The sequence below is a fragment of the Chryseobacterium sp. MIQD13 genome (genome assembly GCF_050496705.1).
GTDB lineage: Bacteria > Bacteroidota > Bacteroidia > Flavobacteriales > Weeksellaceae > Chryseobacterium.
This window is the reverse complement of record NZ_JBNWAF010000002.1, coordinates 748,025-863,367: the sequence shown is the minus strand read 5'-3', so window position 1 is coordinate 863,367 and position 115,343 is coordinate 748,025. Positions and strand designations below refer to the sequence as shown.

111 protein-coding genes and 4 tRNA genes (2 of these 115 running past the window's edge) are annotated in these 115,343 nt (G+C 36.4%); 42 read left to right on the top strand and 73 right to left on the bottom strand.

Going from position 1 to position 115,343, the window contains the following annotated elements:
• From ACQWU4_RS10960 to msrA, 4 genes are all read left to right on the top strand, one after another.
• Positions 1-1,224, top strand: partial view of a TonB-dependent receptor gene (locus tag ACQWU4_RS10960; protein ID WP_429935802.1) — the 3' portion only. Its footprint begins 894 nt before the window's first position; only the last 1,224 of its 2,118 coding nucleotides appear in the window; the start codon falls outside the window, past its left edge; the stop codon is at positions 1,222-1,224.
• A 51-nt stretch (positions 1,225-1,275) separates the two neighbouring features.
• Entirely contained in the window at positions 1,276-2,487 is a 1,212-nt protein-coding gene (locus ACQWU4_RS10955) for a PepSY-associated TM helix domain-containing protein (RefSeq protein WP_429935801.1), read from the top strand.
• An 85-nt stretch (positions 2,488-2,572) separates the two neighbouring features.
• Positions 2,573-3,541, top strand: a complete 969-nt coding sequence (locus ACQWU4_RS10950) for an ROK family protein (protein WP_429935800.1) — start codon at positions 2,573-2,575, stop codon at positions 3,539-3,541.
• Positions 3,542-3,915: 374 nt separating this feature from the next.
• Positions 3,916-4,470 (top strand): peptide-methionine (S)-S-oxide reductase MsrA, encoded by a 555-nt coding sequence (gene msrA, locus ACQWU4_RS10945; protein WP_429935799.1) that lies wholly within the window; start codon positions 3,916-3,918, stop codon positions 4,468-4,470.
• Between the two features lie 45 nt (positions 4,471-4,515).
• On the opposite strand, the gene ACQWU4_RS10940 is transcribed toward msrA, so the two are convergent.
• Positions 4,516-5,370, bottom strand: coding sequence for a hypothetical protein (locus ACQWU4_RS10940; RefSeq protein WP_429935798.1), 855 nt, complete (start codon positions 5,368-5,370; stop codon positions 4,516-4,518).
• A 403-nt stretch (positions 5,371-5,773) separates the two neighbouring features.
• Here ACQWU4_RS10940 and ACQWU4_RS10935 point away from each other — a divergent pair, with 403 nt between their 5' ends.
• From ACQWU4_RS10935 to ACQWU4_RS10920, 4 genes are all read left to right on the top strand, one after another.
• On the top strand, positions 5,774-5,935 hold the full coding sequence (locus tag ACQWU4_RS10935; protein WP_429935797.1) for a hypothetical protein: 162 nt from the start codon (positions 5,774-5,776) through the stop codon (positions 5,933-5,935).
• Positions 5,936-6,203: 268 nt separating this feature from the next.
• On the top strand, positions 6,204-7,637 hold the full coding sequence (locus ACQWU4_RS10930; protein ID WP_429935796.1) for an ATP-binding protein: 1,434 nt from the start codon (positions 6,204-6,206) through the stop codon (positions 7,635-7,637).
• A 13-nt stretch (positions 7,638-7,650) separates the two neighbouring features.
• A complete protein-coding gene (locus tag ACQWU4_RS10925) occupies positions 7,651-8,316 on the top strand; it encodes a response regulator (protein ID WP_429935795.1) in 666 nt (221 codons plus the stop codon).
• A 126-nt stretch (positions 8,317-8,442) separates the two neighbouring features.
• Complete coding sequence (locus ACQWU4_RS10920; RefSeq protein WP_429935794.1) at positions 8,443-9,510, top strand: type I restriction endonuclease; 1,068 nt, start codon at positions 8,443-8,445, stop codon at positions 9,508-9,510.
• A gap of 43 nt (positions 9,511-9,553) precedes the next feature.
• Here ACQWU4_RS10920 and ACQWU4_RS10915 read toward each other — a convergent pair whose 3' ends face one another.
• The 3 genes from ACQWU4_RS10915 to ACQWU4_RS10905 form a co-directional block, all read right to left on the bottom strand.
• Positions 9,554-10,003: a GNAT family N-acetyltransferase gene (locus tag ACQWU4_RS10915; protein ID WP_429935793.1), complete on the bottom strand. Its 450-nt coding sequence runs from the start codon at positions 10,001-10,003 to the stop codon at positions 9,554-9,556.
• Positions 9,996-10,619 carry a ribosome biogenesis GTP-binding protein YihA/YsxC gene (yihA, locus tag ACQWU4_RS10910; RefSeq protein WP_429935792.1) on the bottom strand — a complete coding sequence of 208 codons (624 nt, stop codon included), beginning with the start codon at positions 10,617-10,619 and terminating at the stop codon, positions 9,996-9,998. The genes ACQWU4_RS10915 and yihA overlap by 8 nt, the downstream gene beginning before the upstream one ends.
• A gap of 66 nt (positions 10,620-10,685) precedes the next feature.
• Positions 10,686-11,447 (bottom strand): alpha/beta fold hydrolase, encoded by a 762-nt coding sequence (locus tag ACQWU4_RS10905; protein WP_429935791.1) that lies wholly within the window; start codon positions 11,445-11,447, stop codon positions 10,686-10,688.
• A 272-nt stretch (positions 11,448-11,719) separates the two neighbouring features.
• On the opposite strand from ACQWU4_RS10905, the gene mraZ reads away from it, so the two are divergent.
• From mraZ to ACQWU4_RS10820, 17 genes are all read left to right on the top strand, one after another.
• Positions 11,720-12,178: a division/cell wall cluster transcriptional repressor MraZ gene (gene mraZ, locus ACQWU4_RS10900; RefSeq protein ID WP_048501622.1), complete on the top strand. Its 459-nt coding sequence runs from the start codon at positions 11,720-11,722 to the stop codon at positions 12,176-12,178.
• Positions 12,179-12,221: 43 nt separating this feature from the next.
• Entirely contained in the window at positions 12,222-13,115 is an 894-nt protein-coding gene (gene rsmH, locus ACQWU4_RS10895; protein ID WP_429935790.1) for a 16S rRNA (cytosine(1402)-N(4))-methyltransferase RsmH, read from the top strand.
• Positions 13,116-13,179: 64 nt separating this feature from the next.
• On the top strand, positions 13,180-13,545 hold the full coding sequence (locus ACQWU4_RS10890) for an FtsL-like putative cell division protein (protein ID WP_184163148.1): 366 nt from the start codon (positions 13,180-13,182) through the stop codon (positions 13,543-13,545).
• Positions 13,529-15,520, top strand: coding sequence for a penicillin-binding transpeptidase domain-containing protein (locus ACQWU4_RS10885; RefSeq protein WP_429935789.1), 1,992 nt, complete (start codon positions 13,529-13,531; stop codon positions 15,518-15,520). Before ACQWU4_RS10890 ends, ACQWU4_RS10885 begins: the two co-directional genes overlap by 17 nt.
• A gap of 33 nt (positions 15,521-15,553) precedes the next feature.
• Complete coding sequence (locus tag ACQWU4_RS10880) at positions 15,554-17,014, top strand: UDP-N-acetylmuramoyl-L-alanyl-D-glutamate--2,6-diaminopimelate ligase (RefSeq protein ID WP_429935788.1); 1,461 nt, start codon at positions 15,554-15,556, stop codon at positions 17,012-17,014.
• A gap of 76 nt (positions 17,015-17,090) precedes the next feature.
• On the top strand, positions 17,091-18,332 hold the full coding sequence (gene mraY / locus ACQWU4_RS10875) for a phospho-N-acetylmuramoyl-pentapeptide-transferase (RefSeq protein WP_429935787.1): 1,242 nt from the start codon (positions 17,091-17,093) through the stop codon (positions 18,330-18,332).
• Positions 18,333-18,417: 85 nt separating this feature from the next.
• On the top strand, positions 18,418-19,746 hold the full coding sequence (gene murD / locus ACQWU4_RS10870) for a UDP-N-acetylmuramoyl-L-alanine--D-glutamate ligase (protein ID WP_429935786.1): 1,329 nt from the start codon (positions 18,418-18,420) through the stop codon (positions 19,744-19,746).
• A 79-nt stretch (positions 19,747-19,825) separates the two neighbouring features.
• Positions 19,826-21,064 (top strand): FtsW/RodA/SpoVE family cell cycle protein, encoded by a 1,239-nt coding sequence (locus ACQWU4_RS10865; protein WP_429935785.1) that lies wholly within the window; start codon positions 19,826-19,828, stop codon positions 21,062-21,064.
• A 28-nt stretch (positions 21,065-21,092) separates the two neighbouring features.
• Positions 21,093-22,193, top strand: coding sequence for an undecaprenyldiphospho-muramoylpentapeptide beta-N-acetylglucosaminyltransferase (murG, locus tag ACQWU4_RS10860; protein ID WP_429935784.1), 1,101 nt, complete (start codon positions 21,093-21,095; stop codon positions 22,191-22,193).
• A complete protein-coding gene (locus ACQWU4_RS10855) occupies positions 22,190-22,669 on the top strand; it encodes a hypothetical protein (protein WP_429935783.1) in 480 nt (159 codons plus the stop codon). Before murG ends, ACQWU4_RS10855 begins: the two co-directional genes overlap by 4 nt.
• Before the next feature lie 13 nt (positions 22,670-22,682).
• On the top strand, positions 22,683-24,041 hold the full coding sequence (gene murC / locus ACQWU4_RS10850) for a UDP-N-acetylmuramate--L-alanine ligase (RefSeq protein WP_429935782.1): 1,359 nt from the start codon (positions 22,683-22,685) through the stop codon (positions 24,039-24,041).
• A gap of 87 nt (positions 24,042-24,128) precedes the next feature.
• The gene (locus ACQWU4_RS10845; protein WP_429935781.1) at positions 24,129-25,094 is read left to right on the top strand and encodes a cell division protein FtsQ/DivIB; all 966 of its coding nucleotides are present in this window, start codon (positions 24,129-24,131) and stop codon (positions 25,092-25,094) included.
• 96 nt (positions 25,095-25,190) lie between these two features.
• The gene (gene ftsA / locus ACQWU4_RS10840; protein WP_429935780.1) at positions 25,191-26,573 is read left to right on the top strand and encodes a cell division protein FtsA; all 1,383 of its coding nucleotides are present in this window, start codon (positions 25,191-25,193) and stop codon (positions 26,571-26,573) included.
• 77 nt (positions 26,574-26,650) lie between these two features.
• Entirely contained in the window at positions 26,651-28,561 is a 1,911-nt protein-coding gene (ftsZ, locus tag ACQWU4_RS10835) for a cell division protein FtsZ (RefSeq protein ID WP_429935779.1), read from the top strand.
• Positions 28,562-28,651: 90 nt separating this feature from the next.
• Entirely contained in the window at positions 28,652-29,098 is a 447-nt protein-coding gene (locus tag ACQWU4_RS10830) for a GatB/YqeY domain-containing protein (RefSeq protein ID WP_429935778.1), read from the top strand.
• A gap of 455 nt (positions 29,099-29,553) precedes the next feature.
• Positions 29,554-29,964: a BrxA/BrxB family bacilliredoxin gene (locus tag ACQWU4_RS10825; protein ID WP_429935777.1), complete on the top strand. Its 411-nt coding sequence runs from the start codon at positions 29,554-29,556 to the stop codon at positions 29,962-29,964.
• Positions 29,965-30,069: 105 nt separating this feature from the next.
• Positions 30,070-31,584, top strand: coding sequence for a GH3 auxin-responsive promoter family protein (locus ACQWU4_RS10820; protein WP_429935776.1), 1,515 nt, complete (start codon positions 30,070-30,072; stop codon positions 31,582-31,584).
• Positions 31,585-31,651: 67 nt separating this feature from the next.
• Here ACQWU4_RS10820 and ACQWU4_RS10815 read toward each other — a convergent pair whose 3' ends face one another.
• The 20 genes from ACQWU4_RS10815 to ACQWU4_RS10720 form a co-directional block, all read right to left on the bottom strand.
• On the bottom strand, positions 31,652-32,065 hold the full coding sequence (locus ACQWU4_RS10815) for a hypothetical protein (RefSeq protein ID WP_429935775.1): 414 nt from the start codon (positions 32,063-32,065) through the stop codon (positions 31,652-31,654).
• A 22-nt stretch (positions 32,066-32,087) separates the two neighbouring features.
• Positions 32,088-32,450 carry a hypothetical protein gene (locus ACQWU4_RS10810; RefSeq protein WP_429935774.1) on the bottom strand — a complete coding sequence of 121 codons (363 nt, stop codon included), beginning with the start codon at positions 32,448-32,450 and terminating at the stop codon, positions 32,088-32,090.
• A gap of 4 nt (positions 32,451-32,454) precedes the next feature.
• Positions 32,455-33,429, bottom strand: coding sequence for an endonuclease/exonuclease/phosphatase family protein (locus tag ACQWU4_RS10805; protein WP_429935773.1), 975 nt, complete (start codon positions 33,427-33,429; stop codon positions 32,455-32,457).
• A gap of 79 nt (positions 33,430-33,508) precedes the next feature.
• Positions 33,509-34,498 carry an endonuclease/exonuclease/phosphatase family protein gene (locus tag ACQWU4_RS10800; protein WP_429935772.1) on the bottom strand — a complete coding sequence of 330 codons (990 nt, stop codon included), beginning with the start codon at positions 34,496-34,498 and terminating at the stop codon, positions 33,509-33,511.
• Positions 34,499-34,506: 8 nt separating this feature from the next.
• The gene (locus ACQWU4_RS10795) at positions 34,507-35,235 is read right to left on the bottom strand and encodes a rhomboid family intramembrane serine protease (RefSeq protein WP_429935771.1); all 729 of its coding nucleotides are present in this window, start codon (positions 35,233-35,235) and stop codon (positions 34,507-34,509) included.
• A gap of 3 nt (positions 35,236-35,238) precedes the next feature.
• A complete protein-coding gene (gene mutL, locus ACQWU4_RS10790; protein ID WP_429935770.1) occupies positions 35,239-37,029 on the bottom strand; it encodes a DNA mismatch repair endonuclease MutL in 1,791 nt (596 codons plus the stop codon).
• A gap of 518 nt (positions 37,030-37,547) precedes the next feature.
• On the bottom strand, positions 37,548-38,375 hold the full coding sequence (locus ACQWU4_RS10785) for a YoaK family protein (protein WP_429935769.1): 828 nt from the start codon (positions 38,373-38,375) through the stop codon (positions 37,548-37,550).
• Between the two features lie 33 nt (positions 38,376-38,408).
• On the bottom strand, positions 38,409-38,903 hold the full coding sequence (locus tag ACQWU4_RS10780) for a hypothetical protein (RefSeq protein WP_429935768.1): 495 nt from the start codon (positions 38,901-38,903) through the stop codon (positions 38,409-38,411).
• A 237-nt stretch (positions 38,904-39,140) separates the two neighbouring features.
• Positions 39,141-40,544: a sensor histidine kinase gene (locus tag ACQWU4_RS10775; protein ID WP_429935767.1), complete on the bottom strand. Its 1,404-nt coding sequence runs from the start codon at positions 40,542-40,544 to the stop codon at positions 39,141-39,143.
• Positions 40,545-40,547: 3 nt separating this feature from the next.
• On the bottom strand, positions 40,548-41,255 hold the full coding sequence (locus ACQWU4_RS10770; RefSeq protein ID WP_429935766.1) for a response regulator transcription factor: 708 nt from the start codon (positions 41,253-41,255) through the stop codon (positions 40,548-40,550).
• Positions 41,256-41,376: 121 nt separating this feature from the next.
• Positions 41,377-41,856: a GNAT family N-acetyltransferase gene (locus tag ACQWU4_RS10765; RefSeq protein ID WP_429935765.1), complete on the bottom strand. Its 480-nt coding sequence runs from the start codon at positions 41,854-41,856 to the stop codon at positions 41,377-41,379.
• A 15-nt stretch (positions 41,857-41,871) separates the two neighbouring features.
• Positions 41,872-43,287, bottom strand: a complete 1,416-nt coding sequence (locus tag ACQWU4_RS10760) for a PLP-dependent aminotransferase family protein (RefSeq protein ID WP_429935764.1) — start codon at positions 43,285-43,287, stop codon at positions 41,872-41,874.
• 40 nt (positions 43,288-43,327) lie between these two features.
• On the bottom strand, positions 43,328-43,696 hold the full coding sequence (locus ACQWU4_RS10755; RefSeq protein ID WP_429935763.1) for a hypothetical protein: 369 nt from the start codon (positions 43,694-43,696) through the stop codon (positions 43,328-43,330).
• A 214-nt stretch (positions 43,697-43,910) separates the two neighbouring features.
• Positions 43,911-43,992, bottom strand: a tRNA-Leu gene (locus ACQWU4_RS10750).
• Positions 43,993-44,243: 251 nt separating this feature from the next.
• The gene (locus ACQWU4_RS10745) at positions 44,244-44,540 is read right to left on the bottom strand and encodes a hypothetical protein (RefSeq protein ID WP_429935762.1); all 297 of its coding nucleotides are present in this window, start codon (positions 44,538-44,540) and stop codon (positions 44,244-44,246) included.
• Positions 44,541-44,579: 39 nt separating this feature from the next.
• Positions 44,580-44,918 carry a YrhB domain-containing protein gene (locus ACQWU4_RS10740; RefSeq protein ID WP_429935761.1) on the bottom strand — a complete coding sequence of 113 codons (339 nt, stop codon included), beginning with the start codon at positions 44,916-44,918 and terminating at the stop codon, positions 44,580-44,582.
• 20 nt (positions 44,919-44,938) lie between these two features.
• The gene (locus ACQWU4_RS10735; RefSeq protein ID WP_429935760.1) at positions 44,939-47,299 is read right to left on the bottom strand and encodes a hypothetical protein; all 2,361 of its coding nucleotides are present in this window, start codon (positions 47,297-47,299) and stop codon (positions 44,939-44,941) included.
• A 761-nt stretch (positions 47,300-48,060) separates the two neighbouring features.
• Positions 48,061-48,144, bottom strand: a tRNA-Leu gene (locus ACQWU4_RS10730).
• A 5-nt stretch (positions 48,145-48,149) separates the two neighbouring features.
• Positions 48,150-48,225, bottom strand: a tRNA-Gly gene (locus ACQWU4_RS10725).
• Positions 48,226-48,229: 4 nt separating this feature from the next.
• Positions 48,230-48,311: transfer RNA gene (locus ACQWU4_RS10720), tRNA-Leu, on the bottom strand.
• A 174-nt stretch (positions 48,312-48,485) separates the two neighbouring features.
• Here ACQWU4_RS10720 and ACQWU4_RS10715 point away from each other — a divergent pair.
• From ACQWU4_RS10715 to ACQWU4_RS10700, 4 genes are all read left to right on the top strand, one after another.
• A complete protein-coding gene (locus tag ACQWU4_RS10715; protein ID WP_429935759.1) occupies positions 48,486-48,863 on the top strand; it encodes a DUF3127 domain-containing protein in 378 nt (125 codons plus the stop codon).
• A 61-nt stretch (positions 48,864-48,924) separates the two neighbouring features.
• Complete coding sequence (gene aat / locus ACQWU4_RS10710; RefSeq protein WP_429935758.1) at positions 48,925-49,578, top strand: leucyl/phenylalanyl-tRNA--protein transferase; 654 nt, start codon at positions 48,925-48,927, stop codon at positions 49,576-49,578.
• On the top strand, positions 49,565-50,446 hold the full coding sequence (locus ACQWU4_RS10705; protein WP_429935757.1) for a DMT family transporter: 882 nt from the start codon (positions 49,565-49,567) through the stop codon (positions 50,444-50,446). Before aat ends, ACQWU4_RS10705 begins: the two co-directional genes overlap by 14 nt.
• A gap of 53 nt (positions 50,447-50,499) precedes the next feature.
• On the top strand, positions 50,500-51,357 hold the full coding sequence (locus ACQWU4_RS10700; RefSeq protein ID WP_429935756.1) for a hypothetical protein: 858 nt from the start codon (positions 50,500-50,502) through the stop codon (positions 51,355-51,357).
• Between the two features lie 59 nt (positions 51,358-51,416).
• On the opposite strand, the gene ACQWU4_RS10695 is transcribed toward ACQWU4_RS10700, so the two are convergent.
• The 6 genes from ACQWU4_RS10695 to ACQWU4_RS10670 form a co-directional block, all read right to left on the bottom strand.
• Positions 51,417-52,799, bottom strand: coding sequence for a tetratricopeptide repeat protein (locus ACQWU4_RS10695; protein WP_429935755.1), 1,383 nt, complete (start codon positions 52,797-52,799; stop codon positions 51,417-51,419).
• A gap of 287 nt (positions 52,800-53,086) precedes the next feature.
• On the bottom strand, positions 53,087-54,469 hold the full coding sequence (gene glmM / locus ACQWU4_RS10690) for a phosphoglucosamine mutase (RefSeq protein ID WP_429935754.1): 1,383 nt from the start codon (positions 54,467-54,469) through the stop codon (positions 53,087-53,089).
• A gap of 62 nt (positions 54,470-54,531) precedes the next feature.
• Positions 54,532-55,560 carry a DUF4421 family protein gene (locus ACQWU4_RS10685; protein WP_429935753.1) on the bottom strand — a complete coding sequence of 343 codons (1,029 nt, stop codon included), beginning with the start codon at positions 55,558-55,560 and terminating at the stop codon, positions 54,532-54,534.
• Between the two features lie 221 nt (positions 55,561-55,781).
• Positions 55,782-57,815 (bottom strand): ferrous iron transport protein B, encoded by a 2,034-nt coding sequence (gene feoB / locus ACQWU4_RS10680; RefSeq protein ID WP_429935752.1) that lies wholly within the window; start codon positions 57,813-57,815, stop codon positions 55,782-55,784.
• A complete protein-coding gene (locus ACQWU4_RS10675; protein WP_429935751.1) occupies positions 57,815-58,060 on the bottom strand; it encodes a FeoA family protein in 246 nt (81 codons plus the stop codon). Before ACQWU4_RS10675 ends, feoB begins: the two co-directional genes overlap by 1 nt.
• Positions 58,061-58,204: 144 nt before the next feature.
• Positions 58,205-59,116 carry a GLPGLI family protein gene (locus ACQWU4_RS10670; protein ID WP_429935750.1) on the bottom strand — a complete coding sequence of 304 codons (912 nt, stop codon included), beginning with the start codon at positions 59,114-59,116 and terminating at the stop codon, positions 58,205-58,207.
• A 251-nt stretch (positions 59,117-59,367) separates the two neighbouring features.
• On the opposite strand from ACQWU4_RS10670, the gene ACQWU4_RS10665 reads away from it, so the two are divergent.
• The gene (locus ACQWU4_RS10665; protein ID WP_429935749.1) at positions 59,368-59,865 is read left to right on the top strand and encodes a DinB family protein; all 498 of its coding nucleotides are present in this window, start codon (positions 59,368-59,370) and stop codon (positions 59,863-59,865) included.
• A gap of 60 nt (positions 59,866-59,925) precedes the next feature.
• Here the strand turns inward: ACQWU4_RS10665 and ACQWU4_RS10660 are convergent, their stop codons facing one another.
• A complete protein-coding gene (locus ACQWU4_RS10660; protein WP_429935748.1) occupies positions 59,926-62,676 on the bottom strand; it encodes a hypothetical protein in 2,751 nt (916 codons plus the stop codon).
• A gap of 450 nt (positions 62,677-63,126) precedes the next feature.
• On the opposite strand from ACQWU4_RS10660, the gene ACQWU4_RS10655 reads away from it, so the two are divergent.
• On the top strand, positions 63,127-64,008 hold the full coding sequence (locus tag ACQWU4_RS10655; protein ID WP_429935747.1) for a cupin-like domain-containing protein: 882 nt from the start codon (positions 63,127-63,129) through the stop codon (positions 64,006-64,008).
• Between the two features lie 33 nt (positions 64,009-64,041).
• Here the strand turns inward: ACQWU4_RS10655 and ACQWU4_RS10650 are convergent, their stop codons facing one another.
• From ACQWU4_RS10650 to ACQWU4_RS10580, 15 genes are all read right to left on the bottom strand, one after another.
• The gene (locus tag ACQWU4_RS10650) at positions 64,042-64,452 is read right to left on the bottom strand and encodes a hypothetical protein (protein WP_429935746.1); all 411 of its coding nucleotides are present in this window, start codon (positions 64,450-64,452) and stop codon (positions 64,042-64,044) included.
• Entirely contained in the window at positions 64,442-64,723 is a 282-nt protein-coding gene (locus tag ACQWU4_RS10645; RefSeq protein ID WP_429935745.1) for a hypothetical protein, read from the bottom strand. The genes ACQWU4_RS10650 and ACQWU4_RS10645 overlap by 11 nt, the downstream gene beginning before the upstream one ends.
• 142 nt (positions 64,724-64,865) lie before the next feature.
• The gene (locus tag ACQWU4_RS10640) at positions 64,866-66,590 is read right to left on the bottom strand and encodes a hypothetical protein (protein WP_429935744.1); all 1,725 of its coding nucleotides are present in this window, start codon (positions 66,588-66,590) and stop codon (positions 64,866-64,868) included.
• A 283-nt stretch (positions 66,591-66,873) separates the two neighbouring features.
• Entirely contained in the window at positions 66,874-67,605 is a 732-nt protein-coding gene (locus ACQWU4_RS10635) for a metallophosphoesterase family protein (RefSeq protein ID WP_429935743.1), read from the bottom strand.
• 3 nt (positions 67,606-67,608) lie between these two features.
• A complete protein-coding gene (locus ACQWU4_RS10630; protein WP_429935742.1) occupies positions 67,609-68,151 on the bottom strand; it encodes an RNA 2'-phosphotransferase in 543 nt (180 codons plus the stop codon).
• Between the two features lie 10 nt (positions 68,152-68,161).
• A complete protein-coding gene (locus ACQWU4_RS10625; protein ID WP_429935741.1) occupies positions 68,162-69,103 on the bottom strand; it encodes an ADP-ribosylglycohydrolase family protein in 942 nt (313 codons plus the stop codon).
• Complete coding sequence (locus ACQWU4_RS10620; protein WP_429935740.1) at positions 69,103-69,789, bottom strand: SIR2 family NAD-dependent protein deacylase; 687 nt, start codon at positions 69,787-69,789, stop codon at positions 69,103-69,105. Before ACQWU4_RS10620 ends, ACQWU4_RS10625 begins: the two co-directional genes overlap by 1 nt.
• Positions 69,786-70,823: a DUF2971 domain-containing protein gene (locus ACQWU4_RS10615; RefSeq protein ID WP_429935739.1), complete on the bottom strand. Its 1,038-nt coding sequence runs from the start codon at positions 70,821-70,823 to the stop codon at positions 69,786-69,788. The genes ACQWU4_RS10620 and ACQWU4_RS10615 overlap by 4 nt, the downstream gene beginning before the upstream one ends.
• A gap of 113 nt (positions 70,824-70,936) precedes the next feature.
• Positions 70,937-71,353, bottom strand: a complete 417-nt coding sequence (locus ACQWU4_RS10610; RefSeq protein ID WP_429935738.1) for an ADP-ribosylation/crystallin J1 — start codon at positions 71,351-71,353, stop codon at positions 70,937-70,939.
• Between the two features lie 52 nt (positions 71,354-71,405).
• Positions 71,406-72,476 carry an adenylosuccinate synthetase gene (locus ACQWU4_RS10605; RefSeq protein WP_429935737.1) on the bottom strand — a complete coding sequence of 357 codons (1,071 nt, stop codon included), beginning with the start codon at positions 72,474-72,476 and terminating at the stop codon, positions 71,406-71,408.
• A 3-nt stretch (positions 72,477-72,479) separates the two neighbouring features.
• Positions 72,480-73,334: a hypothetical protein gene (locus ACQWU4_RS10600; protein ID WP_429935736.1), complete on the bottom strand. Its 855-nt coding sequence runs from the start codon at positions 73,332-73,334 to the stop codon at positions 72,480-72,482.
• Between the two features lie 2 nt (positions 73,335-73,336).
• Positions 73,337-73,672: a hypothetical protein gene (locus tag ACQWU4_RS10595; protein ID WP_429935735.1), complete on the bottom strand. Its 336-nt coding sequence runs from the start codon at positions 73,670-73,672 to the stop codon at positions 73,337-73,339.
• Between the two features lie 76 nt (positions 73,673-73,748).
• Positions 73,749-74,297: a prolyl hydroxylase family protein gene (locus ACQWU4_RS10590; RefSeq protein WP_429935734.1), complete on the bottom strand. Its 549-nt coding sequence runs from the start codon at positions 74,295-74,297 to the stop codon at positions 73,749-73,751.
• 24 nt (positions 74,298-74,321) lie between these two features.
• Positions 74,322-74,864, bottom strand: a complete 543-nt coding sequence (locus tag ACQWU4_RS10585; RefSeq protein ID WP_429935733.1) for an NADAR family protein — start codon at positions 74,862-74,864, stop codon at positions 74,322-74,324.
• Positions 74,865-75,114: 250 nt separating this feature from the next.
• Positions 75,115-75,810, bottom strand: coding sequence for an NrtR DNA-binding winged helix domain-containing protein (locus ACQWU4_RS10580; protein WP_429935732.1), 696 nt, complete (start codon positions 75,808-75,810; stop codon positions 75,115-75,117).
• Positions 75,811-75,932: 122 nt separating this feature from the next.
• Here ACQWU4_RS10580 and ACQWU4_RS10575 point away from each other — a divergent pair, with 122 nt between their 5' ends.
• Positions 75,933-76,565 (top strand): DUF1579 domain-containing protein, encoded by a 633-nt coding sequence (locus ACQWU4_RS10575; RefSeq protein ID WP_429935731.1) that lies wholly within the window; start codon positions 75,933-75,935, stop codon positions 76,563-76,565.
• Positions 76,566-76,664: 99 nt separating this feature from the next.
• A complete protein-coding gene (locus ACQWU4_RS10570; RefSeq protein WP_073062461.1) occupies positions 76,665-76,874 on the top strand; it encodes a hypothetical protein in 210 nt (69 codons plus the stop codon).
• Between the two features lie 37 nt (positions 76,875-76,911).
• On the opposite strand, the gene lepA is transcribed toward ACQWU4_RS10570, so the two are convergent.
• The 4 genes from lepA to ACQWU4_RS10550 all read right to left on the bottom strand — a co-directional run bounded on the left by lepA (position 76,912) and on the right by ACQWU4_RS10550 (position 80,558).
• Positions 76,912-78,708, bottom strand: a complete 1,797-nt coding sequence (gene lepA / locus ACQWU4_RS10565) for a translation elongation factor 4 (protein ID WP_429935730.1) — start codon at positions 78,706-78,708, stop codon at positions 76,912-76,914.
• Positions 78,709-78,913: 205 nt separating this feature from the next.
• The gene (locus ACQWU4_RS10560) at positions 78,914-79,447 is read right to left on the bottom strand and encodes a hypothetical protein (RefSeq protein WP_429935729.1); all 534 of its coding nucleotides are present in this window, start codon (positions 79,445-79,447) and stop codon (positions 78,914-78,916) included.
• A 7-nt stretch (positions 79,448-79,454) separates the two neighbouring features.
• Positions 79,455-79,988 carry a hypothetical protein gene (locus ACQWU4_RS10555; protein WP_429935728.1) on the bottom strand — a complete coding sequence of 178 codons (534 nt, stop codon included), beginning with the start codon at positions 79,986-79,988 and terminating at the stop codon, positions 79,455-79,457.
• An 18-nt stretch (positions 79,989-80,006) separates the two neighbouring features.
• Entirely contained in the window at positions 80,007-80,558 is a 552-nt protein-coding gene (locus tag ACQWU4_RS10550) for an RNA polymerase sigma factor (protein ID WP_429935727.1), read from the bottom strand.
• Between the two features lie 189 nt (positions 80,559-80,747).
• Here ACQWU4_RS10550 and ACQWU4_RS10545 point away from each other — a divergent pair, with 189 nt between their 5' ends.
• The 4 genes from ACQWU4_RS10545 to ACQWU4_RS10530 all read left to right on the top strand — a co-directional run bounded on the left by ACQWU4_RS10545 (position 80,748) and on the right by ACQWU4_RS10530 (position 85,218).
• Positions 80,748-81,497, top strand: coding sequence for a Rossmann-like and DUF2520 domain-containing protein (locus ACQWU4_RS10545; RefSeq protein ID WP_429935726.1), 750 nt, complete (start codon positions 80,748-80,750; stop codon positions 81,495-81,497).
• On the top strand, positions 81,487-82,005 hold the full coding sequence (locus ACQWU4_RS10540) for a KdsC family phosphatase (protein WP_429935725.1): 519 nt from the start codon (positions 81,487-81,489) through the stop codon (positions 82,003-82,005). The genes ACQWU4_RS10545 and ACQWU4_RS10540 overlap by 11 nt, the downstream gene beginning before the upstream one ends.
• Before the next feature lie 5 nt (positions 82,006-82,010).
• Complete coding sequence (locus ACQWU4_RS10535) at positions 82,011-82,565, top strand: Maf family protein (protein ID WP_429935724.1); 555 nt, start codon at positions 82,011-82,013, stop codon at positions 82,563-82,565.
• A gap of 85 nt (positions 82,566-82,650) precedes the next feature.
• Positions 82,651-85,218, top strand: a complete 2,568-nt coding sequence (locus tag ACQWU4_RS10530) for a tetratricopeptide repeat protein (protein ID WP_429935723.1) — start codon at positions 82,651-82,653, stop codon at positions 85,216-85,218.
• 15 nt (positions 85,219-85,233) lie between these two features.
• Here the strand turns inward: ACQWU4_RS10530 and tsaB are convergent, their stop codons facing one another.
• The 12 genes from tsaB to rpiB form a co-directional block, all read right to left on the bottom strand.
• On the bottom strand, positions 85,234-85,914 hold the full coding sequence (gene tsaB, locus ACQWU4_RS10525; RefSeq protein ID WP_429935722.1) for a tRNA (adenosine(37)-N6)-threonylcarbamoyltransferase complex dimerization subunit type 1 TsaB: 681 nt from the start codon (positions 85,912-85,914) through the stop codon (positions 85,234-85,236).
• Between the two features lie 60 nt (positions 85,915-85,974).
• A complete protein-coding gene (locus tag ACQWU4_RS10520) occupies positions 85,975-86,355 on the bottom strand; it encodes a nuclear transport factor 2 family protein (protein ID WP_429935721.1) in 381 nt (126 codons plus the stop codon).
• Positions 86,356-86,416: 61 nt separating this feature from the next.
• On the bottom strand, positions 86,417-87,166 hold the full coding sequence (locus ACQWU4_RS10515; protein ID WP_429935720.1) for an SDR family NAD(P)-dependent oxidoreductase: 750 nt from the start codon (positions 87,164-87,166) through the stop codon (positions 86,417-86,419).
• A 78-nt stretch (positions 87,167-87,244) separates the two neighbouring features.
• Complete coding sequence (locus ACQWU4_RS10510; RefSeq protein WP_429935719.1) at positions 87,245-87,655, bottom strand: tautomerase family protein; 411 nt, start codon at positions 87,653-87,655, stop codon at positions 87,245-87,247.
• Positions 87,656-87,689: 34 nt separating this feature from the next.
• Positions 87,690-88,061 (bottom strand): YraN family protein, encoded by a 372-nt coding sequence (locus ACQWU4_RS10505; protein WP_429935718.1) that lies wholly within the window; start codon positions 88,059-88,061, stop codon positions 87,690-87,692.
• Positions 88,061-88,486: a hypothetical protein gene (locus ACQWU4_RS10500; RefSeq protein WP_429935717.1), complete on the bottom strand. Its 426-nt coding sequence runs from the start codon at positions 88,484-88,486 to the stop codon at positions 88,061-88,063. The genes ACQWU4_RS10505 and ACQWU4_RS10500 overlap by 1 nt, the downstream gene beginning before the upstream one ends.
• Positions 88,487-88,503: 17 nt before the next feature.
• Entirely contained in the window at positions 88,504-89,433 is a 930-nt protein-coding gene (locus tag ACQWU4_RS10495; RefSeq protein WP_429935716.1) for a S66 peptidase family protein, read from the bottom strand.
• A complete protein-coding gene (locus tag ACQWU4_RS10490) occupies positions 89,430-90,116 on the bottom strand; it encodes a LysE family translocator (RefSeq protein WP_429935715.1) in 687 nt (228 codons plus the stop codon). Before ACQWU4_RS10490 ends, ACQWU4_RS10495 begins: the two co-directional genes overlap by 4 nt.
• A gap of 24 nt (positions 90,117-90,140) precedes the next feature.
• Positions 90,141-91,544: a pyridoxal phosphate-dependent decarboxylase family protein gene (locus tag ACQWU4_RS10485; protein ID WP_429935714.1), complete on the bottom strand. Its 1,404-nt coding sequence runs from the start codon at positions 91,542-91,544 to the stop codon at positions 90,141-90,143.
• Positions 91,545-91,559: 15 nt separating this feature from the next.
• The gene (gene rnr, locus ACQWU4_RS10480; RefSeq protein WP_429935713.1) at positions 91,560-93,713 is read right to left on the bottom strand and encodes a ribonuclease R; all 2,154 of its coding nucleotides are present in this window, start codon (positions 93,711-93,713) and stop codon (positions 91,560-91,562) included.
• A gap of 3 nt (positions 93,714-93,716) precedes the next feature.
• Positions 93,717-94,454 (bottom strand): hypothetical protein, encoded by a 738-nt coding sequence (locus ACQWU4_RS10475; RefSeq protein WP_429935712.1) that lies wholly within the window; start codon positions 94,452-94,454, stop codon positions 93,717-93,719.
• Between the two features lie 249 nt (positions 94,455-94,703).
• Positions 94,704-95,138 carry a ribose 5-phosphate isomerase B gene (rpiB, locus tag ACQWU4_RS10470; protein WP_429935711.1) on the bottom strand — a complete coding sequence of 145 codons (435 nt, stop codon included), beginning with the start codon at positions 95,136-95,138 and terminating at the stop codon, positions 94,704-94,706.
• 554 nt (positions 95,139-95,692) lie between these two features.
• On the opposite strand from rpiB, the gene ACQWU4_RS10465 reads away from it, so the two are divergent.
• A complete protein-coding gene (locus ACQWU4_RS10465) occupies positions 95,693-96,883 on the top strand; it encodes a phosphoglycerate kinase (RefSeq protein ID WP_429935710.1) in 1,191 nt (396 codons plus the stop codon).
• A 549-nt stretch (positions 96,884-97,432) separates the two neighbouring features.
• On the opposite strand, the gene ACQWU4_RS10460 is transcribed toward ACQWU4_RS10465, so the two are convergent.
• The 6 genes from ACQWU4_RS10460 to ACQWU4_RS10435 all read right to left on the bottom strand — a co-directional run bounded on the left by ACQWU4_RS10460 (position 97,433) and on the right by ACQWU4_RS10435 (position 106,092).
• Positions 97,433-98,254: a class I SAM-dependent methyltransferase gene (locus ACQWU4_RS10460; RefSeq protein WP_429935709.1), complete on the bottom strand. Its 822-nt coding sequence runs from the start codon at positions 98,252-98,254 to the stop codon at positions 97,433-97,435.
• 115 nt (positions 98,255-98,369) lie between these two features.
• A complete protein-coding gene (gene mnmG, locus ACQWU4_RS10455) occupies positions 98,370-100,232 on the bottom strand; it encodes a tRNA uridine-5-carboxymethylaminomethyl(34) synthesis enzyme MnmG (protein ID WP_429935708.1) in 1,863 nt (620 codons plus the stop codon).
• A 149-nt stretch (positions 100,233-100,381) separates the two neighbouring features.
• Entirely contained in the window at positions 100,382-100,801 is a 420-nt protein-coding gene (gene ybeY, locus ACQWU4_RS10450) for an rRNA maturation RNase YbeY (RefSeq protein ID WP_429935707.1), read from the bottom strand.
• Positions 100,802-100,805: 4 nt separating this feature from the next.
• Positions 100,806-102,962 (bottom strand): patatin-like phospholipase family protein, encoded by a 2,157-nt coding sequence (locus ACQWU4_RS10445; RefSeq protein ID WP_429935706.1) that lies wholly within the window; start codon positions 102,960-102,962, stop codon positions 100,806-100,808.
• A gap of 2 nt (positions 102,963-102,964) precedes the next feature.
• Complete coding sequence (locus ACQWU4_RS10440; protein ID WP_429935705.1) at positions 102,965-105,412, bottom strand: bifunctional UDP-N-acetylmuramoyl-tripeptide:D-alanyl-D-alanine ligase/alanine racemase; 2,448 nt, start codon at positions 105,410-105,412, stop codon at positions 102,965-102,967.
• A gap of 89 nt (positions 105,413-105,501) precedes the next feature.
• Positions 105,502-106,092, bottom strand: coding sequence for a thymidine kinase (locus tag ACQWU4_RS10435; protein WP_429935704.1), 591 nt, complete (start codon positions 106,090-106,092; stop codon positions 105,502-105,504).
• Between the two features lie 61 nt (positions 106,093-106,153).
• Between ACQWU4_RS10435 and ACQWU4_RS10430 the strand changes: the two genes are divergently transcribed.
• From ACQWU4_RS10430 to fabG, 4 genes are all read left to right on the top strand, one after another.
• Positions 106,154-107,644 (top strand): hypothetical protein, encoded by a 1,491-nt coding sequence (locus tag ACQWU4_RS10430; protein WP_429935703.1) that lies wholly within the window; start codon positions 106,154-106,156, stop codon positions 107,642-107,644.
• 2 nt (positions 107,645-107,646) lie between these two features.
• Positions 107,647-108,321: a 16S rRNA (cytidine(1402)-2'-O)-methyltransferase gene (gene rsmI / locus ACQWU4_RS10425; protein ID WP_429935702.1), complete on the top strand. Its 675-nt coding sequence runs from the start codon at positions 107,647-107,649 to the stop codon at positions 108,319-108,321.
• 44 nt (positions 108,322-108,365) lie between these two features.
• Positions 108,366-109,835, top strand: a complete 1,470-nt coding sequence (locus ACQWU4_RS10420; protein WP_429935701.1) for a WG repeat-containing protein — start codon at positions 108,366-108,368, stop codon at positions 109,833-109,835.
• A 172-nt stretch (positions 109,836-110,007) separates the two neighbouring features.
• On the top strand, positions 110,008-110,751 hold the full coding sequence (gene fabG, locus ACQWU4_RS10415; protein WP_429936046.1) for a 3-oxoacyl-[acyl-carrier-protein] reductase: 744 nt from the start codon (positions 110,008-110,010) through the stop codon (positions 110,749-110,751).
• Positions 110,752-110,856: 105 nt separating this feature from the next.
• On the opposite strand, the gene ACQWU4_RS10410 is transcribed toward fabG, so the two are convergent.
• The 5 genes from ACQWU4_RS10410 to ACQWU4_RS10390 all read right to left on the bottom strand — a co-directional run.
• The gene (locus tag ACQWU4_RS10410; protein ID WP_429935700.1) at positions 110,857-111,897 is read right to left on the bottom strand and encodes a GMP reductase; all 1,041 of its coding nucleotides are present in this window, start codon (positions 111,895-111,897) and stop codon (positions 110,857-110,859) included.
• A gap of 224 nt (positions 111,898-112,121) precedes the next feature.
• Positions 112,122-112,787 (bottom strand): GNAT family N-acetyltransferase, encoded by a 666-nt coding sequence (locus ACQWU4_RS10405; protein WP_429935699.1) that lies wholly within the window; start codon positions 112,785-112,787, stop codon positions 112,122-112,124.
• Complete coding sequence (surE, locus tag ACQWU4_RS10400) at positions 112,787-113,557, bottom strand: 5'/3'-nucleotidase SurE (protein ID WP_429935698.1); 771 nt, start codon at positions 113,555-113,557, stop codon at positions 112,787-112,789. The genes ACQWU4_RS10405 and surE overlap by 1 nt, the downstream gene beginning before the upstream one ends.
• A gap of 147 nt (positions 113,558-113,704) precedes the next feature.
• Complete coding sequence (locus ACQWU4_RS10395; protein ID WP_429935697.1) at positions 113,705-115,282, bottom strand: helix-turn-helix domain-containing protein; 1,578 nt, start codon at positions 115,280-115,282, stop codon at positions 113,705-113,707.
• Between the two features lie 55 nt (positions 115,283-115,337).
• Positions 115,338-115,343, bottom strand: the 3' end of a protein-coding gene (locus tag ACQWU4_RS10390; RefSeq protein WP_429935696.1) for a penicillin-binding transpeptidase domain-containing protein. It continues 852 nt past the right edge of the window; only the last 6 of its 858 coding nucleotides appear in the window; its start codon lies beyond the right edge, outside the window; its stop codon occupies positions 115,338-115,340.

Below are 115,343 nucleotides of genomic sequence, written 5' to 3'. Positions count from 1 at the left end.
CAGAATCTTTTCTGGGGATCCACATCGTTGAATTTCAATGCATATATGCAGGATTTCAGAACGGTTTACGGATATAGTGATACATTTTTGGGAGGTGGACAATCCAATGTAATTTCCAAAAAATACGGAGCCAGATTCAATTTTGATACAAGGCTTTGGAATGCTGCAAACTCCCAGGGTGAAATCATGTACGGAATGGATATTCTTAATGACCAGACGGTTCAGAAGCTTGAAGACGGACGTTACTGGACTCCTGATATGAATATGACCAACTTAGCACCTTTCGTATTGGTAAAAATTGATCTGCTTAAAAAACTGACCATTAAAGGAGGACTCCGTTACGAAAACATGAGTGTTAAGGTTGGAGATTTCAATACCCTTTCTTCCATTAAAAGTGACGGAACTTTCACAACAAGCATTTTCGTTACCGGTGGAATGCTGAAATATAATGCTTTAGTAGCCAATTTAGGAGTACGTTACAATATTGAGCCGTTCGTTAACCTGTTCGGAAGCTTTTCACAATCCTATTCTATTAACGAACTAGGAAGGATTCTGAGAACATCAACTCAGGGAACGATTCAAAATCTTGAGACCAAACCTATCATCGTCAACAACTATGAATTTGGTGCAACAGGACAGATTTCAAAATGGATTAATTACGAGGTTACCTCTTATGTAAGTACTTCAAAACTGGGAGCTTCTTTTGTACAAAGTGCAGACAGGGCTTTAACTATCCAGAGATCTCCGGAAATTGTTTACGGTGTTGAAGGATTCCTACATTTTACTCCTGCAAGATGGATCAATTTCGGAGGAAGTTACAGTTGGATGGAAGGAATTACTTCCATTAAAGACGATGGAGATTATTCTGCAAAAATCAATAACAGCCGTATTTCAGCACCTAAAGTCCTTGCCTATCTTCAGGTGAAGCCAATACATTCTTTGTCTCTGGGACTGGATATGCTGCATGCTTTTCAGCAGGACAGATTTGAACCTAATGCTAAAACCGGATTGTTTGTATACGGAGAAGGTTATGTTCCTGCATATACTGTTTTCAATTTTAAATCCAGCTACGAGGTTAATAAAAACTGGAAGGTATCTTTAGGAGTTGAGAACGTCTTCAACAGAATGTATCAGCCTGCCATTGCATGGTGGTCCGCACGTGACAGTGAATTCGTGAATTCACCGGGGACAAGAGGGACTTTAATGCTTGAATATAAATTTTAATTAATCTAAATAAAAAGTTAAACCTATCTTTGCAAGACTTTGAACTGCGATATGAAGAAAAAACATCATCATAAGAAAAAGCCGGGCTTCTTTAAAAAATGGACTGCGAAACTGCATTTATGGTTTGGTCTGGGAATTGGTTTTCTGATCTTTATCATTTCTATTACAGGGGCTTTGTATGTTTTTAAAGATGAAATAGAAAATATTACCAGAAAAGATGTCATCTATCATAACGAGCAGAATATAGAGCAAAAACAGGTTCTTCCTATCCGGATAATGGAAAAATCTGTTGCAGAGCAAGTTAAAGAAAAATATCCTGTCCATTGGGTAAATATTCCAATAGATAAAAAGATGTCATACATATTCTATTGGTATGAACATAAGCCGGATGCCTGGAATTATTTTGATGAGTTTCCTATCTATAAAGCCGCTTACGTAAACCCTTACACCGGAAAAGTTCTCAGAACATACGATGAAAAGAACGGTTTTTTCAATATTGTAAAAATGATCCACTGGAGCTTTTTACTGAAACAGGACTGGGGAACTTATGTTGTAGGAATTCCTGTGATTATCTTCGTCATCATGCTTATTACCGGAATTGTTCTGTGGTGGCCAAAAAATAAAGCCGCAAGGAAGCAGCGTTTTGCCTTTAAATGGAAAAACATCAAAAGCTGGAAAAGAAAGAATTATGACCTTCACAATGTGCTGGGCTTTTATTCATCCATATTTGCTTTGATCTTTGCAGTTACAGGACTGTTTTATGCCTTCTTTGTTGTACAGGCAATGATCTATGTGATATTTTCCGGTGGAGAAACAAAATATCCGGATTTCTCCCACATCAAAACAAAAGCTCCCATAGAATTAAGAACAGAAGGAACGCTGGATAAAATCATCAATACCGTTAATCAGAAATATCCTGATGCTTTTGGTTTTGCCATTGACCTTGGCCATGAGCATATGGATGATCACGAACATCCTAACTTTGAAGTCTACGTAAAACACCTTTCCTATTCTTATCACAAAAGCAGCAGCCTGATCTTTGATGAAAACTCAGGAGAGCTTCTTCATACCCATGATCCTAAGGATAAAAACTTCGGCGAAAAAACAGTAAGTGCCAATTATGATATTCATGTCGGAGCCATTTTAGGACTTCCTACAAAGATCATCGCATTTATTGTCAGTCTTATATGTGCATCCTTGCCGGTAACCGGATTTATGATCTGGTGGGGAAGAAGAAAGAAGAAACCGGTAAAAACAGTTTAAAAGTTTTTTAAATAAAAGTTTTGTTAATAATCCATTAATTCAATCTTTTTTATAATTTTAACCCCTTAGAATTTATAAATAGGAAATGTCATTAATAGATTTATCAAAACAAGTTGCTCTAGGAATTGATATCGGCGGCACGAATACAAAGTTCGGAGTAGTAAACCATCGTGGTGAAGTCCTTGAAAAAGGAAGCCTGAGAACCGATGAGTACGAGAAAGTGGAAGATTTTATCGATGCTTTATATAAACAGGTTCAACCCCTGATTGAAAAACACGGTACAGAAAAAAACTTTGACGGAATTGGTGTAGGTGCTCCCAACGCCAACTATTATAAAGGGACCATTGAGCAGGCTCCCAATTTACCGTGGAAAGGTTTAGTTCCTTTCAGCGAAATGATGAAAGCCAAATTCAACCTGCCGTGTACCATTACCAATGACGCCAATGCAGCAGCACTTGGAGAAATGCTTTTCGGAGCAGCGCGTGGAATGAAGGATTTCATTATGATTACCCTGGGAACAGGTGTCGGCAGCGGAATTATTTCCAATGGAAGCCTGATTTACGGTCATGACGGATTTGCCGGAGAATTAGGCCACACTATTGTAAAACCAGGCGGAAGAAAGCACTGGAGCACTGGATCTGAAGGAAGCCTGGAAGCTTATGCATCTGCTACGGGAATTTCCATCACAGCTAAAAAAATGAGAGCCGAATTTCCTGAATCCATGTTAAATCAATATCCGGAAGAATCCATTAACTCAAAAACGGTGCATGAATGTGCATTGCAGGGAGATCCAACATCTATTGAGGTTTTCAGATATACGGGACAGAAACTGGGCGAGGCTCTTGCGAATTTCGTGATGTTTTCTTCACCTGAAGCCATTCTTTTATTTGGCGGAGTGATCAAAGCCGGTGATTTCATTCTGAAACCTGCAAAACTTCATATGGAAAGAAACCTTCTCCCAATCTTTAGGAATAAAGTAAAACTGGTTTTTAGTGAGCTTGACGAAGCAGATGCTGCCATTCTTGGAGCAAGTGCTTTAGTTTGGGAAAAATAACTGAAATCAATATTCAAAATAAATAAAAGCATTCTTTTTAGGATGTTTTTTTTTATTAGATCAATTTTCCCACAGATTTCACAGATTTACACGGCTGATTACGCTAAATAATTTTTATAGATAAAGAATGTAAACAAGAAAACACAAAGCTCTGTGTAAATCTGTGAAATCCGTGGGAATAAAAAATTCTCTTCTCTTTCAATCCAATTCCATCCACAGCACTTCATCAATCACCCCTCATCTGTAATTGAAAAACCAGAATTAATTCTGCTTTAAATCATTGGATTTCTCTGATAAAATGAGAAAGTTTTTCTTACTTTTGATAGGTTTTTCAATGCTTTAACTGAAAAGCAACAAATAAATAAACAACTACAATGGACAATAATAATTTAGAGCAGATCACATTCGGAGGCGGATGCTTCTGGTGTGTGGAAAGCTGCTTCAATATGCTGAAAGGAGTACAATCTGCTGTCTCAGGATATTCCGGTGGTCACAAAGATAATCCGACTTATGAAGAGGTATGTACAGGAGAAACCGGGCACGCAGAAGTGGTACAGATCACTTTTGATCCAAAAATCATTTCTTATGCCCAGCTGATGGATGTATTTTTCTTCCTTCACGATCCTACCCAGCTGAACAGACAGGGCAATGACATCGGAACACAGTACCGTTCCGTTATTTATTATAAAGATGATGCAGAAAAAGCAAAAGCTGAAGAAGCACTTAAAAAGTCTGAAGCATCAGGAAAATGGCCCGGAAAATATGTGACAGAGGTAACACAGTTTGAGAAATTCTGGCCTGCAGAACAATATCACCAGGGGTATTATAACGAAAATCCTACACAGCCATACTGCAGCGCAGTTGTGGGGCCTAAGATCCAGAAATTTAAAAAATATTTTGGAGAACTGGGAATGCTGAATGAAGAGTAAAAAATAAAAGCGAATATCAGATAGATATTCGCTTTTTCGTATAAACTATTCTTCAACTTCTATTGAATCTTTTTGCTTGCCTGCATACTTATAAATGATAAGAGATGTTGATTTTCTTAATTCTCTTCCATTATCTGGATCTATCCCATCATCTGTAAAGAACTCAACTTCATTATTATACTTGGAATACCATGTCCTTCCAAGAGCATTTAAATCGGTCAGAGTATCTTTTCTCATAATCTTTTTGAAATATTGAAATTGATGCTCATTCATTGCTTTTATTTCAAGCCCCGGCCTAATATAGCTACTATCTGTTGCAACATATCTTTCCCCATTCCAATACATATATTTCTTTTGGCTAACAGGTTCTGCATTTGACATTAAACCTAAGGTAAATGAAGATCTGTTATTCATTTTCTTATTATTAGAAAATACAACATTTCCGGTGACAAGACATATGAGTAATGTAATTTCCATAATACCCAACCCATTCTGTTTAAAAAAATCCGGCATCTTGAAATGCTGCTCATTGGTAATATTAATAATCAGCTTCGAGAATTTCTCAGATATAGACTGCTCATCTTCATCTACTTTGATTTTTATAGTTGTTTTATTAACATTTTCATCCTCCTTCACAAAAGTACCGGAAAAATCTGCAAAATCCCTATAGCCTAAATACTGACTCAGCTTATTAAGAATATCAGTATCTATATTAATCTCTTTATCATCGCGTATATATGCATCAAAGTATCTGATAAGAGTCTTATCTGAAATTCTATAAGAAAGATGATCCTCAAAATAAGACCATAAATAAGCGGCTATTGCACTTTTAGCCTCCCTCCCAGATTCTCTTCTACCTTTTTCAAACACCTCATGAATTAGTAATTTTTTCTTGGACATAATTAGTTTTTAAAGACAATTACAAAATAGGTGATTTTCAATCATGTCGCATTACGGATTCCCATAATGAAATTCCTGTCCATTTTCCTGTCTATCGATGTCCATGTTTTGTCTAACACATGCGTCATCATTTGCCGCACCTTTGTTTCAGAAATCAGTGAAAAACAAAACATTACAAAAACAAAAATACAAAACTGATTTCAAAATCGCCAGATAAAACGGAGGAAAGCTCCGGGTTGGGAAGCAGATGTTTCTCCTCCGTTTTTGAAGGTTCTACTTCCCAAAAATTTAAGAAGCGCTTCGAAATTTTTTATCCGTGTATCACTGCTTACGATCTGTTTCGTGGGGAAGAACACCAGTGCCAAATTTTTAAATTTTTAAACCAATGTTAGAATTAATATTGATGCTACTGGGATTAGCATTTTCAAATAATAACGCAAACACGACATCAGATACTAATACACAAGGTCAAACAACAGTTCAGCTTGCAGATCCGGGAGAAGGATTGGACCCGGGTGATACTGGAGGAGAAACAGGACAACTTCCCCCTCCTCCAAAAAAATAACTCACAGAGCGAAAGAGAAATTCTTTCGCTTTTTTTATTATTTTTGATAAAAAACTAATTGAAAAAACTCATCTTCTTATTGCCTGTAATCCTATTTTCCTGCAATAAAAACAGCAGAGCCATAAAAAGTGACCGAACAGACTATGACAAGGCTTATAGCTATTTACAAAAATCAGAAAAAGATAGTGCATTCAAATATTTTAATAAAGCGAAAGATTTTTTTATTCGGGAGAATAATTCCTCATATGCAGGTAGCTGCTTAGTAAATATGGCCATTATACAGTGTGATAATGGAGATTATTATGGCAGCCAAGAAACTGCATTATCAGCAATTAAATATTTAAATGTAGAAAAGGATACATTGGAAATTGTAGGAAACTATAATAATCTTGGTGTGGCCTGTCAAAATTTAAAGGAATATAATAAGGCTGCACAGTTTTACAATAAAGCGGCCAGCTTTTCCAAAGACCCAATTTATCAGCTAACCTTATTAAATAACAAAGCTATTTCATATACATATTTAAAAAAATATGATTCAGCTTTTCAGATATTTAATAAGATATTAGCTTTTCCAAATATTAAAAATCACCCTAAACTCTTTTCAAAAGTTTATGACAATTTAGCTTACGCAAAGTTTAGCCAATCTCCTGCACATGATGTGGAAGCAGAGCTAAATGAAGCTCTTCAAATTAGAAAAAGAATAAAAGATGATGATGGACTGAATGCGAGTTTCTATCATTTAACAGAATACTTTGAAAATAAAAATCCTAAAAAAGCATTGTATTATGCCAACGAAAACTGGCAAATAGCCAAAAAGAATAATAGTCCTGACGATCAGTTAAAAGCACTTCAGAACATCGTCGCACTAGAGAATTCCGACAATACAAAATATTATTTTTTGAAGTATCAGAATCTTAATGACAGCCTTCAAACGGCCAGGAATAAAGCTAAAAACCAATTTGCTTTAATTAGCTTCGATGCAGAAAAAATGAAAAATGAAATAGCAGAAAATGAAAATCAGATACTAAAACAATATTTTATAGTAGCTGCATTAGCTGCCGGTTTAATAGGAGGCTTTTTCTGGAACAAAAGAAGGAAAAAAAGACTTCAACAGGAAAAAGAACTTGAAGTAAAAAATGCACAGCTAAAGCTCTCCAAAAAAGTTCACGATGTTGTAGCTAATGGTATTTATCAGGTCATGACCAAAATAGAAAACCAGGAACATTTTGATAAGGAAAGCACTTTGGATGAGCTTGAATTTGTTTATGAAAAATCCAGAGATATTTCCTATGAAAAGCCGGGCCCTGAAAATGATAAAAAAGATTACAAAGAGAAAATATCCGGTCTCATTGCCTCCTTTAAGAATGAAAATACAGAAACTTACACTGTAGGAAACGAAACTGAAATCTGGGGCGGGATTTCCCAATCTGTCTTTGAAAATGTTTACCAGGTCCTAAGAGAACTTTTGGTAAATATGAAAAAGCACAGTAAGGCTTCCAGGGTTGTTTATAAGTTTGAAAGAATCGGCGATGTCATTAAAATTCAGTACTCAGATAATGGAATCGGCATTCCAGGAGATATTATTCATAAAAACGGACTGACAAATACGGAAACCCGTATTGCTGCTATCAATGGAGCAATTATTTTTGACAATGAATCTGAAAAAGGACTGAAGATCAACATTTCATTTCCTGTTTCTTAAAAGCCTAAAAAGAATGTTCAAAAAAATTTTAATAGCCGAAGACCACGAAAGTATCAGTATTTCCATACAGAAAACATTGGAAGAGCTCAGCATTCCAAATGTTGATTATGTATACTATTGCGATGATGCGTTAGCTAAAATTCAAAAAGCCATCCGTGGGGAAGCTCCTTATGACCTTCTGATCACAGATCTTTACTATGAAGAGGATCACCGGGACCAGAAGCTTAAAGATGGAAGAGACTTAATACAGAAGGTAAAGGAATTGCAGCCTTCTTTAAAAGTGATTGTTTTTTCCGCGGAACATAAATCAGGAATTATTGATTCTCTGTTTAATGAGTTCAAAATCAACGGCTATGTTCGTAAGGCAAGAAATGACTCCAAAGAATTAAAAAAATCAATTGCTTCTGCTTTTATTAACGAGAACTATCTGTCTTTCGATCTAAAACAGGACGTCAAAAAGCTGAACAGTTATGAATTTACCAATTATGATATTACCATAGTTTCCCTTCTTTCAAAAGGGATTTTACAAAAAAACATTCCTTTACATCTTCAGGAAAAAGATATTAAGCCCAATAGCCTCAGCAGTGTAGAAAAAAAATTAAACAGCCTGAAGGAAGACCTTGGCGTCACAAGTAATGAGCAATTGGTTGCTTTTTGTAAAGATCTGGGAATTATTTAATTATATTCTAAATTTTATATAGAACCTTTCAAAAAATTTGAGAGGTTTTTTGTTTTACGGATTTCCGTAAGGACAACTCTTTTTACCTGATTACTTTTGAATCAGAATTTAAACATAACCTGACCTATGGATCTCAAATTAAAATTAGAGCAGCTTCATCAAAAAGTCGTTGGATTAAAAGATCAGATCAATACTGAAGAAGCCACGAAAAATGCTTTTGTTATGCCTTTTATACAAATTTTAGGCTATGATATTTTCAATCCCACAGAAGTTATCCCTGAACATATCTGTGACATTGGAACTAAAAAAGGCGAAAAAGTAGATTATCTGATCCGGAAAAATGATGATCCTATCTTAATCATTGAATGTAAACATTGGAAAGAAAGTGCAGATGCTCATAATTCCCAACTGCACCGATATTATCATGTTTCGAAAGCTAGATTTGGAGTTTTGACCAACGGAATTGTTTACAACTTTTATACAGATCTGGAAAAGCCCAATATTATGGATGAGAAGCCATTCTTCACCATTAATATTGACGATCTGAAGGACAGCTCCATCAAAATATTGGAGAGCTTTACTAAAAACAGTTACAATCTGGAAAGTATTCTGGATTCTGCAGAAGCATTGAAATATATAAAAGCCATCAGGAAAGAATTTGAGAAGGAAATTGAAGCTCCTTCTGATGAGCTTGTAAAACTATTGGTTGGTAGATTTTTTGAAAAATCATTAACAGCAAGCAGAATGGCCCCTTTTAAAGAATACACAAAGAAAGCTTTAACTATTTCAATCAATGAATCCATCAGCTTCAGGTTAAAATCTGCACTAAGTATCAATGAACAAATTGAAAAACAGGAGGAATCTATAAAAACCTCTCCGATTGATGAAAATAATGAGTCTAATATTGTTACTACTGAAGAAGAATTAGAAGCTTTTCAAATTGCAAAAGCTATTCTAAGGGAAAAAGTACCTTCCAACAGAATTGCCCATAGAGATACCTTATCCTACTTTGGGGTTCTGCTTGATGATAACAACAGAAAACCGATTTGCCGATTTCATTTTAATACAGCCAATAAATACATAGAAACTTTTCAGAATGGAAAAGATGCCGGAGAGAAAGTACTGCTGAACAACTTAGACGAAATCTATAACTTCAGAGAGCAGCTCCTCAAAACATTGGAAAACTATAACTAAAACCATCATCATATAAAAAAAGCGAAGAATAATCTTCGCTTTTTTATTTTTTAATCATTTCCGTATGCGGAATATCATCCTCCAGATATTTCTTACCTGTATCTATAAATCCAAATTCAGAATAAAACCTTAATAAATAATCCTGCGCTGAAATCTTAATTTCAGAAGTATGAAAACGGTTTTCTATAGTTTCCACAGCATATTTGATCAGCTGCCTTCCCAGATTTTTACCCCTTGCTTTTTCCGTCGTAAGAACCCTTCCGAAAGAAGTCTCCTCATACTTAATTCCTTTGTCAAAAACACGGCAGTATGCAAGAATTTCCTCATTTTCTTCAGCCCATATGTGGATAGCCTTCTGATCATAATTATCCAGGTCCGGATAAGGACAGTTCTGCTCAATCACAAAAACATCAATACGTGCTTTTAAGATTGCATACAGCTCAGGAACAGTAAACTCATCAAAGGTTTTTATTTTCCAGATTATATTACTCATCAAAACTTACATTATTATTTTTCAAAAAGTCATTGGTCTTCTGAATGAAATTCAGGATTTCATCACCGCCGGTTTTCTTTTCCGCAGATGTTACATACAGTTCAGGCAGATCTTCCCACGTTTTATGAAGCTCATTCTTATAGTTTTCTACATTTTGAATCGCAACATTAGGCTTCAACTTATCAACTTTTGTAAAAACAACCGAAAAAGGGATTCCGCTTTCTCCGCACCACTGGATAAATTCCAGATCAATCTTTTGCGGAGTATGTCTGGAATCCACCAAAACGAAAAGATTCACCAGATTTCTTCTGTTCAAAATATAGTTTGTGATCAGCTTCTCAAAATCCTTTCTTATCGATTTCGAAACCTTTGCATATCCATAACCCGGTAAATCTGTGAGATACCAGTCTTCATTCACCAAAAAATGATTGATCAGCTGTGTTTTTCCTGGAGTTCCGGAAGTTTTTGCCAAATCTTTGTGATTCATCATTGCATTGATCAATGATGATTTTCCAACATTAGACCTTCCGATAAAAGCATATTCAGGTATAGTAGGTTCAGGGCATTCCTGCCATTTTCCACTACTCTTTACAAAATTTGCTGTTTTAATAACCATTTCTTCGAATATTTTTAGAAAAACAAACCATTAAGAAAAGCTCTTAATGGTTTATTATTATTTGTTTTAAACTTTGTCTTTTAACCAGCTGTAGAGAATTTCATTGAATTCATCCGGCTTTTCCATCATCGCTGCATGTCCGCATTTTTCAATCCAGAACAGATCTGAATTTGGAATAAACTTATGCATATCTTCAGCCACTTCAGGAGGCGTTACATTATCCTGTTTCCCCCAGATCAGACATGTTGGAGTCAGAATTTTAGGAAGATCGTTCAGCATATTGTGTTTGATCGCACTTCTGGCCAGCATTACCGTTTTTATCCCTTTCATTCTGTCATTCACTACAGCAAAAACCTCATCTACAAGATCTTCTGTAGCAACAGCCGGGTCATAGAACACTTCTTCCGTTTTCTTTCTTATATAGGAACGGTCATTCTTTCTTGGAAAGCTGTCTCCGAACGTTCTTTCATACAATCCTGAGCTTCCTGTTAAAACGAGATTCTTTACCAAATCAGGTCTTGCCAGAGTCAGGATAAGTCCCACATGTCCCCCCATAGAGTTTCCTACGATGGTTACAGGACCTGAAATATGACTTTCTATAAACTTAATAATATATTTTGCAAGAGTGGTAAGATTAGTATTGAGTACCGGCAGATCGTAGATAGGTAACTGGGGAACATACACCTTGTACCCTTTTTCCGAAAAAAAATCTACCATCTTATCGAAATTACTCAAACCACCCATTAAACCGTGCAACAGCACCAATGGATGTCCTTCTCCCGCCTCTACAAAAGTATATTTCTTTTCTTTTTTTGTACTAAATATCATAAAATGCCTTAATAAAGCTCTGCAAAAATACAAATTAAACCTCAAAAAAATTTTGATTACCCTAATTTAAAGTAAAAATAATATAATATCATCCTTTTTCTTTATTTTTTTCAAAACCGCATTGTTATGGACTAAATAACAGTTTTTACAACAGCCAACATATCAAACACTTACCAAGCCCAAATTGAATCTTTTATAAAACTTATTAACATTAAGTCAAAAAGTGGGAAAAAGTGGGAAATTTTGGAAATTATTATATAAATTTGTCCCAAATGAAAAGTTTCATTGGAACATATGAGTGTAAAATTGACGACAAAGGCCGTTTAAAAGTTCCCTCCTCCCTGATCAAACAGATGGAAAACTTCGACGATAAGGCGTTTGTAGTCAAGAGATCTGTGTTCCAACCTTGCCTGGAAGTCTACCCTATGAATGCATGGGATAAGCTGATGGGCAAGATAAATAAACTGAACAGATTCATTAAAAAGAATGCTGATTTCATTCGAATGTTTACGGCAGGGGTAAAAACAGTAGAACTGGACAATGCAGGAAGACTTCAGATCTCGAAAGATCTGGTCCATTTTGCAAACCTCCAGAAAGATACTGTAATTACCAGCGCAGGAGAGCTTTTTGAAATTTGGGATAAAGAAGCCTATGAAAAGGTGATTTCTACCAACGAAGCTGATTTTGCGAGCCTTGCTGAAGATGTAATGGGCTCTTTCGATGAAGAATAAACAATACTTGTTATAAAAAACAAGGTAAAAAACACAATTAAGTATGTACCACAACCCCGTTTTATTGAAGCAGAGCGTTGATGATTTGGTGACGAATCCTGACGGAATTTACGTGGACTGCACTTTTGGAGGCGGAGGCCACTCAAGAGAGATTTTGAGCAGGCTTTCAGAGAAAGGAAAACTTTTCAGTTTTGACCAGGATTTAGACGCACTTAAAAATACAATTGATGATTCAAGATTTACACTGGTTAATCAGAACTTCAGGTTTCTGGAAAATTCCATGCTGATGTATGGCTTTTCTCAGATTGACGGAGTACTGGCAGATCTTGGAGTTTCTTCCCACCAGTTTGATGAAGCAGAAAGAGGTTTTTCTACAAGAAACAATGCCCCTCTTGACATGAGAATGAATGTTATGCAAAGCCTCGATGCAAAAAGAGTGATCAATGAATATGAAGAAACGGAGCTTGCAGACATTTTTTATCACTATGGCGAACTGAGAGAAGCAAGAAAACTGGCGAGAGATATTGTTCATCACAGAAAAACAAAGACCATTACAACAACCGAGGATCTGAAAAAGCTTTTCAGCTACCTTCCGCCTCATAAGGTGAATAAATTCTATGCACAGCTTTTCCAGGCAATCAGGATAGAAGTTAACCAGGAGCTTGAAGCTTTGAAAGAAATGCTTGTTCAGGCTCTGAATATTTTAAAACCAGGAGGAAGACTCGTGGTGATCTCTTATCATTCATTGGAAGACCGTCTGGTAAAAAGATTCCTGAAAAACGGAATGTTTGAAGGAGAGCAGGAAAGAGATATCTACGGAAATTATAAAAAGGTATTTGAATTGCTTAAGAGTAAAGCGATCATCCCGGATGATAAGGAGATTGAAGAAAACTCAAGAGCAAGAAGTGCAAAAATGAGAACAGGAATTAAAGTATAAATGATATATGAATGATGAGCGATTCAGATCAATTATCATTTATCAATCATCAATTATAAACAGCGTGGCAAAAAGAACAACAAACCGCCCTCAGAAGAAACTCACTTTTATAGACATTATAAAAGGAAACTTTCTGAACCGTGATGAGATCAAAACTCATTACAAGTATTTTTTACTGTTGTTTGTATTGATGATGGCGATGATTTACAGTAATCATCTCGTCAATAAGAAAATTAAAATTGTCAACGCTTTAAAAGAAGAAACAGAAGAATATAAATCGAGAAACGCTTACGCACAAAGTAAGCTGATCAAAGTAAAAATGGAATCGGAACTGGGGAAGGAAGTAGCAAAGGACTCACTAATGACCCTGGAAAACCATCCTCATAAACTGCTAATAAAACTGGACAGTACAGATGCAAAAACAAAATGAGTACGACAACAAACGTAAGAAAACGTTAAGGTGGGGCTATCTCTTCGCAGTGGGAGTCCTGTGCGTATTTGTGATGTTCCTTGCAAGGATAGTAATCCTGCAAAACACCAATGTTCAGGAAATTAAAGACGATTACATTAATAAAAACTATCGTGAAGCCACTTTAAAGGCTGCCCGCGGAAACCTTTTTGCCTCGGACGGATCTATTCTGGCAACAACAGTGATGCGCTATGATATCTATCTTGACTTCAAAACGATGAAAGATACGATCTACAACAACAATATCGGCGCTTTGACAGATTCTTTAAGCAAAATGTTCGGAAAATCCAGAGGAGAATTCAGACAGAAATTTGACGAGCAGAAGAAAAAGAAAAACCAGTACTACACTTTAGTGAAAGGTCTTGATTTTGACCAATATGACAGAATCAGAAACTTTCCTATTTTCAAAAAAGGTAAAAACAAAGGCGGATTCATTGTAGACAGGAATTATAAAAGAGAATTGGCCACTTCAGAAATCGGAGCCGGAACCATCGGTATGGATAATGGTGAAGTAAAGGCTGGTCTGGAAGGTGCTTTTTCAAAATATCTTACAGGAACCGACGGAAAAAGACTGGAACAAAGAATTAATTCATCACAATGGAAGCCTATCGATTACTGGAAAGTAAAAGAACCTGTTGACGGCGAAGATGTTTACACCACCTTAGACCTTAGAATTCAGGATATTGCACACTCCGCTTTAGAGAAACAGCTGATTACTTTTGAAGCCAAGCATGGAACGGTAATCGTAATGGAAACAGAAACCGGAAAAGTAAAAGCTTTAGTTAATCTAAGAAGAACAGATTCAGGAGAATATGAAGATTCTTACAACTATGCTTTAAAAGATAATATCGAACCCGGATCTACCTTTAAAACGATTTCACTTTTAGCAGCAATGGACGATGGCTTTATTGATGAAAATACAACCGTAAATGTAGGAGGCGGTGTCTGGACCTATGCGAAACAGAGGATTTCAGACGGACACGGTGGAGGAACTTACGACATCAGTGATGTTTTGGCAAAATCAAGTAACGTGGGAACTGCAAAACTGATCACAAAGTATTATGCAGACAAACCACAGATTTTCCTTGACCACCTGAAAAGATGGAAATTATTCGATAAAATGGATATCGAGCTTCCGGGAATCACAAAACCAAAGATTGTGACACCGGAAAACAAGAGATGGAACGCTGCAACACTGGCCTCTATCTCCTATGGGTATTCATCAAATATCAACCTGTTACAGTTAGCAACTTTCTATAATGGAGTTGCTAATGGAGGAAAAATGCTTAAACCTCTGTTCATCGAAAAGATCGTGAAAGAAGGAAAAGTAGTTTACAACGCAAAACCTGAAGTAATGGTCAATAAAATGGCATCGGAAAAAGCAATTAAAATGATGACCAGCGCTCTGACTAAAGCTGTAGAAAAGGGAACCGGACGAAGCATCTTTACTCCCAACCTGAAAATGGCAGGAAAAACAGGAACCGCAAGATTTGAATACTGGTTACCGGGTCCTATGAAATACCGCGCATCATTTGCCGGCTTCTATCCTGCAGATCATCCGAAATATACGTGTTATGTAATGATCAGTGAGCCTAATACGGCAAAAGGGTTTTATGGCGCAGCCGTTTCAGCTCCGGTATTTAAGGAAATTGCAGGAAAAACATTCCTGAAAACGCCTCAGAATATTGAAAAAGAAATGCTTGTAGACAGAAAGGTAAACCTAAGTAAAATGGTAGAGCCTAATGTTAAAATAGCAGTAAATAATAAACAAATGCCGAGTGTGGTTGGACTGATTGGTAAAAACATCATTCCACAGTTGGAAAATTTAGGATATAGAGTTGATTATAAAGGCGTTGGACGAATCAAAGAGCAATTCCCGCTGGAAGGCACAGTAATCAGCAAAAATCAGAGAATATATTTGTCTCTGCAGAATTAGAATTAAAAAGCAGGAATTCCTGCCAGATATAAAATGATAATAACAGAATTATTAAAAAGAATCCCAGTTTTAGAAATTCACGGTGATGATTCCCGTGAGATTGCAGAATTGGTTTTCGACAGCAGAAAGATTACGGAAAACTCACTCTATGTTGCAGTGAGAGGAACCGTTGCGGACGGACATTCATACATTGCATCATCTGTTGAAAAAGGTGCAAAAGCAGTAGTGTGCGAAGAATTTCCGGAAACACTGAATGAAAATGTAACCTATGTGAAGGTGAAAGATTCATCTAAAGCTTTGGGACATTTAGCTTCCAACTTCTATGGAAATCCATCCCAGAAGCTTAAATTAATCGGAGTTACCGGAACCAATGGAAAAACATCTGTTTCTACCCTTCTTTTTGATGTATTCAAAAATCTGGGCTATGATTCGGCATTGCTTTCTACTGTGGAAATCAGAATTGGCGACAAAGTAATTCCGGCTACTCATACCACGCCGGACGTTATTACCATCAATAAAATTCTAGCTCAGGCTGTTGAGGAAGGTTGCGAATTTGCCTTTATGGAGGTAAGCTCCCACGGAATTGCTCAAAACAGAATCGAAGGCTTGCATTTTAAAGTGGCAGGGTTCACCAACCTTACCCACGATCATTTAGATTATCATAAAACATTCGACGAGTATCTGAAAACCAAAAAGAGATTTTTTGATGAACTCGAAGATACCGCTGTAGCCATCACCAATGTTGATGATAAAAACGGAATGATAATGCTTCAGAATACAAAGGCAAAGAAAAAGTCTTACGCTCTGAAAACCATGGCAGATTATCACGGAAAATCTCTAGAAATTGATTTCAACGGAATGCTGCTGAACTTCAACGGAAAAGAATTCTGGACAACACTGACAGGAAAATTCAATATCTATAATGTATTGCTGGTTTTCGGGATTGCTACGGAATTAGGTTTCGGGCAGGATGAAATTCTGCAGGCCATCAGCAAACTGAAAAGAGTTTCCGGAAGATTTGAAACATTCAAATCAGATGGAGGAATCTTTTTCATCGTGGATTATGCACATACACCTGATGCTCTGGAAAATATCCTGGACAGCATCAATGATATCAGAACAAAAAACGAAAGACTGATCACCGTTTTTGGCTGCGGGGGCGACAGAGATCACTCAAAAAGACCTGAAATGGGAAATATTGCCACTAAAAAATCAACACTGGCAATCATCACTTCAGATAATCCGAGAACGGAAGATCCCTCGCAGATCATCAAAGAAATTGAAGCAGGCGTTGAACCTCAGAATTTCAGCAAGTACACTTCAATTCCGGACAGAAAAGAAGCAATAAAAATGGCGATAAAATTCGCAGAACCAAAAGATATAGTGCTGGTAGCCGGAAAAGGCCACGAAAACTATCAGGACATTAATGGTGTAAAACATCATTTTGACGACAAAGAAACGATAAACGAGCTTTGGAAGTTAATGAGCAAATAAATTTATAATCGATTATTGGGAAACTCTAATTTATCATTCATCAGTAATCACTTATCATTTATTAATAATTGAAACTATGTTATACTATCTATACGAATATCTAACCAGTCAGGGAATCCACATACCAGGATTAGGAATGCTGAAATACATTTCTTTCCGTGCCGGAATAGCTGTGCTGTTTTCACTGATCATTGCTCTTGTATACGGAAAGAGGATCATCAATTACCTTAGAGGGAAACAGATGGGCGAGCTGGTGCGTGATCTTGGATTAGACGGACAAAAGCAAAAAGAAGGGACTCCTACCATGGGAGGACTTATCATTATTATTGCAACGATTATTCCGGTTCTTCTCTTCACGAGAATTACCAATGTCTATATTGTTCTGCTTCTGGTTTCAATGTTATGGATGGGTGCCATTGGTTTCCTGGATGATTATCTGAAGAAAATCAAGAAAAATAAAGACGGTCTGAGCGGAAAATTTAAAATTGTCGGTCAGGTCGGATTAGGGCTAATTGTCGGAATTACAATGTATTTCCACCCCGACATCACCGTTAAAAGAAAATATGCGGATGCAAAAGTAGTAAACAGAAACAATGTAGAGCAGAATTTTATGCCAACAGAAAAAATCACAGTTTCTACAGTCCCTTTTGCTAAAAATAATGAGTTCGACTATAGTGGAATTCTGTTTTGGATGAGTGATAAAGATGCCCACGAATGGGCATGGATCGTCTTTATCCCAATCGTTATTTTCATTGTAACCGCCGTATCAAACGGAGCAAATATTACAGACGGGATTGATGGTCTCGCAGCAGGAACCAGTGTAGTCATACTGCTTACTCTTGCCCTGTTTGCCTACCTTTCCGGGAACATCATCTTTGCGGATTACCTCAATATCATGTTCCTCCCAAATATGGGTGAAACCACCATTTTTGCAGTAGCCATGGTAGGTGCCGTAATCGGTTTCTTCTGGTACAATACTTATCCCGCACAGGTTTTTATGGGTGATACCGGAAGTTTAATGCTGGGAGGTGTAATTGCCGTTTTAGCAATCATCTTAAGAAAAGAATTATTGATTCCTGTTTTATGCGGGATCTTCCTGATTGAAAACATATCTGTAATGCTGCAGGTCGTTGTTTTCAAATACAGAAAAAGAAAATACGGGCTGGAATATGCCCAGAATAACAGATTTTTTAGAATGTCACCATTACACCACCACTATCAGAAAGGCGGTTTCCATGAAAGTAAGATCGTAAACAGAATGATCATCATCGGGGTAATGCTGGCTATTGTATGCCTGATCACATTAAAAATGAGATAAAAATTTTGTGTAAAGTATGAAGTGTTAATACAAAACCAAATTACATTAATACATTTTACATTATACATTTTACAAAAGAATAAATATGAAAATAGTTGTTTTAGGAGGTGGAGAGAGCGGATGCGGAGCTGCTTATTTAGCGAAAAAACGAGGCCTGGAAGTTTTTCTTTCGGACAAGGGAGCTATTAAGAATAACTATAAGCAGTTTTTAACCGAAAATGAAATTGAATTTGAAGAAGGAAACCACAACGAAGAAAGGATTTTAGATGCAGACTGGATTGTAAAAAGCCCGGGAATTCCGAAAAAGGCAGAAATGATTCATAAAATTCATGACAAAGGAATCAGACTTTCCTCTGAAATTGAATTTGCTTCAGAATTTACAGATGCCAAGATCATTGCCATTACAGGAAGCAACGGAAAAACAACAACAACTTCCCTGATCTACTATATCCTGAAAAATGACGGACTGAATGTAGGATTGGGAGGAAATATAGGATACAGCTTTGCCAAGCAGGTTGCCGATGAGAATCATGAATATTATGTTCTGGAAGTAAGTTCTTTCCAGCTAGATGATATCCAGAATTTCAGACCTTATATTTCTCTGTTATTGAATCTGTCTCAGGATCACCTGGATCAGTACAACTATAACTACGAGGAATATGCTTTGGCTAAATTCAGAATTGCTGAAAATCAGGAAAATGATAATTTCTTCATTTACAACAAAGATGACGAAATGAGTAAAAACATCCTGGAAAAGCTGGAAATAAAAGCAAAAATGATCCCTTTCTCTACAAAAGAACAGTTATCTGAAGGGGGATTTATTAATAACGATGAGATCGTGGTAAAAATGAAGGATGAATTCTCAATGAAAATTGATAAGCTTTCTCTTCTTGGAAACCACAATGTTGCCAACAGCTTAGCCGCATCTATTGCAGGTAAAATATTGGAAATCAATAACGAAAGCATCAGAAATTCCCTGATGACTTTCCAGGCGGTAGAACACAGACTTGAATTCGTGACAGAAACCAATGGTGTGAAATTCATCAATGACAGTAAGGCAACGAATGTAAATGCCACCTATTATGCCTTAGAAAGCATGAAAAATCCAACGGTTTGGATTGTAGGAGGATTAGATAAAGGAAACGACTACTCAGAGATTGAGGACCTAGTTAAAAGAAAAGTAAAAGCCATTGTCTGTTTAGGTATAGACAATACGAAGATTATAGACTTCTTTAAAGGTAAAAAAGAATTCATCTATGACACTTCAAGCATGGAAGAAGCCGTGAAAATATCAAAATCACTGGCAAAAAGCGGAGATACCGTTTTACTTTCCCCATGCTGTGCAAGCTTCGACCTTTTCAAAAGCTATGAAGACAGAGGAAGGCAGTTTAAGGAGCAGGTTTTAAAGAATTAAGAATTAAGAATTAACAATGAACATTTAGTAATCTTGAAAAAATTCTTCATTATTAATTTTTCATTATTCATTAAATAAAATGGACGAACAAAACACAGAAAACAGAATTGAATTTCTAAAGGGCGATAAAGTACTTTGGATGGTCATCCTTGTGATCTCCATTTTCTCTATCTTCCCGGTGTACTCTGCAAGTTCAAATCTGGAATATATCGTTAATAACGGGACCACTACAGGTCACGTTATCAAGCATATGTTCTTTGTGGTGTTAGGTTTGGTCATCATGAGAGTTGTGGGAGTGATAAAATACGAATACATCGGAAAACTCAGCAGTATCCTGCTCGGTTTAATGATTGTACTTCTTGTTGTCACAATGTTTACAGGACAGACCATTGACGGGGCCAGTGCTTCCAGATGGCTTAAAATTCCCGGAACACCCATCTCATTCCAGCCTTCGTCATTTGCATTTTTAATGCTCGTGATTTATCTATGTAGGTATCTGACCAAGAAAATAACACGGGAAAGACTTCCTATAGAGAATATTATGTACATCTTCGGGCCTATCCTTCTCGTATTTGTACTGGTAGCAAAGGATAATGGTTCTACAGCATTGATGATCCTTATGGTTTCCGTAATTGTACTGGTGATAGGACAGCTTCACTGGAAATACATTGCAGGATTTATTTCAGCATCATTCATTGCTATTGTTCTTTTCCTGATTATTGCATTAAACACCAACCTCATCGGTGGAAACCGTGTACATACATGGATGAGCCGTATTGAAACATTTACATCCAGCAAAGCAAAAACAGCTGATGTAGATGACGAAAGCGTGAAAGCTAAAAACTACCAGGTAATGCAGGCCAAAGCAGCCATTGTTCACGGCGGAATTACCGGAATGGGACCTGGAAAAAGTGCATTAAAACAAATGCTTCCACAGTCTGCCTCCGACTTTATTTTTGCCGTAATTGTAGAAGAATATGGTTTGATTGGTGCCGCTTTCCTTATCAGTTTATATCTTATTATGATGATCAGAATTGTAATGATTGCCAGCAAAATGCCCGCCTTTTTCGGGTCCCTGCTCGTGCTCAGTCTCGGGGTGATGATCTTCATACAGCTTTCCGTAAATATTGCAGTAGCCGTTAATCTGATCCCGGTTACAGGACAGCCATTACCGCTGATAAGTTACGGAGGAACATCCATGCTGGTAACCTACCTTCAGCTTGGAATTATTTTAAACATAAGCTCAAGAATCCAGATATATGATGAAGAAGGAATGGGCAAAAAACAAAGTGTAGCAGAAATTAATGATATTGCTTAAACAGCTGATATCAATAACAACATAAACAATGAACAAAAAACTAAAAGTAGTATTATCCGGCGGCGGAACAGGAGGACATATCTTCCCGGCCATTGCCATTGCAGATGAAATCAGAAAAAGATTTCCTGATACCGAGTTTTTGTTCATTGGAGCCAACGGAAAAATGGAAATGGAAAAAGTTCCGCAGGCTGGCTATAAAATTGAAGGAATTGATATTGCAGGAATCGACAGGGGAAATATCCTGTCCAATTTAGGTTTGCCTTTCAAAATTCTGAAGAGTTTATCTAAATCCAAAAAGATCCTTAAAAGTTTCGCTCCGGATTTTGCCGTAGGAACGGGAGGCTTTGCAAGCGGTCCTGCTTTATATGAAGCAAGTAAATTGGGAATTCCCATCTTCATTCAGGAGCAGAACGCCCATGCAGGTGTTACCAATAAAATTTTAAGCAAAAAAGCGAAGGCAGTTTTCACAGCTTATCCAAAAGTAGAAGGCTTCCCTTCCGAAAAAATAAAATTCCTGGGTAATCCTATTCGTGAGAATATCGTTTCAGGAATGCAGGAAACCGTTCAGGCAAAAGAAAAAATGGGACTGGATAAGGAAAAACTGACGATTCTCTCCGTTGGCGGTTCTTTAGGCTCAAGAACATTAAATAACGGATGGAAAGATAATCTTAAAAAACTAAAAGAAAAAGGTTATCAATTAATCTGGCAAACCGGAAAGCTTGATTATAAAGAATTGAGCAATGAATCCCGGATCTCAGATCTCGGATCTCAAATCCAGTTGAAAGAATTTATCAAAGATATGGAATTGGCCTACTCTGCAGCTGACATTATTGTTTCCAGAGCAGGAGCCATCGCCATTTCAGAACTGGCAGTAGCCAAAAAGCCGGTTCTTCTGGTACCTTTCCCGTTTGCAGCAGAAGATCATCAGACCAAAAATGCTATGAACCTGGTTGAAAAAAATGCGGCAAGAATGGTAAAAGACTCTGAAATGCAGGAAAAATTCTGGACAACATTGCAGGAAATCTGTGAAAACGGAAATCTAAGAAATGAAATGTCTGAAAACCTGGAATATTTTGCAAAACCCAATGCAGCAAAAGAAATTGTAGATGAAATTTTAAGCAAAATATGAAAACTAAATTATTAACAACCCTGCTGATTTGCTTTTTTGCAAATCTTTTCACGGCACAAACACTTGTGAAAACCGCAGATATTAAGATATCATCAATAGCTGCCCATTTGAAAAGCAAAGGCTATGAAATTTTAGAACAGGAAGAAGATTATATTAAAATAAGCAATAAAGAAAAGTCAATATTATTCCTAGATATTGATACGGGAAAGAAATACTTTAATTTAAATGCAAATATTCTTATAAACAAAGATGTAAGCAAAGATAAGATCGATAAAATCTTACTTGAAATTAACAACCTGGCAATGATAAAAGCAGATTATCTGCCGGAAGAAACTGCAATAGGATTTCAGTACTATTTCTGGATTGCCAATGGGTTTACTTATGAAACATTAGAAGATGCAATAGAAGAGTTTTTCTTATATCAGGGCGATTCCTATGCATTAGATAAAGAGAAAATTATTTTCAATTATCAATAATTATAGCTTAAAAATGAAATTATTAGAAACATATCAGACTTTTTATTTCGTTGGCATCGGAGGTATCGGAATGAGTGCTTTGGCACGCTATTTCAATGCTTCCGGTAAGAAAGTGCTGGGTTACGACAAAACCAACACCAAGCTTACGGAACAGCTGATGAAAGAAGGAATTGATATTGTTTTTGAAGATCATATTAACGGGAAAATAACCAACCTTCAAAAAGAAGACACGTTGGTAATCTACACCCCCGCTATCAAAACCCTTGGAATTCTGGACTATTTTAACCAGAATCAGTTTGAAGTTTTAAAACGTGCAAAAGTTTTAGGTCTGATTACAGAAAATACAGAATGTATCGCCGTAGCCGGAACCCACGGAAAAACAACCACTTCTACACTGGTTTCACACCTGTGTAAAGAAGCAGACCTTCCGTTTTCATGTTTTCTGGGGGGGATCTCTGAGAATTTCAGATCAAATTTTCTGTATAACGGTGCAAAATATTCAGTCGTAGAAGCTGATGAATACGACAGAAGCTTTCTGAACCTTTCCCCGGACTGGGCTGTAGTAACATCTACGGATGCAGACCATCTGGATATTTATGGTGATAAAAACCATATTGAAGAAGGTTTCAAGCAGTTTGCAGCACTTGTTCCGGATGACAAACAATTGTTTGTAAGAAAAGGACTTGATATTGGCAGAGCACATAAGACATATGCTGTAAATGAAGCAGCAGATTACTATTCGGATAACCTTCGTATGGATCATGATAAGATCTATTTTGATTTCCATACTCCAGATGAAACCGTAAAAGATTTTGTCTGGGAAATCCCGGGAATCCACAACGTGGAAAATGCTACTGCTGCGCTGGCCATTCTTCACAATTTAGGAGTAGATTTTGAGACTCTGAAAAAGGCAATTGCCAATTTTAAAGGAATTAAAAGAAGATATACCAAACATATTTATCCGAATGGTAAAATTTATATTGATGATTATGCACACCACCCTACAGAGATCAATGCGGTAGTAAGCTCCATCAAAACATTTTATCCCGATAAAAAGTTGTTAGTGGTCTTCCAGCCTCACCTTTTCAGCAGAACAAGGGATTTTGCAGATGGATTTGCAGAAAGCTTAAGCAAAGCAGATGAGCTGATTCTTTTAGATATTTACCCTGCAAGGGAACTTCAGGAAAATTTTGAAGGAATAACCTCCGGCTGGCTATTGGAAAAAGTGAATTTAGATAAAAAAGCAAAATCGGATTTATCCGGTGCTTTTGAAAAAATAAAAGAAAAAGATTTTGATATCCTTCTCACAGTAGGCGCAGGAAATATAGATACCCTGTACGACCCTATCTGTGAATGGATCGAGAAAATATAAAAAGTAGTAATGTATTTACGTATTGATGAATTTACAAACACAAAATCATGAATACATTTTACACTAATACATGTATACATTTAAAGTATGAAAAACAAATACAGAATATTAAAAATTGTTGTCACAGTGATCATCCTCGGGTTACTGCTGAGTTTCTCATTGAAGAGATTCAGCGGCCAGAAGATCACGGACAATAAGATTTCTGTAAAAATGAATGAAAAAACACCCGTATACTTTATTGATGAAAAAGATATCCGGGAAATTGTAAAAAAAGAAAACCCTTCCGGAAAGGTTGGAGATCTGAACATTCCTGTACTTGAAAAGAAGATCAACGCGCTCCCGGCTGTAGACAGTGCCAATGTCTACTTAAACCTGAACGGAAAGCTGTATCTGGATATCAGACAGAGAGTGCCTGTTTTCAGATTAAATAAGGATGGAAAAGATTTTTATGTAGACAATAAAGGAACTGAATTTCCTATTTCCAAAACCTACTCGCATCCGTGTATGCTGGTAACCGGAAATGTAAAGCCGGATGAATATGCAAAACTGGCAGAACTTGTAGAAAAAATTGATAAGGACGATTTCAGTAAAAAATTCTTTATCGGAATTTCAAAAAGCAAAGACGATTATAATCTCCTGACGAGTGACGGAAATTATAAAGTGGAAATAGGTGATCTTGACAATATTGAATTTAAAGTAAAGGGTCTGAAAACCTTTGTGGAGAAATATCTTGTATTTCAGGATCCCCAAAAATACAGCATGGTTTCTGTAAAATACCAGAACCAGATTGTAACCACTTTAAACCCCTATTTCAAAGAAAACGACAGTATTCTGAAAGCAGGAAATAAAGAACTGGCAAAAACCCCGGTTCAGGCAGCAGTTAAGAAACCCGATGTTTTACCCAAAACTTCGGATATAAAAAAGGCAAAGACACCTTCAGCAAAGCCTAAGGAAAAAGTAAAGCCCAAAACGGTTACCAAACCAAAGGAAACCAAAAAGACAGAGAAAAAGCCAACGGCTACAAAGCCTAAAGCCAAAGTAAAAGTAGAATAAAAGAGTCCTAATGGACAATTTAGCATAAGACTGGATAAAGTCCAGCGTAGAAAAAACAAGGAAAAAAAGTAGAAAAAAAATCAAATCGACATACAAATGGAAAATCAAGAGTATTCAGTAGGTCTGGACATCGGGACAACAAAGATTGTTGCGATTGTCGGAAGGAGGAATGCACACGGGAAGATAGAAGTTCTCGGCGTTGGAAAGGCCAAAAGTCTTGGAGTTCATAAAGGAATTGTGAATAATATTTCACAAACCATTAATTCAATCAAGGCAGCCGTTTCTGAAGCACAATCCAGCGCAGGAGTTCCTATCCGTAAAGTAACAGTAGGTATTGCAGGAAAACATATCCGTTCTCTTCAGCATTCCGATTATATTATGCGTGAGCATCCTGATAAATTCATTACAGACGACGACATTGAAGCATTGAAAGACCAGGTAAAGAAACTGGTTATGCTTCCGGGTGAAGAAATCATCCACGTTCTTCCTCAGGAATATAAAGTAGATTCTGAAGGGGAAATTCAGGAACCGGTAGGAATGCACGGAAAACGTTTAGAAGCTAATTTTCATGTGGTGGTAGGACAAATGGGCAGCATAAGAAACATCGCAAGATGCGTAAGAGAAGCCGGCCTTGAAATGGAAGCACTTACCCTTGAACCTTTGGCATCTTCAGAAGCTGTACTTACCAAAGAAGAAAAAGAAGCCGGTGTTGCTATTGTAGACATCGGAGGCGGTACTACAGATATTGCGATCTTCAAAGACAATATCATCCGTCATACCTGTGTAATTCCTTACGGAGGCGGTATCATTACGGAAGATATCAAAGAAGGCTGTTCCATTATAGAAAAACATGCGGAACAACTGAAAGTAAAATTCGGTTCTGCAGTTCCTGAACTGGAAAAAGACAGCACATTTGTTACCATTCCCGGACTTCATGGAAGGCCGGATAAGGAAATTTCCCTTAAAACTCTGGCTCAGATCATCAACGCCAGAGTAGAAGAAATCCTGGAAATGGTGAATACAGAATTAAAAGCTTACGGAGCATTCGAGCAAAAGAAAAAGCTGATTGCAGGGATTGTCCTTACAGGTGGTGGATCCAACCTGAAACATCTTCGTCAGCTTGCCAATTATACAACAGGTTTTGACAGCAGAATCGGTTTTGCCAACGAATATATTGCCAATGACAAAAACCAGTACCTGAAAGGCCCGGAATTTGCTACTTCAATCGGCTTACTGATGGAGAGTTTAAAGATCCGTGACAAAAAACAGGGAGCTGAAGCAGAAGAGGCCGTTGAAGAACAACCTGTGAAAACAGAAGCTGCTGTAATACAGACAGAAACAGTTCAGCAGGCTCAGCCGGCAGCTGTAGTTCAGGAACAGGCGGTTGTTAATGAGCAGCAGGAAAACAGAAGAGCGAAACTCACTTTTGGGCAGTCGCTTATGGAAAAAGTTAAAAAATTCTTTGAAGAAGTAGAATAAAGTATAAATGATGAATGATAAGTGATAAATAATTTTTCCTTATCAATTATTAATTATCAACTATAAAAAGCATAGTTATGGAAAACATAGGTACACAAGGATTTTCATTTGATTTGCCAAAAGGAAATTCATCCATCATAAAAGTAATCGGTGTAGGAGGCGGTGGAAACAACGCACTGAAACACATGTACGAGAAAGGTATTTACGGAGTAGATTTCGTAATCTGTAATACCGATGCCCAAACCTTAGACAATAACCCGGTTGCCAACAAAGTACAGCTTGGTACTACCATTACAGAAGGTCTTGGTGCAGGAGCAGACCCTGAAGTTGGGGAAAAATCTGCTATCGAAAGCATCGAAGAGATCAAAGCTGCTATGGGCCAGAATACCAAAATGGTGTTCATCACTGCCGGAATGGGTGGTGGTACGGGTACCGGAGCCGCTCCGGTTATTGCCAAAGTAGCTAAAGACATGGGAATTCTTACAGTAGGTATCGTTACCGTTCCTTTCAGTTTTGAAGGAAAAAGAAGACTTGAGCAGGCAGAAAACGGTCTCGAAAAATTAAGAAATAATGTTGATTCACTTATTGTAATCAATAATGATAAACTGAGACAGCAGTTCGGAAACCTTGGATTCAAACAGGGATTCTCAAAAGCCGATGAAGTTTTAACCAATGCCGCGAAAGGAATGGCAGAAGTTATTACCGGTTACTTTGATGTAAACATTGACTTTAGAGATGCTAAATCTGTACTTCAGAACTCCGGTACAGCCCTTATGTCTACAGGAATTGCTTCAGGAGAAAACAAAGCCGAAGAAGCCGTTAAAAAAGCACTGGACTCCCCGTTGTTGAATGACAACAAGATCACTGGTGCCAAAAACGTTCTTCTATTGATCAGAAGTGGTGCTGAAGAAGTTACCATGGATGAGATCGGAGTAATTATGGACCACATCCAGAAAGAAGCAGGAAATACAGCTGATATTATTTTCGGGGTGGGTGCTGATGAGGAACTGGGAGATTCTGTAAGCGTTCTTGTGATTGCTACAGGTTTTTCTAATGACAGCAAAAAGTTTGCTGGTCCTACAGAAAAGATCAGAATCAGTCTTAATGACAGCCTTGACACTCCAAAAACGTCTCCTTTTAAAACAAGAGAAGAAAGAGAAACAGCTCCTGAAACAACACATGATTTCGGTGGAAAACATACTTTCAGACTGGATGATGAAGACAGTGATTCTCCGCAATTCGGTATCACTACTTCTGAAAAAAAAATGATTATTGAGGAAGAAGAAATCAAAACAGAAATCAAATTCTTTGATAAAGAGGAAGACACCCAGAATAACTGGAGAAATGAAAAGGAATCTGAAGAAGAGTCTTACAGCTTATTCTCTTACGATGAAGAAGGAGAAGATCCTAACGATCTTGAAATTGAATCTTTTAAATTTGACTTTGATGCCAAAAAAGATGAAACTCCATCTACACCCGTAACTCGTGCTTTCTCAGATGATAAACCTGTTGAGTTCAGCTTCTTCGTAAACAATCAGCCTTCATCCAGTGAGCCTAAGACAGATTTCGGACAGCCAAAAGCAGAGTTTACAGCTCCTGCAAGCGCGGTAACTGAAATTCCTGTTCAGGCAGCTGAAACCATCTTCCAGACAAGACAGGAAGAGCCAAAAGCTGAAACAAAGCCTGCTTTTGAAGAAAAAGTTGAAATTGAAACTCCAAAACCTGCAGAATCAGAATTCACTTTCGTGAATAAAACGGTTGATCAGGAAAGAATAGTGGAGAGAAGAAACAAATTAAAAGAATTCAACTCACGCTATCAGAGTTTTGACAGTACAAGTGAATTCGAATCTGTTCCTGCCTTCAAAAGAAAGAATATCTCTATTGACGGAACCAATGCATCAGACCAGAATATCAACACATATCTGTCTGACAACAACGGATCTATGCAGGTGAGAGAAAACAGATTTTTAAATAAAGATGTTGACTAAATAATGTAACAATGTATCAATTTAACAGTGTAGCAATTGCTTGTTCAAATTGGTACATTGATGCACTTTTACATTGATAAATTATATACCATGAGTTTAGAAAATACTATAAGCGAAGCAATTAAAACAGCTATGAGAGAGAAAGACAGGGTTGCCCTGGATTCTCTGAGAGCTGTAAAAGCTCAAATTTTACTTCTACAAACTGAAGCCAGAGGAGCTGAAGTTTCTGCAGAGCAGGAAATTGCCATTCTTCAAAGAATGATCAAGCAGCGTAAAGATTCCTTCGAGCAGTTTTCTGCACAGGGAAGAAATGACCTTGCAGAAGTGGAAGATGCCCAAATGAAAGTGATTGAGAAGTTTTTACCTAAACAGCTTAGTCCGGAAGAACTGGAAGCAGAAATTAAGAATATTATTGCCCAGACCGGAGCTGAGTCTGCCAAAGACCTGGGAAAGGTAATGGGAGCAGCTTCAAAAGCTTTAGCCGGAAAGTCTGACGGAAAGAGTATTTCCGAAATGGCGAAAAAGCTACTTTCTTAAAAAACTACGTGTTTCTGTTCGGGATACAATTATAACCCGGAACATGAAGCACAACCCTTAAAACAGGATATTCAACCTTTGCATATCGATTTGATTAAAGAATCCCGGAACGCTCGCGTTCCGGGATTCATTTTGGATATTCATAATTATTAATTCAGTTCATCATGATTCAAAACTGAATAGGCTCTCTACTTAACTGCTGAAAATCAGGTTGTGTTAAATAATTTGAGTGCTCGAGGGAAAGCGGTAAATGTTTTTTTCATGGTCGGTTGTTTTCAGAATCATTTCAAATTTAATAAATATTTATCATTATTCATAGTTTTATTTCATGTTTTTTATAATATTATTGAAATATTAATATTGCATTAATTTTATCTGACTAAACCTCTGATAGTTTTTATATATTGACGAAACGCAAAGAATTGTTTAACTTTGTACCGATAAAAACAAAATATATGTATCCAACAGATTTAGTAATGCCTATGAAGGCAGAACTTACAGATAAAGGTTTCGAAGATTTAACATCTCCAGCACAGGTAGAAGAGGCTCTGAAGCAGCCGGGAACTACCCTATTGGTAATTAATTCGGTTTGCGGATGTGCAGCCGGTGCAGCAAGACCGGGAGTTGTATATTCTTTGACAGGAGATAAAAAACCTGATCATTTAACAACTGTTTTTGCAGGATATGATACAGAAGCCGTAGCAGAAGCAAGAAAGCATCTTGCTCCATTCCCTCCAAGCTCACCGTGTGTAGCACTTTTCAAAGATGGTGAACTGGTTCATATGCTGGAAAGACACCACATTGAAGGAAATCCTGCAGGTGCTATTGCAGCAAATCTTCAGGCTGCTTTTGATGAGTATTGTTAAGAAACAATAAGTTAAAATACTAAACCGTTACATAATTTGTAGCGGTTTTTTTATTTAATACGATAAAAATTCTCTGAAAATCCAAATATTATTATATTTGTTGGAATGGCAACAAAGGCACTTTTCAATACTGTCGTCAACTGGTTTATCCGCCAAAGGATAGATCAGATTCAGAATTTCATGGATCATCCCATTGAAACTCAGAAAGGTATACTCTTTTCACAGCTGTTTCATGCTGAAGACACAGAATACGGCAAAGCATACGGCTTCAATTCGATTTCGAGCTATCAGGACTTTAAAAACAAGGTTCCGATTGTTACTTATGAGGATTTTGAGCCTTTTATTGAAAGAGCAAGGCAGGGACATAAGGATGTAACCTGGCCGGGTTATATCAAACATTTTGCAAAATCTTCTGGAACAACAAATGCGAAGAGCAAATTCATCCCGATTTCTTCGGAAAGTCTTGAATATTGCCATATGAAGGCAGGAAAAGATATGGTTTCCATCTATGCCAACAATCACCCGGAAAATCAGCTGTTTACGAATAAAAACCTTCGGTTGGGCGGAAGTTCAGAGCTTCATGCAGATTTTAACACGAAATTCGGGGATCTTTCTGCCATTCTGATTGACAATCTCCCTTTTTGGGTAGAAATTACCACAACACCAAGCAAAAAGGTTTCCCTGATGTCTGAATGGGAAAGTAAGCTTAAAGCCATTACATCAGAGGTAAAAAACGAAGATGTGGGAAGTATCCTTGGTGTACCCAGCTGGATGATGGTTCTTCTTCAAAGAGTTTTAAAAGAAACCGGAAGCGGAAGCATTTCTGAGCTGTGGCCTAATTTAGAGGTGTTTTTTCACGGCGGAATCAGTTTTAAGCCATATAAGGACCAATACAGGCAGATCATCGGAAAAAAGATCAATTACTACGAAATTTACAATGCTTCTGAAGGCTTCTTCGGAATTCAGGACAGACCGGATAGTGATGAGATGCTGCTGATGCTGGATTATGGTATTTTTTATGAATTCATTCCGATGGACCAGTTCCATTTTTCCAATCCGAAAGTAGTCAGCCTGGAAGATGTGGAAGTGGGGAAAAATTATGCAATGGTCATTACAACTAATGGCGGACTGTGGAGATACCTGATCGGTGATACCGTTGTATTCACCTCAACAAACCCTTTCAGGATAAAAATTACAGGAAGAACCAAGCATTATATCAATGCATTTGGTGAAGAGCTTATGATCACGAATGTGGAATCCGCCCTTTCAAAAGCCTGCGAAGCCACCGGAGCAAGTATCACTGATTTTACAGGCGCTCCTGTTTTCATGAAAGAGAATGAAAGCGGTGCCCATGAGTGGATCTTTGAATTCAGCCATCAGCCGGATGATCTTGAACGTTTTACTGATGCTTTTGACCATCATTTAAAAACAATCAATTCGGATTATGAAGCTAAAAGATATAATAATCTGACGCTGAAAAGACCGATCGTTCATATTGCGAAACCCGATCTTTTCTATCATTGGCTTGAATCCAAAGGAAAACTCGGCGGCCAGAATAAAGTCCCGAGACTTAGCAATGACAGGGAATATATAGATCCTTTGCTGGAGCTTAACAGGTAGTAAATAAAATATCACATAAAAAAACGCAGCCGGAATCCGGCTGCGTTTTCTATATTTTATAAGATCATTATTTCTTTAAATCTTCCTTCAGCTTTTTGGCACCCTCTTCTACTTTTGAAGCTCCTGTTGCAGCAGCATCTTTCACGTCTTTGCTAACCTCCTGCGCTCCTTTTTTAATGTCACTGCCAACTTTACTGGCCCCTTCTTTAATATCATTTCCGGCTTTATTAATCCCTTCCTTCGTTTTCTGGGCAGCTGCATCTATTTTGTTTCCGGCTGCATCTACTTTAGCTTTAACATCTTCTTTAGCCTTATCTATCTTAGCGGTATCCACGGCTACAGACGGAGTCTCCGAAACTGTAGTTGTAGTCGTTGTTACTGATCCGTCAGCATTTTCAACCTGTTCTGTTTTAGTTGTTGATTTTGTACATGATACAGCAAATAGTGCCACTGCAGCTGCTGCTAAAATTTGTTTTTTCATATTGTATATTTTTAAAATGTTTTTATTCTGATTTTGTTACGGATGCTGGTGGAATATCAGTTGTTTTCTGTTTCTTTTCTGCCTCTGTTTTTTTCTTTTCCTCTTCCAGCTTCTTTTTATTTTCCTTTTCCAGTTCTTCTTTAAGCTTTTGTTCTTCTTTTTGAAGTCTTTCAGCTTCTTTTACAGAATCCTGATATTTCTGTGATGACATTCTGATCTGGCGGACAATATCTACCGATGTAGCTCCCGCTGAAAACGAATCAACCGCTGCAGTATCATAATGAATTTTTACTTCCTGTTCAGCAGTAAAGCCGGGCGTTTCCTTTTTGGAACACGCCGATAACAACAGTAATAAAACAAAAACTGCAGATAATAAATTTTTCATGGAACTAATTTAGCAGAAATTCTGCAATTACAGGATAATGATCCGATAATTTTACAGACTGATCTACCTTATAGCTTAAAGGAATGATGGATTTTGAAGTGAATATATAATCAATTCTTAAAGGTACTTTATAATCATGGAAGCTGGTTGAAGCTCCGTTTCCTACCGTAAGGAAGGCATCCTGAAGATCTTTTCCCAGATTGTAATATTCATAGGAATTAGGCACAGAATTGAAATCACCCGCCAGGATTACCGGATAAGGTGAAAAATCAATCACTTTTCTGATTTTTTTGATCTGATCTTCATGCGCTTTAAAAGTAGGAGTCATATGAGAAAGAAGAGTCGCAATTTTTCCGCCCTCTTTTGCCAAACCTTCAAACTGAAGCATTGACTTATGCAGCCTGAAAGGTTCCAGGTAGACATTCACTACTCTTATAATCTTTCCGTTGATATCTACATCCGCATAGAAAGAATTGCCTCTTGCTTTATCTTCAATAAGCTGCTCCTGTCTTAATATCTTGTGTTTTGTCTTTAGAATGACTGAAGGATATTTTACCATATCCCGTCTTAGCGCCCTGTTTGTATCTTTTTCCTGAACAAGAATAATATCTGCGTTCTGGTCTGTAATGTATTTTTTTACCTTATCCCAGCCGAAGTCTCCATATTTCACATTGAATGTCAGAACTTTAATATCTCTGATCGATTTCAAATTTTCTGTTTTGGGAGAAAAGTTTACCCACCGTCTTACCGGATTGTAAAAAAGAAGGGCTCCAAATGCGAAAGCAACAGCTATTTTCTTTCTTTTAAAAACCCAGATAAGAGTCAGAAGAATATATACCGCAATGAGATATGGGAAGCCTAAGGAAAGAAGGTTCAGGCTACCTAAAAAGTTAGGCGGAATCCATGCATTCCCCAATGTGCATAGCAGCAGCACAGCAACAACGATATGTATAAATAACAGTAATTGACTCAGCTTCATGAAATAACGGTCTAGGTACGATTTTATTTTTCATCAAAAATCCTACCAAGTAGTAAATTTTTAACTAATTTTATGATAATTAGTTGTTTAGTGAAAATGTTCCGATTACAGGGTAATGGTCTGAGCGCTTTAGAGTTCTGTCTACTTTATAGGTAACAGGCTGTATTGTTTTAGAGGTAAAAATGTAATCAATCCTGATTGGAAACTTATAATCGTGGAAGCTTGTTCCGCTTCCTTTTCCAGCTTTTACAAAGGCATCCTGCAACCCATCAGATAAATGATAATATTCATAAGAATTGGGAACAGAATTGAGGTCTCCCATAAGAATTACAGGATAAGGCGAGTTTTCAATTCCTTCTTTAATGCCTTTTATCTGATCCTGATGTTTTTTGAAAACAGGGATAAGTCTTTTAACAATGTTTTTCAGTTTTCTTTCGTCGTCTTCTTTAACCCCATCCATTTTGATCATACCTTTCTCAAATTTAAAGGGTTCCAGATAAACATTGATAAAACGGTATATTTTTCCTTTAATTTCGATGTCTACCTGTGAAGCATAGGCATTGTTACTATCATAATCGCTCTTGATCAGCTCTTTAGAGTCTATAATTTTATGCTTTGTAAAAGTTTTGAGAATGCCATTCTTATCAATGACTTCCATGTCTTTGACAGCAACTTTTTGCCCGGACTCCTGTAACATAACTACATCAGCATTGGCATCATTAAGGTATTTCTCGATATCAGAAGCTCCCAATAAACCTGCTTTGACGTTGAAAGAAATTACTTTCAGGTCTGCAGTTTCTTTTTTATCGGAAGAAAAATTCACCCATCTCTGGACCGGGTTCATAAAGATAAGTCCGGCCAGCATAAATACAAAGGTTCTCTTTTTCCAGCTGAAAAGCCAGAAAAGGGTAAATACTGCATATATGACAATAAGGACAGGAAAACCTAAGGAAAGCAGATTGAACCACGGAAATATTTTAGGTGGAACATATGCATTCAATAAGGTACAAAGCAGCAGGAATAAAACTCCCACATGCAAAACCAATATAATAAGACGGAAAACTTTCACGGAATTTTCTAATTGAATCTATAAAGATGTTTTTTCCATATCCTTGCAAGAATCCAGCCAACCAATGCTCCTCCAACGTGAGCCAGGTGGGCAATTCCTCCTCCGTTTCCTGAAACTCCCAGATATATGGAAACAGCAATAACGATAGGCATCAGGTATTTTACCTTCATAGGAACCGGGATAAACATCATCATGATTTTGGCATCCGGATAAAGTGTTGCAAAAGCGGCCACAACACCAAAAATAGCCCCGGAAGCTCCAACCATAGGGGTTGTTACAATATTCTTTATATTCTCCAGCAGTCCTCTTTGTGTTATAATAGATTCTGATGTTCCGGTAAATTCAACACGGGCACCTGAAAAGTAAGCATTAACATTAAACCCAAGCTGCTGCAATTCGTTGGTAAATTGCTGAACTTCTATAAAGTTCCATAAATTAAAAAGAAAAAAAGCTCCCAATCCACTTAAAAAATAGAGTATCAGGTACTTTTTATCCCCTAATGTCTGTTCCAGAATAGGTCCAAAACTGTATAACGTAAGCATATTAAACAAAATATGCATAATACTCCCATGCATAAACATGTGTGTAATGATCTGCCACGAATGGAAAAACGGTGAAAAGGGATAAAAACCAGCAAGATATTCGATTGCTTTATCTCCAAGAAAATAAGAGGCAACAAACATTATAACATTGATAATGATAAGATTCCTGGTAATGGGCGGTATATTGTTAAACATTTTTTAAAATTTGTTTTTAAAGTCATTAAACGGAACTTCGTAAAAGCATCTTTTGCCATCCGGTAAAAATTCCGGGAAACCTAATGCGGTAAAATCTTTAATCATCTGTTCCGCATCTTTTTTATAGATGAAATCAAACCTTGATTTGGACTGCATTTTGTTCCACTGATTGAGGTAGAACTGCATAAATTCTTCTTCAGTTTTATATTCCAGGATCTCAAAAAGGTTTTCCAGGAACTTCATTGCCTGGGTTTCTTTCAGCCCTTCCGGAAGCGCATCTATTCTCAGCACGCTTTCATGTGCAATTTTCATGTCAAACCCAAGTTCAGGAAGAAATTTTTTGAAAGAATTGTATTTATTCTTTTCTATTTCGTTCATGTGATACTCTAAAGAAAACAGCAATGTATGACTGTTTGGATTAACACTGGGCTTCTTCGAGGTTTTATTATTTTCAGAAACTACCAGTCTGTGCATTCTCCCAAGGTCCAGCATCAGGGTTACATCGCCTTTATTGAATAACCAATAGCCGTTCGGCAACCTCATCAGGTCCTCATCAAAGTCTTCGTCTTCAAATAAATTGATTTTTGAAGGTTCTGCTGTAATACTCTGATGATACATTTCCGTAAGATTCTGAATTTCTTCCGGGCGCACATTTCTTTCTTCAATAAACGGATTGTAGTCTTTGTCTACTATAATTTCCGGCATCTTGATCACTCCTCCGCCACTGTTTCCTTTGCTTGGAAAAGGTTTATTCATCATTGCATCCATCTCAGGATCCTTATCAAAATCAAGGCTCGGAGAAACGTTATAAATTCCCAGAGATCTTTTAATAGTGGAACGCAGCAAGGCAAAAATGAGATGCTCATCTTCAAATTTCACCTCTGTTTTCTGAGGATGGATATTTACGTCTATTTTTTCAGGATCCAGTTCAAGATAAAGGAAAAAAGAAGGAACGTAACCCGGCAGAAGCAATCCTTCAAACGCTTCCTGAACTGCTTTATTGAAATACGGACTCTTAAAATACCTTCCGTTCACGAAAAGAAACTGTTCTCCTCTTGATTTTTTAGCTCCTTCGGGTTTCGCAACGAATCCGTGAAGTTTACACCAGATAATATCTTCTTTGATAGGAATGAGCTGTGGCTGCAACTTGCGTCCGAAAACATCTACAATACGCTGCATCTGGCTTCCTTTTCTCAGTCTGAAAACAGCTTCATCATCATGAAACAGGGAAAACTCCAGATGCTCATGAGCTAATGCAACCCTCTGGAATTCATCAATAACATGTCTGAATTCAACATTATTGTTTTTAAGAAATTTTCTTCTGGCAGGAACATTGTAAAACAGGTTCTTTACCAGAAAATTAGATCCATCGGCAGTCTGTATCGGGTCCTGAAACTGAAATACACCGCCTTCAATGTAGATATTCGTACCAATTTTAGCATCATTCTGCTTCGTTCTCAGTTCAACCTGGGAAACTGCAGCGATAGAAGCCAATGCTTCTCCCCGGAATCCCTTTGTGGCGATTTTGAAGATATCTTCTGTTGCTCTGATCTTTGATGTAGCATGCCTTTCAAACGCCATTCTGGCATCAGTTTCAGACATTCCTTTGCCATCATCCACCACTTGGATCAGGTTTTTTCCGGCATCCCTGATAATCAATTCTATCTTGGAAGCACTGGCATCAATAGCATTTTCCAAAAGTTCCTTCACAATGGATGCAGGTCTCTGCACCACTTCTCCTGCCGCAATTTGGTTGGCTACATGATCCGGTAAAAGCTGAATAATATCTGACATAAAACGTATAATCAACTTACAAAAATAGTCAATGGAAACCGGAATTAAAACATTAAAACAGTGAATTAAAATTTAATTATCAACATTTTTGCCACATTTCTTATTCTGTTCCGCTTTAGTCCTTATATTAAAAGAATGTAAATCCTATACAAAATTGAATAAAAGATTTTTTAAATAAGGCTGCGATTTTTTTTCAACGCAAAGTTTTATTTTGAGAGCTTGTGACTTTAAGAAGAGCAAAGGTGGCGGCAATGCCGCTGATTAAGCTGTAGGATAATGCGTCCGCTTAATCGAATCAATCTTTGATTGATTCGATTCTTTGCAAACTTAAAAATGAGCAATCTCAAAATAAAACTTTGCGTTGAAAAAAATTTATCCCCTTTTTCTCTTGTACTTAAGACAGACTATTCAAAGCTTCTAATCTGAGCTAATAAAAACACCCCTTTTCTACCATCGAAAAGAGGTGCTTCACAGCTAGTTTACACAAAAATAATATTGATATTTATTTATTTTTTCAATCATTCATCAAAGACAAGTGTTCTTTTTTCTTTTCTCTTTGGAATACCATGAACCTTATCGTATAAATAAGCCAGCACATTAGGCTTTTTATAAATCCTGCTGTAGCGGTATTTGGTATTGAAGTGTCTGATATGAATCTTATACGCATCGTAACCGATCACAACCAGAAGACAAATACTGATCACATAAAATACCCTGAATTCAAGATAATAATAGGTGAGTCCCGAAAACACAGCTCCTAAAACATAAGCAATCATAATACTTATCAGCAGTTTTGCCCTTGCAATCAACTCACCACTCTTTCTGTATTTCTTTTGAGTAAACATGGAAAGCAGAATCCCGAGATCGGTAGTGGTACCTGTAAGGTGGGTAGTTTTCACCGAGAAATTGGAGATACTTGCAGTAAGCCCGTTCTGAAGTCCGGTGGCAAAAAGCATCAGTGCAACCAGATATTCTGTTTCCTCCAAAGTTTTCTGATAATAAAACTGGCCATATATTCCTACAAACAGCAAACATATGATTTCCAAAACAAGAGGCATGGAATGGGCAAAATATTTACTTCTTTTATTGAAATTGATTACAATGAAGTTGGATAGAAAGCTTCCGAAGAAGAACAAAAAGATCCATGCTCCTACCACAGCTACCTGCGTCCAGTTTCCTTTACTGATCTCTGCAGCTAAAATGGCGTAATGTCCTGTGACATTTGACGTAAAAGAGAGAAAAATTAGCAGAGAGGCAATATTTATAGTACCTGCAGTAAATGCAGTCAGCGTTCCCAATCTGATATTGTCTCCCAACGTCCGGCTGTTACTATAATTTCTTAACATTGTTTTATTTTTTTATTGTGTTTATCTATAATTTCAGACCTCAACAAAGATCTCGGCCAGCCTTCCTCTTTCCGGAAGCCTTTCAGGGATTTCCACTTTAATTTCCTGAACCTTAAGCTCTTTACACTTTCTGATGTATGGAGCAATGTCAAACTTTCCTTTGCCTTTACTTTTGATGGAAGGGGAATAGTAAGCTTCTTCTATATTTTCTGCTTTCACATAATTATTGAATGTTCTCTGAAAGCTTCCCGTGAAAATATCGCAGATGATTTTATTGACTAAGTGGGGATATTTATTTCTGATGATTCCGTAAGCATCACAGAACTCCTGCGGTCTGATTTTATTAAAAATGGTACTTTTTGTATTGAAAAGCAGATCTCTGATGGAATCTCCCGCCTCATATCCTGAAACCAGAAGAATATTATACTGATTCTGGTCTTCCGACGCTTCTTTTTCTTTCAGTACTTTTTTTAATATATTCAGTGACTCAAGGGAGTAATCTGTGGCGATTAAGATTGTTTTGGTCATATCTTTTAGATTTAGGTTTGTGTTATCGTATTTTGATGATACAAAACTAAAGCGGCAAGATTAGAAGCCCCTTGGAATGGAATTAAAATGTGATTAAAGAGATTAAAATGAGATTAGAATATTGTTAACAACAGTTAATATCAATAAACCATGTAATTTAAAAAAGCCGTAAAGCCAATTCGAATAGAAGAACCGAATAATTTTACTTCCGCTGATTAAGCAGATTTCGCAGATCTTTTAAACTTCTTCCGGCTGCATACTGTAAAAATTAGGAAAACGCATCTGCACCGTAGTTCCCTGATTTTCGTGAGAACTTACTATGAGTTCCCCGTGATGCATTCTTACAATATTTCTTGCCAATGGGAGACCGATTCCGTAGCCTTCATAGTTTTTAGTATTGGAAGCCCTGAAGAACGGGTCGTAGATCTTGTTCATCTCAACTTCCGGAATTCCGATCCCGAAATCTTTTACAATGATATAAACATCCGTATCTGTAGCTCCTAGTGAAACTTTTACCTGCTGGAAATTGGAATATTTACAGCCGTTATTGATGATATTGGCCACTGCAAGATGCAATAGCTGTTCATTCCCCTGTACTTTTAATTTTTTAGGATTATCAGGGAGCATGCTGATATCTAGATAGATATTATTTCTGGAATCAATTTTCCGGAGTGTTTCAATGACGTCCCAAAGCAGCTGGTCAATCCTTACTTTATCTATTTTCTGAATCTTTCCGTCGAAACCGGTCTGAGCGATCATCAGTAATGCTTTGATCTTTCTATCCAGTTTTTCTGCTTCATCAAGGATAATTTCCAGAGTTTCTTTATATTCATCAGCCGTTCTGCTGATAGAAAGGGCTACATCCGCTTCACCCATGATTGAGGTGAGGGGTGTTCTCAGCTCATGGGATACATTGCCGATCAGGTGATTCTGGGTTTCGAATGAGGTTTCTATTCTGTTCAACATTCCATTGAAAGTATCCACCAACTCATTCAGTTCCTTATTATCCGGTTGTGGTTCCAGCCTGAGGTGAAGATTTTCAGAGCTGATCTCTTTTACTTTTCCGGTAATTTTTAAGATCGGTTTAAATAAAGTTTTGGACAGATAAAAAGAGAAAATCATACTGAAAAACAGAGAAAGCACGATACAGGTAATCAGTGTTCTTTTTAAAAATCCGAGATAATAGATTACATAATGATTTTTTGCAGAGGCAATTGCAATATAGTCTTTATCATCATATTTAAAGGTCTGCCCGATATAATAGAACTCTTTATCATTGTAATTGGCCTCTCCTTTTCTGACAATGCTTTTAAAAAAATAATCCGGAATATGAACCTCCTGTGAAATTTTCCTGAAATTGGAATCCGTTGGAACTGCAAACACATAGTCTCTTTCCATTGGAAGCTCCTCGTCATTCAGACTGTTGAGGATATAATTTTCAGGAAGATCCAGATGATCCTTGCTTTTCTCGATCTGGACAATCGTTGTTGTACGGATTTTCAGCAACTCATAAAATCTCTGATGCGAAAAGTTAACAATCGAAAAATAAACCAATCCGCTGAACAGCAAAATGATGGCCGTAAATACCAGCATCAGGAGTACCATTGTTTTGGTTTGATTTGTGATAACTTTACCAGGCATTCATTAAGGTTTTTTCAGTACATATCCCATTCCTATCACGGTATGAATCAATTTATTATCATCCTGACTATCCAGCTTTTTTCTTAAATAATTCACGTAAACATCTACCACATTGGTTCCCAGCTCATAATTCACTCCCCAGACAGCATCCAGAATTTCAGCTCTGGAAATTACTTTTTCGGGATTATTCAGAAAGTAAAGAAGAAGCTTGTACTCTGTAGAGGTTAAAGAAATTTCATCTCCCGCGCGGGTTACTTTCTTTGTGTAATCGTTAACGATAAGATCCGAAAACTGGAAAACATGCTCATTATCCGGTTCAGGTTCAGCAATTTCCTGCGGACTGATCCCATGGCTTCTTCTTAGCAGTGATTTCACTCTGGCTACCAATTCAATAAATTTGAAAGGCTTTACCAGATAATCATCGCCTCCGCTTTCCAGGCCCAGTACAATATTTTCAGACGTTCCCAAAGCCGTTAAAAAAAGGATCGGAACATGCTGATTGGTTTTCCTTATTTCTTTGCAGACATCCAGACCATTCATCTCAGGAAGCATAATGTCAAGAATCACCATATCGAAATCGTTTGCCTGTACCAGCTGCACACCGGTACGTCCGTCAAAAGCCACGGAAACTTCGTACCCGTTTTCCTGAAGTCCTTTTTTTATAAAAGATACAACGCTGGTTTCGTCTTCGATGAGGATAATCTTTTTCATTGAAATAAGGAATTTCACAAAAATAGGGAAAAAGAGTGAATAGGTACGAAGGCTGAAGATAAAAGGTTTAAATCATCCGGAATACAGGAATATTCTTATTCCGGCTCAATATTTTTAAACATTAAAATTTCAATAACATCTGCGTATCACATCGGTCATAGGCAGAATCTGATATTGGCATATGTTTAAAACCAAGCTTTTCGTATAGTTTTATGGCAGGAACAAGAATGGAATTGGTTTCCAGAAAAATACTTTCTGCATTTAATTCTCTGGCCTTATCTACCAAAGCCTGTCCCACAAGATATCCTATTTTCTTTCCCTGAGCCTTAGGACTTACAGCCATCTTTGAGAGTTCAAATCTTAATGGCTCGTCTGCTGTTTTCACCAAAGCACATGTTCCTACAGGTTCATTATTTAACATGGCAAAAACGATATGACCTCCTTTATTTATGATATATTCTTCAGGGTTATCCAGTAGTTTATAATCCCCTGCTTCCATCGTGAAAAAGGTTTTAATCCATTCTTCGTTTAATGTTTTGAAAGCTTCTTTATATTGAGGATCATAAGCTATAATTTTTACTTCATTATTCATATTGTTCATTACTATAGTGTTTAATTATATTCTTTTTTTTACCATTTTTGCCAGCTTTTCAAGATCACTTTCTACCCTGTCAGTCCATTCCAGGCCATAATTAAGTCGCATACAGTTCTGGTACTGGTTATATTGAGAAAACATCCTTCCGGGAGCAAAACTTATTTTCTGGCTCATGGCTTCATCATACAGATCTTCAGTGCAGATTTTTTTATCCAGTTCCAGCCAAAGCATAAACCCTCCTTTCGGTTCGGAAATTTTGGTATTATCCGGGAAGTATTCCGTCACCGATTTCTGAATCTGGAGATAATTTGCATACAGCTTTTTTCTGAATGTCCTCAAATAGTGGTCATAACGGCCATGCTCAAGGAAGTCTGCTATCACTTCCGGGTACAGAGACGGACTGCATACGGTCTGCACCAGTTTCTGCCGGATCACCGTTTCCTTAAACCTCCCGGGAGCAACCCATCCTACACGATAACCTGGGGCCAATGTTTTTGAAACAGATCCTATCCACATCACAAGCCCTGCTTCATCATAAAATTTACACGGTTTTGGTCTTTCTGCCCCAAAATACAGGTTTCCATAAATATCATCTTCGATGAGCGGAACATTATATTCCGTAATCAGCCTTACAAGCTCTTTTTTGTTTTCATCAGGCATCTGGAAGCCAAGCGGATTATTAAAATTTGTTACAAAACAGCATGCTGAAAGTGTGGGCAGTACTTTTTTTAAGGCATCCAAATCTACTCCATAAATAGGGTGGGTTGGAATTTCCACCACTTTCAAACCTAATTGACGAATTGCCTGAAGCACACCAAAATAAACCGGGCTTTCCACAGCAACTGAGTCTCCGGGCTTCGTCACCGCCATCAGGCAGGTATATACCGCATTCATTGCACCTGAAGTAATGACCAGATCGTCTTCTGATATTTTTCCTTCCAGCACGAGAGCCCATTTGGCTGCTTCCCGACGCAGGTATTCATTCCCCTGTACCGGTTCATAATCTGTACCGCTGTCACTTTTCCTCTTGATCACATTGATCATACATTTCTTCAGTTTAGCTAAGGGAAGAAGGTTTCTTCCGGGAATCCCCAAAGCAAACTGGGTAACATCTGCCCCGTCTATCGTACCAAATACTTTATCAATAAGGTCTTCAGCACAATTCCGCCGTTCTGTATCTTTCATGGGGCCCACGGATGGCAATGCCAGTTTTCGCTGAGAGGTCTGACTTACAAAATAGCCGTATTTCGGCCGTGATTCCACTAAGGAACGGCTTTCCAACTCCATATAGGCCTGCTTTACAGTATTCAGACTGACATTGTAGAGCTTCTGGGCGCTTCTGAGTGAGGGCAACCTGTCTCCAAACTGCAGGGTATCACTTTTGATCTGTTCAGTGACTGATTTTGCTATTTTAAGGTAGAGAATGTCTTTTGACATAATGATCCGGTTTTAAGTAAATGTACAAATTCCTTTAGGTTTATCCGACATTCAGCCAATTTACCATTCTGTCAATACTGCTTTTAAGCTGCTCCGGATTTCTAAAATTAGCAGTCGTATTCTTTTTAAAATAGCTTTCTGCATGAAGGTTAAAATTCTTTTTCTCAGAATCTGTAATACCATTTTTTGCATATATCTTAAATGAGATCTCTGCTTTTCCATTCATAATAAGACTTGCAAATCCTAAAACCTCATTCTTTTTTTTAACCAAAAGAAAGGGAACACCAAAATCCTGATTGAGCCTGGAAGGGTTTTGTGACTGTAGAAAAATATTTTTTAAAGACGGCATATCTGAAATATAGACTTCAGCATATTGAAGCTGTTGCTGGTTTAGAATGATATTTTCCATAATATTCTGTTTTAGTATAGCAAAATTATGGAGTATTCAAATAAGGATACAGATACAGAAGTTGATATTATTTTGGGTACAGATTAAAACATAACAGACATTCTAAACAACTGTTTAATACTTTTCAATAGACAAGGGCTATTTACTCAGGATTGTATAAAGTCATAAAAAACAAAACTCTCCATTGAAATTCAATAGAGAGTTTTTCGCATAGTGCGGATGAAGGGACTCGAACCCCCACGCCTCACAGCACCAGATCCTAAGTCTGGCGTGGCTACCAATTACACCACATCCGCTTTTCTTTTGTAGCTACAAATATATAACTTTTACCTTAAAAATAAGAACTAAAAATTGAATCTTTATAAAACGTCACTAATAAATAGCCCTTTAAATACTGAAAAAAAGCACTTTCCTGAACCTCCGTTTATATAATATGTTTATAGTCAATAGTTTTTATTAAAAATAAAAGAATATTAAATATTTCCGAGACCTTTATTTTAACTTTTCTAATCTTAAGTCATTAAAGATAGCAAATACAGTAGTAAAATTAATACTGTATTTTATTACATATTGAATTTGATATCTTATTTATAATCAAATCTGTCTTCATCTGGATACCAAAGGTATCTAAAGCTGAAACCAATGTTCCATTTTCATAAGCTTTTATCTCATTTTCTAATATACCTGCAGTACCGAAAGAAATTACCCTCCCTGTTTTTTTCTCTACCAAAAAAGGTCCCCCTCCCATTAATGATTTATTAAAATCTCCTGTCAAAATATATTCTTTAGAATCAAAAGAATAAATATTCCCATATGGTTTTTTAATAATATCATCATATAGCATTGGTTCAATACTTTTATTTACTATTCTTCTAATAAGATCTTACTTATAGTCAAATCTATCTTCGTCAGGGTACCAATAGAGGTCTAAGCTAGGAGTCATGGTTCCATTTTCATAAGATTGTATATCACTATCCAGCGTGCCTGAAGTACTAAAAGTAACTACACGACCTGCTTCTTTTTCTACTAAAAAGGGTGCGTTGCCGCCCACTGCATATCTAAAGTCGCCAGTTAAAATAAATTTTTTAGAATTATAAAAGTAAATATTACCATACGGTTTTTTAATTGTGTCGTTTGAAGATATCATTGCCTCAACACCCTCTTCTTCTAGTTTTTTTAAATAACGTTCTGCTATTTGTAGCATTTCTTTATCTGTTAACATATTATAAATTTTAATTGTTATTACCTTACTTTTAAATACTTAAATTCCAAATATTTTCTTTGGATAAAATTACCGTATGCACTTGTTTGAGCAAATACAACATATTCTCCTGTTTGTCCATCAAATAAATGAAGCTCCCCTCCTTTTTTCATTCCTACAAAATAATGGCCTATAGTACTTCCTGTTATGTTATTTTTTTCTTTAATACCATATACAACAACGATTTCTCCTTCTTCCATTAATTGCTTCATTCTAGGTATTGTTGCAGGTTGAAAATGACCTCCTCCAAATTTTGCAGCTACATATTCTGTCCCTTGCATTCCCGATGGTTCGGCTAATCTTAATTTCCCTGTTTTCAAAAAGTCAACCAAAACTTTTGCTGTATTACCACAGTTTGTTCTATGCACCTGAACTACTACGTCACCTACCACTTTATGATTAAAATAAGGCATTGCTTCTCCTATATGCTCAAAAGGGTTTGTAATTATTTTTGAAAATTGTGTTGCACCTTCTATAAAAGCTTCCACCTCTTTTTCAACTTTTGTTGCCACAATAGAATGACCCGGTGGTACATGTCCGCCCAGATGTTCTAATTCCTCTATTAATTCTTCCCCTTGTAATTTACTCCATTTTTTGTAGAACTTATGCATTTCTGCTTTCGTAAATTCTTCTATCACTTCGCCTTTATAAACAGCAGCATAAGTTTCTGCAAATTTTCCTTCCTTTTGTCCGGATAAGAAAATTACTCCGTTTTCTGCCAGTGTCCCCCCAAGAGCTTTGTATTCTGGTCCAAGAAAAACTTGCTGTGGCTCTAAGACTTTTATGGTATTTTTCTGGAAATTAGAAATATTGGTTTCCAAAACAGCTTTTAATACCAAAGTCTTAAGATAATTCTTCACACTTCCGTCTGCAATTTTTGTAAGCAATTTTGCCGCTCCCATATAAAATCCGCCAACAATGTTTAAACCGGCTAATGCAAAACCTCCTGCAATATAAATCTCATCCCAAACTTCCAAAAATTTTTCTCCTTCAGATTTTGAATTGGGGTTTTTAGGATCTTTACCTAGCTTTGCAATTTCTTCTTTAAACGCCTGTACTGTAAGGTCGGCTCCCGCCAAAGAAATATCGGCGGCTGCCAATAAGATAAAATATGGATTTCCGGTAGTTGCCAATGTAGCAACACCAATTACAACAGCAACAAGATTGGCTGCAATACGGATATTCTGGTGGACAACCTCCCATTCTTGTGCATCTGCCAATGCCTTCAGATAAATAGCAGGAACCAAATAGGTTTCTTCTTTTCCTGTGCTAATATCTGTAAGATATACCATATCCATAGGATGAAATTGTGCACCCTCATCCAGATTTTCCGTAATGGTTTCTGTTGCATTGGGATCGCCTTCTTTCGGGACAACCTTTAGTCTTTGTTGTTCTTCTTTCTGTTGCTGTAAGAAAAAAGTATCCCTGTATTGATCATTACTCCCCTGGAAAATTCCTGCTTCCAGAATATTGGTGTTGATTTTGTAACCTTTTCCAATAGTAAAGGTTTGGGCTTCTCTTTTACGCTTGTCATTATTGGCAAACAGAGAGAATATTACCAGAATATTTGCCAGTATCATTCTGTTGCTCTGCATCTTCCCTTCATACTCAGAGCTTCCATCGAGGTTGTAATAGATCCTGTTCAGCATATCCGGGTTTTCCCGAAAGTACTTGAGAATAGGAACAGGATCTCCAATTGCCTTGAAAATCTGGATCACTACAGAGCTACTATCCCTTAAAAAATTCGAGTCATCTGCTTTCGAAAGTATCTCAAGATGATTGAAAAGCGTTATATTGTCAATATGCACAAAAAGGCTTGGTAAAATAGTATCAGGAATATTTTCATAAATGAATTTAAGAGATTCGGGATTTTCATGTTTTTTGAGGGCATCTGCAAAATTTTTCAAGAAGTATTCGTAATCATTCTTATATTTATCAATATCACCATAGCCTAATAATATATTCAGGTCTCTAAATTCCTGATAAGAATAGGTTTCCAAAATAATGCTTTTTTCAGGTATTTTCTCGTAAAAAAAACTAACTCTGTAATAGATTTTTTCTTCATTTACAGCTATTTCCTGTGTTATTTGTGTCCTATCCCATTTCACTGATACATTTTCAGTTTTTGAATTCAGATAGGCTTTCAATCTGATATAGTTTCCTTCTGGAAGGGAGAGGCTTTTATTTTGGATATTGGCTTTGTAATCTTTCGGATTGTATTCCAAAATATAATCTCTCATCCCACTGTTTGCATATTTAATTTTTGAAACCAGAAGTTCCTGATTAATATATTCATCCGTTTGCCAACCAGTGATGTCTGAAACCAAGAACGAGTTAAGCATTATTGTGTCGTCTTTTTGCAAAGGTTTATCTGTCTGCAATGTTTTGCTCAGAAATTGTTTTTTTAAAACTAAATGACTGGAGGATGATTCTAGTATTTTTTTGCTTTCTTCATCAAAATCGTTATAATAATTTTTGTAGTTCATTGCTTAAAAATCTTAAGGTTAATAAAAGAGTCAACTCGAAAACCTAAGCAAAGTTTGGGTTGCAGGATTTGATATTAGTTTTTGATTAAGACTAATGAGAATAATGTTTTCCCTGATCTATCTTTTTTGTGCACAACAAAAAATATTCACTTAAACTTTGATATCGAGTTTCATTTTCCGTGTTTTCTTATTGCAAATATCAACACGATAAGCGACAGAACTTGACGTATTAAAATTTATTTAAGAAAGTGAGTATTTTTAAATTTTGAAATCCTGATTGGCCTTATGCTATTGCGCATAAACCACCCGAATAGATCTTAAAATATGCCAATTTTCAAAAAAAGAATGTGATATATTAAGCAAAATGATTGAAACAATCCTATTTCTACTTAAAACCTTCAGGATGTTATGTTGGATTATTAGATTAGAAAGAAAATATATGATAATTAATAAACAAAAACCATACTTTCTGAGGGTGGTTAAATCATTACATTTTCTCCAAATTTGGATACATAATTTGGAGAAAATGTAATATTCAATAGATATTCTGGTGATTTTTTGAGCATAAAAAAAGCTCTCTTAAAAAAGAGAGCTAAAAACGCTGATTTATCAGCTAGTACCCCGGGCGGGACTTGAACCCGCACGCCAAAAGAGGCACAGGATTTTAAGTCCTGCGTGTCTACCAGTTCCACCACCAGGGCAGGTGTGGAGCGAAAAACGGGATTCGAACCCGCGACCCCAACCTTGGCAAGGTTGTGCTCTACCAGCTGAGCTATTTTCGCATAGTGCGGATGAAGGGACTCGAACCCCCACGCCTCACGGCACCAGATCCTAAGTCTGGCGTGGCTACCAATTACACCACATCCGCTGGTTTGTTTGTTTATTTTAAAGAGCTTGCTTCGTTTTTGTGAGTGCAAATATAGGGCTTTTTACCTTCCCTCCAAACTTTTCAGAAAAAAAAATTAAAATTCACACATTTTTTTTCCGCTCCCCCTGATATTACATTTCATTTTCTTACTTTTACAACGTTAATAATTACAATATGGAATTACAAGGAACGGTAAAGAAACTTTTTGATGCTCAGACATTTGCAAGCGGCTTTCAAAAGAGAGAAATGGTTATTTTGACTCAGGAACAGTATCCACAGCCGATAAACATAGAATTTTTGTCTGATAAGATTAGTTTATTAGATAACCTTAGAGAAGGCGAGAATGTAAAAGTGGGAATCAACATCAGAGGTAGAGAATGGGTTTCTCCTCAGGGTGAAACTAAATATTTCAATTCTATTACAGGATGGAGAATAGAAAAAGTTATGGATAACGCATCTGAGCCTACACAAGCTTCTCCTTCTCAATCTGCATCCCCGGTTTCCAATGAAAATCCTTTCGCTGGTGACGATGATGATGATTTACCTTTTTAATTAAAAGAATAAGATCAAATATAAATCCTGCTTTCTCAAGTGGGATTTTTTTTCCAAAATAATGGTCCGACTAGACGAAAACGAGATTTCATTCCCTGATCCTGAACTTTATGAAGGTCATGAAGGGTTGATTGCTTTTGGAGGCGATCTGTCTATAGAACGCATCTGGTTTGCCTATCAGCTGGGAATTTTTCCGTGGTACAATCCCGGAGAGGAAATACTGTGGTGGTGTCCGGATCCAAGATTCGTTTTGTTTCCTGATGAACTGAAAGTTTCCAAATCGATGTGGAAAATACTGAACAGAGGTGTTTTTTCATTTACTGAGAACAAAAACTTCAGGGAAGTTATCTTAAACTGCCAGCAAACAAGCAGAAAAGGACAGACCGGAACCTGGCTTTCCTATGAGTTGATGGAGTCTTTCATTCAGCTTCATGAATATGGCCTTGCCAAAAGTATTGAGGTATGGCAGGACGGAGAACTGGTTGGCGGTTTTTACGGACTTCAGATTGGAAGTGTATTCTGTGGGGAAAGTATGTTTGCTAAAGTAAGCAATGCATCTAAAGCAGGCTTTATTCATTTTGTTGAAAACAATAAAGAAACACTGGATCTCATTGACTGCCAATCTCATACCGAGCATCTGGAAAGCCTGGGAGCAAAAATGATTCCTAAAAAAGAATTTTTAAAAATCTTACACAAAAACAATGAACGCAGATAAAGAAAAATGGATCCTTCTGATTGTATTAACCATTATCTGGGGATCATCTTTTATTTTAATCAAAAAATCTCTTGAACATTTCAGCCCATACCAGGTTGGTGCACTGAGAGTACTGATCGCCGGAATTATTTTAATGCCGATTGCGATTTCAAAATATAAGCTATTCCCGAAAAAACATCTGAAGTGGCTTATTCTGGCAGCATTTACAGGAAACTTCATTCCTATGTTCCTGTTCCCTATTGCAGAAACGGAAGTGAGCAGCAGTATTGCGGGAATTATCAATTCTATGATGCCCATTTTTGTAATTATTGTGGGAGCTTTGGTCTGGAAGTTTGAAACCACCAACAAGCAGATAATAGGCACACTAATTAGTTTTACCGGAGTCTGTTTACTTGCATTTGGAGGGGATGGAGAAGGCGGAAAGTTTAAGCTGATTCCTATATTATTGTTGTTACTGGCCACACTGTGCTATGCGATGAGCACAACAACGGTGAAGTCTAAGCTTATGGAGGTTTCTTCTACGATTCTATCGGCATTTGTTTTTTCATTTGTCTTATTTTTTCCTTCTCTTATTGCTTTGGCTTTCACGGGATTCTTTTCAACATTCAGCTTTAACGAAAATAATATGATGGGGCTGATGTTCGTAAGCCTTTTATCCATCTTCGGGACCGGATTGGCCATGACGCTGAATTACCGCCTGCTGAAGGTATCCACTCCATTATTTGCTTCAACGGTAACCCTGCTGATGCCTATTGTTGCTATTATCTGGGGCTTTTTGGATGGTGAAAAACTAAGCATCTTACAGTTTGTGGGAGCTGGGGTGATTATTGGCGGCCTGATTTTTTTAAGAAGTAAACCTAAAAAATAAATTTTGGTATGTAAAAAAATAATATATCTTTGGGCTCTTTAAATTTATAAACCATGAAAAAAATTATTTTATTGGGCTCAATGGCCTTACTTACCCTATCATGCGGATCTGATGATGACGATAACACTGTAGACAACAGTAACCCATCCACACAAAATGTTATCCTTCCTGTAAAAATGAGTGTTGATGGTGAAAGCATGAAAATCAATTATGACGGTACTAAAATTTTAAATGTTACAAGTAACGCGAACACTGGTAATAAGGTTATTTTCACTTATGATGGTGATTACATTTCCAGTATTAAATTTTATGAGGCAAATGTACTTCAGTCTAGTACTGATTATGCATATACCAATAATCTGATGACCTCAGCTATTAATAAGGAATACTCAGCTTCAGGGGTAGTAGAATATAACGTGATCCATACTTATACCCATGTAAATGCCAACCAGATCAATGCAAAAAGACAGGTTATAAGTGCCAACACTAATTATACGATGAATAGTGTGTATACATACAGTGGCGGGAATTTGATAACTGCTCCGGGAACCGGTTCTGGTACCAGCAATGGTGTTACGACCACGTATAATCAAACTGCTTCTTATAATTATACTGATAAAAACTATCCTTTCAGAAATGTAAAAGGATTTGATAAAATCATATATAATGGTGACATGAGTGATGGAGTATCGTATTTGTTTTCTAACTTAAAAAATAATATAAGCTCTTATAAAGAAAATACAACATATACCTATTCTGGCGGAAGTGGAAGCGGTTATTCGGCTTATAAATTTACGACAACTTTCAGCTCAAGCGGTTATCCTATCTATGAAAGCAGACAGCCTACAGATCTGAATGGAGTCCCGAGTCCATCTCAACCTGAAATTTATACCTACGAGTATAATAATTAAAAATAAAAAAATCCTGCATTACTGCAGGATTTTTTATTTATGATTGTTACTTTAAACCATTAAGAATTTTTCTTTTTCACTTTGGCTTTGACTTTCTTTACTTCATCTTTAATGAAGGGATATTTTTTCTGCATATCCGTAGCAAGTGATGAATCAATGCTTAAAGCTTTCTGAAGGGATTCTGCTCCTTTTTCCGCGTTTCTCAGGTTGAAATAACAGTTGCTGAGCTGATAATAAAGTTCTGCTCTGTCATGCACCTTTATGGCTTTATCCAGAATAGTCACCGCTTCTTCATATTCTCCGAGGAGCATCAATACTTCTGAATAGGCATACCAGTTGTAAAATCTTGAAGGTTCTGCATCTACCAGCTTTTTAAGACAGGCAAGGCTTTCTTCAAATTTTCCGGAATCAATGAACAGAAACGCCAGCCTTTTCTGATAGTCAAGATTACTGTCATTAAGCATGGTTGCTTCTTTTGCAAAATGCAGCGCTTCTTTCATACCTCCCATTTCTTCATAGAGATAAGACTGCTCCATCATGGCCAGGTAAAACTGAGGATCTTCTCTCAATGATTTCTGGAATGCGTTAAGGGCCATTATAGATTGTTTCTGCGCCTTATAGCACAATCCTATCTTATAAAATGTAAATGCTTTGGTATACTCAAGCTCAAGCATTTCCTCATATACTTCCACTGCCTTCTGGTATTGTCCTAAGGCCTCATAGCAGGCTGCTTTATTAGCATACACTCCTACAGAACTTGAATTAATGGCCAACAGATAATCATATCCTTTTATTGCTTCTTCATAATTCTTCCTGTTGAAGTAAAACTGTCCGTACTCGAACCATGCGGTCTCGGAATAGGCAAATTCATCTAAATATTCATTAAGAAAGGCAATAGCCTCCTCGCTCTTGTTCAGGTCACTGAAACAGATCATACAGTTCTCAAGTGAGTACTCATCCGTAGGATCTTCTTTCAATGCTTTTCTGTAGTGTTTAAGAGCGTTAAAGGGATCTCCCAGGTTTACATATTCGTCCGCAATAAAGTTGTGAAGGAAGTTTTCTTCTTCTTTCAGTTCTAGGGCTTTTTTGCAGATGTCAATGGCTTTTCTGGGGTTTCCCAGGTTCGAATAATACTTCGCATAGCAGACCATAAAGTCTGTGTTTTCCATAGATGAACCTTTCAGTTCGTCAATGAGTTCCTTTGCGGTATTATAGTCTTCCCATTCCAAAAGAATCTCAAGTCTTTTGATTTTGATATCCAATGAATTGGGATGAAGCTTAAGACCATAGTTAACAGCATTGTCTGCGTAGTTAAAATCTCCCAGCTCCAGATAATAAACAATAATGTCTTCCAACTCTTCGGTATCGAAGTAGAATTCATCATTATTTTCCATCATTTCCTCGAACTTTTTTACAAGTTCATTTCCAAAATACTCTTCCAATAGTGTCGTCTTCGTCGGCCCGATGTCTGAATATACTTACAAACCCCGGCAAACTTTTTAATTAATAATAACTTCTGAAACTGAAATTCAAATGTTTATGCAAAGTTGCAACTTTTTTTTGAATTAATTTTTCATAAATTTCTATATTAAAGATAGTAAAAAAAGAAAACAGATAAAAGGATTGTGGATAAAAAACGCAAATTGTGGTTAAATAGTTTTCACGTGACTTTTTTACCTGTTTTTCTGCAAAAAAAGAACGGAGCATTTCTGTTCCGTTCCTGTTTTATTTAAATTAAGCTTTTAATTTTAGCAATGATATCGTCTCCCAATTTATCGGCTTCTTCCTGTGAGTGAGCTTCAGTATAGATCCTGATAATTGGTTCCGTATTGGACTTTCTCAGGTGAACCCAGTTCTTTTCAAAGTCTATCTTAACGCCATCTACGGTAGAAACTTCTTCATTCTGATATTCTTTTTCCATTTTGGCTAAAATATCATCTACATTAATCTCCGGTGTCAGTTCTATTTTCTTCTTACCCATGAAATATTCAGGATATCCGGCTCTTAATTCGGACACCGTTTTGTTTTCTTTAGCCAGATGAGTTAAGAATAATGCGGCTCCAACTAAAGAATCTCTTCCGTAATGAAGATCTGGATAAATGACCCCTCCGTTTCCTTCGCCTCCGATTACTGCATTCTTCTCTTTCATCAGGTTTACTACATTCACTTCTCCTACAGCACTTGCAAAATATTCTGAATCGTGGCTTCTTGCAACATCTCTTAAAGCACGGCTGGAAGAAAGATTGGAAATAGCTGCTCCTTTTTTATGTTTCAATAAATAATCTGCTACGGCAACCAGAGTATATTCTTCTCCGAACATTTCCCCTTTTTCGTCAATCAGGGCAAGTCTGTCTACATCTGGATCAACAACGATCCCTAAATCTGCATTTTCTTTTTTTACAAGCTCGCAGATGTCTCCCAAATGTTCTTTTAAAGGTTCAGGATTGTGCGGAAAGTGTCCGTTTGGCTCACAATATAATTTAACAGTTTCACAGCCAAGTTTGTCCAGAAGCATCGGGATTGCGATTCCTCCTGTAGAATTAACGGCGTCCAGTACTACTTTGAATTTTTTAGCTTTAATGGCTTCAACATCTACCATCGGCAGATCAAGGATCTGCTGGATATGAATATCAAAAGCATCATTTCTTGTTTCATATTTTCCAAGATCATCTACTTCAGCATAGTTGAAATCTTCACTTTCAGCTAATGCCAGTACTTCTGCTCCGTTTTCGCCGCTGATAAACTCTCCTTTGCCATTTAATAGCTTAAGAGCATTCCACTGTTTCGGGTTATGGGAAGCGGTAAGGATAATGCCTCCGTCCGCTTTAAGCTCAGGAACCATTATTTCCACTGTTGGTGTTGTAGAAAGTCCTAAATCCACTACATTAATTCCCAATCCCTGCAGGGTTGCCGTTACCAGTGAAGAAACCATTTCCCCGGAAATACGGGCATCTCTTCCTATGACAAGGGTTAAATTCTTTTTATTCTGTGTATTCTGAAGCCATGTTCCGAATGCTGATGCAAATTTCACCACATCCAGAGGGGTCAGGTTATCATTTACTTTTCCGCCGATCGTTCCTCTGATCCCTGAAATAGATTTTATTAGTGACATTCTGTTTCTTATTTTTTTAATTGGTTGTATTCACGGCAAAGATACTTAAAAGACCTAATAAGTTATAAGATGGGAATTTTTTTCTGAACCTTATCATAATTCCTTTTAATAACCTTCGGTGGTGGAAAACGGTAGCCTATATAAAGCAAGCCGTATATATTATTGTTTTGTACACTCTGGTCTCTTTTTTCATTGTAAGCATATGCGTTGACATTGAACTTTCCTCCGAACAGGAACCGGTCTGTATTATAACCTATATGAAGTCCTGTAGCAAATCTGATGGTGAGATATTGCGTATTTACTTTATTCGCTTTTGAACCATCACTAAGAATATCCCAGCTGCTGGAAAACATTCCTCCTAATCCCAGCGAAATATTGGGAGCAATATTCACTCTTTTTTTTGCACCGGGTACCCAGTTGTAAAAATATCCCATGCTGGCTCCGAAACTATATTGGGTCTCCTTCCCTTTCCTTCCGTCTAAAATATCTCTAAATATTGAAAGATCATAATCTACAATGGGCACCCAGCTTCCACGGCTTTCTTTCTGCCATTCGCCTTGAGTATAAATACTTTTCAGGGAAAAATTATCCTTCAGAACATACGCTGTAGATCCCCCAAAACTTTGAACTCTCAGATCAGGAAATTGGATATACGGGTCTCTTCCTTCTTTCCATTCGGGGAAGAAATCGCTCATATTTTCCATATAAAACCCTTTTACATTTTTGTAATAAACGGTCTGAATGAATTTTTTCGGAAAAAACCTGAATCTGAAGTCTGCGTAAGAACTGCTGCCTTTAAGCTCATCATCATTATTACCCGGCAGAAAACTTGGGGTAAATGAGACAGTTGCACTTATAATTCTGTAATCAATGGAAAAAGAGGCTCTTGTTTTGTTATTGATCGTAAAAATAGTTTCTATCGGCTTATCTTCAGGGCCTTCCGTAAAAACATATTTCTCGATATTGGTGTCAAGGTTTACCCGGACCATGACCTGATCTGCATAAGATTTGATTTTGGCTGTATCTGTCTGTGCTTTTGCCAGCACTGTGAAAAGAAAAAATAATACAGCAATTAATGATTTAAGATGCAATTTGAAATAATTTTAGTTTCAAAACATGAAAATACTACTATTTTTTCAATTATAAACTTAAAAATATGATTAGGAACACCCGCAGTCTTTGTCGCAGTTGGTTCTTTTAGAGCTGAATTTTTTCGGTGCAAAGCTTTTTCTGAGTACTTTAAATAAAGAGTAACAGGCAAATGCAACGATCAGTATAATAATTACATACTGAAAAATTAATGAGGTATCCATTATTTTAAAATCTGATAGGCTATCAACGACACAAAATATGCCAAACCGGTCATCATCGCTACCTGAAAGCCGGTCCATTTCCAGCTTTTGGTTTCTCTGTAGACTACTGCAAGGGTGGAAACACACTGCATTGCAAATGCATAGAATAAAAGTACGGAAATTCCAGTTGCAAAGCTGAAAACTTTTTCACCGTTTGGTTTCACATCTCTTCTCATCTTATCAATCACTTTCACTTCAGGGGCATCATCTTCAAGGCTGTAGAGCGTAGACATGGTTCCCACGAAAACTTCTCTTGCAACAAAACTTGTCAGAATTCCCACTCCCATTTTCCAATCATAACCAAGAGGTTCAATAAGGGGTTCAATTCCTTTACCCATTTTTGCCAGATAAGAATGGTCCAGCTCTACATTCGTTGCCACAAACTGATCTGGATTCTGCTTAGGACCAAAATAGCTTAAAAACCATACAATTATACTTACTATAAAAATGATCTTTCCCGCTCCGGTTACGAAATCCCAGACTTTACCCAGAACCATTTTAAGATCGTATCCGAAAAGTGGTTTTTTATAGGTCGGTAAGTCCATTACCAGGTAAGTTTTGTCTTTATTTTTGATAAATCTCTTAAGAATAGCTGCTGAAAACAAAGCTACAAGGAAACCTAAAAGATACATTCCCATCAAAACCAGCGCTTTATATTTAATTCCAAGGAACGATCCGTCTGAAATAATAAGCCCGATAATGATACTGTAGACCGGAAGTCTTGCTGAGCAGGTCATGAAAGGCGTAACCAGTATGGTCAGCAGTCTTTCTTTTACGTTTTCAATATTTCGTGTAGAGATTACGGCAGGAATAGCACAGGCAGTTCCCGATACAAGCGGCACAATACTTTTTCCGTTCAGTCCGAAAGGCCGCAATAAGCGGTCCATCAGGAATACAACTCTCGCCATATATCCTGAGTCTTCCAATAAGTACAGAAAATACAATAGGATACCGATTTGGGGTGCAAACACCACAATTCCTCCAATCCCCGGAATAATTCCACTTGAAATCAGTGAATTAATTGGACCTTCCGGCAAATGTTCTCCGGTAAATGCAGCCAGCCAGGAGAATGAATCGTCAATCCAGTTCATCGGGTATTCTGCAAGGAAGAAAACACTTTGGAAAATAATCAGCAGGATGACCATAAAAACTACATAGCCCCAGAATTTGTGAACAAGCACTTTATCCAGTTTTTCTGTCAGAAGTTCTTTGAACTGGGCTTTTTTAGAAATTACATCTGCTAATATTTTATCTACATTCTGATATCTTCTTACGGTTTCCTGAACCTGTAGTCTTTTCGGAACCAGGCTTTTAGTATCCGGTTCATTCAACAGGTCTTTTATTGATTCTATTCTTCCGGGATCGGACCCTAAAGAAAGGCTCATCCAGGCTTTGTATTCGTTATCAAGACCTTTATGAGCTGCTATTTTTTGAATAAAATCTTTGTGTTCGTTCGGTGTTTCAAAAGAGATTTTGTCTGCTTTTTTAAATCCGTTGTTCAGAACGGCTTCCTTCACCTCATCTATTCCAATCTGCTCTTTGGCGTTGGTCTGGATAATTTTAATCCCCAAAGCATCGGAAAACTTCTGAATATCAATGGTAATTCCTCTTCTTTTTGCCTGATCAATCTGATTGACCACTAAGATCATGGGAATACCTAAATCCTGTATCTGCTGGAAAAGAAGCAATCCTCTTTTTAGGCTTAGCGCTTCAAGAATATAAATTACCCCTTCATAATTTTTCTGCTCATCAATAAGAAATTTGGAAAAAATAGCTTCATCTTCAGAACTTGGGTAGACGCTGTACGAACCCGGCAGATCTACCACCTCAACTTCCTCATTTTTATAGGTGTAGTTTCCGGAATGGCTGGCAACAGTAACCCCTGCATAGTTTCCGGTCTTCTGTTTCTTGTTGCACAGTGCATTGAAAACCGTAGACTTTCCTACATTCGGGTTCCCGACCAAAAGGACCTGTTTTTTCTTATTTTCCTGCATTAATTCAATTCTTCAACAATGATATAATCTCCTTCTTCTTCACGAAGAGCGATACGGCTTTTTTCTTCTCCAAATTCTACATACATGGGACCATTGAACGGAGCCTGGTACAATATCCTGAAAATGGTTTCCGGTAAAAGCCCCATTTCTATGATTTTGTTGGGCATTCTCAGGTGGTCATTATCATAACCCAAAATCTTCCCCATTTTGTTTTTAGGGAAGCTGCTTAATTTATGTAAATCCATCTCTTTCAAAGCCTGATTTTTTGTAAGGGCAAATATACGCTATTTAAATTTAATCTAAATAACAGCAGGTATGAAAGAAATCAACCCAAACACATTGCTGTATCCGGGTTGATTTTAAAAATATAATTTAGTTGATATGAATGCTTATTTTTTCTTTTTCTCCTGATTTTGTGAAGAAGAAACTTCTATAGGATTATCATTGGCATTAAAGAAATCTTTAGCTATTTTTTCCTGCTTTTTCATCATTTCGCCAATTGTCATATCCGATCCCGGCATTTTCATACTCATCATTTCCGGAGTAACTCTCTGTCGTGTTTCCGCCAATGGATCCTGCTTAAAACTTGCATAAGCTTTCTCAAATTTTTCTTTTGTTGTTGGCGTTACAGTCTGAGGTATTCCATATTTAGCATTAATCTTATCTGAATATGACTGTTCCTCATAGTTTGCTATCTTTCTGTTTCCACTTAACTTCCAAGAATAATTTTTTTCCGAGTCTTCAATTTTAACAATCAGACCGGGAAGACCATAAAATTTGTATGGTCCATCCTGAAAAGGAATATCGGTACTGAACCAAGCGGTCCACTTTCTTCCCCCAAACTCTGTCGTTGCTTTTTGTGTATTGTACTCTCCTACTTTTTCTTTTTCCGGCAGAATATTCCAATTGAATTTGATATCATCATCATATCCAAATAAGTTCATACTTACCCTGTCTATATACTGCTCTTTCATTTCCGGATAAGTTTTAACAATTTTATACGAAAATTTAGGCATCTTAATAAGTTTCGTTACATCTTTCCAGGTTTTTGTTTTTTCCATTTCTTCAACAGCAATTTTGATAATGGAATCCTGAGCGGGAATTGTATAATCCTGATAGATTGATTTCTTGCTTGTAATATCTAAAATAGCAACTACCTTGTCCTGCTTGGTAGAATCTTTCTTCGGCTTGAAAGTCAGTTCATAAAAGAACCGGTTTGCTGTTTCTTTTGATTCTTTGGAGTCCTGTGCTGATGCAAAGGCAAAAAGAGCGATAAAGAATACAGAAAATAGCTTTTTCATTGTAGTAATGTTTATATAATTAGTTATCGATTCATGAAATATGTTACAGTTTATTTTTAATATTTTCATTAAGTATTTTATATTCAATTGATTATCAAAACAATACTCGCATTTCACATTCATCACACTGCTATGCTTTTTAAACTGAACATTTTACAGTTTACTTTAGAATGAGTAGAATAAATTATGATTTCCTTAAAACATTTTCCATCCTAAAAGCCATACCTTTAAGTACTTAAAAACAAAATATTATGGATACTTTATCACAATTTAAAGATGAACTTGAAGCAGAGTACCAGACGACCAGGAAATTTTTTGAAGCTTATCCTGAAGGGAAAAACGACTTTGCTCCTCACGAAAAAAGCATGAAAATGATGCCTCTTGCCACTCATATTTCTGAAATTTTCGGATGGCCGGATACGATGCTGAAAACTTCAGATCTTGATTTTGCCAAAGGAGATTACATACCCAAGAATCTTTCTACAAAAGAAGATCTTCTTAAAGTGCTGGACGAAAATTATGAATCTTCTCAAAAGGCCCTTAATAATGCAAATGAAGAAAACCTCAATGACAGCTGGGCTTTAAAAAACAATGGCCAGGAAGTGGCAAAATGGAGTAAATATGGCTCTATCCGTCATTCTTTGAACCAGATCACACATCACAGAGCACAACTGGGAGTCTATTACAGGATGAATAATATTCCTTTACCCGGAAGCTACGGCCCGTCTGCTGATCATCAGAGTTTTTAGAAAGGCAGAATATATCTCAAACAAAAAACCAATCTCGGTGAGATTGGTTTTCTTTTATTTTTATTTAAAATTGAATTTTACTGTGAACATGACCTGGCTTGGGCGAAGCTGTACTCTTGTGTAAGCAACACTATTTGTCACCTGATTGATATTGTATGTTTCAAACACTTTTCTGTTGGCAATATTCATCCATTTCAATTCAAAATCAATTTTCTTTTTAGCCCATGTAAACTGATAGGACAAATCATAGAAAGCATTGTTGTATTTATTTTGTCCATCACTTGTATTAACCTGATCCCAGTTGAATCCTATAGTATGGTTTTCTATCGGATAGAAAAATGCTCCTAAATTATGGTTAAAACCTTTATTGATTCCCAATCTTCCTCCTCTATCGTTCAACCCAACATTATCCTGCTTATTTCTGGAAAAATTAAGAGTATAATCTAAACTCATCCAGCTGAAATAAGTGTTATTTAATTTAAACCCATAGGATTGGGTATTATTTTTACTTAAGTACTGAATATTATCCAGGAATGCATCCGACTTAGACAATGTATTGCTGTAGCTCACAGAGGCATTTGTTTTAAATTTTGGAAAATATTTACCTACTTCAATACCTAATCTGTTGCTTTTTGCGTGGTTTTCCTGTTCTCTGTACTGGATTAATGTAAATCCTGTATTAATATCAAGTATTGGAGATGCAAGAAGGTTTTTCTTACTGTCGCTTAAAGAGTAATTCACATTAAAAAATAAATTATTCAGTGGGTTTCTGTATTCAATTCTTGAACCGGCACTTTTTGAGTTGGTTTGAGGGATAGGGTTATTCGGATCCATTACGCTAAATCCACCCGGGCTTTGTAGCATATAACCAGCATATGCAGACTGAACATCACCAAAATTATTACTGATATTTCCATTCAGACTTGCTTTCCAGAAAGATGCAAAGGAATACTGAACGAATAGATTTGGAGTGAATGTAGTTTTATTAAGTGATTTATGAACATTTCTCAGATCATCCTCAGCTTTAATACTGTTAAAATTTACCGGAGCATTGGCAAAAAGGCTCCATGCTTCGGATTTATAATTTATTCCCAATGATGCCGTAGGGTTAAACTCTGTAAATCTCAGATCATTTTCATAGGCAGGTCCGTCAAAACTCGGGGCTACATCATTCGGAATATCCGGATTAGGAATTGCTGTTCCGTTAAACCGCGTATTGAGGTTTTTTGATGAAAAATCAAGTCCTACCTGAGGTGTAAAGGTCCATCCCTTCTTTGAAAAACTGATGTTGGCAGAATGAGATGTTTCTAAAGTCTTCAACCTGAAATTCTGGATTACAGATGTTCCCGGAGCAAAATTGATTGCCGTTGCGGAATCTACTACAGGGTTTTTATATAAAATCTGCAGATAATTGGCGGGAGAAACCTCAAGAGTCTGCTTATCATCCTGATAACTGATATATGATTTAAAATTAACCATTTTTTCTTTCCAAGGTATGATTGTACTTAATGAGTTCTGGAAAGATGATGTAGGAGATTCTACAGCCTCGTTTCCAATTCTTCCCACTCTTGTAGCAACAGCTCTGTCCGCATTCCAGAACTGACTGAAACTTGTTGTATTTTTAAAGAATCCTTTCTTTGCATTTTTGGTAAAGATCAGTTCTCCTTTCACTTTATCAGTATAGAAATTATTTCTGGTGCTTGTTGTTATTGTAGAGCCGGGCTTATCATTTCTTGGGCTGTATATTGTTTCTACAATATCTTCTCTTTCAACAGCATTATTGGTATAATTGGCATTGGCTTTAAGTTCCCATTCCTTCTTTTTATCAATATTAGTAAGGTAGTTCGCAGACAGATAATGTACACTGTTCATCAGATATCTTTTTACAGGAAGGTTTGGAGTGCTTGCATTTTCCACATTCAGCCAATCATTTTGGGCTGCATTTATCCTTTTTCCTTCCCATCCGCTTCCGAATGCCAGGATATTTCCTTCATTTTCTACCTGCTCACCCATATTATTGGTCTTGTAATTAACAACCCACTGGCTTTTCTGTCCGAAAAACATTGGCGTAAGTTTTACATTCCATAGCCATGGTTCACCGAAACCCGTTCCCACTTCTCCTCTTCCGGTCATGGTAACTGAGTTTTTCAGTTTGATATTGATCGCTGCCTGGTCGGAAGGTACTTTATCTTGAAGAATCTTTACCGGCTGGTGGTTTTCAAGAACCTCGACTTTCTGAACAGCATCTTTCGGAAGTGAGTTGTTGATGGTTCCATAACCTCCTTCCATCAAGTCTTTTCCGTTAACATAAAATTTATTGATGGCATTACCCTGGTAAAGAATACTTCCGTCTTTATTGACTTCAATCCCCGGAATTTTTCTCATTACATCAGCAAGGGTTCTGTCACTTTTACTGTCAAAGGCTTTCAGGTCATAGGCAATGGTGTCTCCTCTTGCCGTGATCATTTTGGTTTTTAACTGGACTTCTTTTATTTCTGTCGCTTCAGACTGCATTTTAAATGTCAGTGTCTGATCGCTGTTGCTTATCTGCTTGGTCAGTGGTTTTTGGTTGAAGGCTTTTACCTTCAGGTCTACATTCGGTTCCGAAGAGGTAAATGTTACTTTATATTCTCCTTTGGAATTGGTAATTCCATATGCCAGAATAGCATCTTTGCCTGGCTCTTCTATGGTAACGCTTGCACTGGGAATAGCGGATCCGTCTTCATCAGTAATTTTTCCTGACACTGTTTTCTGTGCAAATGTGAGCACGGTGAAAAAAAGCATCAGAAATAAAGAAATCTTTCCTTTCATAATTTATTATTTGCTTAATTAGTTTCTAGCTTGTGTTTTTTGTTACACTATTTTGTTATAGAGATGTATTTTATACGTAAAGGTTAAATTTTTAACACTATAAAATTAGTGATATTTTTATATTCCACAGTCTTCTGATGGAGTTCAAGATTTAAATATTAAAAAAGGATATGCAAATTTCATTTCAATACCCTGTTTGGTATGTAAATTCTTTAAAATCTGATTGAAAAAACTAAATTTGATACATTCGTTTTTTTATCAGAATGTAATATTTTTGAAAAGAAAATGTCTTATAATAAGGAAAATCGTGGATGTTTCCGGAAAAGAATAATTTTTAAAATACTTATTTAGTCTAAATAGTTAAAAATGATTTGAATCATAGATTAAAATAAACTTAAACACTGATTCATATATATTTATTTAATAATTTTGTAACATAAAATTTATAGAATGGGAATTATTTTAAAGCCTATAGATGTTGTAGATGATATTACTCAGGAAGAGTTTACAGAAAAATATCTAAAGCCAAGAAGGCCCGTTGTCATCAAAAATATGGCAAGAAATTGGCCTGCTTACCAGAAATGGACAATGGACTATATGAAGGAAGTGGTAGGTGATGTAGAAGTTCCTCTTTATGACTCTAAAAAAGCCGATCCTGCAGCTCCCATCAATACGCCCACTACAAAAATGAAATTTGCAGATTATATAGATCTTATCCAAAGAGAGCCTACCGATCTGAGAATTTTCTTTTTTGACCCTATAAAACATGCCGGAAAACTACTGGAAGATTATATTTCGCCAAAAGAACTGATGGGCGGATTTTTAGATAAATATCCATCCATGTTTTTCGGAGGAAAAGGTTCTGTTACCTTTCTTCACTTTGATATTGATATGGCTCATATTTTCCATACTCATTTCAATGGCAGAAAGCATGTGAAGTTATTTGAATACAAATGGAGAGAAAGACTGTATCAGCTTCCTTATGCAACGTATGCACTAGAAGACTATGATATTGACAATCCTGATTTCGAAAAATATCCTGCTCTTGATGGTGTTGAAGGAATTGAGTGCTTCCTGGAACATGGTGATACGCTTTTCATGCCTACCGGATGGTGGCACTGGATGAAATATCTGGACGGAAGCTTCTCAATCTCTCTGAGAGCCTGGGATAAGTCCTGGGCAGTAAAGGCTCATTCTTTATGGAACCTTACCGTACAGCGAAAATTTGATGATATCATGAAGTCCAATTTCAAAAAGAAATACATGGACTGGAAAGAAAAAGTGGCCGTTAAAAGAGCAGAAATTGCTTTAAAAAGAGGCTTACCAAAATAAAACAAAAAGACGTTTCAATATGAAGCGTCTTTTTTATTGTCGGGCATTTACAAGAAGTTCCTCCATATTTCTCGTTACCTCATTGCATGAAAAACAGGCTTCTTTTCCATCCTGTGAAAACCATCTGCACTGTGAACGGATCGGGCAAAAGAACAATTCGGTTTCTTTATGGGTATCTAAATTCTGAACTTTTTGGGACAGGGAACATTTGGATTCTTCAGCGTTCCATTGTGCACAGCCTTTTTCTACACATTTTCCGGTAAAGCGGAATCTTTGTTCAAGACTGTTTTTGTCTTTATTCTGTTCAAGAAAGTCTTCTGTAACGGTAAGAGGCGTGATGAACTGTACTTTACCGTCTTTACCTACCACTCCAAAAAGCTGTGCCCCAACTTTTCCTACATAACTGGGACACATCTTTTTTGAAGCATTGGAATTAGCCTCCATAGCTTTTTATTTGGGCCTGAATTTCTTTCAGCTGGTTCTGAATTTCAATTCCCGGTTTGAAAATAATGATTCCCCAAGGAAACCAGTCTTTTATTTTCAATGGTCTCACCAATCCCCTGAAATCTCTGTGGGCTCCAAAAGCCTGGGTATTGTCAATCTTTGAAAGTTCAGAAAGAACTACATTCTGAATTCCTTTGTCAATGTTTTTCAATTGCTCATCGGAAAGGTCCACCCCTTCCAGTGAAACGAAAAAATGCTTTTTAGTTGCCATAACTATAGTTTTTATTGGTTTTATAAAGCAAATTTCGTCAGATTACAATCAAAAGTCATCAGGAAAAACACCCTAATTTCGTCCGTGTAAAAACTGTAAATTACATACTGATTATCAATATTTTAAATCAGATTAAATCTACTTATAAGATTCTATAAATCGGATACTGCCTGAATGTTTTTTCTTCGAAATAGGGAGAGTTTCTATAAATCCAATCCAGCTGGGCGGTACCATCGTCCGCAAATTTTTTATCCGATGCTTTTTTCGTTTCAAAGGCTTCTTTCAGCTTTTTATCTGTCTTTAATAGCTCTGAAGCAGTGTCTTCAAAAATATAAGCAGAATAATATTCTTTCTGGGCAAGAATTCCGTCAAAGAAATTCCAGTTAAAAAATGAGTCTAAAGCCTCAGGTTCAAGCGTTTCTATAATATATTTTACTCCAGGCTGATCTGTCGGAATTAAATAATCTCCGGCTGAAAAAGTAAGGTTCTTTGTTGTTGCTTCCACACTTGTATCAAAATGAAGATAATGTCCTTCATAGGGGTTTTTCACCGTTTTAAAGTCTTTGATTTTATAAGATTCAACGGCTGCAACACTATCTTTCTGAAGCATTTTCATTTGAATTCTGCTTCTTTTCAACTCATCAATCACACGGTACTGGGACTGTGGAACGACATAATATTTCGGAATTTTAATATATCCCGTAGGAACAGCTGTGGTAAAGAGCTTTATTTTCTTTGTAAAAGGTTTGTTCCTGTCATAATACAGCCTTGGTTTCCCGGAAATATCACTCGGTTTGTATTTCCCTTCATAACCTTTGAAATCCATTGTGGAAAATTTGGTAGAATCAATCTTCCAGCGGATTCCATACTGCATTCCGGCTTTGTACTGTTTTAAATTTTCAAGGCGGAGCTGTTTTATCTTTTTATAATCTTTATCCAAATTCTGAAGATTCACCAGCATGTATTTGTAAGTGGCATCTACTCTTTTGTCATAAGGCTTTAACATATGGGTTTCCGGAACAGTTCCCAACGAATTAAATAATGAGGTGTAACCTGTAGAATATCTGGGAGAGTCTTCAAAGGCAGCAAACCCTTCATCCGGCACATCCCCGTGAATATTTACATAGGGGGTACTTTCATAACCCAGCTTTTTCATATCCTCAAGATTTCTGGCCTGATAATCATTATAAAAATAATTTCCAAGTGTATTTCCGAGGCGTTCTTTAAAGGTTGAAATGTAGGTAAAAGTATACTGATAATCAGCCCCGTTGCTCACATGATTGTCAATAAAAACATCAGGCTGCAACCATTGGTAGATTTCCTGAAAGCTTCTGGCATTTTTTGAATCTGCTTTAATGAAATCCCTGTTCAGGTCATAATTTCTTGCGTTTCCTCTGAAACCGTACTGTTCAGGACCGTTCTGATTGGCTCTGGAATGGGAACCTCTGTTCAGCATTCCGCTGATATTGTAAGCAGAAATTGCAGCAATGATAAAGTTTTGGGGTGTTTTTAACTTCTTTGTGGCCAGATCACGCATGAGCATCATGGTGGCATCTATTCCGTCCGGCTCACCCGGGTGGATACCGTTGTTGACAAAGAGAACAGCTTTCTCTTTTCCCAGTTTTTCCAAATCCTTTTCAGGGAAAGGATTGTAGATGACCACATAAATAGGTTTCCCATTATCATCCTCTCCTTTTTTAAGGTATTGAATGGTATTGAAATTTTTAGCGAGATCCTGGTAATAGGTATTCATTTCATCATAGGTAACCGTCTGGTTCCCGTTTCCTTTTTCAAAGGGTGTAAGAAAAGAATTCTGGGCAAAAAATAAGGACGAACTTAAGAAAATTAAGAGGTATTTCAGTTTCATTGAAGCAGTTTTTGAACTTCAAAATTACTTAATATGATTTGGGTGGGAAAGGGGAAACAGTAAAATAATTGGAGTATTTAATAGGAGTTGGATAACGCAAGGGCGCAAAGATTTTTAAAGGCTTTGCATTTTTAAGACGCAAGAAAATCTGAGATTTTCATTATAATTCAAATGTTAAATAATAATTAGAGTAGCTTGCTTGATCTGTGAAGTATAAAGGTTATTATTAAATTAAAACCTTATAGATTTTTAAGTCTATAAGGTTAAGGATGGTTCTTTATTACTATGCATTTCTTCCTTTTTCATTGGAATATAAAGCCGGAAGCGGATCGCTCTGCCAGAATTCTTTGGTATCAATATCCATGATTGACAAAGAGCCTGTAAAAGCTGCCCCGGTATCCATATTCCAGATATTCGCCTTATTGGCCGGATGTTTTATTCCTATATCCAATGTAGGTGTATGTCCTATAAATATCTCATTATATAAAAGGAGCCTTTTTGGATAGAGCTCTGAGTTTTTAGCTAATTTTTTGTCCATTGCAACAGCGGTTTCCCACAAAGTTCTGTCCCAGCGGTAATTGCTGGAATAGACTTCTTTTCCGGGACCGTGCATGGAGGAATAACCTGCATGAATAAACAACCTGTTCGCCTCATCTACATGATAATGTTTCATTCTCTGAAAAAACTCAAGATGAAGATCCATATCTTCAGGCGAATAGCTATTATAGCTCTCAACAGTACTCTTTCCGCCATTAAAAAGCCAGACATCCGGCCCTTTTCCAAATGACAGCCAGTCTTCACACCATGCATCATGGTTTCCTTTTATGAAAATACATTCCTGTTTTCCGGAAAGTTCCATTAGAAACTCAATAACCTGAGAAGATTCGCTCCACCCGTCAACGTAGTCTCCGAGGAATATAAGTGTATCATTTTCTGTTATTTCTGCTCTTTCATAAATTTGTTTTAAGGCTTTAAAACCTCCATGAATATCCCCAATTACTAATGTTCTGCCCATTTTTTACTTTGAAATATATTTTGAATCTACAAAATCCGTCAGCCAGACGTTGTTTGCTGAAAGATAAAAAGGTATTCCATCTTTATGCATTTCCTTAGTTCTGATGGTCAGAATAACAGGTTTTCCGTGACGCATTCCAACTTTTGCAGCTGTTTCTTTGTCTGCACTTAAATGTACATGCTGGCGGGTCCTTTTTTCAATCCCTTTTTCTAAGATAGAAGAAATGTTTGCGTCTGCTGTTCCATGGTATAGGAAATCAGGTGGCTGTACAGATTTCAAGGCGAGATCTATATCAATGGAGTGTCCCTGACTGGCTCTGATCATGCTTTTATCTTCATTAAACGCGAAACGTTTTTTATTGTTAGTCTCTACAACTTCTTCCAGATCTTCGAAAGTGAAATGCACTCTTCCTTTTGCAGATTTTTTTATCAGTTCATTGACATCTGCCCAACCGTTTTCATCCAGCTTTAGTTGAATAGTTTCAGGCTGATGCCTCAGAATAAGGCTCAGAAATTTGCTTATTCTTTTGTTTTCTATTTCATTCATAATTATGTTCTTATTGTATTAATTTTTTCTGAAGCTTTTCACACAAAACTTCAATATCATCTTTTCTTACCAGCTCATTCACCCATTCTCCAGGAATATTTTCAAACCCGTAATAGATTCCTGCAATTCCTCCTGTGACAGCTCCGGTTGTATCTGTATCTTCGCCCAGGTTGACTGCTTTTAATACTGCTTCAGCATAGGTTTCAGAATTCAGGAAACACCAAAGGGAAGCTTCCAGGCTGTGGAGAACATAGCCACTCCCTCTGATTTCATCTTCAGAATAAGCTGAAATATCATTTTTCAAAACTCTATGGAAAAGCTCAACTTCCCTGGGGTTAAATCCTTGGAATACTGAATATTCCAAAACTGTATCCTGCATATATATGTAAGCTTCTTTTCTATCTCTTCCTTTGATTAATTCAATCACAAAAATTACATAGATAAAGCAAGCAAAAACTGAACGGAAGTGCCCATGAGTAATTGCTGAAACTTCTTTTACTGTTTGATATAATTTTTCAATATTTTCTTCATCTTTAAGATAAAATGCCAAAGGGAGAATTCTCATTAAAGAACCGTTCCCATTATCTTCTTCAAAAATATTTCCTGAAAATTTCGCACTTTCACCTTTAATTAATCTTGCAATGGAATGACGTGTTGTTCCGCCAATATCAAAAAGTCTTCCATGAGCAGTCCAGTGTCCATATTTTACCCATTTTACAAAACTTTCTCCTATCTTTTCCAGATTATAGCCTTTCGTTAGTTCTTCTGCTAAACAAAGCGTTAATGAACTATCATCGCTCCAGGTTCCTTTCGGCTGGTTCCAGGATCCAAACTCCTGCATGTTTATAACAGGAAAGCTTTTTAAGGTTTCTCTACTTTTAAATTCTACCGGAACTCCCAGCGCGTCTCCAATGCACACTCCAAAAATTCCAGCTTTTACAATATTTTCCATCAGGCAAGATTTACCAGTTTATCATACAGCAATTTCATTCCTCTGGTAGCAGATTCTTTCATAACTACTGCTCTTTTTCCGTATCCGAAACCTGTTTCATTAGGGTTGATCACAACCAGCAGACAATCGTCTTTGATCTCATGGATCAATCCTGCTGCCGGATATACCTGCAGAGAAGTACCGATAACAATCAGGATATCTGCTTCTTTTACTTTTTCTTTAGCCGTCTGGTACAAAGGAACATCTTCTCCAAACCACACGATAAAAGGTCTTAACTGGGCTCCATCTTCTGCTTTATCACCAATATTGATATCTCCTTTCTGCTCATAGATCAGGCTTTTGTTATTACACGAGCACGCTTTGAAAAGCTCTCCATGAATATGAAGAATGTTAGTTGATCCTGCTCTTTCATGCAGATCATCTATATTTTGGGTAATAATCTGAACGTCAAAATGCTTTTCCAATTCTGCGAGCAATTGGTGGGCTTCATTAGGTTGTACTTCATGAAGCTGTCTTCTTCTCTGATTGTAAAATTCCAGAACCAGAGCTCTGTCTTTTCGCCATCCTTCCGGACTTGCAACGTCTGTTATATTATGATTCTCCCAGAGACCATCGCCGTCTCTGAATGTTTTTATTCCGCTTTCGGCACTGATTCCGGCGCCGCTTAATATGGTTAGTTTTTTCATCTTTTATTTATAATTTCTTTGTAGTAAAAGTCTTTATATGGATTATTAATTCCCGCTTCTTCCCAATTATCACTAACTGTAATTATTGAATTAGCATATTTAATATATTCTTCATCATTTTTAGAATTAATATCAATTAATCCTTCTACTTCTTTATTATCAAAAACATATAACGTGTTTTCTTTTATACAAAATTTTTCCCTAAACGCTAAAATAAATTCTTTAATATTTGACTCATTTTTTGAACTTTTATAAAAAATATAATAAGATTCATGAGATAAATTCAACTTATATCTTAATATCTCAAAATCGAACTTATTTATATCAAATTTTAATTTTCGTTTCGTTTCATTAATTAACTTAAAATCTAATTCAAAATTTGATGGAAATACTTCATAAAATTTAACATCTCTATTTTCAAAAAGTTTGTAAAAAGATTGTTTTATTAAATCTGGAGTTTTAATTCCGAAATATAATCCTGTAATTGCTGATGGATGGAACTTTTTCATTCCATACTTATCAAAAATTAAACGTATTTCTTTTTCATGTTGCCAAGCAGATTTTTTAGTGGCAAACATTTTTTGAATAAAATTATTTTTTATGTTGATAATATCATTAATATCCAATGTTGGAATACTTTCTTTATAATCAATTTCAAATTGATATTGAAAATCAAAATTTTGTCCTCTATCCATTAGCTTATCTAAATCATATTCTATACAGTATCCAGAATAAGAGCTAGCATAATAAGCCCATAGCTGTTCATTTAAAAAATCTCTACTCAAACAGTAAACACCAATTTTTTCTTTGAACTTTAAAACTTCTCTAAATTGATTTTCAAAATTATCTAGCTCTTTAATAGGAAATAAAATTTTTAAAATATTTATTAACTGGGATATTTCTTCATCAAAATAAATATCAAAAGGATCGTTTAACATACTATAATTTGATGAATAAAAAGAGTTATCCTCAATCGTTTTGAAATCTCTATCAAAAACATCTTTTTCTATTGATCTATATTTATAAACTTTCATAATTTTATATAATTATTTTGTTCAAAATTTATCAATATTCTTTGAAATAATATTGATATTTCCTTGTGTCTGTGGATTGGTAGCATCTCCTTTCAGGTATTGTATCTTTTTCATCAGTTCTGCAATTTTGCAATAAGGTTAGTAATTCCGATATTTTTAGACGTCTTAAAATCATTTCCTACAAAAACAGAAATTACCTCAATATTCCCTACAATAGCATCGTTAAAATTCTCCAGTTTTTCCGATGGAACCCACAACTCATTATGATTTCTTGCTCCAACATTCTGAACCTGATATTGATTAACAGTATCTTCCTGTACTTCAAACCGCGTGACAAAACCGAGATAGTTTCCAGCCTCATCTCGCGTATTCCATTTTTCAGCAATTTCTGAAGCATAGCTTTCATCAAGAACAGGATAAAAGATAGGCTGCCATTCCAGTCTTGGCGGAAATTTTTTGTACCCACTTTCTAAGATCAGAATCATTTCTTTTTCTCCTACCGGTCTGTATAATATTTTTGTTTTCATCATTTTAATTTATTTTGGCTCGGTTTTGTCACTAAATATAAAGCCATTATTTGGTTTAAAAAATTTGTTTAAAGTCTTTTGAATATGGAGAATATGACCCATAAACTTTATCAAATTTTATTTTTAAATTCTCTGCTTTAAATTGTTTATCTAACTGGTCCAGACATGTTATAACAAGATTTTTTTCGGTGACCGCGACATAAGATCCATCCACAATAAGTGCATAATTCAATACATCATAATCCAAATCTCCAAAACGAAGTTCCTTCTGATAATCATTAAAAACACAGGTTTCCTCTTCATTATTTTTCAGAATCAATTCCTTTTCATTGCTCATCCAGCCGTTTCCGTGACGTGTGGAATAAATTCTGGTCACATAATACATTTCAATATTTTCTATTTCCAGCAGCTTACAGATCTCATAGGCATTTTTTGAAGTGGTATTTGCATAGGTCACATTTGGAAATACACCATGATCCATATCCAAAAGGACTCCCTGACTACCTTCAAAAATGAGATTCTCAAATGATTTCAAATAGGTATAATCCTCAATTTTCCAATCTATCTGGTCTACTGCGTTTAAAAAATCATCTAATACTTCTTTCATCTGATCCTCATTTAAAAAACCATAGTAATAGGCAATTCCTTTTAATTTTTCAATCAGCATTCCCCTCGGAGCAATCAAATCAGCAGCAAATAGTTTATAGGGACTTTCGTGTCGTTTCATGGTCGCACCAATTCCTTTTCCACAAGTTCCATGTTCCAGGTTTTTCGTATTGGTCCTGTTTTGCCATACATCAAATGGTGTAGTGACTTTTGCCAATGGATGGATATGCAGTTCAATATTTCCGTTCTTCACCTGTAGTTCTTTTTGCTCATTCAATAAAAAAACAGGATGAATGGTACAGTGTTCCGTAAAATAGGATGGCAGACCACGAAGCGCACCGCTCGCAAAGCTGGAATGAATATGCTTTTTATCACCAATCATCACCGTATGTGCAGCCTGCTGGCCTCCGGAAAACCTGATGACAACAGACTCCGGGTTCTGCTGTGCAAGAAAATCCGTAGTGATTCCCTTTCCTTCATCACCAAAACCCAGGCCTATTACTATTTGTGCTTTTTTCATGGCTTAAAACATTTGAATATCGTCAAATCCGTTTTTATCTGCAGATCTGAAAGTTCTGTTTTTAAATGTATCGCAGATAATTCCTTTAATTATATTTGGAATTTCCCTATGATCGGCTATAGATAAACATTTCTGCCCCAGTAATTCTTTCCATCCCCTATCCGCTCTCATTGCCTGATCTGAATGCAAAACATTGATATGATATACTTCGTATCGCTTTTTCACTTCCTCCAGCAGCTCAAAATGAGTATAGGTATGCTGACCGGCTCCCATAATTTCCCTGATAGCTGATGCCGGAAGTGTTTTGAGGCAAGGCTCGTCACCTACCGTAAACAGAATTCCTTTCTGATTTCTTTTCTCAAAAGCATCCGTTCTGGTATGAAAAGCTGCAAAATACCATGCCAGAAGATAGCTTTCGCCTGCATTTCCACCTCCTCCGGATTCAATATAGGTTCGGGTAAGCCACATATCCAGCTCTTCGTCTCCTGATTCGAACTGTCCTACCTGTAAAGGATAGCCATCGCATTCATGGTCCCCAATTCCCAGAAATAAAAGGGCTGGATCAGGGACACCGCCCTGGATAATTCCACCCATCAGTTTAGGTAATCCTTCTTTTATAAGCTCGTGAGGAATATGTCCCATACTGCCAGTAACGTCCAGACCCAGAATTATGGGAACAGAATTCGGGTGTACTTCGGAATCTCTGGATTCCCTGAAAGAAACACCTTTGGGATTCATAGATTCGTGTGCCATTCTTTTTGCATTCTGAGTGAAAATTTCACCTGCGGACTTATATCCGTAACCAGCTTTTCTTGCTCTGTCAAAACGAGCGTCCATATCGTATCTTGTACTTCCCATAATTAAAATGTTTTACCAAATAAATATTCAAATCTTTTTACAGCAACTTCCAGCTGAATATTCAAATTTCTGACTGTTAATGATAATTCTATGTCTTTCTGAACGAATGTTTCCGGCTGAAAATCCGCAAACGTAAGACTGTTTCTGTCTAAAGGACTGATGTCAATAAGGCCTTCCTGTTCACGTTCCAGCCTTTTTATTTTCAGTTCAATATCTTCAACCCTGCGTCTGTAGATCAATTCGGAATCTGCTCCGATGGTCTGTGCACGGTCTTCTCTGATCTGATCATTATTTCTTTGTAATGATTCGATGAATCTTGGTTTTACTTCATTTTCCATCTTTTTCTAATTTTATTTTGTGTTATTTTTACGCTAATTAAAAATTACATAGTAATGCTGCATCCCGGAAAGATTATTACTTATTGGAATACATTACATCGGTTCTCAGAACATACTTCATCCCGCTTATAAGGGTTTTTCCTTCGTGTCTTAACGGATGATAGAAAACCAGTGCAGATCCTTTTTTCGGAGCTACTGTGAACAGGTTTTCAAATTCTGTTTCTCCACCTTCAAAATCATCGTTCAGGTAGATCAGGAAAGTATAGAAGCTTTTTTCTTTTTCATTCCGGATATAACTTCCGTCTCTGTGCATTTTGAATCTCTGTCCGGGAGAATATTTATAAATCCTGAACATTTCATTAAAGTCCTGAAGCTTGTAATTTTCATGTTCATGAGGAAAAAATTCTGCTGCTTTTCTGAAAAGATCTTGAGCCAGGACATTATCAAATATCATTAATCTGTCATTATTCCTGATCCCTTTACTCATCATCTGCCTTCCGTTCATACTGATCTTCGCTTCTTCAAATACTTTTCCTTCTGCCATGGCAATATATTCATCACAGGCAGCAGAAGTCAGGAAATCCTCGATCAGAAATATCTGAGGGTGAAGTTCTATCTTTTCCATAATTAATTTTTGTGTTTAGTGATTTTATTCTCTCAGTTCATCTCTTACTTCCATTAAAGCAAAACCCAGCAGGTTTTCACCCTCCCACAATAGTGGATCTTTGGCTTTAGGATCACTTTCCAGCATGCCTATTCCCCAAATCTTATCATAAGGACTGGCCTCAATCAGGATTTTGTCATTGGTAGATAACAGAAAATCTTTAAACTTCAGGTTTTGGGAAAATTTCAGTTGGTTAGCTTTTTTTACTATTCCGTACTTATGCTCATCCCAAACTTTTGGATCAAAGTTTTTCACTTTTCTGCCTAAGCTTTTAGCATTATTGGGAGTTTCAGATCTTAACACCTGTTCCAAGATTTCCTGATCATTAAATAATCTTGCTTTTCCAGCCATCATATAATGTTCAGCTGTTTTATAGATGGTTCCATTTTCTTCAAACTGAACAGGAAACCACTGACTGAAGCAGGATTTGGTGATCTCATCTTTTATAGTGTGCCCCCAGAAGAATAGAAATTCAGGGGTTTCTTTTTTCTGAAATCTTTCAATAGTATTTTGTAATGTGTATTTCATGATTGCGTTATTATTACACAAATGTAAAGCAATATGACTTTCTGAACAAATTTTATTTGTGTTATTTTTACACTAAACATTTAATACACTGATTTACAGAATATAAAATTTACTTTCAAAACACGAATGATAACAATATATTCACAAATGATATAATTGAGAAGCAAAACTAAAGTATTAGTTTCGACTAAAAAATTTGAGAAAAAAACATTTATTTCTAAATTCTGACCAGAATAAAATAGAACTGAAGTTATTTGATCTCGAAATAGAATCCTTCTTTTTCAAGCTCTTCATATTTTTCTTTGTTGAAAGTAAAGAGTTTTCCGGGTCTGCCACTGCCTTCTTTTTTAACATTATTGGTTTCATTAAGGAGACCATAGCTCATTATCTTTTTACGGAAGTTCCTGCGGTCTATTTCACGGCCGACAATGGTTTTATAAAGGTTTTCAAGGTCTGAGAATGGAAATTCTTCATTGAGAAGGTTAAAACCGATAGGCTGATACTGAATCTTAGTACGAAGTCTGTTTAAAGCAATATCAATAATAGATTTATGGTCAAAAGCGAGTGACGGAAGTTTATTCACACTGAACCATTGTGCATCTTCCGCATCAGAGTCTGCAAACAGTTCATGATAAGAAGGGTTTACAAGGCCCAAATAAGCCACAGAAACTACCCTATTCCTGGGATCACGGCCTATGTTGCCAAAAGTATAGAGCTGTTCCAAAAAATCGGGCTTTATGCCTGCTTCTTCATGAAGTTCTCTCTTCACAGCATCATCCAGGTTTTCATCATCCAGAACAAGACCTCCGGGAAGTGCCCAACCTCCTTTGAAAGGATCAATCTTTCTTTTGATCAAGAGAAGCTGAAGATCCTGTTTATCAAAGTAACCGAAAATAACGGCATCGACAGCCACTTTAATATCCTGAATTTTTTTTGGAGACTTCATAATTTTGATTTGCGTTATGAATACACAAAGGTAAGATTTATAAATGACATTGAAAAGTAATTGACAACACAATAAAATTAACTAACTTTATTTGATAATAAACCACTTAAAATTAACTAATTATGAAAAATCTATTATCATTATTTGCAATTGCTTTTCTATTGACCGCGTGTGAAAAAGGAAAGCCTGCCGCAGAAAAAGATTCGGCAAAAACAGATTCAGCAGTATGGAAACCTGTAGATTCTGCTGCTGCAATGAAAGCCTGGATGGAATATGCCACCCCCGGTGAAATGCATAAAACACTGGCATTATACGACGGAAACTGGACCGGAGCTACAACCACATGGATGGAAAATAATGGAAAGCCTGTCACCAGCCAATCTGAATGTACCAATAAAATGATTTTTGACGGAAGGTATCAGCACAGCACATATAAAGGAAATTTTATGGGAATGCCTTTTGAAGGGATGAGTATCATGGGCTATGACAATTCTAAGAAAAAGTTTGTAAGCACCTGGATTGATAATATGGGAACCGGAATTATGCATGCGGAAGGCGACTGGAATCCTTCTAAAAAATCTATTGAATTCAAAGGTAAAATGACGGACCCGGCAAGACCCGGAAAAGATTGCGATTTCAGGGAGGTTTATACTTTTACCGATGCAAACAATCACGTGATGGAAATGTACGGGCCTGATTCTAAAACAGGAAAAGAGTATAAAACCATGGAAATAAAATTTACAAAAAAGAAATAAAAACCGGAGAAACCACTTCTGCAAAACGGTGATTTTCCTTATGAATTTACTGACAGATATGCTCAACTTTGGTATAAGAAAATAAAAATTTATACCATCATGAAAACATTATTAAGAGCCTTTATCGTGGTCATTATTATCATAGGAGGAGTTTTGATCATCGTTGTGGGGAAAAAGCCTTTCCCGGAACCTGAATGTCTCGTATGCGGGATCAATCTTGTAAGAACACTGGGAATTGCCGAGGTTATTCTCGGTCTTGGAGCTCTGGTGATACAGGCCAATCTGACTGAGAAACAACGAAATTTCTGAAAATAAAAGACCGGTAAAATTACCGGTCTTTTTTATATTAATCGTTTAGTTTTAATACAGCCATGAATGCTGACTGAGGGACTTCTACCCTTCCGATCTGCTTCATTTTCTTTTTACCTTCTTTCTGCTTTTCAAGAAGTTTACGCTTTCTGGAAATATCTCCTCCGTAACATTTTGCGGTAACGTCTTTTCTTAAAGCTTTAATGGTTTCTCTTGCAATAACTTTCGTACCTAAAGCGGCCTGAACTGCAATATCAAACTGTTGTCTCGGGATCAATTCACGAAGTTTTTCACACATCTTTTTACCGATATGATACGCGTTACTGTCGTGGATCAGTGATGAAAGTGCATCTACCATATCGCCATTGATCAGGATATCCATTTTAACAAGCTTGGAAGCTCTGAATCCGATCGGGTGATAGTCAAATGAGGCGTATCCTTTAGAAATGGATTTTAACCTGTCATAGAAATCAAATACAACTTCTGCCAATGGCATATTGAATACCAATTCTACTCTTTCTGAAGTTAAATAGCTCTGATTAACGATCTCACCTCTTTTTTCAATACATAATGTCATTACAGCTCCAACAAAATCGGATTTCGTAATAATGGAAGCTTTGATGAACGGTTCCTCTACTCTGTCCATAATCGAAGGATCCATCATTTCTGAAGGATTGTTGATCAGGATCGGAGTTTCAGGATCCTTTTTAGAATATCCGAAATAAGATACGTTGGGTACCGTAGTAATCACGTTCATATTGAACTCTCTGTCAAGACGTTCCTGAACAATTTCCATGTGAAGCATTCCCAGGAATCCGCAACGGAAACCAAATCCTAAAGCGGCAGAACTTTCCGGTTCAAAAACCAGAGAAGCATCATTCAGCCTTAATTTTTCAAGAGAGAATCTAAGTTCTTCAAAATCCTCAGAATCAATTGGATAAATACCTGCAAAAACCATTGGTTTTACTTCTTCAAAACCTTCGATAGGTCCTGATGCCGGTTTTTCAAAAGAGGTAATGGTATCTCCTACTTTTACTTCTCTTGCATCCTTAATTCCAGAAACCAGATATCCTACATCTCCGCAGCCGATTGTTTTTTTCGGAACCTGCTTTAATTTCAGAGTTCCTACTTCATCAGCTCCATATTCTTTTCCGGTAGCAAAAAATTTAATCTTTTCATTTTTGGTAATGCTCCCGTTTACAACTTTAAAGTAAGCCTCAATTCCTCTGAACGGGTTATACACTGAGTCAAAAACCAGTGCCTGAAGTGGTGCATCCGGATCTCCTACAGGGGCAGGAATTCTTTCTACGATCTTTTCAAGCAAATCGTGTACTCCTTCTCCGGTTTTTCCTGAAACTCTTAAAACATCTTCATAGTCGCAACCGATAAGATTCATAATCTCGTCGGTAACTTCTTCAGGATTTGCAGACGGAAGGTCAATTTTATTAAGAATCGGAATGATCGTTAAATCATTTTCCAATGCAAGATAAAGATTACTGATAGTCTGTGCCTGAATACTCTGTGCCGCATCTACAATAAGAAGCGCTCCTTCACAGGCAGCAATTGAACGGGAAACTTCATAAGAAAAGTCTACGTGTCCCGGGGTATCAATAAGATTTAAGATATATTTTTCTCCTTTATACTCATAATCCATCTGGATGGCGTGAGATTTTATGGTAATCCCACGTTCTTTCTCCAGATCCATATCATCCAAAGTCTGAGACTGCAGCTCTCTTTGAGTAACTGTATTGGTATACTCCAAAAGACGGTCCGCCAAAGTACTTTTACCGTGGTCAATATGAGCGATTATGCAAAAATTTCGTATGTTTTTCATTTAAGAACGTTGTAATTTGCAAAGATAAAAAAAAGCGAGAGATTATTTCTTTTTAATTTATCGCGTAAAATTTATTTTTCAAAGACTTAAAACAAATAGTATTTTTTATACTTGAATTCCTTTCATAATTAAGAATTCCTTCCAAAATTAAACGGCTCTCACAAAAAAATTTGTAAGAGCCGTCCAACATTAAAAAAATAAACTATTATGGGTTCTGTTTGGGTCTTGCCATATTATTCATATTATTATTACGTCCAGTGTGAGGTTTTCTTTCATTCATTTTGTCTCTCATCATACCTTCGGACTGGAATAGCTTCAATACTTTTTGGCAAGGAATTACCTGCTGCATCTTGTCAGCATATTTCTTTCTGTTATCCAGCAGCTTCTGTCCCACTTCGAAACTCTGCTGAAGTTTTGCTTTGGCTTCATCGTCAGATAATGTTTCCGGATTGAAATTAGGATCAAACTGGCCTTTTATCTGTTTCTGATTATCTAAATACTCATTATAAAGCTGAGTAAATTCTGTCTTATCACTGGCATCAATTTCAAGATTTTCCAGCACCATATTATTCCTGAACTTTTTAAGAAGCTCTTTTCTCTCTTCCGGAGAAAGATTGTTTATTACCTCTTTTCTTTGTTTAGGGTCCATTTTTTTCCAGTCATAATCTGTAGTCTGGGCATTCTGTGCATTCAGACCAAAACCATAAATAATAAAAAGTGTAAATAATATCTTTTTCATCTTTCTTTTAATTATATAAATCTAAATAAACGTCCTGAGTTGAGTTGCTTGCCAGTTCTGATATTTCAGAATTAGAAAACGAATCCAGGTATTCATTCATTTTAGTTTCCTCTTGTTTAGTTACAGCTTTTACAGGCTGTGAAATCGTTTTATTGTCAGCTCCAGTTTCAGGCTTGCTTGCAATAGTTCTATTTTGCTGATTTACAACTGTTTGATTATTATTTTCAACAGAAGTTAAATCTGCTTCCAGCGTTTCATAAGCGCGTTCGCTCTCTGTTTTGGGTTTCTGGTTATTGTCGGCTAATGTCTTTGAATTCAACACATTTTTAGCCGGATCTTGATCAGAATTAAAAACATAGGTTGCTCCAAATATCAAAGCCAGTGATGCCGCAGCGGCATACATCCAATTCAGTTTGAAAATGGGTGCTTTTTTATCTGCTTTCACTTCGTTCATTACATTATTCTGGATATTTTCAAATAAATTATCCGGGACTTTGTAAATGTTCTTACGTTCTAGTTTTTCTATGTCGAACTCTTTCATCTTGGTTTGGATCAAAAATTATCTTTCGTAATTTTCTTTAATATACTCTTCTATTTTCTGTTTGGCATAATGATAATTGGTTTTCAGAGTCCCTACCGACATATCCACAATTTTTGATATCTCTTCATAGGGCAGATCATCATAATACCGCATCATAAATACCAGTTTCTGCTTTTCGGGCAGGCTTTGTATAGCGTTCTGGAGCAGCAGCTGTATTTCTTCCGCATCTCCTTCTGCATTGTCAGCCACCAGGTTCTGCATATAATACTCAGGATCTTCATCCGTTTTCTGCATCTTTTTCATCCTATTTACCTGCTGTAGAGCTTCGTTAGTAGCAATCCTGTAAAGCCAGGTATACAGCTGGCTGTCATTTTTGAACTGGTGAAAATTCTGATAGGCCTTAATAAAAGTCTCCTGCAGCGTATCCTGAGCAAGATCTCCATCTACAATAATTCTTCTGATATGCCAATACAATCTGCTCTGATAAGCATCCATCAAGGCACGTACCCCTTTTTCCTGGGTCCGTGGATTCTGCATCAACGAAATAATTTCCGCGTCCTTAATCTTCATAAGATGCTTTCACTGTTTTGGATTACAAAAATAACCGAAAGTTAAATTACTTATTCAATTTTCAGTCCAAATATTTAAAATATTCTGAGATCGTTATCATCTGAGCTTTAGGCAACAGGAAATATGACGATTGATGAATTACTTCTGCTCTTCTTCTTTCATCTTCCTTTAAAACCTTATCTTTGTTAGATGCAAATTGTAATTATAGGTTCCGGAAATGTGGCTTCCCATCTGGCAAAAGCTTTCAGTCTGAACAATATTCCGTTACTGCAGATTTTTGGAAGAAACGGTGAAGAACTGAAAAAGATTTCTGAAGAACTGGATATCCCTTATTCTACTGAACATTTGGAAGACGCAGATCTGTATATGATCTGTGTCAGTGATAGCTCTGTTGAAAATGTTTCTCAACTTATCACTAAAAAAGATTGTCTGGTAGCCCACACTTCGGGCTCTCTTCCCAAAGAAATTCTGAAAGGAGAGTACAGAAAATCAAGCTTTTATCCTTTACAGACATTTTCAAAAACGAAGGAGCTGGATTATAAGAAGATCCCGTTTTTTATTGAAACTGAAAATGAGCAGGATAAACAGTCTCTTTTTGAAATTGCTTCCAAAATTTCAGAAAATGTGATGGAAAGCAGCCATGAAAAAAGAAAGTACATTCATCTGACCGCAGTTTTTGCCTGTAATTTTGTGAATCATCTGTTTGCAAGAGCAAAAGAAGTTTCGGATTCACAGGATATTCCGTTTGATTATTTTCTGCCTCTTATTAATGAGACCGTTCAGAAAATCTATGAAATTGAGCCTAAAGCAGCACAGACAGGTCCCGCTGTAAGAAATGATGTAAGGGTACTGGAATTACATGAGCAGTTATTGAAAGATGAAAGTCTTGATATTTATAAAACAATGAATCATTCTATTCAGAAAATGTATGAGCTATAAAGAGAAATTAAAAGATATTAAGGCATTTGTATTTGATGTGGACGGAGTTTTTACAGATGGAAGCGTTTACCTGATGCCGGGAGGAAATATGTGCAGGGTAATGAATGTTCTAGACGGGTACGCAGTAGTTAAAGCCCTAAAAAACAACTATTTGATAGGAGTAATTACCGGCGGAAACGATGATATGGTAAAACACAGGATCAATTATCTGGGAATAGAAGATTACTATCCGAAATCACATAATAAGATGGCTGATTTTGAAGATTTTAAAAAGAAATACAATCTTAAAAATGACGAAATCCTCACCATGGGGGATGATCTTCCCGATATCCATATCATGGAAAATTCTGCCATTGCAGCATGTCCCGAAAATGCTGTCCCTGAAGTAAAGGGAATATCCGATTATATTTCTGAGAAAAAAGGAGGAAGCGGCGCAGTGCGTGATGTAATAGAGCAGGTAATGAAGGTTCAGGGGAACTGGCATGATGACAATACCCAATCTGTATAAATCTTATGAAATTACTTTTAGCATCCCAGTCACCGCGAAGAAAAGAGCTCCTTTCGAGCCTGGGCTTCGATTTTGAGATTGTAAAAATAGACTGTGAAGAAATTCTTCCAGAAGATATTAAAACAGGAGAGGCTGCGGCCTATTTATCAGAATTAAAGGCAAATGCATTCAGAGAATTAGTAGCGGATGAAGTACTTTTAACTTCTGATACTGTAGTTGCAATAGACAACCAGATTCTTGGAAAACCGAAAGATGAGAATGACGCAAAACAGATGCTGCGTTTACTTTCAGGAAAAACTCATCAGGTTTATACAGGAATTACTATAAAATCCGTAGATAAGACATTGACTGAAACTGATGTGGCGGATGTAGAATTTGATGAAATTACAGATGATGAAATAGCATATTACATTCAGAATTATAAACCTTTCGACAAAGCGGGCAGCTATGGCATCCAGGAATGGCTGGGTATGGCAAAGATCAGCAAAATGAACGGAAGCTTTTATACAATCATGGGACTTCCTACCCATCTCGTTTATAAAATTCTGAATGAAATATAAATATTATTCATTACAAAATTTTGTTATTTTTACAAAATCATCAACTGCTTATAATAAAAAGCAGATAAGAGAGTTATATTGAATAATGAAAAAGAATATTTTATTCCTTCTAATCATGTGCATCGTTGCTTCCTGTGCTACCAAGACGAAAAAGCCGGAACAGCGATCAAAGTTCATGAAAGGATTTAACACATATTATAATACCCTTTTTAATGCAAAAGATGCGTTAAACAGTGAATTTACGAGCAGAGACAAGGGACATAAGGATAATTTTTATGCTCCTTATATTCCTATTCTTACGTATGAAGATCAGCCTTTGGGAAGTGATCTGGGACAATCTGCCGCATTCGCTGAAAATTCCATGAAAATGGGGGAAGTAACCAGATCTTCTTCTGAAAGGGGGGCTCCGGGAATGCCACCCGGAATGTCCAATGCACAAGGGAATGGAACTCCGGGAATGCCTGATGAACTTCAGAATAAAGGAGCATCCACTTTGGAAATTGCAGAAGCAAAGGCTCAAAAGGCCATCAACAAATATTCCGTTATCAGAAGCGGGGAAGAGAAGAATAAGAAGATTTTTGATGCTTATATGATTCTTGTACAGTCCAGAATTTATCAGAATAAAGCTGTACAGGCTCTTGATGCCCTGAACTATGTTTTCACGCACATGAAGGATGATAAAAGGCTTCCTTTAGCAAGAATTTATCAGGGCGCAGCGTATGCACAGATTAAAGATTACCATAAAGCCACTGAAACTTTTGCCAAACTGAAAGGGGAGGATATTAATAAAAATTATGCAAAACTATTAAGTATCTATCATTCTGAAGCTCTTCTTGATGCAGGAAAGCTGGAGGAAGCCGGAGCAGAACTGGACAGGGCTTTTGAACTGAATTCTGACAGAAAACTGAAAAGCAGGATAGCTTATCTGAGAGGACAGGTTTCTGAAAATCTGGGCCAGAATGATAAAGCCCGTGAAAGCTTCACTCAAGCTTATAAATATGCCAATGATTTTGAATTTGAGGTAAAATCCCAAATTGCAATTGCCAAAACTTTCAACGGAAAAGGGGACTATAACGGTGCTAAAAATTATCTTGAAGGAATCAGTAAGAAAGGAACTTACGGTTCAAGAAAGAATGAATTCTACTATGCTTTGGGCTTAATGGCCAATAAAGCAGGGAAAAAAGATGAAGCTCAGGACTTCTTCAGAAAATCTCTCTTCGAAAAGGTATCCGACCCACAGATAAGAGGTCTTACCTATTACGAAATAGGGAAAAGCTACCTTGAGAAAAATGATTATATCGGTGCAGGAGCTTACTATGATTCTGCTCTTACAGTAATGACCTATGAACCTTCCAAGGTTCTTTTGAAAGATCAGTCTGAATATATTAAGAAGATCTCCAGAAACTATTATCTGATCAAAAAGAATGACAGTATTCTTTCTTTAGCGAAGATGAGCGATGCCCAGAGAACAGATTTTTTCTCAAAATATATTGCCAAACTGAAAGTTAAGGAGGAAAAAGAGGAGCAGGAGAGAAGACGTGCCGAAAGAAGCAAAGGTTTTGATACCGGAGATTACAACGCAAATTCAATATTTGCCAATAATACCAACTCGTTTGAAGATTTTGGGGTTACCACGAAAGGTTTCTATTTCAGCAATACAGGAACAGTAAGCAAAGGATCTTCTACGTTTAAGCAGATCTGGGGAGACAGAGCATTGGCTGATAACTGGCGTTATTCCAAAAAAATGGCAACGATCGAGGATATGAAAAATGAAGCCCTTGGTGTTACTTCAGCACCTAATCCGAGACGTTTTGAACCAACCTATTATATTGAACAGATTCCCACAGATCAGGAAAGGCTTGGCCAATTAAAGAAAGACAGGGATACTGCTTCTTTAGGTTTGGGAGTAATGTACCAGAATTATTTTACGAATACACCTTTGGCAACAAAGACATTGTACGATCTTGTAGATGTAAAACCTGAGGAAAAAGTAATGCTTCAGGCGCTTTATGAAATATTTGCGATGAATTACCAAAAGAATCCTCAGGCTGCCGAAAGAGCAAAACAGATCCTTTTGACTGATTATCCTTATACTTCTTACGCAGAATTTGCCCGAAATCCTAAGAATGCCTCATTCGTAAAGTCATCGGTAGATGTTGAAAATGAATATAAAAAGGCATATGCTCTTTATGAATCTGAAAAGTTTGGAGAAAGCAAGGATGTCATAGATCAGACCATACAAAAATATCCCAAGGATGCCCTTATTCCGAAATTTCAATTGCTAAATGCCTTCAATACAGGAAAAACAAGCGGAAAAGAGGTAATGATCCTACAGCTTGAGCAAATTGCCCTGAATTATTCTAAAACTCCGGAAGGTATAAAAGCAAAAGAAATGCTGAATTATCTGAAAAGTGAACTTTCCTTCCAGGCAACTGACAATAAAGGAAATTCTCTTCCTCAGCAACCGACAGGAGCTCCATCACAGCCTGTTCAGAACATGGATACCAGCATTCCTGCAAATCCTGTCGGAAATAATAAAAACAGCCAGCTTGAGCAGTTTATACAAAATGCGGATCCTAAACCTAAACAGAAATCGAAGAAGGATAAGAATAAGGAAAAAGATCCTGATGCAATTCCGGAAATGCCTAAATAAATAAAAAAGCGAAGATTATTCTTCGCTTTTCTTTTTCTTTACTCCGTGGAAATCTTTGAGATAAAAAGGTTCAAAATAGGCAATATCTTCAAACTCTTTCTGGCTGATCTTTTCCATCGTCTTTTTAATCAGATATTGTGCAGAAGGGTAGATGTCATCCTTAAAGTCCGCATCCGGAAGATTCAGGATATCTTTTGCCTTTTTGGCGCCATCTCCTACAAAAACCACTTTTTTATCTTTAAATTCTTCAAAAGAAGTCTCATCTAAAATTTTGGCTTCGGTTGGGGAAAGTTCTTTTCCTGTATTACCGTCATAAACGGCTGTATAAACCTCCATTCTCCTCGCATCGATCAATGGCACTATATAATCATAGTTTTGGCCTAAAAAAGGCTCTATCATGCTTTCCAAAGAATTCACTGCAATTAACGGAACTTTCAGCCCATAGCAGAAACCTTTTGCTGAGGCAGCCCCGATTCTCAATCCGGTATATGAACCAGGCCCTTTACCCAATGAAACGGCCTCAATATCCTTCATTGTAAGACCTGCTCCTTCCAATGCCCATTCTACATAGGTATGGAGGCTTTCTGACTGTTTATAGTTTTCAGAAACTTCTTCGCACAGGCATAAGAGCTTTTCATCATCTGAAATAGCTACGGAACAGTTTCTGGAAGAGGTTTCAAGATATAGAATTTTCATTTTATTTTAAGCTAACGGCAAAATCGCAATGGCAATATTGCTTTCAAATATTCTGCAAATTTATGGCTTTATTTCGATACTCTGCCGACTCCAGAGTTTCCATACGGCATTCTTTTTTATCCAGATCTCCAGCAAAGCCAGCTTCATTTCAAAATCCTGGTTTTTATAAGTTCCCGAAACATTTACTTTTCTTCTGATGTTTGCTGTATTTTTATATCTCTTGATCTCGGAAAGTTCGGTCTGCTGAATATTCTTATAAATTACTTTTTTTGATGAAAAATCTTTTTTGAAATCTTCAAAATTCTGTACCCAGCCGTTGGAATGGCCAAAAGATACATCCGGACGCAAAATATCAACTATCCTTTCATCATTATTCTGTAAGTATTTATCCAGTAATCCGATATTCTCAGATAGCTTTCCATCTTTTTGGAGAATATCCACTTTCTGGCAATTCCAAAAAGCAAATGAAAAGAGCAGTATAAAAAGTGATATTCTTTTCACCTTATTTCCTGTAAATTGTTCTCGGCTCACTCTGTGCACTCGGATAAATAGTCATGTCCGAAACCATTACATGCTTCGGCGCATTAACACAGTAGGCGATAGCATCAGCAATGTCTTCAGCTTTTAAAGCTTCGTAGCCTGCATATACGGTAGCCGCTCTTTCACTGTCTCCTTTGAATCTTACCAGAGAGAAATCTGTTTCCACCGCTCCCGGCTGAATATTTGTTACTTTGATTCCGAATTCTGTAAGTTCTAAACGCATTCCGTCTGAAATAACATCAACTGCTTTTTTAGTTGCACAGTAAACAGTCCCGTTGGCATAAGTCTGCCTTGCCGCAACAGAACTAATGTTTACAATATGCCCTGAATTACGGTCTTTCATAGAAGGAATGATCATTTTGGATACATATAAAAGTCCTTTTACATTTCCGTCAATCATAGAATCCCAATCATCTGTCTTTCCGGCAGAAAGAGGGTCCAAACCATGTGCATTTCCTGCATTATTGATCAGAACATCTATATTTTTCCATTCTTCAGGTAAAGAATTTATGGCTTTTTCAACTTCTCCAAGGCTTCGTACATCAAAATTTAAACTAAATATTTCGGTATATTGAGAAAGCTCAGCTTTAAATGATTCTAAAACGTCATTTCTTCTTCCACAGATAATAATTCTGTTTCCTTGTTTAGCAAGAAGCTCCGCAGTGGATTTTCCTATTCCGGAAGTGGCTCCGGTGATGAGTATTGTTTTCATAAAATTGTAAATTTTTAATGTAACAATCTAAAAATATAACCGTGTAACAATTGATATACTGATACATTTTTCAGAGTGCTACACTTTATCAGTTGGTAACAAATGTTTAGATTCCTGTATTTCTCCATTTCCGAACGACCAGTCTTCCTGGCCATTGTTTTCAAGCAATACAATGATGATATTGTTTTTTGTGACTGAAGTGGACTTTGATATTTCTTCTGCAATAGAAGCATATAATCTTCTTTTCTTTTCCAGATCCCGTCCTTTTCCTGCAGTAATTTGTATATAAACAATTTTCTCTGTATGTGAAACTCCTAGATAATTCTGAGGAAATTTAATCTGATGTGAATCTAATTCTTCAATAACATGAAAATAATCATCAACGGGAATATTAAATTCTTTAATTAAAGACTGATGAATAGAAACAGAAACTTGATTTTTCTCTTCCATACTCAGCATTTTTGGCAAACTAATTCTTACAAATGGCATAATAAATTTTGATTAACAGTTGATTTATTGATATTCAATTGGCATCAAATGCTTCGAAAGCATCGGTTATATGTTCTATATTCAAATTCTTTTTTTCATCAGGAAGAACGGAAATAATGTCAAATCTTACTTCACTATTTTTATTAAATTCTTCAAGGTAATGGTTGGCTGCAGCAACAATAGACTTAATCTTAGATTTGGTAACTGCTTCCTGAGGCAGCATAAAAGCATCTGTGGAACGGGCTTTTACTTCCACTACAACAATCAGATTATCTTTTTCAGCAATAATATCTATTTCAGCTTTCTGAAACCGGAAATTTCTGGTAACAATTTTATACCCGCTTTTATGCAGATATTCTGCTGCAAGGTCTTCTGCTTTCTTTCCAAAATCGTTATGATCTGCCATTATTTAAAGGATAATTTGTACTTTGCTGATATCCATACTTCCTTCTTTTTACAATCCCAGAAAAAGCGTTTTGGTAAAAGATCAAAATCATTTTTCTTAGAAGGCTTGAAAAGGGTATCATTCAATTGATAAAAATCTATTTTTTCAAGTTTATCAACCGTATACCCAAGTCTGTTTTTAAGTTTAAATGTTTTAAAATCAGGATCATCCGCATATTTTCTCCCTTCCCAAATCTTTCCTCTTTCATCATATTGAGATAGGGTATAGTCTGCATTACAGGGGCATATTTCCTTATATTCAAACTTCAGGTTTCTGTCAAAAAAAAGAAAATATACTGCTACACTAATCAAAAATATGATATAAAGGATACTTTTTACAAGACCCGGAGTAACCTTTACAGGCTCAAAGTTCTCAGTAAGTTTCATCCGAAATAATCCTCTTTTTAAAAGTCTATCTTCACTTTAGTATCAACTTTCATTTTTACGGTTCCCCCAATAATCAAAGGTCGGTTATCTTTAATATGACCGTTTGGAAATCCGAAAACAACCGGGAATTTATATTTTAAAATCCTTTCTGAAATCAGTTTATAAGCAAATTCATCAAAGCTTTCTTCATAGCTTTTATTTTCTTTTTCATCTCCCATATTGGTCATTCCGCCAACGATCAGGCCTTTAATTTCATTGAAAACCCCGGCTAATTCCAGACTCATGATCATTCTGTCCAGAGCATAAAAATTCTCCCCGATATCTTCGATGAATAAAATTTTATCTTTAAAATCAAAAGAATATCTGGTCCCCAGAAGAGCATAGATCAGGGCTAAATTACCTCCAACCAATTCTCCTTCAATAGTTCCTGCTTTATTAAATTGATGAGATTTTAAAGCATATTTAGGATTTTTCCCTTTTAAAATATCAAAAATCAGATCATAGCTTTCATCTGTCACTCCAAAGCTGGATGTTTTCATAGTCTGCCCGTGGACGGATGCAAAACCCTTTTTTAACAGATAGCTTTGAATCACAGTATTGTCGGAATAACCGATATACCATTTTGGATTTTCTATAAAATTTTTAAGCTTTAAATGCTGAACCAGATGCTGACATCCATATCCGCCACGGGAAGCCCAAATTGCAGAAATATCATTATCATTTAAAGCCCAGTTAATATCTTTTATTCTCTCTTTCTCTGTTCCTGCGTAATTATATCCGTTTGAAAATTTTGTATAGAGATGTTCCCCTAAAACAGGTTCAAAACCTCTTTTTTTTATCATTTCTATACCTTTTTCAAGCTGGGCAGCATCTACAGCTCCGGCAGGGGAAATAACAGCTATTTTAGCCCCTTTTTTCAGGGGTTTTGGAAATATTATTTTATTCATTGTGTTTTTTGATACTTTATTTCTTTTTTCTCAGCTTCTTCTAAACGCCTGTCGAACTGATTGAATTTCTTAAAGCTCTGCAGAAAGATAAAGAAACTGAAAACAATAAGAATCCCGCCAACGATTCTTCTGATCTGGTTGGCAAGCTTCTGGGTAAGTTTATCGTGAAATTGTTTTGCTAAGAATATTTTGGCAAGGTCAATACACAGATAGGTGCCAATGACAATGCTTACATAGAGAATAAAACTGCTGGTATCCGGATATTGGTTTCTTACAGAAATCACTGTAACGAGCCAGAAAAGAATAACACCAACGTTTAAAAGGTTGAAGAAAAAACCATTGAAAAAGGTTTTAAAATAGTTCTGACCAATGATCCTTTCTTCGCCGGGCATGTGCATTTTGGTCTTGGTGACCATCATGACAATCCCGTATACGAAAATAAGAATAGAGGTAATCCTGTAAAATCCGGGATGTTTATCTATTAAAGTGACAATATCCGCACTTGCATAATAAGCTGCAACAATGCATAATAAATCTGCCGTAATAACTCCTAGATCAAGCGCCAGAGCATGTCTAGGGCCTCTGGTGAAGCTGGTTTCAATTAAAAGGAAAAAAATAGGTCCTATGAAAACCAGGCTCAGCATAAATCCTAAGACAATGGCAGAAAGTACAAGTTCAAACATGCTCTAAATTTAAGAATAATAGTATTAAATACCCATTTTATCAAGTGCAAATTGTATTTCTTTAAAAGCAATCTCCAAATCCTTACCGCTTGTTCTCCAATTTACAAATGCAGCCCTTATTCCCGCTTTGTTATTAAGCCTGGTAGGAGTCATGAAAATCTTCTCATTTCCATTAATGATATCTAATAATTCTGCACTTTTTTCAGGGTTTTCCTTCAATGAAAAACATACACAGTTTAATCTTGTTTCTGCCAATAATTGTAATGCAGGATGATTATCCACAAATGCAGAAAATTCTTGGGCATTCTGTATATTACTTCTCACTATATTCTGATAGCCTTCTTTTCCGTAAGCTTTTAAGGTAAACCATACAGGTAAAGCCCTGAATCTTCTGGAGTTTTCCGGAGTAAAATTACCATAGGAAAAATTATCTTCAGGGTTTCCCAGATAGGCCGCATTAGAGTTTTGAAAAACCTGCATCTGCAAACCGCTATGTTCTTTTCTGATGAAATAAACTGCATTTTCATAAGGCACATTCATCCATTTATGGCAGTCTACTGCAATACTGTCTGCATGTTCCCAGCCAGCCAGCAAATGCTTGTATTCATCCAGGATATTGGCAAATCCACCGAAAGCAGCATCTATATGCCACCAGAAATTATATTTTTCTTTTAATAAACTGATGGATTTCATATCATCAAAATCAACCGTATTTACTGTTCCTCCGCTGGTTGAAATAATAATTTGTCTGTCCTTATATATTTCCAGTTTTTGTTCTAAATCTTCAATATCAATTGCCTCTCTTGATTCATTTATTTTCTTAACAGGAATAATAGTATTACTTCCGATACCTAACATGCTCAGGCATTTTACAACTGAAGAATGGGGTTCTGCGGAAAGAATTACAAAATCATTGGAAGAAACACCTTCCAATGCGTAGTTTTTATTTATCTGATGTCCTACCCATTGCCTGGCTGTAGCAAGACATGTAAAGTTTGACATAGTAGCGCCTGTTACAAATCCTCCTCTGAAAGAATCCGGAAGGCCAAAGAAATCCAGCAGCATCTTAACAGTTTCAACTTCCAGAAGGGCAGAAATATCTCCTCCCTGCTCAATTCTTTGTGTATTTTGGTCATAAATAGTGGCCAAAAAATCTCCAACTAATGCCGCAGGTGTTGCTCCACCGGTTACAAATCCCCAATATTTGGGTCCGCTGGAACCAGAAATAATGGGTTTTACTGCTTGCTGGAAATATTCTAAAACTTTTTTTGATCCCAATCCTTCGTAAGAAAGATTCTGATGCTCCAGTTTTGCTTTTGGCTGGGTAGATATTTCATCCAGAGAATTGAAAAAATGAACAATTTCTGAAAATGTTTTCTCTAAAATTTCTGAAAATTCTTCCTTATCTGTTTCAAGTAATTTATTCATAAGCTCTGTATGAAATTAATCAACAATCTTAAAATCCAACTGTTTCTGAATAAGGTTTGCTTTTACCACTTTAATCATCACTTCATCGCCCAGCTGGTATTTTTTACCGGTTATGTTACCGTAAACAGCATGGGTCTTGGCATCGTATGAGTAAGAGTCGTCTACAAGATCTCTTAATTTGATCAATCCTTCTGCACCGTTTTCAGGGATTTCAACCCAGAAACCGAATTCCGCAACACCTGAAATAACTCCTTTGAATATCTCTCCCAGATGTTTTTCCATAAACTTAACCTGCATGAATTTAATGGAGTCTCTTTCTGCATCCGCAGCCAGTCTTTCCATAGAACTGCAATGTTTTGCTTTGTCCTCAAGCTCTGCTTTGCTTGGAGATTTACCTCCATCCAGGTAATGCTGTAAAAGACGGTGGGCAAGAAGATCCGGATAACGACGGATAGGAGAGGTGAAGTGGCTGTAGTATTCAAAACCTAAACCGTAATGGCCGATAGGTTCTGTGGAATATACTGCTTTGCTCATACTTCTCATGGCCAGTGTTTCGATCATGTTTTCTTCTCCTTTTCCTTTGACGTCATGAAGAAGGTTATTAAGAGATTCTGCAACTTTTTTGGTGTTGTCAAGGTTCATTTTATATCCGAAAGTGGATACAAAATCTCTCAGGGCTTCCAGTTTTGCCGGATCCGGATCATCGTGAACCCTGTAAATAAAGGTATTGTTTGTAACTCCTCCTTTACCTGTCAGGGAAACAAATTCGGATACTTTTTTATTAGCTAAAAGCATGAATTCTTCTATCAGGTGATTGGAATCCTTACTTATTTTAAAATAAACTCCTATCGGTTGGTTATTCTCATCCAGATTGAACCTCACTTCACTTCTGTCAAACGTAATTGCCCCATTTCTGACACGGTCATCACGCATGATCTTAGCCAGTTTATCCAATGTATTGATTTCTTCTGCAAGGTCGCCCTGACCCGTTTCTATACGTTCCTGAGCTTCTTCGTAGGTAAACCTTCTGTCTGAATGAATCACCGTTCTTCCGAACCACTGTTTCTGGATCTCTGCTTTATCATTCAGCTGGAAAACTGCGGAGAATGTATATTTATCCTCATTTGGACGAAGTGAACATACATCATTACTCAATACTTCCGGAAGCATAGGAACCACGCGGTCTACAAGGTACACGGAAGTAGCTCTTTTGTAAGCTTCATCATCAAGGATTGTTCCCGGAACCACGTAATGGGAAACATCTGCAATGTGTACCCCGATTTCCCAGTTTCCGTTTTCCAGTTTTCTGATTGAAAGTGCATCATCAAAATCTTTTGCATCTTTCGGGTCGATGGTGAAAGTACAGATATCACGCATATCCCAACGCTTTGCAGCCTCTTCATCGGTGATTCTTCTGTCAATTTTATCTGCATCAAGTTCAACTTCCTGTGGAAATTCATAAGGAAGTCCATATTCCGCAAGAATGGAATGGATCTCTGTTTCATGCTCTCCCGGAGCACCAAGTATCTGGATGATTTCTCCTTCAGGGTTTTTATCACCCGGCCTCCATTCTGTCATTTTTACAATAACTTTATCCCCGTTTTCAGCGCCTCCAAATTTTGCTTTCGGAATAAAAATATCCGTATTGATCGTTTTTTTATCACAAACCACAAATCCGAAATCTTTATGGGTCACCAGCTGGAATGTTCCTACAAACTCCGTTCTGGTTCTCTCCAGAACTTCCAGTACTGAGCCTTCAAGCTTCTTTCCTTTGAAGTGATAAGTAATGATCAATACTTTATCACCCTGCAAGGCATCTTTTACATTTTTGGAATGGATAAAAATATCATCTTCCATTCCTTCCACATTTACGTAAGCATTACCGGATTGATTAAAATCAATGACTCCTGTTAAAGTTCCCGCAATTTTCAGATTGACGATATATTTTCCTTTTTCTACTTCCTTGATCTTTTCAGATCCCTGAAGCTTATGAAGGGCTTGAATTACCAGTTCTCTCTGGCGGGGATTTTTATAATCTATTCCGTCTGCAATCTGTTTATAATTATAGATTTTTGACGAATTAGCATTCATGAAACGCAGGATCTGTCTTCCGATCTCTATGAGTTTCTGCTCGTTTTTATGACTTATATATTTACCTTTTCTTGGCATTTTCTAATTTTTTAAATTGTTATTAATCGACTTATAATTTGAAATTAAAAGCCAATCATTTTTATCAAAATCATACTTAAAATTATAAGTATGAGCTTCTGTTTTTGTACTAATTGTTAATATAATTTCTGGTTCATATGATCCATTTACATTTTTTCCTTCCTCACGAAGGATAATCTGATTAAAGTCTTTAGGCAGGTTTTCTAATTTCTTATTTTTAACTTTAATATATCTGATCCTGCCATATTTTTTATCAGAAAATAATGGTAACTTATTGATATAATTTATCTGGGATTTTCCTAAAAATCTAAACTCTCTACTATTTTCTGTATAAAATCCTCCGTTTCCCCACCACCAGGAATTATATGACACTGGAAAAATAGTATTGTTTATTGTTTTGGATAAAATACTCAGCATACTTTCATTCCATACTAAATTGCCTGTAGAATATTCCTTATATTCAGGAAAATCTAAGGTCGGACATTTTGAAGGACCTTCTCCTTCCGACACATCAGTATTTAAAAATAATAGTATTTCTGCATCAAAATTTGTCTTTTTAAAAACCTCCAATAAATGTTTCTGCAATGCCTGGTAATTAATTTTTCGTTGTTGCAAAACAAAGTCTTCAACACCTTTTTTTTGAAGTCTGATATTCTCAGAACAGTCATCCTTATTAATCATTTCCTGGGCATGGAAACAACTTATTACAAAAAATAGCACTGCAGATACTTTTATCTTCATTCAGTTTTTATATTCTCTGGTTATTCAACAGCATCAATTTTCCTTCCAATTTATTTACAATGGAAACTTTAGTTTGTATAAAATTACTACAAATATGGAGAAGAGGGAGAAAAACCTTTGATTAAATATTTTTTCAATATTCCAGGTTCTGTATGGAAATAATAGACTGGTAGTTTCTATTAGCTTTTGCAAAGTTACAAAATAAAAAATAAATAAGGCCTGTAATATGATTTACAGGCCTTTATATGTTTAGCAAACAGCAATTTTGTTTACTCTGTTCTGGTGTCTTCCACCTTCAAAGTCTGTGGAAAGAAACTTTTCTGCAATTTCTATAGCCACTTCCTTAGAGATAAATCTTGCCGGCATTGAGATCATATTCGCATCATTATGCTGTCTCGCAAGTACTGCGATCTCCGGCATCCAGCAAAGAGCACATCTGATCTTCTGATGTTTGTTTGCTGTAATCTGAACTCCGTTTCCGCTTCCGCAGATCAAAATTCCCAATTCATTCTCACCATTTTCAACAGATGTTGCAGCAGGGTGAACAAAGTCCGGATAATCCACACTGTCTGTGGAAAACGTGCCAAAATCCTGAACATCAAACTTTTCTGAAAGATAGTTCTTAACAATCTCCTTGTATTCATAGCCTGCATGGTCTGCAGCAATAGCTATTTTTCTTTTCATAATACTCTTATTAGGTCTTTTTAGATTTTATTTCATGACAAAGGTAAGAATAATAACAAAGTCTGTGAATTCTTCGGGAGTAAATTGTGAAAAGCAATGTGAGTAACTGTTGAAAACTTTTTTCAACTTTCTGTTTTTAAAGATGAATTTATTTCGTAATGGGAAATGTGTTTGAAAATTTTAACCACAATTTTCAAAATGTTTTCTTCACTTATTCCGAAGTTTCTCCATAATAAAATAACTAATAACGGATTTGTGGAATAATTACTAACATCTGTGAATAAGTCTGTGAATAGACGGATTTACAAGATATTACAATGTGAATTAAATATGAATTGAATTAAAATTATTTGTTACCAATTATTTAGGTAAAACTTATCCCCGAAACTAACAATACTCAACAACAACTACATTATTCTTTTTTTTAAGAGAAAAAAAATTGTTGATTAATAGGTGATTGGGTTGGGGGAAAGTTTTCCAAAACTTTTGTTTTAATGGTTCCTTTGAAAATGTTTAAAAGCTTACATTTGTGAAACGAAAATTCAAAGATACTTATGAAAACAATCAATGATTTCAATTTTAAAGACAAGAAGGCTCTGGTAAGAGTGGACTTTAATGTTCCGCAGGACGATCAGCTTAAAGTGACAGATAATACAAGAATTACCGCTGTGAAACCTACAGTTGAAAAAATCCTTAATGACGGAGGTTCTGTGATCTTAATGACGCATCTTGGAAGACCAAAAGGTGAAGTGAAGGATGAATTCTCTCTTAAACATATCGTAGATGAAGTTTCCGGGGTTCTTGGACAGGAAGTGAAGTTTGTGGATGAGTGTATCGGAGAAAAGGCTGAAAAGGCGGCTTCTGAACTTAAACCTGGTGAAATCTTGTTATTGGAGAATCTTCGTTTCCATAATGAAGAAGAGAAAGGCGATAATGGATTTGCAGAGCAGCTTTCCAAACTTGGAGATGCTTATGTAAATGATGCTTTCGGAACAGCTCACAGAGCTCATGCTTCCACAGCAGTAATTGCTCAGTATTTTGAGTCAACTAAATTTTTCGGTTTACTGATGGCTAAAGAACTTGAAGCTATTGAAAAGGTTCTGAAAAAAGGAGAAAAGCCTGTAACTGCCATATTAGGTGGTTCTAAGGTTTCAACTAAAATTACCATTATAGAAAATATACTTCCTGCAATAGATAATCTGATTATCGGAGGAGGAATGGCATTTACATTTATCAAAGCTTTGGGCGGAAAGATAGGAAATTCTTTAGTGGAAGAAGATAAGCTTCCGTTAGCTCTTGAGATTCTTGGAAAAGCGAAGGAACATAAAGTAAAAGTATATCTTCCTTCAGATACTATTATTGCTGAAGCATTCAATAACGATGCTGAAAGAAAAGAAGCAAATATTTATGCAATTCCTGAAGGATGGATGGGACTTGATGCGGGTCACAAATCAAGAGATCAGTTCAACGATGTTTTATTAAATTCCAGAACGATTCTTTGGAACGGACCGATCGGAGTTTTTGAAATGTCAAACTTTGCAGGAGGAACAGTGGCTCTTGGAGACAGTATTGCAGAAGCTACAAAGCTTGGTGCATTTTCTCTTGTTGGTGGAGGTGACAGTGTTGCCTTTGTGAAGCAGTTCGGTTACGGTGAAAAAGTAAGCTATGTTTCTACAGGTGGAGGAGCAATGCTTGAAAGTCTGGAAGGTTTGGAACTTCCGGGAGTTGCTGCGATCAACAAATAATATTTTATTTTTTATATAAGGAGACCGTCATCATTTGGCGGTCTTTTTTATTTCGTATAGAAACATATTTTTTTTTAAGAGAATAGTTTTGGAAATTTTCAGTTTTATTGAATGAAATTATAATTGATGAAAATAAGTGGGGAATTTTGCTTTTTGTGAGAAAGTTGTGGATATCTCTAATTTTGTATTAAATTTTTTTTATATCAGTCTTTTTATTTTTTGTATGACAATTTTTGAAATGTCTCTACAATTAGAAAAATAGAATTTCTAAATATTTTATCCTTTAAATTTTTTAATTCTGGTTTTCCAAAATTTCAAATTTTATTACCTTTTGATTTTAGGCCCGAATATTATTATTCAGAATTTAGTGTGATGCTAATTTTGGCTTTCTATTTTATTTGGATAGAGTAGGGGAGATTTTATTTATGAATTTAAATTTAGAATTTTATAAAAATTAAAAAAAGAAACCCGAAGTAATCTCCGGGTTTTTGTTTTTTCTGTCAGAAATGCTGAAAATTGACCTTCAGAAATAGCTTAAAAATCGATTTTCTATCTTTTTTCGATAATGTATATCAAACTTGAAAATTCGTTTGAAAAAAGTGCCTTTACGTTAGAAATCGTTCCGTAGACTACCGCTTTTAGCCAAAAAAGAGGTGATTTCTTATATTTTTCGCTTAACATAGAGATGTAGAATGAATCTAAGACCAAAGGTTTGATTTTTCTCATTTTCCAATTTGGTTTTTTTGAAATTAAATTTTCCATACCATTTTTAGAGAAATGATAAATATGTCGCGGTACATCATAAGCTGCCCAATATTCTTTGTAATGTTTTGCATCATAAGATGTAGGGTTGGGAACAGCAATAATGAGAAGCCCCTTATCTTTTAATTTCCTGTGGAAAATTTCAAGCATCTCATCCTGATTTTCCACATGCTCAAATACATGCCATAAAGTGACAGCATCCAGGCTATGATCCGGAATACTTTGGAGGTTGTCAATAATTGATGCTTTTGATATTTTATTTAGTGCAGCTTTTCTAGCATCTGCATCTGGTTCAAACCCGAAAGTTTCAAAATCCTCTTCTATATATTTTACAAATTCACCTGCACCACATCCATAGTCAAGAACTTTTGATCCTTTTTTTATTCTATCTGCAAGAATATTTTTCTTGTATTTCAGATTAAAGGACTGTAAAAATTTGTATAGTTTTTCTTTCAGACTTCCTGAATCCTGATGGTGGGAAATATAATCTTCGCTTTCATAATATTTGGAAATATTGGATGGAATAGGGGAGGTCTTAAAAACTCCTTTTGTTTCCGTTTCTTTTATTTCAAATATTTCCTGTGAAAGAAAATGATCCTTTATTCTCATTGAACTTAGATATTGATATTTTAAAATTAAGGTATTTACAGGTAAATTATAACGTAAATAAATACCTTAATTTTTGCTTTTAATTTATAAATGTTTCACGTGAAACATATTTGCTTTAACGTCCTAAATAGACCAGTAAAACATTTATATCAGCCGGAGAAACACCACTGATTCTACCTGCCTGCGCAATAGTTTTAGGTCTTACGTTGGACATTTTTTGTTTTGCTTCAGAAGAAAGGCTTGAAAGGCTTTTGTAATCAAAGTCATCAGGAATTTTGATATTTTCCAAACGGTTAAGTTTGGCTACATTTTCCTTTTCTTTTTCTATATAACCTTTGTATTTAATATTGATTTCTGCCTGTTCTCTTATTTCATCATCATACTTGGATGAAAATTCTTTAATGGTGTCAATTTCATCAAGCTTTTCTAAAGTAATATTAGGCCTGGTCAGAAATTGTGCAGCTTTATAAGCCTGATCTACAGGATTACTTTCTGATTTTTCCAGGATAGGATTAATGATACCCGGTTTTAAAGAGGTTTCTCGTAAAAACTCTTCAAGTTCCTGACTTTTAGCTACTTTGGTTTCTACTTTTCTTAATCTGTCTTCTTTTGCAAGGCCTAAATCATAAGCTTTTTCAGTAAGCCTGATATCTGCATTATCCTGTCTTAATAAAAGCCTGTATTCTGCACGTGAAGTGAACATTCTGTAAGGTTCCTCAGTACCTTTTGTGATTAAATCATCAATCAGTACACCAATATAAGCTTCATCCCTGTTAAGAATAAAATCTCCTTTATCATGTACCTTATTATGGGCATTTATACCTGCTATTAAACCTTGTCCTGCCGCTTCCTCATATCCTGTAGTACCATTGATCTGACCTGCAAAATATAAATTATCGATCAGTTTGGTTTCTAAAGTATGCTTTAGTTGGGTAGGAGGGAAGTAATCATACTCAATAGCATAGCCCGGGCGGAAAACTTTTACGTTCTCGAAACCTGGAATATGCTTCATTGCTTTGATTTGTACGTCCTCAGGAAGAGAAGAACTGAATCCGTTTACATAGATTTCAACAGTTTTCCAACCTTCCGGTTCTACGAAAAGCTGGTGTCTGGTTCTTTCTGCAAAACGATTGATTTTATCTTCTATACTTGGACAGTATCTTGGACCTAAACTTTGGATTGTACCGTTAAACATTGGACTTCTGTCGAAACCTTCACGTAAAATATCGTGCACCGTTTCATTAGTGTAAACGATATGACAGCTTAACTGTTTTACCAATTTTGGAGTATCCATATAGCTGAACTTTTGAGGATTTTCATCCCCTTTCTGTTCTTCCATTTTAGAATAATCAAGACTTCTGCCGTCTACCCGGGGAGGAGTTCCTGTTTTCATTCTTCCTGCTTCGAAACCTAAACTTACAAGTTGTTCTGTAATTCCGAATGCTCTGGGTTCTCCCATTCTTCCGCCGCCTAATTGCTTATCTCCAACATGAATTAATCCATTAAGAAATGTTCCGTTGGTGAGAACAACCGATTTTGCTTTTATCTCAATTCCTAAAGAAGTAACAACTCCCGCTACTTTATTATTTTCTATAATAAGCTGTTTCACCATATCCTGAAAGAAATCAAGATTGGGTGTATTTTCTAATGCTAATCTCCATTCTTCCGCAAAAAGCATTCTGTCATTTTGAGTTCTTGGAGACCACATTGCTGGGCCTTTTGAAAGGTTCAGCATTTTGAACTGGATAGCGGATTTATCTGCTACGATTCCGGAGTATCCTCCCATAGCATCAATCTCTCTTACGATCTGTCCTTTTGCGATTCCTCCCATTGCCGGGTTGCAGCTCATCTGTCCGATGGTCTGCATATTCATTGTAACAAGCAGGGTCTTTGAACCTAAGTTCGCGGCTGCAGCTGCAGCTTCACAACCTGCATGTCCGGCACCTACTACGATTACGTCATATATTTCTGAAATCATTTTATATTGCTTATTTAAAGCCTTTAATTTTAATCTTTTCTATGAATGTTTCACGTGAAACATTTTCAGAGAATGTACTCTAAATGAGCCTTTATTGTAGCTATAAACTAATACTTTACGGATTGCTCTTTAAGTGATTCTTCAATTTATTAAGGATTTGACTCCTTAAACTTAGCTAAATATAAATCTTCCATTCTCCTCATTCCTTTCTCTTCTTCTTCCGTCTTATCCTTATATCCTGCAAGGTGAAGAATACCATGGGCAAGAACTCTTTTTAATTCTTCTTCATAATCTCTGGATAGGGTAGAAGCGTTGTCCGAAATTCGCTGCAAAGATACGAAAATCTCTCCGCTTATTGTTTTCCCTTTTACATAATCGAAAGTGATGATATCTGTATAATAATCATGCTGCAGATAATCCTGATTGATCTTCAGCAAATATTTGTCATCACAGAAAATATAATTGATTTCTCCTAGTTTTTTTCCTTCTGAAAGAATGATCTCTTCCAGCCATTTTTGATAATCTGTGTTTACAGATTCCTGTAAGTTTTCGTAAAAGAATTGTATCATTGTATTAAAACCAGTGCCCTAAAATAACACTGAATATGCCTTTTTGATTGTTTTTAAGTGAATGGCTAAAGTTGATTTTAATCTGCCCGAACGGAGATTTATAGCCTGCTGTAAGTCCTACTGAACTAAAATTTACTTTAACAGCATCTTCAAAATTAATATCATCCGAAAGATTGGCAAAACTGAAGTTCCCGCTTAAGAAATAGTTTTTGTTGAATTTAAACTGAAGGTCATTGGAAATAAGAATCACATTATTAGTATTAAGCTGTGCAAAATAGAATCCTCCAAAACTTTTGAAATTAATCATATTCTGTTCAAAAATTCCACCCAGTCTGTATTGGTAAAATTCCGGTAGATCATCACCAATTGTAATACCTCCATAAAGATTAAGACGGTAGGAGAACTGCTTTGAAATTGGAACGTTGATCCTGATGTCTGCTTTTACCTGTATAATTCTTTTTTCAACTTCGGACTTCAAAAGATCGACTACTTTACCTTCTGCATTGATATAAATACCTCTGGAAGGGAAATCTTTGTCGTTTTGGGTATCACTTTTCAGGAATATATAAGGGTTCAGGAACCTCATATATCTTTCGTGTTCACCATTTATTTCTGCTCCGAAATAATCATGGCTTATTCCGCCACCAATAGCGAATTTATCTTTCCATACCGATTGTATAAAAGCTTCATTTCTGAACCATTCCCATTTATCTACTACATTATTGTCTACATTTTTCAGATCAAAGCTCATTCCTGATGAATAAATTCCAAATCCGGGAATATAGCCGTTGTCAATAAAATAATTCAGATAGTATCTTGGTTTATCACCAACCACTACATCAAGGGAAAGATTTGAATTTTTAAATAAGAGACGTTTTCCTGAATAATTAAGGAGAAGTCCTGTTTTAAAAACTTCATCATAATGCAGTCCGACTTTTAAAAAGTGGCGGGCTTCATCTTCCGTAACGTAAAGTTTAAGATAATTGGCGTCATTCTCAGGAATAATGTCATAATTGATGAATCTGTAGTTATTGGTTGCAACCAGCTTATCAATTTTTTTATTAATGGAACCATAAGTCTGCATAGAAGGAAGACGGAGTCCCATTTTTCCCAGAACGTAGTTTTTGCCATAAATTTTGCCTCCGTCCAATGAAATGCTGTCAATCTTATACACATTGGAATATATTGGATTTACACGCTCCCTAAGGCGGTCAAACTGCCGTTTTGGAAGCTGATCCAGTACTGAAGTGTATTTCATACCTTCTGCATACCCGCTGTCAAGGATTTTTTTCTTCTCATCGTAGCTTGTGGCAGTCATTCCTTTTAGGTTCGGTTTGATATTGATATCAGTATATTTATACTGTTTTCTGGTATCTCTTTTAATTCCGAAGTCAATAACCTGGTTAAGAATCGATATAATATTGCTTAAATCCTCTCTTTTCGATAAATCCTGGTTAAGGTCCACACCGATTACGATATCGATTCCTTTGTCCTTTAATGGCTTTGAAGGATAGTTTACCGTCATAGCTCCGTCTATGTAAATACTGTCGCCAATTTTTACAGGATCCATTAAAGAAGGAAAAGCCGAGCTGGCCATGATAGACTGTACAAGATCTCCTTTTTCAAAGATCTGCATATTGCCGCTTTCCAGATTGGTGGCAACGCACATAAAAGGAATCGGAAGTTTGGAAAAATCGTCAATGTTGGAAACATTTTTAAAAAGTTCTTTCAGAAGATATACATTTCTCTGTCCTGAACTTATGGAAGAGGGGAGAGATATTTTCCCATTTTTCAGAGGAATAGATAAAAGATATTTATCTACAGATTTATTGAAGAAGGAAGATTCCTGTCTGGATTTCGGATCCATGATTAAAGAATAGAAATCCGTATCCATTACAATTTTTTCTATTTCTTTACCGGAATATCCAGAAGCATATAAACCTCCGACAATAGCTCCCATGCTGGTTCCGGAAATATAATCAACTTTTACTCCCAATGAATCCAATACTTTCAGTACTCCGACATGTGAAAAACCTTTGGCACCACCACCGGCAAGTGAAAGACCGATTTTTGGGTTTTTGGGTATGACCAGATCCTTTTTCACTTGAGAATGGATCATCAGGAGTTGGAATACGAAGAGAAGGATCAGGAGTTTTCTCATAACTAGTCTTTTATATAAATCCGTTTCACCCGCGGGGAAATGGAGGTTAGTACTTCATATGTTATCGTTTTGCAGTAGCCTGCGAATTCTTTTAAACTTGGTTTTGCATTAAAAACGGTGACTGTATCACCTTCTTTTACATTGGGGATCTGATCTACATTAATCATCATCATATCCATGCAGATATTTCCTACAATCGGAGCCAGAATTTTGTTAACTCCTACATTTCCAACCTGATTCCCAATCAATCTTGGGATCCCGTCTGCATATCCTACAGGAATTGTGGCAATTTTTGCCGCATGATCAGGTTTGTATTTTCTGCTGTAACCGACAGATTCTCCGGTGTCTACTGTTGAAATCTGTGAAATTACGGTTTTAAAACTTACGACAGACTGAAGCTGTTTTTGTATTTCACTACATGGTGATTCACCAATCATTCCGATTCCAATTCTTACCATGTCATACTGATGTTCCGTGAAACTTGTTATCCCGGAAGAATTCAGAATATGGCGGATAGGAGTGTAGCCCAGTTTTTCAATCAGGTAAGCGGAGTTCTTTTCAAAAACTTCCAGCTGTTTATAGGTAAATTCCTTTTCTTCCGGCATGTCTGAAGAGGATAAATGACTGAATAAGCTCTGAACCTTCACATTTTTATGGTTTAAAGTTTCGCTTAGCTGATCCAGCTCAAAATCTTTAAAACCAAGACGGTGCATTCCAGTCTCCAGTTTGATGTGAATAGGATATTTTTTATCGTAACCGGATTTCTGAACCGCTTCATAGAATAATTCCAAAACCCTGAAGCTGTAAATTTCAGGCTCTAAATTGTATTCAATAATTGCTTCATAGCTATGCTGTTCCGGATTCATGACTACAATAGGAGTCGTAATTCCCTTTTTACGCAATTCTACACCTTCATCAGCATAGGCAACACCAAGATAATCAATATGATGATGCTGCAGGAATTCAGAAATTTCATAGCTGCCCAATCCATAAGCATTGGCTTTTACCATGGCCATCATTTTTGTTCCCGGTTTCAAAAGGGATTTGTGATAGTTGATGTTATGAAGGATAGCATTCAGATTGATCTCCAGAACGGTATCATGTTTTCTGAGTTCAAGGATATCTTTAAGTTTCTCTATCTCAAATTTTCTAGCTCCTTTGAGCAGGATGATCTGATTCTCAATTTCAGTAAGTCGCTTACTTTCAATTAATTCCTGAGTACTAACGAAAGTAGAGGTTTTGGATTTAAATAATTCACTGAAATTTGAAATTTCATCACCGATAAGGAACACAGAATCGAAATTCTGATCATTTACCAGCTCGGAAACTTCTTCATAAAGTTCTTTTGAATTTGAATTAACACCTACAATATCCGTTAAAACCAAAGATTTTTTAGGCTTTTTATATTCGTTCAGAAACTGGAGAGCGGTTTTCAAAGAATCCAGATCCAGGTTAAAAGAATCATTGATAACAATATTATTCTTGATTCCTTCAATGGCTTCCAGACGCATTTCGACAGCTTTTAAAGAATTGATCTTTTCAATGATCTTTTGATTATCGATATTCAGTTCTTTTAAAACTGTAATTAAAGCCAATGCATTTGTTAAGGTAGCTTCATCTCTCTGGTGAACAGGGAAGGAGATCTCTTCATCAAAATAAACAACAGTGATTTTTTCATCCTTGGAAATACTTTCTTTAATGAAAACATGGTTATTCTGACCAAGCCCGTAAGAAATTAATTTTTTACCTGAATATAATTCTTTTATCTTATTATCAACCAATATGTTGTCGGCATTGTAAATAATAACTTCAGAATCCTTAAAAAGCTTTATTTTTTCATCAATCAGTTCATCTTCAGATTCAAAGTTGGCGGCATGGGCAGTACCGATATGGGTAAGCAATCCAATCTGGGGATGGAAAATATTTTCCAGTTTTTCCATCTCGTATGGCTTTGAAATTCCTACTTCAAAAATCCCAAGCTCATATGAATTATTGATTTGAAGGAGGGAAAGAGGAAGACCGATCTGGGAGTTGAAACTTTTCGGACTTTTTACTGTTGGGAATTCATTCCACAGGCACTGATAAAGCCATTCTTTCAAAATGGTTTTTCCATTGCTTCCGGTAATTCCGATAGATTTCAGATGAGAATTCTCGAAATGATATTTGGCTAATTTCTGTAGAAAATCCACTGAATTCTCTACAATGATCCATGTTACATTTTCAAACTGCGGATACTGGTGTTCAGAAATAATCACACTGATCCCACGATCTACAGCAGATTCAATAAATTTTTCACCGGAATTCTTATGCGTATTGATCGCTATGAATGCCGTATTTTTTGTTGAATAAATAATTCTGCTGTCAAACGCTATATTTCTGATCACTAAATCTTTGTCTCCAATGATCTGTGCACTGGTGATCTCTGCAATTTGTTGTACTGTATAGTTCATTGATACCTCCTTCTGCTTTATTTTTGAGTAAAACAACCAGTCTTGTAGTCTTGTTATTTTGCTTTTTGGTCGTTATAAACCGGCCCTTACTATTTTTTTTTCTTTAAAAGTACTTCATCGATAAAAACACGACGGCTTACTGCTTCGTAACTCTCGGTTTCACCAAGTTCTACCAGATCATTTCCCTGGGAAGTTCTCATAGAATAGTTGGCCAGATTACCTGTTCTCTTGCAAATAGCATGCACTTTCGTTACATATTCTGCGGTAGCCATTAAATTGGGCATAGGCCCGAAAGGACGTCCGAGGAAATCCATGTCAAGTCCTGCCACAACCACTCTTATGCCGCTGTTCGCAAGCTGGTTGGCAATATCAACAATGCTTTCATCAAAAAACTGTGCTTCATCTATTCCCACCACATCACAGTTAGAAGCCAGCAGAAGAATTTCATTGGGATTATCTACTGCTGTACTGCGGATTTTATTCTGGTTATGAGAAACAACGTCCTCATCAGAATATCGTGTATCCAGTCTCGGTTTAAAAATTTCCACATTCTGGCCCGCCATTTCTGCTCTTCGCAATCTTCGGATCAGTTCCTCGGTTTTTCCCGAAAACATAGAGCCACAAATAACTTCCATCCAACCACTTTGTTTGGAATGATTAATTGTATTTTCTAAAAACATTTGTTAAATTAGCCGTATATTTTTAAGATCAAAAGTAAGCAATTTTAATAAGATTCTTATTATGCAGAACATCCAAGATTTAAAGGAAAAAATTTTTTTTGAATCCAAGAATATCATCGATATTCTGGAGAAAATAAACAATGTAGACGAATTACTTTCCAAGCAGGATCTTGTGGATGAGCTTGCGAACAGGATCTCTTTTTTAAGGCTTCTTGAAAAAAATATTGAGTATTTTATTACAGATAATTCACAGCAAAATTCAGATAATCAATATGTTTCGTTGAATCTGGATGATGCGCATGAAGCTCATCATGAAGTAACGGAAGAAGAAGCGATTTTCAATAATGAGTTCAATGAGATTGATGAAAATGAGGGTGAAAATTATACAGTTGAATCAGGAGATGAGGAGGAAAAATTTAATCATCAACTGGATGAGATCGTAGAAAATGAGTTTCACGAGAATATCGTAAGCTTTGCAGAAGAAAACTATGGTGAGGAATCGGTTGAAGCTGTTCAGGAAAAGACTTCTTACAATGAAATTACTGAAGAGGAAGCTGTTTTCAATAATCAGCTGAACGAAATTGATGAAAACGAATCTTTCAATCCTGGTGAAAAAGTCTTTAGTTTTGTTGATGAAGAAAGAATTCTTGCCGGTGCAGAACCGGATAATGATGAAGATCTAAATGAAGATTTATTTATCAATGAAACGACAGAAGAAGAGGTGGTTTTTAATAATCAACTCAATGAAATTGACGAAGATGAAGAAAATGTTTCACATGAAACAAATGCTTTAACTGATTTTGAAAAAGAAGCATCAGATCACACAGATAGTGAGCAGGCTGAAAGAATTCCAAGCATTTTTGATACTGAAATGCTGGAAGACGAAATACTGATCGAGGAGAACGAGGAACAGTTCAGTGTATCTAATGCAACACTTGAACAGGGAGAAATGCTTACAGAGACTTCTAATGTAGAAAGCATTCTTAGCGAAATAAAAAATGATTCTCCTTCAGAAGAAAAAACAGAAACTATCCTTGCAGAAGTATATGACAGAAGAAAAATTGTTGAAATAGACAAGCCTCTTCCGGATACAGAAAAAATAAAACCGGCTTCTGATGAAAGTTTCGAAGATTTGGATGCCTATCAGCATGAGAAAAAAATAAAACTGGCCAGTATCAAAGGATTAAAAGCTGTACAGACCCTTTTTGATGATGATCCTCTTGAAAGAGAAATTCCGAAGGAAAAACCTGTTTCTGAAACAAAAGAAGACCAGGGAAGCATTCTGAAAACTAATATTCCGACTAATTTTATGGAAGCAGATAAGGTAAAACCTGAGTTCAGGCTGGATCTGAATGACAGAATTGCTTTTTCAAAAATGCTTTTCGGAGGAAGCCAGTCGGATCTGAACGAAACGGTAGCCCAATTAAACAGCTTCAGAAATCTGGAAGAAGCAAAAGAATATCTCAGCGATCTTTATTATGAAAGGAAGTGGAGTAAAGTAGATGAATATGCCCAGAGACTCTGGATATTGGTAGAAAATAAATTCTTATAATTTTGAGCGGAATCTTATATTTTGTTCCCACACCGGTCGGGAACTTAGAAGATATGACCTTCAGGGCTGTAAAAGTCCTCAAGGATGTTGACTATATTTTATGTGAAGATACAAGGACATCAGGAATACTTTTGAAGCATTTCGAGATCTCCAAACCTTTAAAATCTTATCATCTTCATAACGAACATCAGGCCACCGAAAAGGTAATTGCCGACCTTAAAAGCGGACAAAATATTGCCATTATAACTGACGCAGGAACTCCGGGAATTTCAGATCCGGGTTATCTGCTGGCAAAAGCAGGATCAGATAATAATATCGAAATGATCTGTCTTCCGGGGGCAACAGCCTTAATTCCGGCTCTTGTAGTATCCGGACTTCCGAATAATGAATTTTTGTTTGCAGGATTTCTTCCTCAGAAAAAAGGAAGACAGACTAAACTTAAACAGCTTGCGGAAGAGAAAAAAACCATTGTTTTATATGAAAGTCCTCATAAGATCAATACAACTTTGGAACAGATCAAAGAATTCTTTGGTGAAGAAACAAAAGCAAGCCTGAGCAGGGAAATTTCCAAAAAATTTGAAGAAACCAAACGCGGGACTATCAATGAATTAATTGAATTTTCCAAAAGCAAAACTTTAAAAGGAGAGATTGTTCTTATTGTAAATAATTCTATTTAAATTCATTGAAATATCTAGTTTTCGCACTGTGTTCATCGGTGTGTATGGCCCAGACCAATCAGTATACCAAAATCCTCCTTTCAAAAAAGACAGGTAAAGAAGTATATTCCTATTCTGAAGGATACGGAACTGTTTACGACTCAAAAAATAAAAAAGAAAGTATTGTAGATTCGCTGGGAAATATTACGTTCGAATCTCCGCACAGTATTTCTCACATCTTTAAAAACAGGTTTGTTTTAACCTCCAGAGATTCCAGTTCCAGGCCCAGATCTACGATCATTGACGAGAAAGGGAATTCATTACTTCCTTTAGAGGATCAGAGCTTCAATACTCCATGGCTGAGCAGAATATGGATTATTTCATCTAAAGAAGGGAAAGAAGCGGTTTATGATTATAGCGGCAAAGAGATCATCCCTTATTCTGACAGAATTCAGTTCGCGGGAGAAGACCGTTTCTTTGTGCTGAAAGATAAAAAATGGGTTTTATATAACCTGAATGGAAAGCAGATCAGCAACAGGGAATTTAAAGAAGGTTATCACTTCGAAAACGGTAAATCTTTGATTATTAATGAAGAAAATCAAAGTGAGATTATTGGGAAAGACGGACAGACTCTGCACAAATTTTCAAAGCAGATCTACAACTCTGATTCTTATCCTTATCTGATTACCAAAAATAAAACAACAGGAAAATACGGTCTTGTTGATGCAGAAGAGAATATCCTTGCTGATGAGATTTTTGATGATGCTTCTCCGGAATATTTTGGAACGAAAGAATATATCTATCTGAGAAAAAAAGGGAAGGCAACAGTCTTTAATAAAAAGGATAAGAAGCTTTATCCGAATAATTTCAAATATTTAACTCCGTTATCTAATGATCTTTTCAGTGTTTATAATGATAAATTAAATAAAACGGGTGTTGTAAATCTTAAGGGAGAAGTTATTGTTCCTCAGGAATATGATTTTATACAGAGTTTCAGCATTTCAGGGAAAGACTTTATTTACCTTAAAAAAGGACAGGAAGAAAAGTTTCTGGATAAAGACCTGAAGAATATTCTGGAAGAAAACACACGGGTCATAGCTTTCTATCCTGACCAGCTGATCATTAAAAAAGGGGAAAACTATTATCAATTTTCTGTTTTAGACGGCTCTGCATCTGTTTTGAAAGGCATTATTTCCATTAAAGAACAGGAGGTGAATTTTTTCAATATTTTTAATCTGTATTCAAAGCCTGCAGTCTGCAGAAACAGTGACAATTTATATGGAATAATTGATGAAAAGGGAAAAGAAATTGTTCCTTTTATCTATGATGATATCATTGCCTTTGAAAACTCTGAAAATGAAATTGTCGTTAAAAAACAGGATAAATATGGGGTTGTGAATTTTCAGAACGAGCCTTTGAAAGATATTATTTATGATAAATATTATTGGCAGAAAGAAGTTTTGAAGCTGGATAAAGACAAAAAAACGGAAATACTTTATTTTACAAGATTTAAAAATAGTGGCAGCCGTCTTTAGGATATGATAAAAAACAGCGAAAAATTTTCACTAATTTGATGATTTGGAATGCATTGAATAACAATTTATAATATCTTTGCGCACTGAATAATCCGTATAAAATTAAATATGCTAAATTGCTGTTTTTTCAAAGACGGAAATATTTACAAGAATATAATTATCAAGAGATATGATGAAACTATTAGAAGGAAAAGTAGCACTAATTACCGGAGCTACAAGAGGAATCGGAAAGAAAATAGCTGAAATGTACGCTGAACAGGGTGCAAAAGTAGCATTTACCTATGCCGGCTCTGTAGAAAAAGCTAAGGAATTGGAAGCAGCTTTAAGTTCTGTAACCCAGATCAAAGGATATCAGTCTGACGCATCAGATTATGATGCAGCTCAAAAATTAATCGATGATGTAATGGAAGAGTTCGGAAAAATTGATATTCTGATCAACAATGCAGGAATTACAAGAGATAACCTGCTGTTGAGAATGTCTAAGGAAGACTGGGATCAGGTAATGAGAATCAATTTGGATTCGGTATTTAACCTTACAAAGGCGGTAATCAAGCCAATGATGAAGGCTAAATCAGGATCTATTATCAATATGACTTCTGTAGTTGGGATCAGCGGAAATGCAGGACAATCCAACTATGCAGCTTCTAAGGCCGGAGTAATCGGGTTCACAAAATCGATAGCGTTGGAATTGGGATCAAGAAATATAAGATGTAACGCAGTTGCACCCGGATTCACTGAAACTGAAATGACGGCGGATCTGGATGAAAAAACCCTTCAGGCATGGAGAGAAAGAATTCCGATGAAGAGAGCAGGACAAACGAGTGATGTTGCCAATGCCTGTGTATTCTTAGGAAGCGAAATGTCATCTTACATCACAGGACAAACCCTGAACGTAGACGGCGGAATGCTGACTTAATAAATAAAGTAAAAACGGGCTGTACATCATTTGTACAGCCCGTTTTTATTTATACAAACAGATAAATCTGTTTAATCTCAAAATCAGTGAGAGAATTAATTTCTTCTAATCCTTAAAAATCTGGTTTTCCTGCTCCTGAACTCTGATAAAAGTAGTCCTTTTAGACAGTTCTTTAAGTTTGGAAGCACCTACATAAGTGCATGTAGAGCGTACACCACCCAAAATATCTTTCACGGTCTCAGAAACAGGTCCTTTATAAGTAGCTTTCACCGTTTTCCCTTCAGAAGCACGGTATTCTGCAACACCTCCGGAATGCTTATCCATTGCTGTTTTGGAACTCATCCCATAGAAAAGACGGAATTTTTTACCGTTTTCCTCAATGATTTCGCCACCACTTTCGTCATGTCCTGCAAACATTCCTCCCAGCATCACGAAATCTGCACCCCCTCCGAATGCTTTAGCCACGTCTCCCGGAACTTTACAGCCCCCATCAGCGATAATATGGCCTCCTAAGCCGTGTGCAGCATCAGAACATTCAATAATAGCCGAAAGCTGAGGATAGCCAACGCCTGTTTTCACTCTTGTTGTACAAACAGAGCCGGGCCCGATGCCTACTTTGATAATATCTGCCCCTACCAGCAAAAGCTCTTCCACCATTTCTCCTGTTACTACATTTCCAGCCATAATTATTTTATCCGGAAAATTAGCTCTTGCCTTCTTCACAAATCCAACGAAATGCTCTGAATAACCATTAGCTACATCTATGCAGAGAAACTCAATTTTTGGGTGCTTTTCGAGGATCAGTTTAAGTTTTTCCTCATCAGCTTTGCCTGTTCCTGTACTTAAGGCAATATACTGATGGATGCTTTCAGGCTGGCTGTCCAGAAACCGGCTCCATTCCTCAGGAGTATAATGCTTGTGAACAGCTGTAATAATTTTGTCTTTAGCCAATTCTACCGCCATTTCAAAAGTTCCCACGGTGTCCATATTGGCAGCAATCAGGGGAACACCTCTCCATTTCTTTTTAGTATGCCTGAATGTAAATTCTCTTTCAAGATCTACTTCTGAACGGGACTTTAATGTAGAACGTTTGGGACGGAACATTACATCCTTAAATCCAAGCTTTATATCGTATTCTATTCTCATAATTTGTAAAAAATTAATAAGAATAAATGTAGGGAAAAGTTTTAAGGAAAAATTGAAAAGGAGGGGTTTTATAAGTTTTTTAACTGAGGAATAATTAGACTGGAATAATGCATATTGGAAGAGGAAGTTCCCGAATTCACATAAGGTAAATAAAAGACAGCAAAAATATCTGTGCAAATCCGGGAAATCTGCGATTATAGAAAATTATCAAAAAGGGCGGAAAATTATCTTTTCACGCCCCATAAGTTTATTGTTCCTCTATGCATAAAGCCTAGCTTTTCATATAGCTTTTTGGCTCCTGTATTGCTTTCCGCAACATGTAAAAAAGGAGTTTTTCCGTCTTCAAAAATCTTTCCGGAAACAAAGGTTACCAGCTGCTTGGCCAGACCCTTTCCGAGATGATCCGTATCTGTGATCACAGCACTTACCTCCGTCATATCATTCATCTGCATTCTTTCGCCTGTAACAGCGATTAATTTTCCTTCCTTAAAAATTCCAAAATAACGGCCTAGCTCAGGCGTTCTTACTTTAAAATAATAAGGATAGAATTTCATGACAAATGCAAGAAGTTCTTCCTGGTTTTCTTCTTTCAGTTCAATAATTTCCTCTGTAATATCCATCTGAACAGGATTTTCGAGAATATACTGGTCACATATAAGCAGTGAAGGTTCTGTTTTAAAATTTACCAGGTCTGGCTTTGCTCCGAAAATCAGAAAATCATTGCAAATTTTTGAATATTCAATGATATCTTTCTCTTTTGATACTTCCAATGAACCACCAAAAGAGGCTATTTCGGGATTATAGAATTTTGTATCCCCGAAGTTTAAGCAAAACTTTTTATGGTATTCATTAAGTGAATGATAAACAGGATTGTCTAACTTTTCGTACATCAGTTAAAATTCATTACTTCTTCAAGAGTTTTCATATATTCATACGCTGTAAGATCGAACTTTACAGGAACAATTGAAATGTATCCGTTAGCCAGTGCAGTTTCATCAGCATCTTCAGAATCATCCATATTGTTGAAATATCCGGTTAACCAGTAATATTTTTTTCCGTGAGGATTCACTCTTTCGTCAAAGCTCTCTTCCCATTTTGCATTGGCCTGCTTACATACTTTTATACCTTTTATTTCTCCTGCTGTCAGTTTAGGAATATTAACGTTCAGTACAATTCCTTTCGGCATTGGATTTTCAAGGGTTCTTCTTACAATATTCTGGATATGTTCTTTTGCCTGGGTAAAATCTGCTTCCCAGCTGAAATCCAGTAATGAGAAACCTATAGCCGGAATTCCTTCCACACCCGCTTCTACAGCAGCAGACATCGTTCCTGAATAGATCACATTAATTGAAGAATTAGCACCATGATTGATTCCCGAAACGACAATATCCGGTCTTCTTGTCAGGATCTTGTCAAGGGCCATTTTTACACAGTCAACAGGCGTTCCGCTGCATGAAAAATCCGTTTGTGGTCCTTCCAGGTTTACTTCTTCGTAGCTTAAGGTAGAGTTGATTGTAATAGCGTGGCCTTTTCCACTTTGGGGAGAGTTCGGAGCAACAACAATAACATCTCCGATTTCGTTCATAAATTGTATAAGGTTTCTGATACCGGGTGCGGTGATTCCATCGTCATTAGTTACCAGAATAAGTGGTCTTTCCATAAAAAAATCAATTTTAATAATAAGGTGAATCATGCAATAATTAGCGCAGATTTCACCTATCAAATGTAGTTAAAAGTTTTTGAAGATGAAAAAGTACATTAGGAAGGTTATACCCTTGAAAATGTTAAATTCTGATGAATAAGACCTTTAATTGGAAATATCCGGATTATTTTTTTTCGCCTGTTCTATAAATGTGGATGGAGATATTCCGGTAATACTTTTAAAAGTTTTGGTAAAAATACTGTGGGAAGAGAATCCGCTTTCTTCGGCCAGATAACTGATTTTATAGTTCCGGTATTTTGAATCGCGAATAATTCTGGAACAGATGTAATCAATTCTCAGCTCGTTAATGTAGGTGTTGAAATTTTTTTGTTTATGCATATTGATGATCTCTGAAACATAATGGGTATTGGTCTCAAAATCTGCAGCCATTGATGCTAGAGTTAATTTCGGATTGATAAATTTTGTATTTTTTTCAAACTTGTCCAGTTTACTTAACAGTTTTTTTTCAAGATCAGCGGGAATGGTTTTCTTCGGGTTTGAGATCGTTTTGGCTGATGCATTATCTGCAGCAGTTTCCATCAAATCCCTATTTTCTTCTGCTTTCTTTTTCATTTTGGAAATTATCTCCTTATAAATATCGCTTTCCTTTTTTCGTTTTTTTCTGTGATATAGAATCAGGAATAGTATTATCAAAGCAGCAGATAATAAAGAAAAAATGATAATGTTTCTGTTGAGCTCCTTCTTTTTGGTTTCTTTTTTCAGATCATCATCCATTGTTTTAACGACATCAGCAATAGCTTTTTGTTCTTCAGTATTGAGCTTCTCATTTACTTTAAGAAATAACTCATTATACTTTTGATAATTAGCTAAATCATTGACAGACTTATAGTTTTGAGCCAGATAACTATACAGGCCGGCTTTAATCGGGTAATGATCTTCACTGATCTTTCCTTCAATTGTTTTAAGGGTGTCTATTGCCCTCTGATATTCTTTTCTGTAATTATAGATTAATGACAGGTTAATGTATGTGTTGATCTTTCTATAAGGCCCGTCAAAAGTTCCATTGGATAGTTTGAGAGATTTGTTATAATAATATTCCGCAGAATCCATTTTGTTTTTTTTAAAATAATTCATTGCCATTGATGCATTGGCATATGCATAATAGGATTGAATCATTGTCTGATTGGATTTTGCCTGAGATAATACATTAAGAGCCTTATTATTATAGATAATTGCAGAATCATATTTTCCCTCTTCATATAAATCGGTAGCATATTCTAGCAGGAAACCAGTCTTTAGCCAGAGCTTTTCTCCGGTATTTATTTTTTCCAGATTAAGGATTCCGTTTCTGAGCGCTTTTTTTGCTTTTTCATACAGTTTTAAATTTCTGTACTGGACAGCCACTGTTCCGTAAGACTGGGAAATACCTTTATAATTTTCTGTTGTGACTGCTATCTGATTTGCTTTTAATGCATATTGCAGAGCCTGTTCTCTTTTCCCCATGGCAGAATAGGACTGACTAATCAAACCATGTAATTCAGCAATATGGCTTTTTTCGTGTAGCTTTGGAATATAGGACTTTGCAATGATAATGGCTGAATCAGGATCTTTTTGTCCGACTGCATTTATATGCCCGAATATTTTATTCAGTTCCTCATTGGAATATTGAGAAAAAAGAGGAATATTGAATAGGATGATAAATAAAAGACAAATTTTTCGCATGACTTTTTACATGAGATCTAAACTCAAATTTATCATTTTTTTACTGTGTTATTTATTATTC

Coding starts and splice junctions, on each gene's coding strand:
- ACQWU4_RS10955 (WP_429935801.1), top strand. CDS start 1,276: ATGAAGAAAAAACATCATCATAAGAAAAAGCCGGGCTTCTTTAAAAAA.
- ACQWU4_RS10950 (WP_429935800.1), top strand. CDS start 2,573: ATGTCATTAATAGATTTATCAAAACAAGTTGCTCTAGGAATTGATATC.
- msrA (WP_429935799.1), top strand. CDS start 3,916: ATGGACAATAATAATTTAGAGCAGATCACATTCGGAGGCGGATGCTTC.
- ACQWU4_RS10940 (WP_429935798.1), bottom strand. CDS start 5,370: ATGTCCAAGAAAAAATTACTAATTCATGAGGTGTTTGAAAAAGGTAGA.
- ACQWU4_RS10935 (WP_429935797.1), top strand. CDS start 5,774: ATGCTACTGGGATTAGCATTTTCAAATAATAACGCAAACACGACATCA.
- ACQWU4_RS10930 (WP_429935796.1), top strand. CDS start 6,204: ATGGCCATTATACAGTGTGATAATGGAGATTATTATGGCAGCCAAGAA.
- ACQWU4_RS10925 (WP_429935795.1), top strand. CDS start 7,651: ATGTTCAAAAAAATTTTAATAGCCGAAGACCACGAAAGTATCAGTATT.
- ACQWU4_RS10920 (WP_429935794.1), top strand. CDS start 8,443: ATGGATCTCAAATTAAAATTAGAGCAGCTTCATCAAAAAGTCGTTGGA.
- ACQWU4_RS10915 (WP_429935793.1), bottom strand. CDS start 10,003: ATGAGTAATATAATCTGGAAAATAAAAACCTTTGATGAGTTTACTGTT.
- yihA (WP_429935792.1), bottom strand. CDS start 10,619: ATGGTTATTAAAACAGCAAATTTTGTAAAGAGTAGTGGAAAATGGCAG.
- ACQWU4_RS10905 (WP_429935791.1), bottom strand. CDS start 11,447: ATGATATTTAGTACAAAAAAAGAAAAGAAATATACTTTTGTAGAGGCG.
- mraZ (WP_048501622.1), top strand. CDS start 11,720: ATGAAAAGTTTCATTGGAACATATGAGTGTAAAATTGACGACAAAGGC.
- rsmH (WP_429935790.1), top strand. CDS start 12,222: ATGTACCACAACCCCGTTTTATTGAAGCAGAGCGTTGATGATTTGGTG.
- ACQWU4_RS10885 (WP_429935789.1), top strand. CDS start 13,529: ATGCAAAAACAAAATGAGTACGACAACAAACGTAAGAAAACGTTAAGG.
- ACQWU4_RS10880 (WP_429935788.1), top strand. CDS start 15,554: ATGATAATAACAGAATTATTAAAAAGAATCCCAGTTTTAGAAATTCAC.
- mraY (WP_429935787.1), top strand. CDS start 17,091: ATGTTATACTATCTATACGAATATCTAACCAGTCAGGGAATCCACATA.
- murD (WP_429935786.1), top strand. CDS start 18,418: ATGAAAATAGTTGTTTTAGGAGGTGGAGAGAGCGGATGCGGAGCTGCT.
- ACQWU4_RS10865 (WP_429935785.1), top strand. CDS start 19,826: ATGGACGAACAAAACACAGAAAACAGAATTGAATTTCTAAAGGGCGAT.
- murG (WP_429935784.1), top strand. CDS start 21,093: ATGAACAAAAAACTAAAAGTAGTATTATCCGGCGGCGGAACAGGAGGA.
- ACQWU4_RS10855 (WP_429935783.1), top strand. CDS start 22,190: ATGAAAACTAAATTATTAACAACCCTGCTGATTTGCTTTTTTGCAAAT.
- murC (WP_429935782.1), top strand. CDS start 22,683: ATGAAATTATTAGAAACATATCAGACTTTTTATTTCGTTGGCATCGGA.
- ACQWU4_RS10845 (WP_429935781.1), top strand. CDS start 24,129: ATGAAAAACAAATACAGAATATTAAAAATTGTTGTCACAGTGATCATC.
- ftsA (WP_429935780.1), top strand. CDS start 25,191: ATGGAAAATCAAGAGTATTCAGTAGGTCTGGACATCGGGACAACAAAG.
- ftsZ (WP_429935779.1), top strand. CDS start 26,651: ATGGAAAACATAGGTACACAAGGATTTTCATTTGATTTGCCAAAAGGA.
- ACQWU4_RS10830 (WP_429935778.1), top strand. CDS start 28,652: ATGAGTTTAGAAAATACTATAAGCGAAGCAATTAAAACAGCTATGAGA.
- ACQWU4_RS10825 (WP_429935777.1), top strand. CDS start 29,554: ATGTATCCAACAGATTTAGTAATGCCTATGAAGGCAGAACTTACAGAT.
- ACQWU4_RS10820 (WP_429935776.1), top strand. CDS start 30,070: ATGGCAACAAAGGCACTTTTCAATACTGTCGTCAACTGGTTTATCCGC.
- ACQWU4_RS10815 (WP_429935775.1), bottom strand. CDS start 32,065: ATGAAAAAACAAATTTTAGCAGCAGCTGCAGTGGCACTATTTGCTGTA.
- ACQWU4_RS10810 (WP_429935774.1), bottom strand. CDS start 32,450: ATGAAAAATTTATTATCTGCAGTTTTTGTTTTATTACTGTTGTTATCG.
- ACQWU4_RS10805 (WP_429935773.1), bottom strand. CDS start 33,429: ATGAAGCTGAGTCAATTACTGTTATTTATACATATCGTTGTTGCTGTG.
- ACQWU4_RS10795 (WP_429935771.1), bottom strand. CDS start 35,235: ATGTTTAACAATATACCGCCCATTACCAGGAATCTTATCATTATCAAT.
- mutL (WP_429935770.1), bottom strand. CDS start 37,029: ATGTCAGATATTATTCAGCTTTTACCGGATCATGTAGCCAACCAAATT.
- ACQWU4_RS10785 (WP_429935769.1), bottom strand. CDS start 38,375: ATGTTAAGAAATTATAGTAACAGCCGGACGTTGGGAGACAATATCAGA.
- ACQWU4_RS10780 (WP_429935768.1), bottom strand. CDS start 38,903: ATGACCAAAACAATCTTAATCGCCACAGATTACTCCCTTGAGTCACTG.
- ACQWU4_RS10775 (WP_429935767.1), bottom strand. CDS start 40,544: ATGCCTGGTAAAGTTATCACAAATCAAACCAAAACAATGGTACTCCTG.
- ACQWU4_RS10770 (WP_429935766.1), bottom strand. CDS start 41,255: ATGAAAAAGATTATCCTCATCGAAGACGAAACCAGCGTTGTATCTTTT.
- ACQWU4_RS10765 (WP_429935765.1), bottom strand. CDS start 41,856: ATGAACAATATGAATAATGAAGTAAAAATTATAGCTTATGATCCTCAA.
- ACQWU4_RS10760 (WP_429935764.1), bottom strand. CDS start 43,287: ATGTCAAAAGACATTCTCTACCTTAAAATAGCAAAATCAGTCACTGAA.
- ACQWU4_RS10755 (WP_429935763.1), bottom strand. CDS start 43,696: ATGGAAAATATCATTCTAAACCAGCAACAGCTTCAATATGCTGAAGTC.
- ACQWU4_RS10745 (WP_429935762.1), bottom strand. CDS start 44,540: ATGCTATATGATGATATTATTAAAAAACCATATGGGAATATTTATTCT.
- ACQWU4_RS10740 (WP_429935761.1), bottom strand. CDS start 44,918: ATGTTAACAGATAAAGAAATGCTACAAATAGCAGAACGTTATTTAAAA.
- ACQWU4_RS10735 (WP_429935760.1), bottom strand. CDS start 47,299: ATGCTTAACTCGTTCTTGGTTTCAGACATCACTGGTTGGCAAACGGAT.
- ACQWU4_RS10715 (WP_429935759.1), top strand. CDS start 48,486: ATGGAATTACAAGGAACGGTAAAGAAACTTTTTGATGCTCAGACATTT.
- aat (WP_429935758.1), top strand. CDS start 48,925: ATGGTCCGACTAGACGAAAACGAGATTTCATTCCCTGATCCTGAACTT.
- ACQWU4_RS10705 (WP_429935757.1), top strand. CDS start 49,565: ATGAACGCAGATAAAGAAAAATGGATCCTTCTGATTGTATTAACCATT.
- ACQWU4_RS10700 (WP_429935756.1), top strand. CDS start 50,500: ATGAAAAAAATTATTTTATTGGGCTCAATGGCCTTACTTACCCTATCA.
- glmM (WP_429935754.1), bottom strand. CDS start 54,469: ATGTCACTAATAAAATCTATTTCAGGGATCAGAGGAACGATCGGCGGA.
- feoB (WP_429935752.1), bottom strand. CDS start 57,815: ATGCAGGAAAATAAGAAAAAACAGGTCCTTTTGGTCGGGAACCCGAAT.
- ACQWU4_RS10675 (WP_429935751.1), bottom strand. CDS start 58,060: ATGGATTTACATAAATTAAGCAGCTTCCCTAAAAACAAAATGGGGAAG.
- ACQWU4_RS10670 (WP_429935750.1), bottom strand. CDS start 59,116: ATGAAAAAGCTATTTTCTGTATTCTTTATCGCTCTTTTTGCCTTTGCA.
- ACQWU4_RS10665 (WP_429935749.1), top strand. CDS start 59,368: ATGGATACTTTATCACAATTTAAAGATGAACTTGAAGCAGAGTACCAG.
- ACQWU4_RS10660 (WP_429935748.1), bottom strand. CDS start 62,676: ATGAAAGGAAAGATTTCTTTATTTCTGATGCTTTTTTTCACCGTGCTC.
- ACQWU4_RS10655 (WP_429935747.1), top strand. CDS start 63,127: ATGGGAATTATTTTAAAGCCTATAGATGTTGTAGATGATATTACTCAG.
- ACQWU4_RS10650 (WP_429935746.1), bottom strand. CDS start 64,452: ATGGAGGCTAATTCCAATGCTTCAAAAAAGATGTGTCCCAGTTATGTA.
- ACQWU4_RS10645 (WP_429935745.1), bottom strand. CDS start 64,723: ATGGCAACTAAAAAGCATTTTTTCGTTTCACTGGAAGGGGTGGACCTT.
- ACQWU4_RS10640 (WP_429935744.1), bottom strand. CDS start 66,590: ATGAAACTGAAATACCTCTTAATTTTCTTAAGTTCGTCCTTATTTTTT.
- ACQWU4_RS10635 (WP_429935743.1), bottom strand. CDS start 67,605: ATGGGCAGAACATTAGTAATTGGGGATATTCATGGAGGTTTTAAAGCC.
- ACQWU4_RS10630 (WP_429935742.1), bottom strand. CDS start 68,151: ATGAATGAAATAGAAAACAAAAGAATAAGCAAATTTCTGAGCCTTATT.
- ACQWU4_RS10625 (WP_429935741.1), bottom strand. CDS start 69,103: ATGGAAAATATTGTAAAAGCTGGAATTTTTGGAGTGTGCATTGGAGAC.
- ACQWU4_RS10620 (WP_429935740.1), bottom strand. CDS start 69,789: ATGAAAAAACTAACCATATTAAGCGGCGCCGGAATCAGTGCCGAAAGC.
- ACQWU4_RS10615 (WP_429935739.1), bottom strand. CDS start 70,823: ATGAAAGTTTATAAATATAGATCAATAGAAAAAGATGTTTTTGATAGA.
- ACQWU4_RS10610 (WP_429935738.1), bottom strand. CDS start 71,353: ATGATGAAAACAAAAATATTATACAGACCGGTAGGAGAAAAAGAAATG.
- ACQWU4_RS10605 (WP_429935737.1), bottom strand. CDS start 72,476: ATGAAAAAAGCACAAATAGTAATAGGCCTGGGTTTTGGTGATGAAGGA.
- ACQWU4_RS10600 (WP_429935736.1), bottom strand. CDS start 73,334: ATGGGAAGTACAAGATACGATATGGACGCTCGTTTTGACAGAGCAAGA.
- ACQWU4_RS10595 (WP_429935735.1), bottom strand. CDS start 73,672: ATGGAAAATGAAGTAAAACCAAGATTCATCGAATCATTACAAAGAAAT.
- ACQWU4_RS10590 (WP_429935734.1), bottom strand. CDS start 74,297: ATGGAAAAGATAGAACTTCACCCTCAGATATTTCTGATCGAGGATTTC.
- ACQWU4_RS10585 (WP_429935733.1), bottom strand. CDS start 74,864: ATGAAATACACATTACAAAATACTATTGAAAGATTTCAGAAAAAAGAA.
- ACQWU4_RS10580 (WP_429935732.1), bottom strand. CDS start 75,810: ATGAAGTCTCCAAAAAAAATTCAGGATATTAAAGTGGCTGTCGATGCC.
- ACQWU4_RS10575 (WP_429935731.1), top strand. CDS start 75,933: ATGAAAAATCTATTATCATTATTTGCAATTGCTTTTCTATTGACCGCG.
- ACQWU4_RS10570 (WP_073062461.1), top strand. CDS start 76,665: ATGAAAACATTATTAAGAGCCTTTATCGTGGTCATTATTATCATAGGA.
- lepA (WP_429935730.1), bottom strand. CDS start 78,708: ATGAAAAACATACGAAATTTTTGCATAATCGCTCATATTGACCACGGT.
- ACQWU4_RS10560 (WP_429935729.1), bottom strand. CDS start 79,447: ATGAAAAAGATATTATTTACACTTTTTATTATTTATGGTTTTGGTCTG.
- ACQWU4_RS10555 (WP_429935728.1), bottom strand. CDS start 79,988: ATGAAAGAGTTCGACATAGAAAAACTAGAACGTAAGAACATTTACAAA.
- ACQWU4_RS10550 (WP_429935727.1), bottom strand. CDS start 80,558: ATGAAGATTAAGGACGCGGAAATTATTTCGTTGATGCAGAATCCACGG.
- ACQWU4_RS10545 (WP_429935726.1), top strand. CDS start 80,748: ATGCAAATTGTAATTATAGGTTCCGGAAATGTGGCTTCCCATCTGGCA.
- ACQWU4_RS10540 (WP_429935725.1), top strand. CDS start 81,487: ATGAGCTATAAAGAGAAATTAAAAGATATTAAGGCATTTGTATTTGAT.
- ACQWU4_RS10535 (WP_429935724.1), top strand. CDS start 82,011: ATGAAATTACTTTTAGCATCCCAGTCACCGCGAAGAAAAGAGCTCCTT.
- ACQWU4_RS10530 (WP_429935723.1), top strand. CDS start 82,651: ATGAAAAAGAATATTTTATTCCTTCTAATCATGTGCATCGTTGCTTCC.
- tsaB (WP_429935722.1), bottom strand. CDS start 85,914: ATGAAAATTCTATATCTTGAAACCTCTTCCAGAAACTGTTCCGTAGCT.
- ACQWU4_RS10515 (WP_429935720.1), bottom strand. CDS start 87,166: ATGAAAACAATACTCATCACCGGAGCCACTTCCGGAATAGGAAAATCC.
- ACQWU4_RS10510 (WP_429935719.1), bottom strand. CDS start 87,655: ATGCCATTTGTAAGAATTAGTTTGCCAAAAATGCTGAGTATGGAAGAG.
- ACQWU4_RS10505 (WP_429935718.1), bottom strand. CDS start 88,061: ATGGCAGATCATAACGATTTTGGAAAGAAAGCAGAAGACCTTGCAGCA.
- ACQWU4_RS10500 (WP_429935717.1), bottom strand. CDS start 88,486: ATGAAACTTACTGAGAACTTTGAGCCTGTAAAGGTTACTCCGGGTCTT.
- ACQWU4_RS10495 (WP_429935716.1), bottom strand. CDS start 89,433: ATGAATAAAATAATATTTCCAAAACCCCTGAAAAAAGGGGCTAAAATA.
- ACQWU4_RS10490 (WP_429935715.1), bottom strand. CDS start 90,116: ATGTTTGAACTTGTACTTTCTGCCATTGTCTTAGGATTTATGCTGAGC.
- ACQWU4_RS10485 (WP_429935714.1), bottom strand. CDS start 91,544: ATGAATAAATTACTTGAAACAGATAAGGAAGAATTTTCAGAAATTTTA.
- rnr (WP_429935713.1), bottom strand. CDS start 93,713: ATGCCAAGAAAAGGTAAATATATAAGTCATAAAAACGAGCAGAAACTC.
- ACQWU4_RS10475 (WP_429935712.1), bottom strand. CDS start 94,454: ATGAAGATAAAAGTATCTGCAGTGCTATTTTTTGTAATAAGTTGTTTC.
- rpiB (WP_429935711.1), bottom strand. CDS start 95,138: ATGAAAAGAAAAATAGCTATTGCTGCAGACCATGCAGGCTATGAATAC.
- ACQWU4_RS10465 (WP_429935710.1), top strand. CDS start 95,693: ATGAAAACAATCAATGATTTCAATTTTAAAGACAAGAAGGCTCTGGTA.
- ACQWU4_RS10460 (WP_429935709.1), bottom strand. CDS start 98,254: ATGAGAATAAAGGATCATTTTCTTTCACAGGAAATATTTGAAATAAAA.
- mnmG (WP_429935708.1), bottom strand. CDS start 100,232: ATGATTTCAGAAATATATGACGTAATCGTAGTAGGTGCCGGACATGCA.
- ybeY (WP_429935707.1), bottom strand. CDS start 100,801: ATGATACAATTCTTTTACGAAAACTTACAGGAATCTGTAAACACAGAT.
- ACQWU4_RS10445 (WP_429935706.1), bottom strand. CDS start 102,962: ATGAGAAAACTCCTGATCCTTCTCTTCGTATTCCAACTCCTGATGATC.
- ACQWU4_RS10440 (WP_429935705.1), bottom strand. CDS start 105,412: ATGAACTATACAGTACAACAAATTGCAGAGATCACCAGTGCACAGATC.
- ACQWU4_RS10435 (WP_429935704.1), bottom strand. CDS start 106,092: ATGTTTTTAGAAAATACAATTAATCATTCCAAACAAAGTGGTTGGATG.
- ACQWU4_RS10430 (WP_429935703.1), top strand. CDS start 106,154: ATGCAGAACATCCAAGATTTAAAGGAAAAAATTTTTTTTGAATCCAAG.
- ACQWU4_RS10420 (WP_429935701.1), top strand. CDS start 108,366: ATGGCCCAGACCAATCAGTATACCAAAATCCTCCTTTCAAAAAAGACA.
- fabG (WP_429936046.1), top strand. CDS start 110,008: ATGAAACTATTAGAAGGAAAAGTAGCACTAATTACCGGAGCTACAAGA.
- ACQWU4_RS10410 (WP_429935700.1), bottom strand. CDS start 111,897: ATGAGAATAGAATACGATATAAAGCTTGGATTTAAGGATGTAATGTTC.
- ACQWU4_RS10405 (WP_429935699.1), bottom strand. CDS start 112,787: ATGTACGAAAAGTTAGACAATCCTGTTTATCATTCACTTAATGAATAC.
- surE (WP_429935698.1), bottom strand. CDS start 113,557: ATGGAAAGACCACTTATTCTGGTAACTAATGACGATGGAATCACCGCA.
- ACQWU4_RS10395 (WP_429935697.1), bottom strand. CDS start 115,282: ATGCGAAAAATTTGTCTTTTATTTATCATCCTATTCAATATTCCTCTT.